Consider the following 102,789-nt stretch of genomic DNA (forward strand, 5'->3'; position numbering starts at 1 on the left):
CTTGACTAAAGAAGGTGAAGGAATCCCCTATTTTTTGTTAAAGCCTAGTAACCTAATTATCCTTCTAAACACCCTTCAATCACTTTCATTTTCAATTCAGAAGCCTATTTTTAGACATAAAAGGACCCCCAAAAGTTAGTTTTTAACTCGAACTTTTGGGGGTTTCTTCAAATTTAGAGGTTTTTTGAAGCTAATTTTATAGAGTAGATTGTTGGTGTATTAAAGCTGAACTTCATTTATAATAATAGTAAGACTTTTTAAAAAGGAGAAGGATTTATGGATAGAGGATTTAAACTAGTCAATAAGCTTTTTATTTTCACTATATTATTAGCTTTATTATATACTCCTATTTCTGCTAAAGCGAATCAAATAACCACAGAGTCATTAACAGAAACTAAAACATCAATAGAAAACAAAGTGGATCAAGAATTACTTAAGAAACTTTCAGAATCATTAATTGATTTGAAAGAGGTTGAAGAATTTGAGGTCAAGATGAAGTGGACCAACCTGGATGAAAATCAAGCGATGGGGCAAGCGACCTACCAAGTAGATGTTACAAAAGGAGACCTGAAGGGCGATTTAAAGTTTCAAATGGAAGATGATTATCCCGAGACAGCAGATTTTGGCTTTATATCATATGGAAGACACCGTTTGTTCTATGTAAAAGAATTTGCTTTTTTAGATAGCCTAGCTTATTTTAAACAAGCTTTTTTTAATTACCAGTTTGATAAACAAATGGCTAAGTACACTAATCTTTATACAGAATTTTCAAATGAAACAATTGGGACGGTTAATCTTAATGAAAAGCCTGCGCCTTCTTTGCTGCTCATTCCTAATCGGGATAAGTTAATGAGAGTAGATAAGGGACAATTAAGTTTCAAGAAGGATCAATATCATTTAAATATTGAAAGAATCGATATTCCAAGTCTTTTCTTTGATAAGCACCCCTTCTTATCCATCTCTTATCGTTTAGATCATTTAATTCAACCTTCTACTTCATCTATCATGAGCGAGTATCAAGATTGGGAAAATCAATTCAACCATCAAATTAAAATTAATGAGCAAGCGAATGATTTTTTATTCGGAACAAAAATTGAATCCGAATTTTCTAACCATTTACAAGTTAAGGAAACGGAACACCGAACACCACAGTTCAATAAAACACTAAATTTGATGAGCCAAGGTTTAACTGATAAATTAACGAGTTTCACCATGGACTTTGATCCAGATAAACAAATTTTAGATGTTACCTTGGAGGGTATTGTAGAAAATGTAGCTTTTAACTTTTTTAGCAAAGATACAGCTGAACTTACTACTAAAAGAGTTCGATTAGAATATTCTTTTAAACCTAAAAAAGTAGTTATTCCCCAAAGAACAAGTCTTAAAACAATCAGTCCGGCAGCTGCTGACTATTTAATGGAAGAATTACTATCAAAAGAGAAAAAGTAATGCTTTAAGAAATGGGCTTGTTTTCTAGAGACTTCTACTATAAATGATCTTAAGAATGAAAGAGGTAATAGAATGAAGTGTTTTTATTTAAAAGATTTTGCGAGTCAAAGAATTCAAGCAGGAGAAAAATTAATAAGGTTAGAAGACTTTGAAGATCCTGATGATATTAAAGATGCACCTGAGGGGATGATTATCTTTATTACTGATCGCAGTCATAACTTTAAAGGGCAAGCTTTCGTTGGTCGGCAAAACAAAGGCTTTGCTTGGGTTTTTAGCTTAAATTTGGAAGATTTGTGGTCCAAAGAACTCTTTTCAATTTACTTTCAAGAAGCTGTTGAACGTAGACAATCTCTATTGGACGACCCTACAACAACGGGTTTTCGTTTATTCAATGGTGAAGGAGATGGATTAGGAGGAATATCAATCGACTGGTATGACCATTTCATTCAAATCAACTGGTATTCTAAAGGTGCTTATGAGTATCGTGATTGGTGGCTTGAAATTCTTTTAGAATCTCCACTTGAAGTTGCAGGTATATACGAAACCAAGCGTTTTCCAATAGGTGATAGTGAAAAAGCAATGGGACATGTTACCGGAAAAGAAGCCCAACAGCCTCTAATTATTAAAGAACAGAATCGAAAGTATGCTATTTATTTAGGTCAGGATTGGATGACAGGCCTTTTTTTTGATCAAAGAGAGGTACGACAGTATATTCAAGAGCAAGCAAAAGGCTTGTCTGTGTTAAATCTTTTTTCATACACGGGTGCATTTTCAGTTGCAGCTAGCCTAGGTGGTGCCAGTAATACTATCAGTGTAGATGTAGCTAACCGTTCATTAGAGTTAACTAAAGAAAATTTCTTAATTAATCAATTGGACGCTGACAATTTATCTAACGAGATTAGAATTATGGATGTGTTTGATTATATTGACTATGTCAAACGCTCTTCAAAAGATTTTGATATGGTGGTATGTGATCCTCCTAGTTTTGCCCGAACCAAACGTTATGTTTTTTCAGCCTTAACTGATTATATAAAAATGGCTAAAGATTTGTTTAAAATAACGAAAGCAGGAGGTTTGTGTGTCTTATCCACAAACCATTCAGCTTACTCAAAAGATAAATTTATTGAGGATATGAATGAAGCTGGGCGTTTAAGTGGCAAGAAGGTTCAATTGATTCAAAGTTTTAGACTTCCCGAAGACTACCCTTCTTCCGTTGATCCTACGAGTCAGTATCTTACAGTTCTGGTATATTATTGTTCTGAATAAGAAAGGCAGGGAGTAAGAATGTCTTATATTGCATTAAAAGAAGTTGTTAAAGAATATAAAACTGGCGAAGTCGTTACACGAGCAAATGATGGAGTCAGTTTTACAATTGATGAGGGAGAGTTTGTGGTTATTTTAGGTCCTTCCGGAGCTGGTAAATCAACTACACTAAATATCTTAGGTGGAATGGATCAAGCGACCTCCGGACAGGTAGTTATAGATGGAGAAGACATTGCTAAATACAAGGCTAAGCAGTTAACGCGTTTTAGGCGAAATAACGTTGGTTTTGTCTTTCAAAATTATAATTTAGTTCCTAACCTAACAGCTAAAGAAAATGTGGAATTAATGATCCACATTGCTAAAAGTAATATGCAAGCAGAAACCGTACTTAAAGAAGCAGGGTTAGGACATCGATTAGATAGTTTTCCTGCTCAGCTATCTGGTGGAGAGCAACAGAGAGTTTCTATTGCGCGGGCCTTAGCAGGTAGACCCAAAATTCTTCTTTGTGATGAGCCTACAGGTGCTTTAGATTATGAAACCGGCAAACAAATTTTGAGATTATTACAAGATACATGTCGAGAAACACGTACAACTGTTGTGGTAATCACTCATAATACGGTGATTTCGAAAATGGCAGACCGTGTGATTAAAATTCGTAATGGACAAGTAGAAGAAATCGTTAAAAATCCGCATCCTACTAATGTATTAGATTTACATTGGTAGAAAGGAGGTAACATGAAATCGCTCATAAAGGATATCTTTCGTGAGATATTAAAAAGTTTCCCACGATTCTTATCGATATTAGCTATTATTAGTCTAGGAGTTGCTTTTTTTATTGGAATCAAAGCAACAGGACCAGCTATGGTAGAAACCGCGCGTGACTATTATGAAACTTATGATTTGCCCGACGGTCGTATATTATCTACTCAAGGTATTAATGATAATGACATTAAAGAAATTAAAAATTTAAAAGATGGAGCAGAACTTCGGTTACGTCCCATTAAATCAGTTATTGGTATGGTTGAGCCAAGTACTCAACCTATCAAAGTTTTTGGTATCAATGAACAAGATAAAAAATATTATCAATTGGTTGAAGGGAGATTTCCACAGAAAGCTTCTGAAATCACATTGGATAGTAAGTATCTTGATTTAATTAATACTGATCCAAACGAGTCTGTCAAAGTTGGAGATAAGGTAAAAATCACTCTGAACCAACGAGCAAGTGAAGACGCTATAGATAGTGATAATTCAGATTCAATCTTTTCAATAAAAGATAGTGAATTGATAACAAATGAGTTTGAAGTTGTTGGATTTGTTCAAACACCACTTTATTATGAACGCATTAATCGAGGCCTCGACCATTCTGTTTTTGGGTTAATTCAAGAAGATCAAATACAAGCCAGTTACTATAGTGAAGTTTTCTATTGGATACGTAATAATAGAAAGAGAGCTTATGAACCAGCTTATCAATCAAGGCTCGATCAACTAAAAATTAAATTAGAAGATTTGTTAGCTAATCGTCCAAAACAGCGTTTGGAAGCCAGTAAAAAGGATATTCAAGCTAAATATGATGAGGTTAGTTCAGATTTAGAAGAAGCTAATAATGACTTTGAGGCGGCAAATAAAAAAATCTCCGAAGTCGAAAAGACACTGATAGATTCTGAACAAGACCTTCAAGAAGCTAAGATAGAATTTAGTCAAATTGAAGAAAACTTATTGCGGCAGTCTCTAGAAGGCAATATAGACTCTAATAATCCTCAAGCTTTAGGAAAGCCTGAAGAACAAGCAGAGTTGTTGGAAGGTCAAGAACAAAGCTTAATGGCTAGTAATGAGTTGTTTTTCGGAGAAAATCAACTGAGTCGCTCAAAAAAAGCTGTAGCAGATAGTATTGCTGAGAATAATCTAGAATTAAGAGAAGGACAATTAGCACTTGAGGAACTTAAAGAATTAGAAGCAGATTTAAAAGAACCGACTTATCATGTGTTGACACGTCAAGACGATGCAGCTTATAAATCGCTGAAAGAAAATGCGGAAAAATTGAATGTTATTTCTAATTTGTTTCCAGTTTTCTTTTTTGCTATTGCCGTTTTAGTTGTTTTCACAACTGTTAAGCGCATGTCAAGTGAACAAAGAAACTATATGGGAACCATGCAACAAATGGGATACCATCGCTGGCAAGTAATCTTAAAATTTGTGGTGTATGCTGGGTTAGCAGGAGTGATTGGAATAGTCTTAGGAATATCTTTGGGCTATCGTATCTTTCCACCAATTATTCTACAAGCATATAATTCCATGTTTTATTTGGCTAACCCATTGATTCCTCGCTCTTTATATTGGAATATGATTGTCGGTGCTATTGCTTTAGCTTGTACACTGATGCCAGCAATATATACACCTTATGTATTGTTAAAGCAAGCTCCTGCACAACTTTTAAGACCTGAACCCCCTAAACAAGGTAAACAAATTTTACTTGAAAATTGGACTGAGTTTTGGAAACGCTTATCTTTTAATCGTAAAATGACTTTGAGAAACCTTTTCAGATATAAAGGAAGAAATCTCATGACTTTCATTGGTGTAGCAGGCTGTTCAATGTTAATTCTCACTGGTTTTGGAATTAGTGATACTATTTCAGGTTTGCTTTCTAATCAATTTGAGCAATTACAACGCTATGATGCTACTCTGGTCTTGAATGAAGATTTAGGCCAATATCAAACTCAAAAACTGCAAGAAGAATTAGCAGATTACGAAGGCATTGAAGCGTATTATCCAATCCGTTCAGAATCCTTAGAATTAGAAAATGATGTTGAAAAAGAAAATGTCAATTTAATAGTTCCGCTAGGTGATGTTCAATCATTTAAAGACTTTGTATTTGTAAGACAAGGTGGAGATGATAAAGTGGCTGAACCAGTTGATTTAGATGAAGCAGGACCTCTTTATACAGAACGATTAGCTGAGTTATTCAACTTAAAACCCAACTCTAAAGCTATCTTTAAAATGGACGATGAAAATTATACGATTCCTTTAAAGGGAGCAGCAGAAAACTATGTCAATCATTATCTCTATATGGGAGAAAATGACTACAATCAGGTGTTTGAAAAGCCCGCTCAAATTAATGCTTTTTTACTGAAATATGAAGCTAATGCCAAAGTGACTCGTATAGAAGACCAGTTACAAGATAATGAGGATGTTCAAGCTATCGTTAATATAACTAATATAGAAGAAGTAGTTAGCAAGACGATGGATAGTTTATACGTCATTACAATTGTTTTAATCGTTTCAGCGGCAGCCTTAGCTTTTGTGGTCTTGTATAACTTGACCAATATTAATATAGAAGAGAGAAATCGTGAACTGGCCACTATCAAAGTTTTAGGTTTTTATGCAAGAGAAGTGAGTTTGTATGTCTATGAGGAAATCTTTATAATCACAGTATTAGGTTCTTCTTTTGGCCTGATAGCTGGACGTGTGCTTACACATATTATTATGAAACAGATGCAAATGAATTCAATGCTCTTTTATCCTAGGGCAACCCTAGCATCCTTTTTAATATCCTTTATTCTTACATTTATTTTCTCAAGTTCTGTTATGCTGATCATGCACCAAAAAATAAAACGTATTAATATGGTAGAAGCTCTCAAGGGACTTGATTAATCAGTCCCGTATTGTTAAGCCCTTTAAGAATATGCTACAATGGTTTAAGTTAAGAACCAATTATAGAGCGACCATCTAAGAGGAGGCAATCAAATGAAGTGTCCAAATTGTGGACGGAATGTCCGTAGTAAGACCCAATGTGCGTACTGCGGTTATAGATTTAATCAAGCAGATAAAAAAGAACAGAGTTTATTGAAAAAGAGAAAACCTAATGATGAAATATCAGTTGAAAAAGATATCCGTGGTCTAAATGAAGTAGCTGATAATGAAAAACATTCTCAAGCTATCAAAGACAATAGACAGCACGTTCCTGTTAGGCGATCTCTTGAAAAAGAATTAGCAGAAGCAGAAAAAGAAGCCAAATTAGCTTATGAACGTTCACTTCAATCAAATTCAAAAGGCAATGAATCGGAAGAGGATTCAGAAGAAGCTTTTAAGAAAAGGGCAGACGAAATTTTATCTTATCCGTACACTGGCTCATTATTTTCTGATGAATCCACCGATAATGCTGAAGATTATATTGTCCCTAGAACTAAAAAGACTAGTTTTGGTAAAACGCTTTGGACTATTGTCAAATGGTTAATTTTATTGGCAGCCTTTTTTTTAATGTTTGTTTACGGACCTCAATTGGTAGGCATGGTTAAGAGTTATTTGGACCCAATAATAAATCAAAATAGTGAACAACCTGTCCAAGAAACTGAGACTTCTCAACTTCCAAAGGATACTGAAAAAACAATGAATGTTACTTCAGATAATTCTTCTTCTGAAGTAAAATCAGAAGAAGAAAATCAAACAACCACTGTAGAAGATACTGTTTTTGAAATAGAAAAATCAAAGGTAGATGTGGATGCTTATCCGATGATTACAGTTAATCTCGATTTTGCCAACTCTCTTTCTGATGTAGATCAAGAAACATTTAACTTTAAAGTGAAATATAATGAGACTGAAGCAGAATTGAAGGATGAGTTTTCTCTTTTTAAAGAAGGCAAGAAACTTAGATTATCCTTTAATGATCCCGCTTTATCAGTGATTGGTGAAGATACAAGTCAACAAGAGCTTTTAATAAGTGCAGAGAATTTTTCAGAACGCATCGCTTATGAAGTACCAAATAAGCAAGATCAAGCAGAAAGAATTGATCAGTTTAATCAAATAGTTACCAATTACTTTTCTAATCAGGAAACAGTAGCTTTACAAATTCAACAGCTAGGAGATAAAGCACCCTTTGTTTATGAAAACCAAACAATGGAGGCTGATCGTCTAATCGCTTGGTTTATTTTACAACGTACCTATGAATTGCTAGCAGAAGAAACAATTACTCTTGACCAAGAAATCCCTGTTAAAACACAATTAATTGCTTCTGGGGATTCAGGACAAGTGGCAAGTCAAGCTAGAGATTCCTATACAGTCCAAGAGTTGATTGATTTAACTATTCAATCAGGAGATGCCTCTGCCATGAATCATCTCGTTCAGCTTGCTGAGGGTGTCAACCGCTTTAACTACTGGTTAAAAGAGTCTGGATATTTTGCTACTCGTATGAACGCTCCATTAGCTATTGAAGAAGATAGTTACATAACGGGTGCAGTCACTGATGTAACGGACTTAGCTAATTTACTTATCAAATTAGCTAAAAACGAATTGATTGATGGAGAATATGACGACTTGCTGAAAGAATCAGTCAATCTCTCACCATTCACAGATAAATTTCCCAATTATAATGCTAATGTGACTCAACGTTACGAATTATTAACTACCGAAGAAAACCCACAACTTCAACATATTGCCGGGATTGCTCAAGCAGCAGGAGAAGACTATATTTATGTAGTTCTTACAAAAAAATTCACTGAACCTTATGAAATGAATGGTAAGATAAGCCAAACAATTAATGATATACTCATACAATATTTAGCGAACCAAGAAGGTGCTGAGATCTTAGAAAATGAAACTACTCTTGAGGTGACGCAAGAACCAGTTCAGACTACTCAAGCAGTAGTAACCCCACCTGTTACATCGGTTGAAACAGGTGTAGAGCCGACAGATAATTTATATAATGGCAAGCAAACAGAAAATTATTACTGGTTTGGCGATGAATACCGTAGAGGCACCTGGTATCAAGATGAAAATGGTGCTTGGTATTATTATTAAAAGGTTTATTCAAATGATTAGTTTTGAGATAGAAAGACTTCAATTTAAGAAGTCTTTCTATTTTTAAGAGCTTTTCCACTTTTCACATCACTTTTTAGGTGTATAATAGAGAAAAAGGGAGGAATTTCAATGAGTCCTACACTGATACAAATCGTTATTCATGCTATTAAAGAGAAATTTCAAACTGAAAAAGCTTTTTATGCGGAAAAGTTAGGCATTAGTCCTCAATCTTGGGACCGATGGAAAAAAGGAGAACAAGGTTTAAAATTTGAAAATATCCAAATAATATCGACTTTATTTACTGACTATGAATGGATGCTTGTTCAAAAAGTTGTGCGAAATGCTGAAATAATTCCAGAGGTTTCAGCTAATCCTGTTGGAGAATACCTCTATCTTAAATATCAAATCGCCAAGACTTGGGTTAACCATGGTATGGTACGCTTAGAATGGCATCAGAGTGAAAGCTCAGAAAACCAACAGAACACAATGATCTTGCAATTAATTGCAGATTATCAATTTTGGGGATACAACGATATAATAGAAATTCGTCTACCTGGAGTTTTGAGACAACAATTAGAAACTGATGAGGTAAAACTCTTACAATGGTTTGATGACCAAAGTGATAAAGTAAGAGACACTGTCGAAGAATAAAAATAGAGTGGTGAAGCTATTTGGTGCAAAGAAAACGCAAAAAAGCTCATAGACCCAGAAAAAAAACTTTGAAAAATAATAAGAAACTTAAACAATTCAAAAAATGGCAGGAAGCTTTCTTTAAACGATTAGGATGTTTAAGCTTCTTTATGATTATCTTTATTAGTTTACTTTTTGTGTTGTTATTTCGTTGGATGTCACAACCGGCTCCTAATTTTTATCAAAATGAGCTTTATCAATCAGATCACTTGCTCAAAGAACAATTTATTGCAGATTTGGTCCCAACTGCCCAAGCTTTACAAAGAGAGTTTGGTGTCTATGCTTCTGTGTCTTTAGCTCAAGCTGTTTTAGAATCGGACTTTGGTAGAAGTCAATTAGCTAGCCAGCATAATAATCTATATGGTGTAAAAACAAGTGCTGACGATCCTAATTCTGCACTCTATCCAACAATGGAGTTTTTTGATGGCGAGTGGGTTGAGATTAAGGATTATTTTAAGGTGTATCCTTCTAGACAAGCATCAATGCGTGAGCACGCTCTTTTAATGATTAATGGAACTTCTTGGGATCCTAATCAATATCAAGCTGTATTACAAGCCAAGGATTTCCAATCACAAGCTCAGGCATTACAAGATTCGGGTTATGCAACCGATCCAAATTACGGAGAAAAATTAATAAATATGATTGAAGAGTGGCAATTGGATCAATATGATCAACCATAAAAAGAATAATATGATGGGAGGGATAAAATGGTTCGAAGACATCAACCAGGAAGTATGATTGGTATTATTGGAGACTCACTTACAACCGCTTTACTGGCCCAAGAGGCCGGAAGATTGGGGTATCGTGTAGCAAGCATGGTGAGTCATGATGAAAACCCGGTCAAACAATTTTCTTATTGGCAAATAGTCGATGCTAACTATCAAGACGAGAGTTTAATCGAATTTGCAAGCTTAGTGGATATGATATATATTGAACCAGGTATTTTATCAAACCGACATTATAAATTATTGGAAGAATATACTGACTTGGCTTTATCAGAAGATTTAGTTGCAATTACAACAGACCGTTTAATTGAAAAAGTTTATTTAGACTCTACTAAAAGTTTAGTAGCTCCTTTTTCAATGGTGACTTCCATTGAAGATATTAAAGAAGCGATAGAATATATAGGTTATCCTTGTGTTCTTAAGTCAGGACAACGACATTTGAATCAAGCCAAGGACCACATTCTTCTATTCAATGAGGATGATTTACCTTTAGCAGAGAAGAAAGTTGAGCAAGCAACATGTATACTTGAGGCTTGGATTCCAGTTGAGAAGAGAGTTTCTTTGACTGTTGTCAGAAATGAGCGAGGAGAATTATTGATTTATCCTCCCTTTGAATTAGTAGATAAAGGGTTAATTATTGGTACACAAGTAAGGTATCCTGCGCGTATTGTTGATGAGGTTTCTAATGAAATCAACCGATTAGGCCGATTAATTGCTGAGTCACTTACATTGATTGGGGCTTTGACATTAGAGTTCTTTATTACATCTTCTGGTGTTATTTACATCAATCAAGCTTCGATTGGCTTATCGCAAGCGGCAACTTTTACAATCGGCTCGATGTCCATATCGCAATTCGAAGCGTGTATGCGAGCACTGTCAGGCTTGCCTTTGCCTACTTTAAAAGTAAAATCAGCAGCAGCTATAGCGATTCCTTTAGAATATTTAAATATAGAAAATGTCATGACACAATATATGTCTCGCACAGATTGGGGTTTTGCTTTAGTAAATTTTCCTGGACAATTACACAATCATTTGGAAGGACAGGTAATCATAACGGGAGATAGTTTAATATCGTGTGATCGGCAAATTGAAATGACCGAATTATATAAAATTCAATAGAATTAAGAAGCTGAAGGGATAGCCTTGGCTTCTTTTTATTTTATGAGGAGTTGAGAGAAGGCTATAAAGGACATAGGAGATTGTTCTTATTTTTGATATAATATCAAATATTGGAAGCGTTGGTGAAATGGAGTGATAATATGAATTTATTAGAAAGTATAGGTCGATTAAATAATAAGCAAAAGGAGGCTGTATTGACTACCCAGGGACCGCTGTTAATAGCCGCTGGGGCAGGTTCAGGAAAAACACGGGTTCTTACTCACCGAATCGCTTATCTTGTTGAAGAAGAAAGAGTAAATCCTTGGAATATATTGGCTATTACTTTTACAAATAAAGCCGCAAATGAAATGAAAGAGCGGATTAAAAACTTAGTTGGCCCAGATGCAGACTCTATATGGGTCTCAACATTTCATGCAATGTGTGTGAGGATACTTAGAAGAGAGGGCGAAAAAATCGGTTATCAACGAAATTTCTCAATCGTAGACCCATCTGAACAACTAACTTTGATGCGTCAAGTGTTAAAAGAATTAAATTTAGATAGCAAACAATTTAAAGATAAGAATCTTCTATGGCAAATTGAACAAGCAAAAAATGAAGGTAAAAGCCCAGCACATTATTTACAAACTGCCGGTAATTTTGTTGAAGAAATTTATGCAAAAGTCTATCAACTTTATCAGACAAAATTAAAACAAGCCAACGCCATGGATTTTAATGATTTGATTCTTAATACTGTTAAATTATTAGAAGAATATGATGATGTCCGTCACTTTTATCAGCATAAGTTTCAATATATTCATGTTGATGAGTACCAAGATACCAATAATACTCAGTATCAACTCATTCGATTATTAACAGGAATTCTTAATAACATTTGTGTAGTAGGAGATGCTGATCAATCTATTTATGGCTGGCGCGGCGCAAATATGGAAAACATTTTAAACTTTGAATCTGACTTTCCTCAAGCTAAAACGATTCTATTAGAACAAAACTACCGTTCCAGTCAAAATATTTTAGCTGCAGCTAATAGTGTGATTAAAAATAATCGAAATCGTAAAGTTAAGAAATTATGGTCTAATAAGGACAAAGGAAGCAAGATTAAGTTTTATCATTCAGACAACGACTCAGAGGAGGCGCTTTTTGTTATTCAAGAAATTATTGAGCTTAAAGATCGTTTTAATTTAAAAAATGATGATTTTGCTATTCTTTATCGAACTCAAGCTCAGTCACGCTCTTTAGAGGACCAGCTGTTAAAAGCCAATTTACCTTATAAAATTATTGGGGGCTTGAAGTTTTATGCTCGTAAAGAAATCCAAGACACCTTGGCTTATTTAAGGTTAATTAATAACCCCGCTGACAACCTTAGCTTTAATCGAATTGTGAATGTTCCTAAACGTGGAATTGGAAATACCACTATCGAGCGGTTATCAAATTTTGCTGCTCAGATTCAGTTACCCTGGTTCATGGCGATCGATTATTTAGATCAGTCTCAACTATCTAAAGCAGTACAAAAGAAATTACAAACGTTTGCTCAAATGGTTAAAAATCTTCAAGAACAAGCAAAATATCTCTCTATGAGTGAACTAGTAGAGCAAGTGTGGCAGCTTTCAAACTATACTCAGGCTTTAATTGAAGAAGGCACTCTTGAAAGTCGAGCTCGCTTAGAAAACTTAGAAGAATTTGCTTCAGTAACTAAACTTTTTGACCAAGAGGATCATAGTTTACTGTTAGAAAAAGATCCTGATTTTCAAAATCAAGATCAAAGCACTATCGAATCGCAAGCAATTTTAGAAATATCAGGTTCAAATGTTGCTTTGGATCTATTTGAGTCAGCAGTGGAAAGTGAGGACGATACTAATCAATCAACAGCTTTATTGACTCAATTCCTTACAGAATTGTCTTTGGTTAGTGATAACCAAGAAGAGGATGAACAAATGGGTATCACTTTGATGACTCTACATGCAGCCAAGGGCTTAGAATTTCCGGTTGTCTTTATTGTTGGAATGGAAGAAGGGATTTTCCCATCCTATCGTTCTTTTGATAATGAAGAAGATTTAGAGGAAGAAAGAAGATTAGCCTATGTAGGAATGACACGCGCTGAGGAAATATTATATTTAACAGCAGCATCCAATCGTCTACTATACGGACGTTATCAGCAAAATTTAGTTAGTCGATTTATAGATGAGATTGAACAAGATTTACTTGAGCATATTGGACTTCCAGGAAGAGTCAAAAGATTTACTGCAAATAATCGAGGAAAAAACCAAGCCAATAGAGTTAAGTTAAGTCCCCCTTCGGCTCCCGTTAAGAAGAAGCGAGCTTTCCAAGCAACTTCAAATGTCAAAGGTCTAGAAATGATTAACTGGCAAGTGGGAGACAAAGTGGACCACAAAGCTTGGGGTCAAGGGACAATTGTAAAAGTTGACAAGTCAGCTAGCGACCAAATTTTAAAAGTAGCTTTTCCAGAGCAAGGAATTAAACAGTTAATGGCAGCATTTGCTCCAATTACTAAGTTATCAGATTAGGAGGCTCCTGATGTCTAATCAGCAGAAAGAAAGACAACGTTTAGATGCTTTAAAAGAAAAATTAAATAATTATGCTTACTCTTACTATGTATTGGATCAGTCATTAATTACGGATGCAGAGTATGATGAGCTGTATCAAGAATTGCTCATGATTGAAGCTAAGTATCCGGAGTGGGTCACTTTGGACTCACCTAGTCAGAGAGTGGGTGACCAGCTGTTAGAAGGTTTTCAAAAGGTTAAACATGCTCAAACCATGTACTCTTTAAGTAATGCTTTTAATGAAGCAGACATACATGCTTTTATTAAAAAGGTAGAAGAAGTGGTTGGGTCTCAGCATTCTTTTATCTGTGAGTGTAAAATCGATGGTCTTGCCATTGCCTTAACTTATGAAGATGGTTTGTTTGTTCGAGGAGCTACACGAGGTAATGGTCAAACGGGAGAAGATATTACTCAAAACCTACGAACAATCCATTCCTTACCATTACGACTGAGAAAGCCCATTTCAGGTGAATTTCGAGGAGAAGCTTATATGCCTAAAGAGGTCTTTTTAAAATTAAATGAACAAAGAGATGAGGCAGGGGAAAGTCCCTTGGCTAATCCTCGCAATGCGGCAGCTGGTGCATTGCGACAGAAAGATCCCGCAAAGGCAGCAAAGAGGCAACTAAACATATTTATGTATAATTGCTCTAGTCAATCGGATATAGAGGCAACTTCTCAAGGAGAACTCCTAGAAGAGATGGAAGCTGTTGGCTTAAGAACGAACTCTTTTAGAAAAGAATGTCATAATTTTAATGAAGTATGGGAGTTTATCCAAACGGTTGGCCAAAAAAGGCACCAATTACCCTATGAGATTGATGGAGTGGTTATTAAAGTCAATGCTTTTGAATATCAAGAAAAATTGGGGCATACTATTAAAGCGCCCCGTTGGGCAATTGCCTATAAGTTTCCAGCAGAAGTTGCTCAAACAACTTTACTTAATGTAGATTGGACAGTGGGTAGAACTGGAGTAGTTACCCCTACCGCTATTATGGAGGCTGTTCAATTGGCAGGAACTACTGTTCAAAGAGCAAGTCTTCATAATGTAGATCTTATTGAAAAACTTGATTTACATATAGGTGATCAAGTCGTTATCCATAAGGCAGGAGATATTATTCCCGAAATATTAGAGGTTGATCTAACTAAAAGAAAGCGAGATGATCGACCGGTAGCTATTCCTACCGAATGTCCACAATGTCATGAAGAGCTAGTGAAAATTAAAGATGAAGTGGCTTTAAGATGTGTTAATCCTAACTGTCCCGCCCAAAGGTTGGCTCAGATTACTCATTTTGTTTCCCGATTAGCCATGAATATTGATGGTCTGGGTGAAAAAATTATTGAGCAATTATTGGACCATCATTTGATTGAAAATCCGGCTGATCTTTATTATCTCAAGCAAGAAGACCTTTTAAAACTTGATAAGATTAAAGAAAAGTCAGCTAACAACTTGATCCAAGCGATTAATGAGTCTAAGGATAGGGGATTAGATCGATTACTATTTGCTTTGGGAATTCGTCATGTCGGTGCAAAAGCTGCTCGCCTAATTGCCGAAGAATTTGGTACAATAGAAACAGTGATGATTGCCGAGGCAGAACAAGTCGGTCAAATTGAGGGCATAGGTGAAATCATCTCTCAATCACTGGTTCATTATTTCCAACAAGAGTCTTCATTAAAATTGATTGATCGTTTAAAAAAAATAGGTGTCAAAACCGATTTTCAAACAACCGTGATTGGCACTCAACAGACCAATGAATTTAAAGGAAAGACTATTGTTCTAACTGGTAGTATGAATGCTTATACTCGTAATGAAGCAAAGCAAATTTTACAAAATTTAGGAGCAAATGTAACCGGCTCAGTCTCAAAGAAAACAGATATATTGATTGCGGGGGCAGAAGCCGGCAGTAAATTAATAAAAGCTCGGGATTTAGGTGTTACAATCATAGATGAATCTACATTTATAGAAAAATTAGTAGAAAGTGGAATTAACGATGCAAAATAAATTGAAATGTATCACATTGCTAACCTGTCTTACTTTATTGTCAGGTTGCTTAAATAATTTAGAGGTAAAAAAAGAAGAAGCAGAACTGACACCTGAGAAGGTGATGGCCAGGTTAACTTCTAACCAATTAGCTAATGAAAATTATCGAGCTGTAATAACAGATGGTAAGTATCAACTCGGCCCCTCAGCTAGTGCAGACTACACATTATCTTCAACGGGCAATGCCTTTGCTTTCGAAGATGGTCTGTTACGTTTGTCACGAGAGGTGTTTCCTACCGATCAATACTTTTTACAAGAAGGCCAATTGATTGATGGTGATACACTGACTTCTTGGGTAGGCAGAGAAGCAGACAATAATCCAGCAGGCTTAAACCCTGCTATCCCTGTCGATAGTGGTGGTGCTAATCGTGAAACAACATCTTCTGACACTGATACTACTGTTGAGAATCAATCCCCTACTATTGAAGAAGCGACAGTAACTTCGGTTTTAGAAGATGGTCAAGAGGTTATGGTTGATGTAGAGGGTAATATCATTGATGAGAACGCCGGTAGGCCAGATCAGGTTGTCACTCAGGTTCAATCTACGCCTATTTACTTATCGCAAATTTTAGAAAAAAATATTATGGTTGAAACTGAAACAGGGTACAAGCTAGCAGGTATTGTTCTTGGCTTATCCATGAATTCGCGTTATGAGTACACCGACCCAGAGGGGGTTGTTTACGAAGAAGAAATCTCTATGGGAGAAATGCGTGAGCGCGGAAGAGCTTATGCTAATATAATTGTGGGTCGTTTAAGAGCAACCGAAGAATTGAGATCTATTCCTATTCTAGTGGGTATATACCGACAGGCACCTTCTGATGAAATTGTAGGGGGTAGTTTTGTCTTGGATGGTATTTCACGTGAGGGAAATGCGGTTTCTGATTGGAAAGAGCTTAATGAATACCGAGTTGCTCTACCTATGACTGATTCAGGTGTCGAAGCAGAAAAATACGCTTATTTTGATAGTTTTTCTAAAGGCATTCGTGAGTTTTTCCCCAATCTGAATGGTATTTCCGGTCAAGTATTATATGCAGACGATCAGTTGAAAACATTAGATATTGAAATAGTCACACAGTTTTATCAAACAACAGAAATTACTGCTTTAAGTCAGCATGTGCTGGACACTGCGCAGAAAACATTACCTGAGAACATAGCAATTGAGATTAAAATTGTTTCTAATGCGGATACAGAAGCTTATATAGGTAGAAATGCAGGAGAAACGGAGTATCAATCACATATATTTAGACAATAAGAAGAGGGGGAAAAGAATGATTACACGCGAGGAAATTAAGCATGTTGCAAAATTAGCCAAATTAAGTTTTAGTGAGGAAGAACTGGACCAATTTGCTCCAAATATCCAAGAGATTGTTGAAATGGTTGAGCATTTACAAGAGGTGAACACGGAAGGTGTCGAGCCGACTTATCATGGTAACCAGTTGAAGAATGTTTATCGTGAAGATATCGCAGTCCCTAATCCGTCTTATCGAGCCTTATTGGATAATGCCCCAACAGTAAATGAAGGCTATATTCAAGTACCAGTGATTATCGAAGATGAAAAAGGAGATTAAGATGAAAAAATTCCCAACAACCATTACTGAGATGAAAAAAGGGCTAGAATCAGGAACATTTACAGCTGTCGAATTGCTTGAACATACCTACCGGCAAATTGAGACTTTGGAGAGTGCTGTTCAATCCTTTTTAAATTATGAAGATTTTAAAGAGCCGGCTTTTGAAGTGGCTAAAGCTGCAGATGAAGAAGGCTATTCGAATAATGATTCAAAATTATTAAAAGGCATTCCTATAGCAATCAAAGATAATATTTTAACAGCTGATTTTAAAACAACTGCAGCCAGTAAAATGCTTGAAGATTTTGTGCCAACTTATGATGCCTTTGTTATAAAACAATTAAAAAAGGCAGGAGCCATTATAGTGGGTAAGGTTAACCTAGATGAGTTCGCTATGGGAGGATCTACTGAAAATTCCTATTTTAAAACAAGTAAAAATCCTTGGGATCTTGAAAGAGTACCAGGAGGCTCTTCGGGGGGGTCGTCAGCAGCCGTAAGCGCTAGACAGGTGCCAGCAGCTTTAGGAACCGATACCGGTGGTTCGATTCGTCAACCTGCCTCTTATACAGGTATTGTTGGAATGAAGCCAACTTATGGTCGTGTTTCTCGTCATGGAGTGATCGCTTTTGCTTCTAGTCTTGATCAAGTCGGACCGATGACTTTAACAGTTGAAGATAACGCTTTACTTTTACAAGTGATTGCGGGGCATGATCCAAATGATGCGACCAGTTTAGCCGACGAAAAAATAGATTTTAGCAGTTTGATTGGTCAATCCATTGAAGGCAAGCGAATTGCTTTTCCTAAAGAATATCAATCAGAGGTCATTGATGCGGATGTTCGTCAAGCAATGGAAAAAGCAGCTGATTATTTTACAAGTAAAGGAGCAATCGTTGAAGAAGTTTCTCTTCCTCACTCTGAGTACGGGATTAATGTTTATTACATACTAGCTTCTGCGGAAGCTTCATCTAATTTACAGCGTTATGACGGTATTCGCTACGGTTATCGTTCAAAAGCAGCTGAAAATTTAGAAGAAATCTACTTAAAATCTCGCTCTGAAGGCTTTGGTCCTGAAGTCAAGCGACGATTAATGGTAGGGACTTATTCTTTAAGCTCAGGCGCCTATGATAAATTCTTCAAGAAGGCAGCGCAAGTGCGCTCATTAATTATTCAAGACTTTAAAGAAGTATTTGATCAATTCGATCTTATTATGGGACCGGTCACTAATTCGACAGCTTACAAAATTGGTGAACGCATTTCAGATCCGCTCAAAATGTATGTGGCAGATTTGTTGACAATCCCGGTTAATTTGGCTGGAATACCCAGCCTATCTGTACCTGCCGGCTTTGATAGCAAGGGCTTGCCTATTGGAATGGCACTCACAGGCCCAGTGGATAGCGAAGCCTTACTTTACCAAATGGCTTATGATTTTGAGCAAGGTCACGACTTTGTTAAGCAAGCACCTAAACTATAGGAGGATCTAGATGAATTTTGAAACAGTAATCGGACTTGAAGTCCATGTGGAATTAAAAACCCAATCTAAAATCTTTTCTTCCTCACCTGTTGGCTTCGGTGTGGATCCCAACGCCAATACCAATGAGAAAGATTGGGGCTATCCGGGAGCGTTACCGACTATGAATCGCCAAGCGATAGAATACGGAATGAAAGCTTCTCTAGCTTTAAATTGCCAGGTAGCTAAGCAGATGAAGTTTGATCGTAAAAATTATTTTTACCCGGATAATCCATCTGCCTACCAAATTTCTCAATTTGATCAACCGGTCGGGTCTAATGGATACCTGGATATTGAAGTAGAAGGAAAAAAACGTCGGATACGTATTGAACGTGTTCATTTGGAAGAAGATGCAGGAAAAAACACACACGGAGTGGACGGCTATTCATATGTTGATTTAAATCGCCAAGGTACGCCATTAATTGAAATTGTTACCGAAGCAGATATTCGTTCCCCTAAAGAGGCCCACGCCTTTCTAGAAGCCTTACGGGAGAGAATAATGTATACAGGCGTTTCGGATGTGAAAATGGAAGAGGGCTCTTTACGCTGCGATGGTAATATTTCAATTCGACCTTTTGGCCAAGAAGCTTTCGGGACAAAAACTGAAATCAAGAACTTAAATTCCTTTAATTATGTTCGCAAAGGTTTAGAGTTTGAAGAAAAACGTCAGGAAAATATTTTAAGATCTGGTGGTATCATTTATCAAGAAACACGTCGTTATGACGAGAAAACAGGACAAACGATTCTAATGCGTACTAAAGAGGGGGCGGCAGATTACCGCTACTTCCCTGAACCAGATCTACCACCGGTAACTATTTCACAAGAATGGATTGATCAAGTCCAGCAAACGATGCCAGAAATGCCAGAAGTGCGTCGTAAAAAGTATGTTGAGAATTATCAGCTTCCGGAATACGATGCCATGGTCTTAACCCTTCAAAAGGAAATGTCAGATTTCTTTGAAGAAACTATTCAAGAAGGAGCAGATGCAAAGCAAGCTTCCAACTGGTTAATGGGAGAAGTATCTGCTTATCTAAATGCACAACAGCTTGAGCTTTCTCAAACAGCTTTAACTCCTAAGAATTTAGCAGAAATGATCCAACTAATTGATAAAGGAACAATTTCTTCCAAAATTGCCAAAAAACTCTTCAAAATATTAGCTCAAGAAGGGGGCAACGCTAAAGAAATTGTTGAAGCTCAAGGAATTGCTCAACTTTCAGATCCAGCCCAATTGAAACCTTTGATTGAAGATATTATTGAAAATAATCCACAATCCGTTGAAGACTATAAGAATGGAAAAGATCGAGCTGTTGGATTTTTTGTAGGACAAGTTATGAAAAAAACTAAAGGTCAAGCAAACCCCCAAGTCGTTAATGAGTTAATCCTTGAAAAATTGCAAACAATGTAGCTATAAGGAATCATAAACGAGACAAGTGAAAACCGACATTTGTGTCGTTTTTACTGGATTCAAACAATTATAAGAAAAGCCATTTATAAAAGAAGATAGGAAGTGTAAAAATGAAAAATATCATATCGTCATTATTAATGACAATCGTCGGAACATTCTTAGTCGCATTAGCTATCAACTTAGTATCTTTACCGAACGAGTTGGGAGATGGCGGAGTTACTGGTTTTACCCTCTTTCTTCACTATACTCTAAACTTTGATATTCCTAAGACCGCCTTCGTTTTAAACGTGATTATTCTGATTATTGGTTGGAAATTATTGAGTAAAATGACGATTGTTTATACGCTCTTATCAATTGCTGCACTTTCGTTTTTTTTAAAAGTCGTTCAGCCTACCCCTTTCATTCCAGATAACCAATTAGTTGCTCCTTTAGTATCAGGGGTAATTATGGGAACAGGATTGGGAATTGTCATTCGTGGCGGTGGATCAACCGGAGGTACAGATATTCTTGCTTTAATTTTGAATAAGTATGTTGGAATTAGCGTTTCAAATGCTTTACTAATATTTGATGGAGTGATTATTTCCTTATTATTTTTTGCGATTGGTCTAGAAAAAGGCGCTATTTCCATTGTTGGGATTCTCCTGTATAGCCGAATCTTAAACTTCTGGGTTACAGGTTACAATCCTAAAAATGCACTGTTTGTTATTTCAGAAAAACATGAAGAAATTGGTAATGAAATTATGGATAAAGTTAAGCGCGGGGTTACTATCTTCTCTGGTTATGGCTTCTACTCAAAGGCTCAACGACAAATATTATATGTGGTGGTTTCCAATCGTCAGCTAATGGCGGTTAAAAAGATTGTTCATAATATTGACCCTAAAGCATTTATTGCGGTTAACGATGTTCAACAAGTGGATGGTGAAGGCTTTACCTTCTTACGTGAACCTGAAGAAATGACTTTAGAGACTGACGAAAGTATTTTAAATACAAATGGCTAATATAATGCTTTCTATTTCTTAAGAATAATTATAAAAACCTTGCATGATTTGGCACTGCACCCCATAAATGGGACAGAATAAAGAACACCTTTGTTAGGCTGTTTGTTGTCGGTATTGAACCGGTGACACCTAGCCTAATTTTTGTTGAACTCGCTTATGATTAACAGTTTTTTCTGTTTCTAAGTTGATTAAATGGGTGATTTTACGGTAACCATAGGTGAAAGGCTGTTTCTTACATAATTGTCCAATTTTAATTTTCCCTTCATTTTCTAGGTTAGCATTTATACGAACTTTCCAACGATAATAAGTAGATCGAGCGATCCCTTAGCAGGAGAGGATTAAATTCACCGAAACATGTGCTTTTAAACTTTCAACCGTTTCGACGACTACTTTTGGTACCCACTCCTCTTCAACTCTTTGTGTTTTTTAGGACATCCATCGCTGCTTGATGACGTTTTAATTTGATTTTGAGTGGATCTATCTCGCTAAGTTCTTCTAGTCCTTTGCCATAAGTCTATTCTTTACCTCCAGCTTGATTGAAGCGCTAGGTTTGACCTTAACGATCCCAACGCCAGCAAGTTTTTACTTGAGATGTGTTCTTAATGTTTAATTCATCCATTATTTGTTTATTAGTCCGGCTTTCATTTTTCAATTCAATACATTTCCATTTTGTTTCTGCAGAATAAGCTAGGTGATTAACCCTAATCAAACACCTCCATTAAATTCATTTCACACGAATTCAACGGAGGTGTTTTTATGTTTGTCTCACTATTCGGGGTCAGTGCCAATTATGCAAGGTTTTTCTTATCAGTTATTAGAATCATTAAGAAATTCGAGAATTCGTTTTGAGGTCGGACGGGAAATGCCCAATCTACGCAGAGTGTCTACATCAGATTCTTTAATTTTTTGTAATGATTTAAAGTGTTTTAAAAGTTTAGAGCGTGTAGCCGGGCCAACTCCTGGTATAGTATCTAAAATAGAAGCCACCTGACTCTTAGCACGTACTTTTCGGTGATAAGATATTGCATACCGATGAACTTCTTCTTGCACTCTTTGAATAAAGTGGAAGGCTTGGGAACGCGGATCAAGGTCGACTATCTTTTCAGTGTAACCTTCCAGTAAGGAGGCCGTCTTGTGTTTATCATTTTTAACCATACCGACTACGGGGATAGCTAATCCTAACTCATTTTCCAAGACATCTCTAGCGGCTCTTACTTGTATAATCCCTCCATCCATCAAAATTAAATCAGGTAATGGTTTATTTTCTTTGAGCAAGCGAGTGTAACGACGCCTGATTACTTCTTGAGAATGAGCAAATTCATTGGCTCCATCTCCACTCTTAATCTTAAATTTACGGTAATTTTTGCGATCTGGTTTACCCTCTTGATAAACAACCATCCCCGAGACCGTATGAACACCTTGGATATGTGAGTGGTCAAATGCTTCAATATGATTAGCCTGTTCAATTTGAAGGGCCTCTGCTAACTCTTCGATGGCGCCCAGCGTTTTACGTGTGCTAGCTTCAATTAAGCGGAATTTCTCATCTAAAGCTAATTTAGCATTTTTTTCACACAAATCGAGCATTGCCTTTTTCTTTCCTCTAAGAGGTGTTTGAACAGGAATTTCAAAGACTTCTTCTAAAACCTCTTGATCAACAGAAGCAGGGACTAAGATAGCTTTTGGAATAACATTATATTGCTCTTTATAGAAGCGAGCAATATAAGTTGTTAGTTCATGATCTGGTTCTTTTTCACCATAACTAGGAAAAAGAGCAGCTTTACGTTTAAGAATAGAACCCTGTCTTAACATAAAGGTTTGTATAGATATCCATCCCCTATCATAATAGAAATTAAAGACATCCATATTATCATAATCTTGACTCATAATAGCTTGTCTTTCAACGGTTGTCTCAATATATTCAATCTGATCGCGTAAATCAGCAGCTTGTTCAAATTCTAGCTTATCAGCTGCTTCAGACATCTTGCGCTTCAAGTCGTTTTTAATTGGACCGACTTCACCATTAAAGAAACGTTTAATCCGATTAATTTGCTTTTGGTAGGTTTCTTTTGAAACGGGATGATCACAACAACCAATACACTGTCCCAAATGGTAGTAAAAGCAAGCGCGCTTTTCATTTTTACCACAACGTCTTAGAGGATAAATTTTATGTAATAATTGTTGAGTGGCTGTAGCGGCTTGTACGTTTGGAAAAGGTCCAAAATAATGTCCGCCATCCTTAAGAACTCGATTGGTAATAATTAATTGAGGGTCCTTTTCATTAGTTATTTTTAAATAAGGATACATACTGCCATCTTTAAGTTTTATATTGTATTGCGGCTTGTATTGTTGAATCAAATTAATTTCAAGGATCAAAGCTTCTTTGTTAGAATTGGTAACAATTGTTTCAAAATGATGAATCTCAGAAACCAGTTTTGCTGTTTTACTATCATGGGCTCCTCTGAAATAAGATCGCACGCGGTTTTTTAAGTTTTTAGCTTTACCCACATAAATAATTTTATCATTAGCATCTTTCATTAAGTAGCATCCGGGCAATTCAGGTAATAAAGGGAGTCTTTGTTCAATATTATGTCGTATTTCTTCAGGGCTTTCTTTAGGCAAGGATGGGTCTCCTTTCTAGAGTTTTTTTTGATTAGGGAGTTGTTGGATTACTTTTTCATATGAGCGGGGGACTCTTTTTTCAATAAGATATTTTTCAGTAATAAATTGCTTTTTATTGTTAAAGTGTCCGTATATAAGAATCTGATCTCCCACCATAACCTCATACATAAAAGTTAAAGCTTTACGGGCAATCAAAGCAGTAAATTCTTGGTTTATTAAGTCAATAGGATTTAATGGATGCTTGATTAGTTTCAATTTAAATAAGACCAATGTCGGATCACTGGCCTTAATTAATTTTTGATAAATGACGATCCCTTTATATTGAAATTTCTTAGTCATTTGGATGCTCCTTAAATTCACTTAGATATAGTATAGCAAAAGCAGTCAAAAAAGTTTATTTTTAAATCGTTTTCAGCATATTCACGCTGTGTTATAATAAAAATAATAAATAAAAAAGGATGTGGAAGCATGAAATTCAATGAATTCGAATATAAAAGACCAGATATGTCTCTTTTAAAACAGTCATTCCAACAGCAAATTGAGGGAATCAAAAAAGCTGAATCGGCTGAGGATGCACTTGCAGCGGTTAAGGCCATTCAAGACATTCAAAGAGATATTGAAACGAATTCAACATTAACTTCAATTCGTCATTCAGTGGATACCCGTGATCAATTCTATTCAGATGAAACGGATTTCTGGGATGAAAACTCACCCCTTATTAGTGAGTGGGAAAGTGACTATTATCGAGCTACACTTGGCTCACCTTATCGTAAAGAATTAGAAGAAGAACTACCTCACACTTTCTTTAAGTTAGCAGAAAATCATTTGAAAATCTTTTCTCCAGAAATTATACCGCTATTACAAAAGGAAAATCGTTTGGTATCAGAGTATGGTAAGTTAAAAGCTTCTGCTGAAATTGAGTATAAAGGTGAAATTTATAACTTATCAAGTATTGGCGCCTTTACTCAAGATGCTGATCGAAAAGTACGTAAAGAAACTTCTGAGTTAATTACTGATTGGTATTTAGAACGCCAAGATGAGTTTGATCGTATTTATGATCAATTAGTTAAAACGCGTCACGAAATTGCAACAAAGCTAGGTTTTAAAGATTTTGTTGAAGTGGGTTATGCGCGTATGGCACGTTTAGACTATGACCGTAAGGACGTTGAAGTCTATCGCAAAGAAGTGCAAAAACATGTCGTACCTTTAGCTGAGAAACTATTTGAACGTCAGCGTGAACGTCTAGGTTTGGATAAGCTAGCCTTTTATGACTTAGGTCTAACTTTCCCTACAGGCAATGCCAAACCTGAAGGAAGTCCAGAAGAGATTGTTGCTAAAGGTGTTGAAATGTACCATGAATTATCACCAGAAACAGGTGAGTTCATTGACTTATTAATTGAATACGATGTTTTAGATTTAGAGTCTAAACCAGGTAAAGATACAGGTGGTTATTGTACGTATCTACCAAATTACAAGACGCCTTATATTTTTGCCAACTTTAATGGTACATCACACGACGTTGAAGTATTGACTCACGAGGCAGGCCATGCCTTCCAAGTTTATAATTCAAGATGGATTCAAACCCCTGAAGCTGTATGGCCAACTTTAGAGTCTTGTGAGATTCATTCAATGTCAATGGAATTTTTAACTTGGCCATGGATGAAAAACTTCTTTGGTGATAGCATTGAGAAGTTTAAGTATCAACATTTAGCTGGAGCTGTTCAATTTATTCCTTATGGTGTTTGTGTGGACCACTTCCAACATGAAGTATATGAAAATCCAAACATGACACCAGAAGAACGTCGTCAAACTTGGAGAAAATTAGAAAAAATTTACAACCCTTGGATTGATTACCAAGGCAATGAGTTCTATGAAAATGGAGGCTGGTGGTTCAAACAATTGCACATCTTCACTATGCCTTTCTATTATATTGATTATACTTTGGCTCAAGTATGTGCTTTCCAATTCTGGAAACGTAGCCAAGTAGATCATGATCCAAAAGCTTGGGAAGATTATTTGAATATTTGTAAGGTTGGGGGAACTCAGACTTTCACAGAAATTATTGCAACAGGGAACTTGAAGTCACCATTTGAACCTGGCAATCTTGCGGATACTTTAGCAAGTATAGAGGCCTACCTCGACCAAGTCGATGAAGAAACTTTAAGAAAATAATGGTGATCCTAAAGGAGCGTTTGTCATGTTGAACTATGCGACGATCGGTAGCTCATGGATTACTGAGCAAATGATGAATGCGGCTCGGTTAACACAGCGTTACCATCTCACAGCGGTTTATTCACGTTATCTTGACTCGGCTAAACAGCTTGCACAAAAACATGATGCCGATTATTTTACCAATGAATTAAATAATATTCTCTATGATCCTAAAATCGAAGTGATTTATATCGCTAGTCCTAACTCCTTTCATTTTCAGCAGGCTATCCAAGCTGTAAAAGCAAAAAAGCATGTAATTATTGAAAAACCTATGGTAACCTCCTCGGCTCAATGGCATGAGCTCTATTCACTCGCTGACGAAGTCGGAGTTTATGTATTTGAAGCGGCAATGCACTATCATAGTCGAAATTATAGTCGTTTGAAGCCTTTAATTAAACATAAAATGAAAGAGTTGGACAGTCCTTTATATGGTGCTAACTTTAATATGGGACAATACTCTTCTCGCTATGAAACTTACTTAGAATCCAAAGAAAAGGGTTGGCAAGTTCCGAATGTTTTTAATGCTGATTTTCATGGTGGTTCCTTGATGGATTTAGGTGTCTATCCTTTATACATAGCGCTCGACTTATTTGGTCTTCCTGAATCTGTTTACTATCATGCGATAGATGATGGACGACAAGTTGATTTGTTTGGTACAGTCATTTTAAAGTATGCTCAAACACAAGTTTCAATCTTTTTGTCCAAGACTGTTCATTCTTTGATGCCGAGTGAAATTTATATTGGCCAAGAAACTTTTATCATTAATGATATCTCACGCTTAACCAAGGTGAGTTTAGTTAACACAGAGGGTAAGAAGGCCCAAATCATAGATTATTTACCAGCTAATCCAATGTTTGATGAGTTATTAAGCTTTTCAGATATGATCCTTGAAGAAAAAACAATTCATCAAGAAATATTGTATGAGAACTGGAGACAATTATCCTTGCAAGTGGTTCAAGTTCTTGAGTTATTACGTCAGTCAGCTAAACTATTATAAGACCCTTGAACGGTTAGAAGTCAATGACTTTTAGCCGTTCTTTCATGAAGAAGGAGATTGTATGAAGGAATTATCAAATACACAATTAAAAAAACACTGGCAAGAAAAACATTTTTCCGAGGCAACACCTATTCAAAAACAAGTCTATCCCTACCTTAAAAATGAAGAGCCGGTTGTAGCTATTTCGCCAACTGGTACGGGAAAAACACTGGCCTATTTGCTTCCTATCCTAGAAAAGATTGAAGTAAACCAACATCTACAAGCCATCATATTTGCCCCTACTCAAGAATTAGCTCAGCAGATTTTTTTAGTGGTGGATGAATGGAGCCGATTACTTGGAATGACTTCTATGAGTATTGTTGGCGGTGCTAATGTCAAAAGACAAATTGAAAAATTAAAAAATAAACCGGAGCTTATTGTGGCAACTCCTGGACGTTTTAATGAGTTACTAAAGCAAACATCTAAACTGAAGGTTCACACGGTTAAATGGATTGTCTATGATGAAGCAGACTATCTTTTTTCAAAAGGTGAGCAGCAAATAGCAGACATTGAAATGATTGAGAAACACCTCATGAGAGATATTAAACGCTATTATTTTTCAGCTACTAAAAGTAAAGATTTTCTTGATTATTTACAAGCAAAAAATTATGAATATGATCGTTTAGAAATTTCAATGCATTCAGCCAATATGCAAACTGAACATTTGTACCTAGAAGTTAACAATCGACAAAAAACAAATATGTTAAAACGTTTGGCTCAAATTGAAAGCATGCAAGCGATTGTCTTTTTTGATCAAATTAGTGAGTTAGAAAGAGCTGCTGCAAAAATGATTTTTGAAAATTTATCCATATCTGTACTTCATAGTCAATTAACCAATCGAGAAAGACAAATGGCCTTAGAACAGTTTAGACAGCAAAAAACAATCTATTTATTAACGACGGATTTAGCTTCTAGAGGACTTGATATAGAAGGAATACCTTATGTTATTCATTATCATCCAGCACGAGATGTGCGTACTTATTATCATCGTTCAGGAAGAACTGGACGCATGGGGAATGAGGGATGTGCTATTTCACTGGTCAATCAACAAGAAGCTATAGACCTAAAAAATATGCTTGATGACAGTAGTATTCACTTAGAAGAAAGAGTGCTTTATGATCGTAAATTATTAAATGAATGGCCTGAGGAGGAAGAAATAAAACGGTCTAGTAAACGAATAACTAAGAGTAAATCACATCCAAAAAAACCAAAAACAGCAGTCAAAGCTAAAAAGAAAAATCGTAAGCGTAATACTAAAAACATTGGGAAACCGCGCAAAAGGGAAAAATAAAAGCTTTACCTAAATTTTACAATAAATTTACAGTATCTTTTTATCATTGCGTTATAATAATTATTAAGATAGGACATTAAGGTAAAGGAGAAGTGAAATGAGAATTTTAATAGCAACAGAAACATTTGTACCTGCTACAGATGGTATCTGTACACGCCTTGCTCATATGACAATTGCTATGAAGGACTTGGGTCATGAAATAATTGTCGTATCACCTGATTTAGGAATTACTGAGTATAAGGGTGTAGAAGTGATACCGATGGATTCTTTTAACTTTCCTTTATACAAATCACGTCCTTGGGGTTTACCTTCTCGCAAAATGAAAACAATTATTCAAAATTTTAAACCTGATATTATTCATGCAGTCAATCCGTTTTTCATGGTAACTTCTGCTGTTAAATATGCTAAGCAATTGGGAATTCCTTTATTAGCTTCCTACCATACACACTTGCCTGATTATCTTGATTCCTATAATTTACCGCTCTTGAAACCAATTCTATGGGATTATATTCGCTTTTGGCATAATGACGCTGATTTAAATGTTACTGTTTCAGAAAGTTTAAAAGTAGAATTAATCCAACAGGGGATAGCTGCTGAAGGAGTTATGCCGCGTGGTATTGACCTTAAAAAGAGGCATCCTAAGTTTTTTGATCAGAATTTATATAACAAATGGACTTTTGGATTAGATAATCAAAAACTACTAGTCTATGTTGGACGACTTGCTGCTGAAAAAGATTTAGATCATTTATTACCAATCCTTTCTTACCGAGAGGATATCTGTTTAGCAATTGTTGGGGATGGTCCAGAGCGCCAACATTTAGAAGAATTATTTACAGGCACAAAAACGACCTTCACTGGCTTTTTAACTGGAGAAGACTTGTCTAAGGCATATGCAACAGGAGACGCCTTTATATTCCCATCTGTTTCAGAAACTTTTGGCTTAGTTATTTCAGAATCGATGGCTTCAGGAGTTCCGGTAATCGCTGCTGAAAATGGTCCTACCCTAGAACAAATTACTCCCAACCAAACAGGAATGATTTATCAATCAGGGAATATAAAGTCATTAATGGAAGCTTTAAAGATTTTAGATAATCCTTTAAAGCTTAAGAAAATGGGGTTAAGAGCCCGTCGAGAAGCTGAAAAATATTCATGGAAAAACGCCACCAGCATGCTGTTAAATTATTATGAAGAAACAATTCATCTTAGTTCTCAAAAACTCTCACATCTTAGTAAATTAGTAAATCAATAAAAGAGCAGCTCATCAAACGCTTAATAGGGTAAGGACAAAACAAAGGATTCGCAAAATGTAGTAATTTGTTATATAATTTATATAGAAATGAAAGAAAGAAGGTATAATTATGGGACTTATTATGACTTTAATTGTTGGAGGAATCATTGGATGGTTAGCAGGTATGGTTCTAGGTAAAGATATTCCTGGGGGAGTTATTGGAAATATCATTGCTGGTATCATCGGTTCATGGATAGGTGGTCAATTCTTCTCTAATTTTGGCCCTGTAGTATCTGGCATTGCTATTTTCCCATCATTAATTGGAGCGATTATTCTGATTGCAGTAGTATCCTTTGTCTTAAAGAAAACAAGATAAGTTGATTAGCTTAACACTTAGGCGGGTTCATTGAACCTGCCTTTTTTCTTTATTTACTGATATTCTTATTTGGGAGGAAATGACATGGTGGAAAAACTGACGTCTTATACTCAAACATTTAAAATAAATACTGATTGGTTTATCGATCCAGAAAATAAAAGTAATAATTTTACTAAACTATTAGAAGCTGTTCTGGAAACTTCCACAAGGCATGATCAAGTTAATCAATTTGATCAAACTGACTCTATTTTGGGGCAGGATGAAAGTTGGGTAATTACGCAAAACATCTGCATGATCAATCAACTGCCTCAATATGGTGATACGATTGAAGTTCAGACTAAGATTATTCAGGCCAACCGATTTTTATTAGAGCGGTGGTTCGAGATAAGGTCTAAAGATCATCTTTTGTTAGAATGTCAGATGCAATTCGCGGTGATTAATTTAAAAACTAGGAAAATGGTCCGTATTGCTCATAAAAAGTTAGAAGAATTACAACTTATTGACCACCAACAAGAGGTTAAGAAAATAAAGCTTAATTTTCCTGACGATATAACTCTTTGGAAAGAAAAAGACCAAGCTATAACAAATCAAGATATTGATTTTAATCATCATGTCAATAATCTTGTTTATATAAATTGGTCCATTGGTAGTCTTCCTTCTTGGTTACAAAATAATTATGACATAAAAAACTTAGCGATTAAGTATGGTCGAGAGTTGCTTAGAGAGCATCAAGTTAAAATTCTTACAGAGGCTAATGTCAAATTAGAGACTCAAACTGATGCTAAAAAAATAATAACTTATCAAACTATTTATAATGCTACTAATCAGCAAGAAGCGGCTCGGATTGAAATCGAATGGCTGGAAAAAGAGCTGTAATTCGTTATAATAGATTCGATAATGAAATTAGAAAGAAGGCTATTAATGATCACACTTAAATCTGAAAGAGAAATTCAAGCCATGAAAGAATCAGGAAAAATCCTTTCTGATATTCATGTAGCATTACGGGATTTTATAAAAGCGGGGCTAACTACTAAACAAATCGATCAATTTGTTCAAAATAAAATTGAAGCAGCTGGAGCTGTCGCTGCCCAAATCGGCTACGAAGGTTATAAATTTGCTACTTGCACCAGTGTTAATGACGAGATATGTCACGGATTCCCATCTAATCGTAGCTTAAAAGCTGGTGATATAATAAAGGTAGACTTCTGTGTAGATTTTAATGGAGCTATCTCTGATTCTTGTTGGTGTTATGCGGTAGGTAAAATTAGTCCAGAGCATAAGCGATTAATGGAGGTTACCAAGGAAGCATTATATCGCGGGATTGAACAAGCTAGACCTGGGAATCGTATAGGGGATATTGGACATGCTATTCAAACATATGTGGAAAAAGAGGGCTTTGGTGTAGTTCGCGACTTTATTGGTCACGGTATTGGTCCTACTATCCATGAAGAACCAGCTGTTCCTCACTATGGTATAAAAGGCAAGGGACTTCGATTAAAAGAAGGTATGACAATTACCATTGAACCAATGGTAACCACAGGAGATTGGAAAATGAAGATGGATACCAACGGTTGGACGGCCAGAACCCGAGACGGAGGATACTGTGCCCAGTACGAGCATTCATTAGCTATTGGACCAGACGGACCTATTTTATTGACTCAACAGGAAAATGAAATATAATTTAATTGTTTAAAAATAAAAACAAGGGGTTGGAACAAAAGCCCTGAATAATTAAAGAAAGTTCGGTAAACGGTACAATCGTTAATCGGACTTTTTCTTTAACAATATAAACATAGAAAACGTTTCCTACTATAATAGTAGGAAACACAAAACTATTTAGGAGGGGCTTTCTATGTAGCAACAGTGTATTATGAATTAAACTTGCTTGCCTTTGATAAGATCCATTACTAAGCGAGCTCTACGAACAGATTCCAGAAGCAAATATTCGCCCACTTGAACTTGCCGATGGGCGACCTGTTTATCATCCTCGTGTCTTACTTAAAGTATTGTTATTTGCTTGTTCTAAAGGCAATTTTTCAGGCCGTCGTCTCAAAAAGCATCACCGAAAAACTGCCTAGGATTTTATTCCTAGTAAAGAAAAAAACACCACTTGTCAAGCACATCAACGGTCGCAATAGCTTTTCTAAGACCGATGTCGAGCGAATATTTATGGCCAATAATCTACGTCAATACGCAAAGTAGCGAGCCCAGATTGGAAAGTAACTTTCCAATCTGGGCTCGCTGTAAATTTTGAGGCAGGGCTGAGCAGCCCTTTTGTTCCAGCCCCTTGTTTTTATGATTGAAGCCTTTAGGAAATAATTGATTGATAGAGTTTTTCATAGCGGCTAATTATTTCATCCCATTTGAAGGGGTTGATTGCTTCTAAAGCATCTTGAGACAAACGTTCATAATGGTTTAAAATATAAAGAATTGCTTGATCGAAAGCTGTTTGATCAAATCGATCTACAGAAACGCCTACATGGTAATTTTTAAAAAATGAATCGAATCCTTCGTTTTGAGTATAGATTACTGGCAAACCTTGACTCATTGCTTCTGGATAGACTAATCCAAAGGTTTCAGGGAAAGATAGTAGGGCGAAAAGATCCATTGAACGATATAAACTGACCATTTCAGCTTTGTTTAAAGCGCCGTGGTAGGTAATATGATCCATTGCTTGCAATTGCTTGAGAATTTTAGCATCCCAATTGGGACCAGCAATATGTAACTCCGCTGCTTGGTATTTTTTTGAAAAGTGTTCGATCATTTTAGCTAATTCAACAAAACGTTTACCAGAAGATACTTTACCAGCGGTTACAATACGCAGTGGCTGATGACAAATAAATTTCTTTTCATTGAAGCGATTGTTATGCCAATAATCATCAATGCCGTTAGCAATGACCTGGCTTTTACCTTTAAGATTATCCAATTCTTTAGTGGGTATAAAGCGATTAAAAACCTGTTGGTAAGTATTTTGTGAAATAAAGATAATCTGCTTGGCATCGCGCATAATATCTAAGCCCACATTTCGCATCCATGGCATTTTTTCAAAAAAAGTATGTAGGTCCGCATTGCGTACAGCAACAATATAGGGGACATGATATTTAAGATAAACTTGTCTAGCTAACCAACCATTTGAAAAGAGTGAGTGTGCATGAGTAAGATCAAAGCTATCTAAACTGTATGATTCTTTTAAATCTTGCCAAATCTTATGGTGTTTAAGTGGAAAAAACCAGCGCATCCATTGATCGTGATTTCTAGATAGATTTAAGTAATCTCCACTAGCTGCTACTCTTTCTTGAGGGAATTGATGCGAAATGGGGACATAAACTTTTAATTTATGTCCCTGCTTTACTTGACGATCATAGACTTGTTTAAATAAACCAGAAGTTGAGAAATAGGAATTAATATGTAAAATATCCATATTATCTACTCTTGCCCTTCTTCGATTAGGGCTTCTAATGAAGAAAGTCGATTTTCTAAATCTTCAACTTTTTGATTCATGGCAGCTTGACTGCCTTCATATTCTTTCGTTGTTGGAATAGAGAAAGCTTTTACAGACAGATAAACAAGTAAGAAGAAAATAATGATGCCGATGATTAGAAGCGGCCAACCGGTTCGGTCTACCCGTCGATCTATTTCTTCAATGTGTTTGGTTATTTCTTCTTCAAAATTTGTGTTAAAGTTTGAAGGGGTTACCATCCTTAACACCTCCTTCTAAAGTGATTAAAATGCCCATTCACCTTTACGGAAGATCGGGGTAACAGTACCATCTACTGAGATTCCATCAACATTCATTTCCGCATTTCCTACCATAAAGTCCACGTGAACATTCGAGCGATTAAGTCCCACTTCCTCTAGCTCTTTTTGGCTCATTTTAGCACCATTTTTTACAGAAGTAGCGTAGGCTTGTCCTAATGCGATGTGGTTAGAAGCATTTTCGTCAAATAGAGTATTGAAGAAGATAATGCCTGATTGAGAAATTGGTGATTGATGCGGAACAAGCGCTACTTCACCTAAGGAATCAGAACCCTCATTTTCTTCTACCAGTTGACGTAAGGTTTCTTCACCTTCTTTGGCTGATACTTCGGTAACTTTACCGTCTTTGAAAGTGAATTTCATTTCATCAATTATAGTTCCACCATAAGCTAATGGTTTAGAAGAAGAAATATAGCCCTCTGCACGTCTTGAATCTGGAGCTGTAAAGACTTCTTCTGTAGGCATGTTAGCAATAAAGACTTCGCCTTTTTCATTAAGTGATCCGGCACTTTCCCAGACATGGTTTTTAGGTAAGCCGACAGTGAAATCAGTTCCAGGTCCTGTATAATGCAACTGATCGAATTGTTGTTCATTAAGGAAGCGTGCTTTTTCGCTAAGACGTTCTTCATGTTCATCCCAAGCTTTAATTGGGTCTTCTTCATAAATACGTGTTGTTTTAAAAATTTGATCCCATAAAGCGTCTACTTGTTCTTCAGAAGTTTTTAGTTCAGGGAAAACAAGAGCAGCCCACTCTTTACCTGCACCTGCAACAACTAACCATGAAACAAGATTTGATTGTGTCGCAATACGTACATCTTTCATAGCTTGAGAAGAAGCACGGTTTGCTGCGTTTATTTTTGCAGGATCAATTCCTTTAAGAACATTTGGATCACTTGAACGTAGTGAGATACGTTTAGCTCTTTTTTCTACAAAGTAATTGCCTTCATCAATTATAAATTGCGGAATATCGGTCAGTGTTTCTTCAGATTGATGGGTAAAATGAAGACGAGTTAATGTATCGTCTGCCCAATTTACTTTAACAAACTTAGCACCTGCTTTGTAAGCAGCTTCAGTCACTAAGCGAACTAATGGGGCTTGATCAAGATCAGCGAAAATTAAAATATAATCTTCTTTACTAACTGCAATTCCTTTATTGACGATTAAGTTTGCATATTTTTCAAGAAGTTGATCAAAATTTTTTAAAGTCATAGTATACCTCTTTCCTTATTGATTTAATTTTTCAGCAATACCATCAGCTAAAGCTTGAAGACGTTCAATATCCTCACCTTCGGCATTTAAGTTAATTTTACATGATGGGCCACCAGCTTGAGCGCCTACTTTTAAAAATTGTTTTTCAAAGTGATCGACAGCACCACAAAAGACTTCATAGTAAGTATCGCCTGAACCAAAAACACCAAAGACTTTATCTGATAGATCTAATTCACCCAAATCATCGTAAAAATCTAGCATTTCGTCTGGTAGTACTCCATCGACTCCGTAAGTATAAGAACCGATTAATACAGCATCATATTCTAAAAAGTCTTCTGCATCTGCTTGCATGACTTCAACCACATCAGTAGTGATACCGTGAGCTTCAAGACGCTCAGCAATAATATCAGCCATTTCTTCGGTATTTCCAGTAAGACTTGCAAAAATGATTAATGCCTCTGCCATTATATTCCCCCTTAAGGTTAAGTTGTTTTAAACCTTGTGTTATTATATCAAACTTCATAGCAATTGTGGACCTCAATTCCTATTAGGTTAAGAAGTAGGAGTAAATTTTGGAAGAAATTATGAAGAATGAATCTAGCTAGATTTGTTATGCTATAATTAATCAGAATATAAATAAGCTAAGGATGGAGGCTATATATGTCAATCTTAGTTACAGGAGGAACTGGATATATCGGCAGTCATACAGTTATTGAACTATTAAACAATGATCAAGAAGTAATCGTTGTCGATAATTTTTCAAATTCAAAACCAGAGGTTTTAAATCGTATTCATACAATTACTGGTAAAAACGTTACTTTTTATCAAACTAACATTGAAGATAAACAGGCAATGGCTCAAATTTTTAAAAATCATCCTGTTGATTTAGTCATTCATTTTGCTGGCTATAAGGCTGTTGGTGAATCTGTTGAAAAACCTTTAAAGTATTATCATAATAATCTTAGTGGTACAATTACCTTGCTCGAAGTCATGCAGGAAAACCAAGTCAAAAATATTATTTTCTCATCTTCAGCAACTGTTTATGGTGAGGCACATAAAGCGCCATTTGATGAATCAATGCCGACGGGTGAGGCTAGTAATCCTTATGGTTATACAAAATTAGTCTTAGAAAAAATATTGCAAGACTTATCGTATTCTGATTCTGAGTGGTCGGTGACTTTATTACGTTATTTTAATCCTATTGGAGCACATCATTCTGGCTTGATTGGTGAAGATCCTCAGGGAATTCCTAATAATTTAATGCCATATATTACTCAAGTAGCAATCGGTAAGCGCCGTGAATTGCAAGTGTTTGGTAATGATTATCCAACACACGATGGAACAGGTGTGCGTGATTATATTCATGTAGTAGATCTTGCACAAGGTCATCAAAAAGCGATTAGCCACAATCTAAAAAATAAAGGTGTCGCAATATTTAATCTGGGGACCGGTCAAGGTTATTCTGTCCTAGATTTAATTAGGGCATTTGAAAAAGCCAATCAAGTCCAAATACCTTATCAAATCGTGGATCGTCGGCCAGGGGATATCGCGATTGCCTATGCCAATCCTGAAAGGGCTAATCAAGAGTTGAATTGGAAGGCTCAAAAAAACTTATATGCCATGTGTTTAGATTCATGGAATTGGCAGAAAAAAAATCCTGAAGGATTTTAATGATAAATTGAACGGAGGAAGCATATGTTTCCAGAACAGAAATCAGACAAACGTCCTTTTTTTTCAAAAAGACTTTTGGTCTTTTTTCTTGTAATGATTCTTTTAGTTTTTTCTACTTTTCTCTTTTTTGGCTATCTGGATGATTTGAAAAATTCTTTCCAAGGCACCTTTGTCCATAATCCTTCTGAATGGCAATACTATACTATTGGACAAGAATTACTAGAAAAAAAAGATAGGTCTTTTGAAGACTTAGCAAAAGATGGCATCGAGCTCTTAGTTTTGAGCTATGATTACAGTCAAGCAGGCCGAATTGGGGAGAAAAGAATTAAAGAATTAACTTATTATTTATGGGATTTTAATCAAGAAAAGATAGTCCAAGTCAACATCGATCCACAATTAGATTTATTTATATCAGATACTAAAATGTCAAAAACAATCAGAGAATATGGTTTAAAGCAAGGAGAGTTAGCTTTAGTTGAACAATTGACTCAATCATATAATTTGCCCATTGATTTTTTAATTGTCTTAGATCTTGATAGGTTAGAAGAAGTTGCTAAAAAGAACTCTAATGGAGTATTATTCAAAAATATTAACAATGATGATCGGCAAGAACAAAAGACAAGTCAAATTATGGCTGACAATTTAATGGATTATCATCACTTTTTAAAACTAGCCAAAGAATTAAATCAAACGGATTACCTGGTAAAAAGTAACATTGGTTTTAACCATTTTTTAAAATTTACTCTCTACTATAATCTTCAAAAGGGTCAAAAAACTGAAACATTTGACCTATCTAGCACACAAACAAGAAGTGAAAGAGAAAGATTACTAGAATCCCTAAATTTAAATCAGTAGAAAGTCGTATAAGGAGGAAGCTTTTGCAAAAAATTAGAATCCTACATCTAATGTCATCTTTTGGAGGAGGCATTTCTACATTTATTCACAATTTAGCTAAAGAAGCTAGCAATCAAGAGATGGTTTTTGATGTAGCTACCTACAGTCAAGTGCCTGACTATTTTAAACAGACGATTGAAGAGACGGGTGGTCAGATTTATTTTCTGAATAACCCCAAAAAAACTTCTTGGCAATCCTTTAAGAATAGTTTTGCTAAAGCTTTTCAAGAGAATGCCTACCAAGTAGTTTATAGTCATATTGCAGGTTACCGTTCAGTCATTTATTATTATTTAGCCCATCAATTCCAAAAGGATACGCCCTTTGATTTCTATATTCATGGGCATTACCGTTATGACAAAAATCCAGCTTTAAAAAATAAATTGATGCAAGTTTTTGATGCGCAAGTCAATAGAAGATTGTCTCGTTTACCGATTGGATGTTCTCAACTTTCAATAGAAGAATTGTTTGCTTTGAAAGTTGGAGAATCCTCTGTGGTTATTCCAAATAGCATAGAGCCCAATGATTTCTTTATCGATTTTGAAAAGAAGCGAACAAGTCGTAAATATTGGCTAAGCAAATTCACTAAGAAAAGTAAACAAAGTCTAATAATTGGACAAGTGGGGCGTTTAACGGCAATTAAAAATCATCCTTTGACCTTAGAAGTCGTAGCTTATAGTAAAAAGCAGCATCATCCCTTGCGTTTAGTGATTGCTGGTGAGGGGGAAGATCGGGATTTTTTAGAAAAAGAGGTAGAAAAAAAAGAAATTGATGCCCAAGTTTTCTTTGCTGGCAGAATTAGTCCGGTTGCTAATTTATTAGCCGGTATCGATTTATTAATTATGCCCTCTTTTTCTGAAGGTTTTGGCACGGTAGCCATTGAAGCTCAAGCGGTAGGCATTCCCGTGCTTGCCAGCGATCAAATAAGTCAAGAAGTAGACTTGGGCTTGGGGTTGATTCAATTTTTATCTTTAAATTGTGAACCTAAAGAATGGTATCAAAGGCTGATTGAATTTTATCATCAAAGTTCAACTAAAATTCCCACTGATGAAGAACGATTTAGAAGTATACAAGCTAAGTCCCTTACTAATGAAGCTGCAGCCAAGCTGTATCGCCAGGTGTTAGATCATCAAGTGAGCCATTTTCGGATAGATTCGAGGTAATATATGAAACATTTTATGAAAAGATTAACAGGGTTTTCCTTAGGACCGATTATTGGTGCATTAATTTCACTGATTCAAATCCGCATTTTGACTCAGTTGTTAGTAGCAGACCAATATGGGGTTTCAGGATTGTATCGAAACTTAATCTTAAACATTCCTAATTTTCTTTATATTGGTCTCGATCAGGCTTTTTCTCGTGAATTTCATCAAGCTGCATCTAAAAAACATCTTTTTCAACAAGCAATTATTATCCCGATCGGGATGGGAATCCTTCTATCATTTGTTATGCTTGTTTTTAATCAGACCATTGCGAATTGGTTGTTTAGTGATCCTAACGCAGGCTATATTGTGATTTGGAGTACAATTTTACTTATTTCAATGATTATTGAACGCTTCGTACTCATTTCTATTCGTATGCAAGAAAAAGCAAAAGAATATTCTGGCTTTACCATTTTATTAAAGAGTTTAATTTTTGCAGTTTCCTTGTCTATAATTGCTTTGGGCATTCGCGATTTTCGTGTAGTGGTTTTTGGAATGATTTTTGGTCAACTTATAGGGGATAGTTTTCTTTTCTTACGTTATAGAGATTTGTTATCGTGGAATGATTTTGTTGTTGACTATGACCTTATAAAAAAATTATTATCTTTTGGTTTTCCGCTTATGATTGCAATGTCTCTTAATTCGGTGCTCAATACAATTGATAGCTTAATGCTTCGGTCTTTTTCTACCAAAAAAGAATTAGGGTTTTATGCTGCGGGCATCGCGATTGTCAATATGATTGGTATTTTAAAGACAGCATTTGCAACCTTTTGGGTTCCTACTGCCTATCGATGGCATGATGAAGGCAAGTCAATGAAGCATTATAAATTTATTTCAGACGCTGTTCTTTTTGTTTTAACGGGTATCTTTTTTGGGATTCTTGTATTTCGCCCCTTGATTATGATGATTTTAGGCGAGGACTATCGTTCTGTTCAGTATATTCTTGGCTTGCTCTGTTTTCCTCATATTATGTATACACTTTCTGAAACAACGACACTGGGAATTGTTTTTTCACGCAAGACCTATTTTAATACATTGGTTTCTTTATTGGCTTTGATTCCTAGTTTTTTTATTAATCTCTGGCTCACTCCAAGATGGGGAGCTTTAGGAGCAGCCACCGCGTCATCCGGAGCCTACATCATGTTTTATCTAGCTAGAACTTATTTTTCAAGTCGGACAGGCTTTTATTTCAAACAAAGTAAACATCTCATGTCCATTTGTTTAATGTTTATTGCTGCCTTCATTAACACTAGTGATTATGCTTATCGTTTGTCTGTAACATTTGGCTTAGCTTTGGTCTGTCTCATTATTCAGTTTTCGACCATCCAAGATGGTTATCAAATCTGGCGTAATCCTGAGAAATGGGATTTTAATTAATTGTTCGAAAAGAAAGAGTAAGAAAGGAGTGGCCCATGTTTCTATATTGTTTACTTTTAGTTACGAGTGTTTTTTTAGGTTCGCAAATTTTAGCCGTTGAAACGCCAATTGCTCAAATTACCCTTTACCGAATTCTTGCTCTTTTTTCTGTTCTGATTCTTGCTTGGCAAATTTTACAAAAAGATCGAAAGCTTTTATTGGTGTTACCCTCTGCTTCAACACGTATGCTTTTTTGTTTTTTAGCTTGGTGGTTAATTGCTTTAACAACAGGTCTTTGGGCTGAAAATTTTAAAGATTGGCTGCAAGTTTCATTTTTAATGACGGTTGGCATGGCATCAATTGTGGCTATTTATTTTTGGGTGGGTACTAAAAGACAGTGGTTTCGTCTGGCTCAAGCCATGTGGGGGATGATGACTGCCTTAGTATTTTGGGGCTATATCGAAATTATCGGTAATATCTATGTATTTGCAGATATGACCAAATTGGATAAATATGGAACTTTTGATTCCCAACCTTGGACTCGGATTCCAATCACCTTTTTTGCCAATCAAAATGACTATGCTACTTTACTTTTAGCGTATGTCACCCTCTGTATGGTTCTATACTATTACAGTCAAAGATATTGGCAAAGGATGTTCTTACTATTAATGTTTGCATTAACAACATTTTTAATCTACCAAACTAGCTCAAGAATGTCCTTAATATGTTTAATTCTTTTTATCGGCTTACAACTAGTTCGCAACTTCAAGTTGGATCTTTTCCAAGGGAAAAGACTTTATATAATGACCGCCTTTATTATTTTTATGATGTTAATTCCACCTATACGTGAAAAAGTTTTTGAAGTGATTTTTCTAGGTGGTCCACAAGCAGGCTTATCTGGTGATACTAAGCGAATGAATATCTGGCGAAATGGTTTACTTTATTTGACCCAAACTTTTGGCTTAGGGGTAGGATCGGGGAATATCGAGCATTGGGCTAAAGTAAGACCTATCTGGCCAACTAATGAAATAACCAATATGCATAATTGGTGGCTTGAAATTTTAGTTTCTAATGGCATTCTTTCACTGTTACTTTATTTATGGGCATACATTGGAATGATAAGACGGTTGGAGTTTGTTGCTAGAGTGGGGAGAAAGACCTCTGTTTTACAAAGCAATATTTCTTTTGTATTCTATAGTTTTTTAATTATTTTTATTCTAGCAAGTATTACTAGTGCAAATAATATGTTGATTGAATGGCACTGGGTATTTTTTGCTTTAATTATAAGTTGGGTAAAAATAATCGATACAAAAGAACAAACGCAGGATTTTAAAAGTAAAAGGAGTTTAGGAATATGAGCTTAGCTACAGTTTTTCACGAGTTATACCGCTTTATTAAAAATAATTTTAGAAGAATTATGTTTGGATCAGTTATTATCTCATTATTAGTTGTAGGAGGAAGGTATGTCGTTAACCGCTTAATAAATAGTGATAAAATTGAATCATATAATTATCTAGCCCATGCCTATCAACAAGACCCAGCTTCATTCCAAGTGATTGTTACAATGGAAGATGGCAGTCTATTTTCAACTGCGGCTGTCTTTGATGACTATTTTGCGACACCAACTATTATTAAACAAATTGAAGCAGAAACTGGTATCGAGTTTGGAAAATGGCTTCAAGCAGAAAAAAAACTTGAAATGTATAAGACCAACACTTTTCGAGGTGGGCTTGCAGGAATTCGAGATGCCGCTTCAAATGTTATTACTTTAAGATTTTTGGTGGGGAATAATGCTGAAGAAAACTTAAAGATAGCCGAAGCATATGCTGAATTATTAGAAAAACAAAAGCTACCTTTCCTCGGGAAAAATACTGTCTCAATCATTCGGTCACCAGAAATTGGAGAAATGATTCCAATTGATTTGATCGAAGAAGTTCCTAGTAGGGAAACTTTGACCCCATTTCAAACTAAAGAGGCTAAAGGAAGTATTATCTATGGCTTATTGGGTCTCTTTTTAGGCGCTATTTTATCGATAGCTTGGAGCATGATTGCACATTATCGAAGACATAAAATAGGCTATGCTTTTGATTATACTTGGGGAATTAATGATCTGCATTTTATTTATAACCGTCAAGATAATCGAGAAGTCTTAGAAAAATTAATTCGAACTCCTAGTGATAGTCAGCGAGTAATCCTTAGACAACAAAAGCATCAAGAAGTGAATGTTCAAGAACTAATCTCTCCTGAAGGAAACACCTACGGAGTGCAAGCGACTAACTTAGCAAGTCTTGATGCAAACTTTTCACCAAATGAAATTGTTATCGTCTTAGACGCTAATATTACCGATAAAAAGTGGTATAATGACCAACGCCAATTGGCAGAGCTTTATCAAGCAAGAATTAAGATAATTCAGATTATTTAAGGAGAATTGTGAGATGAATTCAAAATCAGGATTGGTGTCGATAATAACCCCTGTTTATAACGCAGAAAGATTCTTAAAAAAAACCATCGAGAGCGTGCTTAATCAGAGTTATCAGAATTGGGAGTGGTTGCTAGTCAATGATTGCTCAAATGATATTAGTGTGAGAATAATTCAAGAATTTGCACAAGAAGATAGCCGTATTCAATTGGTTAATTTATCAAAAAACTCTGGTGCCGCAGTGGCAAGAAACAAGGGGCTTGAATTGGCTAGAGGTAGATATATTTCATTTATTGATAGTGATGATGTTTGGGAATATTGTAAGTTGGAGAAACAATTAGCATTTATGCAAGAAAAGGCGCTATATTTTACTTATACAAATTTTTCCTTAATAGATGAAAGTGGAGAAACCCTTAAAGAAACAGTAGATTTACCAGAACGTTTAGATTATAATGGCCTTCTAAAAAACACAGCCATTGCTTGCTCTACAGTAATGATTGATCGTGAAAAAATAGGAGACTTTAGAATGCCTTTAGTGCGGAAAGGACAAGACACAGCAACTTGGCTAATGTTAATGCGTGAACGAAAAATTGAAGCTTATGCTTTAAATGAAGTGCTTAATCACTATCGTCAAGTTTCTGGTTCTATTTCCTCCAACAAGCTTTCAGCTCTTAAGCGAACATGGTACACTTATCGCCATTTAGAAAAATTACCACTATATCAGTGCATATATTATTATAGTCATTATGTTTTTCAGGCAATTAAAAGGCGGTTATAATTTAACAAGCAATTATATAAGATAGCTAAATAAGGTTAGGAGACAAAAATGAATATATATCAAAATTTAATTGAAGGTAAAACAAAGTTAGCAGTTGTAGGTTTAGGGTATGTGGGTATGCCGATTGCCATAGAATTTGCTAAGCACATTGAAACAATTGGCTATGACAACAATGTTCATAAAGTGGAGCAATATTTGCAGGGTATCGATCCAACTCTAGAGGTTGGAGACGAAGCAGTCAAGAATACAAATTTAGCTTTCACCTACGACCAAAGTAGGCTAAAAGAAGCGAACTTTATTATTGTTGCGGTTCCAACGCCTATCAATCAAGATAAGACACCTAATTTAGATCCGGTTATTTCAGCCACAAGAACCGTAGGTAAAAACATGTCTAAAGGGACTTTAGTTGCTTATGAGTCAACGGTTTATCCTGGGGTTACTGAGGAAATGTGTATTGAAGAACTTGAAGAAAGTTCAGGATTAGTGCATGGTGTTGATTTTTGGGTAGGTTATTCACCTGAAAGAATTAATCCAGGAGATAAGGTCCATACTTTACCAAAAATTAAAAAGATCGTTTCTGCTACAACTGCTGATGCTTTAGATACAATGGCTAAAGTATATGAACTAGTAATTGAAGCGGGTGTTCATCGTGCACCAAGTATTAAAGTTGCTGAAGCCGCTAAAGTTGTTGAAAATAGTCAAAGAGATATTAACATTGCATTTATGAATGAGTTAGCTCTCGTTTTTGATCGAATGGAAATTGATTCGCAAGATGTTATTGATGCCATGAATACCAAATGGAATGCTTTAGGTTTCACACCAGGACTAGTGGGAGGACACTGTATTGGTGTAGATCCTTACTACTTTGTTTACGAGGCAGAAAACTTGGGCTATCATAGTCAGATTATTCTTTCTGGTCGCCAAATAAATGATCAAATGGGAGATTTTATTGGTGATAAGTTGATTAAGCTCATGGTTAAGGCGGGTAAAAAAGTAACAGACTCTAAAGTAGTTATTTTGGGTCTAACTTTTAAAGAACATACACCAGATACGCGCAACTCAAAAGTTGCCGATATTATCAATTATTTAAGGACTTTCGATATTGAGCCTGTTGTAGTAGATCCTTGGGCTGAATCAAGTGATGCCAAAGCAGAATATGATGTTGATTTAACAGCGTTCGATCAAGTTCAGGATGCGGATGCTGTTATCTTTGCAGTAGCTCATCAGGAATTTCGAGAACTAAATAATACAAGCATCGAAAAATTGTTTAATGCAAAATTATCACCTAAAGAAAGAGTTCTTATAGATGTCAAAAGCATACTGGATGCTGATTATTTTAAGGAAGCTGGCTATACTTTTTGGCGCTTATAATAATAGCTGGCTCTTAAGCACTTTATCGAACAGGATAAATAGTTTGAGAGTTTCCTTAAGTAGTTTGCGTATCAGAATGTTTATTATTGGAACACTTGATCCTTTGAAAACAAATATGAGGTGATAAAAATGAGTATTAAGAAAATTTTCTTAATATTTTTACTTCTACTTATTTTTCCTTTTGACAAAGCGGTGGCTTTAGCTAAATACAATTTACCAGAATTGAGTCAGATTGATGCGATAAAATCAAATGCTAGTGTTGATGAATTAATTGATTCAATTCCTGCTGAGGGAAATTTAAATGATCCCAATTTACTTTTGGTGAATCCAAGCAACCCAATCAACAATCAAATTGAAGTTGATTTAGTTACTTCAATTGAAGGAATTCCATATGCTGCTAACATTGAAGAAAAACTTAGTCAGCTGTTACAAGCAGGTTTGGAGGATGGTTATCTATTTACAATTATTTCAGGATACCGTTCGACAAATCAGCAAGCAGGGTTAGAAAGTTCTAGAAAACAGTCTTTAATGGCGGTCGGTTATAGTGAATCAGAAGCGAGATATTTAACCAATTTATATACAGCACCAGCAAATGCCACAGAGCATATGACTGGGCTCGCTATTGATATATTAGGTCAAGATTGGACCAGCATAGGAGGAGGCTTAACTGAAAATTATAGCGAAACGGCATCGGCCCAATGGTTAGTAGAAAATGCAGCCAATTTTGGGTTTATTTTAAGATACCCTCAAAATAAGACAGAAATGACTACTTTTAATTTTGAACCTTGGCATTATCGCTATGTAGGTCAACTAAATGCGCAATTTATGATGGAACATGGGCTTACTCTTGAAGAGTACCTAGCCCTTATTGAAGAACGTGACCGGCGTAAAAAAATTGAAAAAGTAAAACAAGCGGCTGAAAATCAAGCGGTTGATGAAGCAAAAAGGTGGTTAGAAGAACAAAAGAAAACGATTGATAAACTGTTTTATAACTCATCAACTGATTAAATGACAAAGAGCTTGTGACCGAAGTTAGCTAAAACACCGTCCTTAACACTGTTAAACAGCGTTAAGGACGGTGTTTTAGTTTTATTAAATAAACAAAGAGTTGCCTACCTTCTGTTTAATATAACCCTAAAAAGGACAAATGAGTAACAACTAATTTTTTAAAATGCATGATAAATCAAATTAACAATCCCTGCAGAAATCATAATCACGATGGGGTTAGCTTTAAACTTATTAAGTAATAGCATGGCTATAATAAAAATTACCAACATTAACCAATTAGGGTCCATCCAAACAACAGTCTCTTTTTGCCAAATAGCATTCACAAAAATTGATAAGCCCGAACTAGCTATTAAGGCAATCACTATAGGCCTAAGGATAAAAAGGGTATCTTGCATTAAACTTAGTTTTTGAAAACGCTGATAAAGATAGGCTAAAAAAGTCACGATAATTATCGATGGTAAGGTACAGCCGATAGTAGCAACTATTGCACCACTGACACCACCGATTTGAGTACCAATAAAAGTAGAGGCATTAATAGCAATTGGACCAGGTGTCATTTGTGAGATTGTAATTAGATGACCAAATTCTTCTAAAGATAGCCAATGCTCTTGGTGAACAACCAAGTCTTCAATCAAAGGCAAAGCAGCATAGCCACCACCAAAAGAAAGTAAGCCAATATTTAAAAAAGTAAGAAATAGTTCCCAATAAATCAAGTAATCACCTCTTCAAATAAGAATAAATAAAGCCACCACATAAAGAAATAAGAATTAACCATGAAATCGGGAAGTTAAAATAACTAACTAAAATGAGTGCGCTTATAAAAATGAGAATTAGATACTTTTCTTTTTGTTTAACAAGATCTTTGATCATGGTATAAACAACAGAAACAATTACCGCTGCTACTCCCGCTTGCATTCCTTCTAACATCCAAGCCACCCATTGATTTTCAATAAAGACCTGATAAAAATGTGCAATGATAGAGATAATTGCAAAAGGAGGAAGGATAGTGGCAAAAACAGTGGTGAGAACACCGAGCCATCCTGCTAATTGATAACCTACAATCACCGCGGCATTAATAGCGATTGCCCCTGGAGAAGATTGAGCGATTGCGATTAAATCGAGCATTTGATTTTCTTCAAACCAATGATAGTCATCAACAAATTGCTTTTTCATAAGACTTACAATTACATAACCTCCACCAAAGGTAAAAGCACTTAATAGAAAAGTCACTCTAAACAATTTGATATAAAATTTCAAATTTTTTTGCAAAAAATCACTCCTACAAGGAACTTGTAAAATCAGACAATTTAAATTATAGAAAGAAAAGTAAAAATTGTAAACTAGAGCTTAGGTATGACAAGAACATTTATAAGACCTATAATAGAATAGAAGATTATTGAGAGGAGAGAATTAATGAAAAAATTAGGAATTGTAGTAAATCCCATTGCTGGTATGGGAGGACGAGTTGGTTTAAAAGGTACCGATGGTAAAGATGTATTAACTGAGGCGATTAAGAGAGGAGCTAATCCTGAGGCCCCTTTAAAAGCCTTGAAAGCGCTCAAAGAATTAGCTCCTCTTAAAGAAGAATTAATTGTATATGTTGCTTCTGGTAAAATGGGAGAAGATTTAGTAAAAGAAACCGAATTGAATTATGAAGTGATTCATCAAATCGATGGTGACAGTATGGCGAAGGATACCATTCATTTAGTTGAAAAATTTCAAGAGAGAGAGGTGGATTTAATACTTTTTGCAGGAGGCGACGGAACGGCACGTGATATTGCTTCAGTTACTCAACTTGCTATTCCAACGATTGGGATACCAGCGGGTGTTAAGATTCATTCTCCTGTTTATGCAGTGACACCGGAACATGCCGGTAAGTTAGCTTTGAGGTATTTGAAAGACAAGGAATTGTCTCTAAAAGATGAGGAAGTTATTGATATTGAAGAAGATGCATTCCGTAGGGATGAAATAATTACTAAAGTCTATGGATACCTAAGTGTTCCTTATGATGAAAGTCATTTACAAAATTTGAAATCACCTACTCCTCAATCGGATGAGGCAGCAAGAGTTTCTATAGCGCTTGATATTATAGATAGAATGGAAGAAGATGTCTTCTACATTATTGGCTCTGGTTCAACAGTTGCTCCGGTAATGTTAGAGTTAGGTCTGGAACCAACATTATTAGGTGTTGATATCATTCGAAATAAAAAAGTTGTAAAAAAAGATGTCTATGAACAAGAGATTTTGGATATCATTGGGGACAAGCCAGCTAAATTGATTGTTACACCGATGGGTGGTCAAGGATATCTCTTTGGCCGAGGCAATCATCAATTATCTGACAAGGTTCTTGCCAAGCTAGATAAAGAGGATATTATAATCGTTGCAACACCAGGAAAATTAAACACCTTAAAAGGTCAACCGCTTTTAGTTTATACAGGTAATCGTGAAATTGATGAAAAATTAGCTGGTTATCATAAAATTTTACTAGGATACCATAACTCCAGAATGTATAAGGTAAGTGCAATTTAAGAAATAACGAAAATTTTGTGAAAAAAGATTAAGTTGACCAAGTGGTTATCACTATATTAATAACAACTTTCATCTATATCAATAGCGGTTGTGAAAAGCACAACTAACTTTCTTTATTGATAATATAAACAAATTTAGTACTTACTTACATAAAAATGTTTGTGAAAAAACCGAATTGCAAGCTAAAAATGCAATTTTTTAAAAACTGCCTGCAAAATGTAAGAGTTTCCTAACGTTTTATGGTATGATGAAAGATGCATAGAGATACTATGTGATTTATCTAAAGGGGGAAAAGATTTTAATGAAGACAGATATTCAAATCGCACAGGAAGCTAAATTGCAACCAATTGAAGATGTGGCTGCAAAGTTAGGTATTTCTAATGATGTATTAGAGCCTTACGGTAAAACAAAAGCTAAAATCGATTTTACTAAATTAGATATGGATAACAAGGACTTAGGAAAATTAATTCTTGTTACAGCGATTACTCCAACTCCTGCTGGTGAAGGTAAAACAACTACTTCAATCGGCTTGGCAGACGGAATGTCTAAAATTGGTAAGAAAACAGCAGTTGCTTTACGTGAGCCTTCATTAGGACCAGTATTTGGTATTAAAGGTGGAGCAGCTGGTGGTGGATACGCACAAGTTGTTCCAATGGAAGATATTAACTTACACTTTACTGGAGACTTCCACGCGATTGGAGCAGCAACTAACTTAATCGCTGCCTTATTAGATAACCACATCCACCATGGTAACGCATTAGATATTGATACAAACCGAATTGTATGGCGTCGTGTTGTCGACATGAACGATCGTCAATTACGTAATATTGTAAATGGATTAGGCCGTCGTGTTGATGGAGTAACACGTGAAGATGGTTACGACATCGTTGTAGCTTCTGAAGTAATGGCAGCATTCTGTCTATCTAATAATTTACAAGAATTAAAAGAAAAATTAGGTAATATGATCGTTGCTTACACTCGTAAAGATAATAAGCCAGTTACTGTTAAAGATATTAATGGTGCTGGAGCTGCAACTGCATTACTTAAAGATGCAATCAAGCCAAATATTGTACAAACTTTAGAAGGGACACCAGCTTTTGTGCACGGTGGACCATTCGCAAACATTGCTCACGGATGCAACTCAATTATTGCAACGAAACTAGCAATGAATTATGCAGATTACACAATTACTGAAGCTGGTTTCGGTGCAGACTTAGGTGCTGAGAAATTCTTAGACATCAAATGTCGTCAAGCAGGGATAGCTCCTTCAGCAGTTGTAATCGTTGCAACAATCCGTGCATTGAAGATGCATGGTGGAGTTGATAAAAAAGAATTAGGACCTGAAAATGTAGAAGCTTTACGTAAAGGTATGCCTAACTTAATGCGTCACATTAACAATATTAAGAATGTGTTCGGATTAAACCCAGTAGTAGCTATCAATGCGTTCCCAACTGATACAGATGCCGAAATTGAAGCATTACGTGAAGAATGTGAAAAAGAAGGCGTTAAAGTTGTTCTTTCAACTCACTTCTCTGATGGAGGTGAAGGTGCAACTGAACTAGCTAAGGCTGTAGTTGAAGCGTCTGAAAAAGAAAGCAACTTTAAGTTTGCTTATGATGTAGAAGCTTCTATCGAAGAAAAACTTGAAACATTAGTAACTAGAATCTACGGTGGTGCAAAAGTTGAGTTTACTTCAGTAGCTAAGAAGAAAATTAAGCAATTCACCGAGCAAGGACATGGTAAATTACCAATTTGTATGGCTAAAACGCAATATTCATTCTCCGATGATCCTAAATTATTAGGAGCTCCAGAAGGATTTACTGTTACTATCCGTGACTTAACCGTTTCTGCTGGTGCAGGCTTCCTAGTTGCTATGACAGGTGACATTATGAAGATGCCTGGCTTACCAAAAGAACCAGCTGCTAACCGTATTGATGTTGATGAAAAAGGTAACATTGAAGGATTGTTCTAAAAAGAATTGATTCTAAGATAAAATTAATAGTCGAGCGAGTAAATTTTTGCTCGTTCGACTTTTACAGTGTATTGAATAGAAAAGGGAGGATCTTATGGGTAAGATTTTAGATGGTAAAGAAGTTGGGAAAGCAATTCGCGAGCGTACTCGTCAAGAAGCAGAAGCTTTAAGAGAAAAAGGGATTGTTCCTAAATTAGTAGTGTTACGTGTCGATGAAAACCCTTCTTCCATGGCTTATGAAAAAAATGCTATGAAAGTAATGGAAAAATGTGGAATCGAAGCAGAAGCTCGTACTGAATTGGATGCTAAGACCACCGAAGATGTCTTAAAAATTATCGATGAATTAAATGCAGATAAATCTGTGTCAGGCGTTATCATTATGCAACCATTCCCGGAAGGAATTGAGCGAGCAGAAATTGCTGAGCGCTTAAATCCATATAAAGACGTAGATGCCTTGAACCCAATTAACTTAGGTAAGCTAATTAACAATGATCCAACTGCAATGGCTCCTTCTACAGCACAAGCTTGTATCGAAATTCTTGATTACTATGACTATGAATTAGAGGGTGCTGAAGTTTGTGTTATTGGTTCATCACCAGTTGTTGGTAAGCCATTAGCAGTTATGTTATCAAACCGTAATGCAACTGTTTCAAATACACATGTCTATACTAAAGACAACACTATCCACACTACTTTAGCTGACATTGTGGTCTCAGCTACCGGAGCTTTAGGACTTGTTGGCCCTGACTACATCAAAGAAGGTGCAACAGTAATTGATGTTGGCTTTGGTTACAAAGATGGTAAGGCAACTGGAGATGTTCGCTTTGATGAAGTTGAGCCTAAAGCAAGTGCTATCACTCCTGTCCCAGGTGGTGTTGGTTCTGTAACAACAGGTGTTCTGGCTTCACAAGTTGTTAAAGGTGCTAAGCTTCTAAATGGCTTAGAATAGGAGCGCGTAATGAAAGAATTAAAAGTCACAGAATTTATTGACAAGTTAGCTTCTAATGATCCAACTCCTGGTGGAGGGGCTGCAGCGGGCGTTACAGCTGGATTGGGTATTGGTGCTATTTTGATGGCTATGATTTTCTCGCAAAGTGATAAATTGTCTAAAGAGGATCAAACTTTTCTTGCTAAAAAAATTGAAGAGTTTGAAAAAAGTAAAGAGATTTTTGTGAACATTATCGACCGCGATGCAACTGAGTTTGAACCACTTTCTAAAGCGTATGGTATGCCGAGAGCAACAGACGTAGAAAAACAAGTGCGTAATGAAGCAATTCAAAGTGGGTTAGTAATTGCATCTCAACCTCCAGTTGACTTGATTTCAGAAGTCAGCCAAATTGTGGAGGGCTTTGACAAGGTTATTCCTTTAATTAAAAAAATCATCGTTTCCGATGTTGGTGTAGGTCTTCAAATGTTACGTTCGGCTGTTCAGGCTTCTTCATTAAACTTATATATTAATGGAGGACAGCTTAAGGATAAGGAAAAGCAAGAAGAGTATTATGAGCTTGCTAACAACAAGGTCGCTGAATTGTCCTCTCAATTAGATGAATACTACACACAAGTCAAAGATATTTTAATCAAGTAAGGCGAAGGAGATAGTATAATGACAAACGTTCAATTAGATAAAAATGGATTGAAAAAAACACCTATGTATGACTATTACATCGAAAAAGGATGCAAGATTACAGATTTTGGTGGATGGGGATTACCAATTCAAATCACCAAAATTGCTGAGGAGCACGAGGCAGTTCGTAATGCAGTAGGTTTATTTGACGCTTCACATATGGGAGAGGTGCGTGTTAAATCGGCTAAGATGAATGCTTATGACTGGTGGAACGGATTAATCACTAATGATGTGCATAAAGCTACTTTCAACGGAAAAGCTCAATATACCGCTGTATGTAAAGAAGATGGCGGCATCTTAGATGATTTGATTTATTACCGCCGCAATGATGACGAGTTTGTTGCAACTCCAAATGGCTCTAACCGTGAAAAGATTGTTCAATGGATGCATGATCATAATCAAGAGGGTCAAGTTGAGATCACAGATGAAACTTATGACTGGGGATTAATCACTGTTCAAGGACCAAATGCTGAAGAATTATTGGCTCGCATTACAGATACTAACTTGAAAGAGATTGAATATTATTCTTATAAGCAAGATCAAGTAGTAGCTGGTTTTGATCGTGTTCAAATCTCACGTACTGGTTATACCGGTGAAGAAGGTTTCGAACTATATATTCCAGCTGAACATATGCTTGAGATTTGGAAGAAATTAGTTGAAGAAGGTCAAGATTTAGGTGTTAAAGAATGTGCGCTAGGAGCACGTGATACTTTACGCCTTGAAGCTGGTTTACCACTGTATGGCAATGACTTCGATGAGAGCGTCAACCCAATCGCAGGTGGTATTGCATTTGCAGCACCAAAAGCTAAAGAAGCAGATTACATCGGAAAAGAAGCAATTGCTGCTTATCGCGCCGGCGATAAGAAAGAAGCGTCTCGAGGATTTAAGATTGACGGCAAACAAATCGCTCGTCATGGTATGGAAGTTAAAAATCAAGAGGGTGAAGTGATTGGGGTAGTAACATCAGGAACGAAATCACCTACATTAGGATACCCTCTAGGTTTCATGCGTGTTGCCACTGATTATAAAGTTGGTGATAAAGTAATTATCGATATCCGCGGTAAAGAAATTGAAGCAGAATTAACTAAGAAAGACTGGTTAGCTGCTAGTAAGTAAATTTAAACTAAAGTGGTTTCATTTTTGTTAAATGTTTGATAAAATGAGCACATAAACAATTTTAAGAAAAGGGGTCATTTATAATGTCACAAGTATTTTTTACAGAAGAACACGAGTTTATTGAAATTTTAGCACCTAACAAAGCACGTGTAGGTATCACTGCTTTTGCTGCAGAGCAATTAGGAGATATCGTTCACGTTGAATTACCAGAAGTCGACGATGAATTCGATGCTGAAGAAGAAATCGCAACAGTAGAATCTGTTAAATCTGTATCTGAAGTATACGCACCTTTTGCAGGTAAAGTAGTTGCGGTGAACGAAGAGTTAGAAGATGCACCAGAATCAGTTAACGAAGATGCTCAAGGTAAAGGATGGTTCTTCGAAATTGAAACTGAAGAAGACATCGATACATCAGAATTCTTAACTGAAGAGCCAGCTGAATAATCATAAATTTTAAAGGTTTGTTTATTAGAGTGACTCTATGTCACTCTAATATTTAAGTCAAAATTGCTATTAATTTAAAAAGTACGAATTAAAGAAAAAAATAGACTAAGGAGCAGATCATGGCAAAATTTAGATATTTACCTAACACAGACCAAGACCGCCAAGCAATGCTAGAAACAATTGGCGTTAAAGATATTATGGATATCTTCTCTGACTTGCCAGAAAATGTACGCCGTACAGGCAAAATGAACTTACCTGAACCACTTTCTGAATTGGAAATTGTTAAAGAACTGACTAGAATGTCGGCTCTAAACACTTCGTCCAGTCAAATGCCTTTTTTCTTAGGTGCTGGAACGTATGACCACCATGTACCTTCGATTGTTAATCATATTATTATGCGTCAAGAGTTCTTAACTGCTTATGTTCCCTACCAACCAGAAGTATCTCAAGGAGAATTGCAAGCATTATTTGAATGGCAAACAATGATTGCTGAACTGACAGGTATGGATTTGGCAAACTGTGGTATGTATGATGGATATAACGCAGTTTCCGAAGCAGCAAACCTTGCGTTTAACCATGTTAAGAAGTCTAAAAAAGTATTAGTTTCTAAAGGGTTAAACCCACAAGCAATTGAAACTGTAAAAACTTACGGTTTCGGTAAAGATTACGCTGTTGAAGAAATAGCACTTGAAAATGAAGTCACAAGTCTTGAAGATTTAAAAGCTAAATTAGATGCTGAAGTAGCGGCAGTTATTGTTCAATATCCAAACTTCTTTGGATCGGTTGAGGATTTAAAAGCAATTAAGTCAGCTTTAGAAGGAACAAAAACATTGTTAATTGTTTCTGCTAATCCATTAGCTCTTGGAAAACTAGAAAAACCAGGTGCTTTTGGAGCAGATATTACTGTTGGAGATGTTCAGCCTTTCGGTATACCAATGTCTTTAGGTGGCCCTCACTGTGGTTACTTTGCCGTTAATGACAAGTTAATGCGTAAGATTCCTTCGCGTATTGTCGGGGAAACAGTAGATGAAGAAGGTAGACGTGGATTCGTTATGACCCTTTCTACACGCGAGCAACATATCCGTCGTGAAAAGGCAACCTCTAACTACTCTTCAAACCAAGCTTTATTCGCTTTAGCATCATCTATTGCTATGTCAGCATACGGTAAGGTTGGTATTCAAGAATTAGCACAGGCTAATATCAATAATACACATTATCTTGCGAAAGAACTAAAAGCAGCAGGTTTTGAAGTTCTTAACACTAGACCGTTTTTCAACGAGTTTGTTATCAAACTAAATAAAGATGTACGTCAAGTCAATAAAGAATTATTTGAAAAAGGATTTGTTGGTGGCTTTGATGCTTCAAAAGCAATTGGTGTTGATAATGCCTATCTACTTTGTGTAACTGAAAAGCGTACCAAAGAAGAAATGGATAAATTTGTAACTGCTTTAGTGGAGGTGGCAAAATAATGATCTTACAAGATTATGATAAATTGATTTTTGAAATTTCGCAAGAAGGGCACACAGCTTATGATTTGCCAGTTTCTGAAGTAGAAGAGTATGACTTATTATCAGAATTAGGAGAATATGCACGTCAAGAACCTGCGCGTTTACCAGAAGCTTCTGAACTACAAATTGTACGTCACTATACAGCACTTTCAAACCGTAACTTTGGTGTTGAATCAGGTCCTTATCCATTAGGATCATGTACAATGAAGTATAATCCAAAGATTAACGAAGATGTAGCTGCTATGGATGGCTTTGCGAATATTCATCCTTTACAAGATCCAGACACTATTCAAGGTGCACTACAATTAATGTATGAATTACAAGAATATTTGAAGGAAATCACTCAATTTCCAGCATTAACTTTACAACCAGCTGCAGGTGCTCAAGGTGAGTTAGCAGCAATATTAGCTTTTAAAGCTTATTTTGAATCCATTGGAGAATTGGAGCAACGTCGAGTAATACTAATTCCTGACTCTGCTCACGGAACAAACCCAGCCACAGCTATGGTAGCTGGTTTCGAAACGGTTGAGCTTCCTTCCACTCCAGAAGGGATTATTGATGTCGAGGCAGTGCGTGCTGCTGTAGGGCCAAATATTGCCGGTATTATGATTACAAACCCATCAACAGCTGGTTTGTTTGAAAAAGATGCTAAGGAAATTGTAGATATTGTTCACGAAGCGGGTGGACTTGCTTATTATGATGGTGCAAACTTAAATGCTATTATGGGATTAACTTCTCCAGGTGCAATGGGCTTTGACGCTTGTCACTTGAACTTACATAAGACCTTTACTGGACCTCATGGTGGTGGAGGACCAGGATCAGGACCAATTGGCGTTGTGGATAAATTAGCACCATTTATTCCTGGACCCAATGTGGTAAAAAATGGCGACAAATATGAGCTTGAAACACCTGAGAAATCTTATGGTCGTATCAAAGGAAACTTTGGAAACTTTGGTGTAAACGTTCGTGCTTATACATACATTCGCTCAATGGGAGCTGAAGGATTACGTCGTGCTTCTGAAGATGCTGTTCTTAATGCTAACTATTTACGAGTACGTGTTAATGAATACTTTGATGCACCATTCCCTAACTTCAACAAAAACGACTTTGTATTGGACTTAAGTCGTCACAAGAAAGATTATGGAGTAACAGCTAAAGATGTTGGTAAGCGACTTTTAGACTTTGGTATTCATGCTCCAACAACTTACTTCCCATTGCATGTTAATGAATGTTTAATGGTTGAGCCGACTGAAACAGAATCTAAGCAAGACTTAGATTATGTAGCAGATATCTTAATTAAGATTAATCAAGAGGCTATTAATAATCCTGAAATTGTTCAAACAGCTCCACATAATACACCTGTAAGACGTTTGGATGAAGCAGGAGCTTCTCGTAAGCCAGTTCTAAAATATACTTTTGAGAAACATGAATCAGAATCTGCTGAAGTAGAATAAAAAAATCAAAATCAACTGATCTCGGTCAGTTGATTTTTTGATGGATATAATTTAAAATGTTAAATTGTAACAGCTTCAATTTATTATCATTCATTTCTATATAAACATATTAGAAGGTGGTTTGTCCATGCAAACAGAAAAGGCTATTGAATCCGATATTAATCAACTTTTAGAAAAAATGAAGAAGGGTAAAGTTCGTATAACTCCTCAAAGACGAGCCATCTTAAAAACAATCTTGACAAAAGTCAAGCATCCAAGTGTTGAAGAGATTTACCAGCAAGTTCAACAAGACTATCCACAAATGAGTTTAGCAACAGTTTATAATAATGTTCGTGCTTTTGTGAATGCAGGCATTTTACAAGAGTTGAACATTGATGAAAAAACAAAACACTATGATATTAATGTGCATCCCCACGGACATACAATTTGCGAAGCTTGTGGAAAAATTGAAGATGTTTTTTTAAATCAATTTAATGATATATACACCGAAATAAAAGAGTTAGGTAAATTTAAGGTAAGAGCGATGGAAGTATCCTTTTATGGGTTTTGTCAAGAGTGTTATGAGAAAGAAGCACAAAACAATTAAAGAAAACTGCCAACTTGTTGAATAAGTTGGCAGTTTTTTTGCTATGTACTATCTATATCGTATACCCATTACTTTCTCCATACGAGCCAATGTCTGAGAAGCTGTTTCATTAGCTTTAGTTGCACCTATAGAAAGAATATCATAAAGTTCATCGCTTGCGATTAGCTGATTATAACGCTTTTGAATAGGCTCTAAGACAGATACAACTAAATCAGCTAAGTCTGATTTAAAGCGACCATAACCTAAGTCATGATATTGATTAACGATCTTTTTAATTGGCTGTTCACTTAAGCTTGCGTAAATTTCAATTAAGTTGGATAAACCAGCTTGGTTAGCCGTGTCATAATTAACGACTCCAATTGAATCAGTAACAGCTGATTTAATTTTCTTAATGATTTGACCCGGTTCATCCAACATTGAGATTTTACTTTTTTCATTTTCATCTGATTTGGACATTTTTCGACTTGGGTCTTGCAGACTCATAACTCGCTTACCAGCATTTGGATAAATAGGTTCTGGTTTAACTAATATGTCTTCTCCGTAGCGGTTGTTAAAACGGTCTACAAAATTTCTTGTTAATTCAATATGCTGACGCTGGTCATCACCTACTGGAACATATTTAGCATCATAAAGAACTATATCACCAACCATTAATGCCGGGTAACAAAGTAAGCCAGCACCAACTGATTCTTGTTTAGCAGACTTGTCTTTATATTGTGTCATTCGTTCTAGCTCACCTACGCCAATCTGACAGGTAATGAGCCAAGCAATTTGAGAGTGAGCAGGTACTTCTGATTGTACGAATACTGTGGATTTGTTCGGATCGATACCAATCGCTAAATAAAGGGCAGCTAGTTGCTTAGTTTGTCTTACCAATATTTCAGGGTCCTGTGGGACTGTGATGGCATGTTGATTCACAATACAATAGGTTGCTTGATATTTATCTTGTAAATCAACAAATGATTTCATGGCTCCAATATAGTTTCCAAGAGTAGGTATGGAGGATGGTTGTACACCGGAAAAAATGGTCTCTTTCATGATCTTCCTCTTTCTAATGGCTTATATTTACATTAATAATTATAACCTATCTAAAATTAAATGCTAGCTTTTATGAAAAAAGATTGAGTGTTTTCACAAACTGGCAGTTTTTCATCAGTAATTCTAATAAATGTCACACACTAATCATTGATTATAGTTTGCTTTAAAGCATTTTTGTTGCTATAATTCTATATGTAGTACTAAATACTTTGTGAAACTCACTTATTGTATCGAATAGATTTGATTGTTAAATGATAAAATCTTAAGTTCAATAATTGAATATGTACGTGTCTTTAAGAGAGAAGAATGTTCACAAGAGAGGATGATCTTTTAATGGTAACATTATATGTAACTCCAAGTTGCACGTCATGTAGAAAAGCCCGTTCATGGCTAGAAGAAAATAATATTGCATTCGAAGAGCGCAATATTTTCACTGAACCTTTAACGATAAACGAAATAAAAGGTATTTTGCGTATGACAGAGGAAGGGACAGAGGATATCGTTTCAACTCGGTCAAAAGCCTATTCAGAATTAGATGTAGAAATCAGCGAATTACCTTTAAATGATTTTTTTGAGTTAGTTCAAAATCAACCAGGTTTGTTGCGTCGACCAATTATTTTAGATGATAAACGCATTCAGATTGGTTACAACGAGGATGAAATCAGACGTTTCTTGCCTCGAGAAGTAAGAGCTCGCGCATTGCGTCACGCTCGTGCTTTGGTAAATGAATAAACAAAAATTTGAGCCTTCGGGCTCTTTTTTTGAATAAATAGAATTGCATTGGATAAGCTTGCATAGACAATGTATTTTTGCTAAAATTACGGAACATGACATAATGCTTGGTATGTCTGTTTGTAAGTAGTATAATGGATAAGAAGGTGGAGGTGAATTGCTATGGAAATGGAGCATATAAATGATAACCTAATTAAAGTTCTAATTGGATCTGAGGATCTAGAAGAACGGGGTATCGACTTTTTAGACCTAATAGGGGACCAATCACGGATTGAAAAATTCTTTTACTCAATTTTAGAAGAAGTGGATATTGACCATCATTTTCACGATTCAGAAGCTGTGACATTCCAAGTGATTCCTAACAGCGAAGGCTTAGAATTGTATATTAGCCGTGCCAATGTTGAGGAACTTGATGAGGTTTGGGAAGATGAACTAACGAAGCGTCTTAAAGAACGCAAAGAAATGTCCCTGAAGGAATCCTCTAGTGAAAATATGACCGATTCAACTGCTGAATCGAATCAACAAGTAAGCTCCTCTACTAATAAGAAAACTAAGAAGACGGCGATTGAGTCGATGATGAATTTATTTAATCCTAAGTCTGAGTCAAAAGATGAAGACTTATCACAAGAGCAACCTATTGAAGGAGTCATTCGTTTTAGTTCATTGGATAATTTTTTAAGACTAGCTCGTGAAATACCAAGCGAATTGCTAGTTTCAGATCTATATTATATGAATTCGCATTATTTCTTGATTCTCTATGATTTAGAACGAACAGTAAGTAAAGATAAACTTGCAACTAAGTTATTGACTCTCTTCGAGTTTGGAGAAATATCAATGGTCACTGCATCTGTTCTAGCAGAACACGGTGAGTTATTAAGAAAAGAAGATGCACTCTTCTTCTTTGGAAATCAATTTTAAATCAATTAAACACCTAACCCCCTTTAGATCTGTATTTCAGATTAAAGGGGGGGTTATTAATGTACGCGGCAATAAATCAATTTGGTGAGTTAATCTATGCAAAAGAAGCAAAAAAGGATCAGATTTATGTTTGTCCGTACTGCTTAACTAAAGTAGTTTTAATTAATAAAGAAAAAGGGCGTTCTTACTTCCGACATTTAAAAGCTTGTTCATTAGATATTAAAAATGAGGGTACTTATTTAAAATTTGGTTTAAAAGAGACTCACAGAGGAGAAAGTAAAGAACATAAGCAGGCCAAAAATTTATTACGAGATAATTTCCGAAACTTTGGCTATGAATGTGCGCAAGAGGTTATTTTTGAAAAAATAAATCAGATTGCTGATCTTATGGTCGAAGATAGCTCCTGCGCTTGGATAGTTGAGTATCAAAAATCAGTCATTTCATCAATTGATATGGATAAAAGACAAAAAAATTATCAAGCACTCGGTTTTCAAGTTCAATGGTTAATTGATGATTATTATTTTAAACAACGGGGCTTAAGTACATGGGTTCGACGTTGTATCGCATATTCAAAGAAACTTGGTTATCACGTTTGGACTTTAGATTTAAATCAGTACGAATTAAAATGTTATCACCATATACCTTTAGTTTATAGTTTAAATAATTTAGATATTAAGCTTACAAGCTATTCTTATAAAGAAAATTGGCTATTGGCACTTAATGGAAGCTTAAAAGCAAAGAGCGATGTGAAAAATATTTATTTGAAAAGAAGCGAGTCTAGGAGTATTTCTCTAATTGACTATTCTTTTATTATTCAATCAATAAAATCCAATCTTTCTTATCGTGTTTTCTTAAACCAGCTCTACAACTATCAAATTAACTTGGAAGAAATACCCAGATGGGTTTTTAATAATTGGCAGGTGCAAGCGATGAAAGAGCCTGGCTGGCTGATTTGGATTTGGGCCTTTGAATCAATGTTATGGCTGAATAGAAATTTGAAAATCAACCCTGAAGGAGAGGGGTTAAACTTTTCTTCCTTTTCCTCGAGGATGAATGAACATTTAGATAACAACCACTTTAGTATGTTTCACTTTCCTTTAATGGGCCAATCTAAAACTATATTAGAAGAAACTTTATATATTCTTTATTATGTTCTAAAAAGATTAATGGAGTAAAAACGATTTGTTAGAGAGTCAGAAAAAATTTTTTTAAATCATCTAATTAATTAATGATACCGTTCCCATTTAGGATCTAATTATGATAAACTAAGATTATCATAAGAAAAGGGAGTAATGTTATGTCTACACATAAAGCACGTAAGCGTTCTGAGATAGAAGAAAAATATACCTGGGATTTGTCATCCATGTATAAAGACCAAGAAGCTTTTGAATCGGATTTTACAAAGGCTCAACAAATGATTGGTGATTTGAAGGACTTAGAGGGCACGCTAGGTCGAAGTGCAGATCAGCTTGTTAAAGCGATTGAAACGATGAAAGAAACTGAGAGAATCGTTGAAAACTTATATGTTTATAGTCACTTAATCAGTGATCAAGATCAAACCGTTTCTGCTTCACAAAGCTTACAAGCGCGTACATTGCAATTAATTACTGAATTTGATGGAGCTACAGCTTTCTTTGATCCTGAGCTTTTAGCGATTGATGAGGAGAAACTACAGGAATTTATTAAGACCAATGAGTCATTAAAAAAATACCGTCAGTTTCTAGATAATGCAGTACGTTTTCGCCCACACACTTTAAGCCATGCAGAAGAGCTTTTGTTGGCTAAAGCGGGTGAAATTTTTGCCACACCAAGCAAAACATTTGGCTTATTGACTGATGCCGATTTGAGGTTTCCTACTATCAAGGATGAAGAAGGCCATGAAGTAGAGTTAACGCACTCGGTTTATGGAAAGATGCTTGAATCTTCTGACCGTCGCGTTAGAAAAGAAACTTTCCAAAAATATTATAGTATTTTCGACCAATTTAAAAATACATATGCTAGCTTAATTTCTAGTCAAATGAAAGCTCATAATTATCAAGCAAAAGTACGTCACTTTGACTCTGCTCGACAAGCTGCTCTTTTCCAAAACAATGTGCCAGAGTCAGTGTATGATACATTGTTAGAGGCTGTTCATTCACGTTTAAATCTTTTACATCGTTATGTAGCACTTCGTAAAGACTTACTAGGTGTTGAAGATTTAGAAATGTACGATATGTATACACCTTTATTAGGTGAAGCTCCAATTAAAGTGACTTATGAAGAGGCGCAGTCGATTATTTTGGAAGCTGTAAAACCAATGGGTGAAGACTATGTGGCAATAATGAAGGAAGCTTTTGCTGACCGTTGGATTGACCTTTATGAAAATATCGGTAAACGATCAGGAGCTTATTCTTCAGGAACCTATGATTCTAAGCCATATATTTTAATGAACTGGCAAGACTCAATTAATCACCTTTATACCTTAATTCATGAGCTAGGGCATTCTGCACACTCATACTTAAGTCGCAATAACCAAGAGCATATCTATTCTGGTTATTCTATTTTCTTAGCAGAAATTGCGTCGACTACTAATGAAAACTTATTAACTTATTACTTATTAGACAAATATAAAGATCCCGAAATTCGTCTATTCATCTTAAATCATTTCTTAGACGGAGCTAAAGGTACCGTCTTCCGACAAACACAGTTTGCTGAATTTGAACACTTTATGCATACTGCAGATGCTGAAGGCACACCTTTAACACAGGAGTTTCTTTCAGAAAATTATCGTGAGTTAAATGCTAAATACTACGGGGAGGCAGTTAATTCAGATTCTGAGATTGTGCTAGAGTGGTCACGTATTCCTCACTTCTACTATAATTATTATGTTTTTCAATATGCCACAGGATTCTCGGCAGCAACTTACTTTGCAGCTAAAATCTATCAAGGAGATAAAGAAGCTTTAGAGAATTACAAAGGTTTCTTAAAGTCAGGGTCTTCTAAATATGCTGTAGATACTATGAAAGACGCTGGCTTAGATATGACTCAAGCAAATTATATTTTAGCGACGCTTGATGTTTTTGAAGAAAGGCTCGATGAGTTTGAGTCAATCTTGAAAGAACACCGTTCATAATCAGAAAAGTTTTAAATAAATACCCCCCTCAATAGACGAATACCTATTGAGGGGGTTGTGTGTTTAGCAAGCTATTATTTTTTTGTGGGAAATAGGCCTCTAAGCGATAGATTGGGTGACCTTTGGCTGAGAATTTTTCCTCGTATTCAGTTTGTATGTTTCCTTGAAAATCGCTATGATGAAGATCTAACCATACTTGACGAAAAACGAAACCATATTGACTCATAGAAGCTAAAGAATACTGAAAGAGACTCATATTATCTGTCTTGAAATGAATATCCCCATCAAGTTTTAAAATTGTTTGGTATTGGCTTAAAAATTTAGGGGAAGTTAAACGTCGTTTAGTATGACGAGCCTTGGGCCAAGGATCAGAAAAGTTAAGATATACACGGTTGACTTCTCCATCACTAAAGAAATGGTTCAAATCGCCACCGTGGGCATTAATAATTTGTAAATTTTCTAGTTGGGTATTTAGTTGTAAATCCAGAATAGAAACAGCTACTGAAGTTTGTAATTCGATGGCAATATAGTTGATGTTAGGATGGGCTTTAGCCATTTCAACTATAAATTGTCCTTTACCTGATCCAACTTCAATATGAATGGGTTGATTTTTAGCAAAACGCTTTTGCCATTCCCCCTTAAAGTCTTGGGGATTTTGAGTAACATATTTTGGATAGGCCTTTAATTTATCAGCGGCCCATGGTTTATGACGTAATCTCATAGTCTCTCCTTTTTAATTTTCATAGATGTTTTTTAGCAAAACAACAGTTTCATTGACTTGATAATGACGATCTTCTGCATAATATTCTTTAATCAGATTAAGGCAAGCTAGGAGACTGTACCATTTTACCCGTTTTTGAAAGGAGTCAGTAATAGGAAATTCATAGAGATTAAACCATTGCATCCATTCTGTAGGTGAAAAATAATGACAAAGTAGATAGCAGATATCAAATAGTGGATCAGCAATTTTAACATTATCCCAATCGACTAAGTATAAATGTTGGTCATTTGTTAACAAAAAGTTATTATGATTAAGATCTCCGTGACAGATGCAGTAGTCTATCTCTAAAAAATCTCGATCAATCATGTGCTCCATCTGCTGGATAATATGATTAAAATAGCTGTGAAACTTTAATGAATGGGGTAGACCTTGATAATAATCCTTTATTAAATCTAGAGGAGACGACTCCTGAGCTTTTGCGCGTTTGAGTAGATTCAAAAGAGAATCGTTTTGGTGGATAGAGCGGATCAAATCAATGACTTCTTGGTTAGCCATATCCTGTTTATTTAATAATTGACCCTCCTCCCATTCTTGAGCAGTTAATATGTCTCCCGTATAAGTTCTTTGAGTCCATTTTAGTTTAGGGGTAATACCTTCAGCAGCTAAAGCAGCGATAAAGGGCGAGGTGTTACGTTTAAAAAAGACTTTTTCGTCTTTACTGACGCCCATATAAGCTTGACCAGTGTTTCCGCTCAATGGGGTTATTTGCCATTCTTCACTATCATGGTACATAACCTCGCTCCTTTCATTAAAGTGATACTCTTTATTCTAACATGCTAATCTTTTAGGTCAACAGCTTTTATTTTTGATTATAAATAATAATATATAGATTATTTTAAAAGTATAAATGGATTAGTAAAATTTGAACATAAGAAAAAGCACCTTAAAGTGCTTAGAAAATGTATGTAAGTTAAGCTTCGAAGGTATTTAAAATTTCTCCAGTATAGATATCTGCAACAAAGTGGTAGTGAACGATCTGGTCATTTTCCTTACGTGAGATGCCTCCTGTGTATACCAATGGACGGGAATTGTAGGTAGTATATTCAATAGGGTCATAATCGATCCAAGAACCTGTGATTTCTCCTTCAAGCGCGAAGGCTTCACGAATACTTTCTAATACCTTACCAGCGTTTAAGGGGCGATTTTCCTTATATAATAGCGTACCTGCAGCACCAATAACAATTCCAGATATCAACACAATTGTTCCTAGTAAGCTGTAATTTTTGTTTTGAGACATATCTTTCCTCCTATTTGTGATAAGTAATCTAACTTCTTATCGCTTTTGAAACTTATCTTGATCATACCATAAATTTTATTTAAAGAATACTTTTCAAACTTGTACGCCAATTGCTTTTAAAGTATTTTTGTGACAGAATAAAAGGAGAATAATAAGTCAAATAAAGATGAGGAGGGTGTGGCTTAGCCACAAATTTTATGAACGATCAAACTTTTGCCTTAATAAAAAAGTTAACTGAATTACAAGGAATCTCAGGTCACGAAAAACGTGTTAGAGACTTCATGCATCAAGAAATGTCTCCGCTTGTTGATGAAATACATCAGTCTAGTTTAGGAAATATCTTTGGTATCAAACATAGTAAGAAAGAGGGAGCACCTCGTTTAATGGTGGCAGCGCATATGGATGAAGTGGGCTTTATGGTTCGTGAAATTACCGATCGAGGCCTTTTCAGAGTAGTCCCAATTGGTGGATGGAACCCTTATGTGATTTCAGCCCAACGCTTTACGTTGCAAACTAAAAAAGGCGATTATCCGATTGTATCTGGAGCAGTTCCTCCTCATCTCTTAAGAGAAAAAGGCGCTAAATCACAGCTTAAGGCTGATTCTATTCTTTTTGATGCAGGATTTACTTCTAAGGAAGAAGCAGAAGAATTTGGAGTGAGATTAGGCGATCCAATTGTACCCCAAGTGGAAACTATTAAGACAGCAAACGGTAAATCAATTCTGTCTAAAGCATGGGATAACCGTTATGGATGTACAGTTGTATTAGAAACGCTTCGTGAAATTCAAAATGAAGAACTCAATAATGAATTAATTATTGGAGCAAGTGTTCAAGAAGAAGTTGGTTTAAGAGGTATTAGAGGGGGCGTTCATGAATTCCAACCGGATCTTTTTGTAGCGGTGGACTGTTCACCAGCAAATGATATTGAAAAAGCGACTCAAAGTGAAGGGCAATTAGGTGGAGGGTTCTTACTGAGAATCCAAGATCCTGGTATGATTACTCACAAAGGCTTGCGCGAGTATATTGAAGATACTGCAAACACCCATAATATTCCCTACCAATGTTTCTTCTCTAAAGGTGGTACTGATGCTGGAGCTGCTCATACTATGAATAAGGGTGTTCCTAGTGCAGTGATTGGAGTTCCAGCACGTTATATTCACGGCCATCAAACTTTATTTACTATCTCAGATTATGAAGCAGCCAAAGAAATGCTCTTGCATTTAGTACGTAATTTTGATCGCACGACTTATGAAACGATTATTAAATCATAAAAGGAGCAATTAAATGAAAAGTTTAGCATTTTATAATAAAGAAGGAATTGGCGATGTACTTCTTTTAACTAATGGAATAACGGATGAAGATCATCTCAGCTACGAACGCAAAGGGGATGTTACCATAATTAGAGATCAGACAAATGATCAAGTGATGGGTATTAATATTCATCGTTTATCTAAGCATTTTAAAGTGGAGGGTCAAGGTCTTGTTAAATTAAATAAAGAACAAGAAATGCTGGTTAAAAACCTCATTAAAGAGGCAGGCTTTGATTTAGAGGTCGAAATCGATCGAGAAGAAAAATTTGTGGTTGGATTCGTTGAAGAATGTCAAGCTCACGAAGATTCTGACCATTTAAATATTACTCAAACACGAGTGAGCGAAGATGAAGTCTTACAAATTGTTTGTGGAGCAGCTAATATTGCGCAGGGTCAAAAAGTTTTAGTGGCCAAATCAGGTGCAGTGATGCCTTCGGGCGCAATTATATGGCCTGGTGAATTACGAGGCGTTCCTTCTAGAGGTATGATTTGTTCTACCCGAGAGCTTGGTTTAGAAGATATTCAAAATGATCCAGGCATCTGGGTATTGCCGAATCATTTTGAAGTAGGAACAAGTTTAGCAGAAGTAATTCAAAGCTATTAATTTAGAGAAAAATCACAAAGGAGATCGCTATGACTTCTGAATATAAAGGTCCAGCTTTCAAAAAAGGTCATCACTTAGCTGGAAACAAGAAAAGAAAATTTCATCTTGGTATGGGGAGTCATCGTAGTTCTGAACACGCTTTAGAAGAGCCCGCTTTTAAAAAGGTTCAAAAGAAGATAGAATCTAATAGAATGTCAGATAGACCTTCTGATCGGTGGTTTGAATCCGGTTCAGGAATATTAGAAAGCTTTTCAGACAAACCACTATCATCCTCTTATCAAACAGCTTATGGACGGGAAGCAAAGCATTACCGACTTGAAAAAGCTAGTCAAGCCATGCAAAGCAAGAAAACTTTAGATGAACAGTTTGAAAATGAGCCAAATGAGACAAAGTTTTCTTATGCTTATGATATTCCTTTCTTGCATAATAAAGATTATCGTAGGAATAATATGGAAAACAAATTGCAAAAGGATTATAATAACTCATTGTCTACAAGCGAAAGAGAAAAAACTAAACAAGGCAATCAAGTAATAGAAGAACGTTTAGCCAATATTGATCATTCCTTGAAAGCAGTTCAACGGATGCAAGAAGGGCATCAAGAGTGTTGGACTATGAAAAAAGTTGACCGTCAGATACTCAAACGTTTAGTGAAAGACAAGCAATCCTTTCTCTTGTTTACTAAGGAGGATAATGAATAATGTTAGATAAAAATACTGTTTATCACTTTGTGGGAATAAAAGGCTCTGGTATGTCTGCCCTTGCTTTGGTTTTACATGGTGAAGGATACCATGTACAAGGCAGTGATGTAGCTACTTATTTCTTTACACAACAAGAATTAGAAAATCAATCCATCAAAATTCTAGAATTTTCAGCCGATAATATCCAAGCGAGGCAAACGATTATAGCAGGCAATGCATTTAATGATGAACACCCTGAGTTAGTGAAAGCGAGAGAATTAGGTCTACCTATTTATCGCTACCATACCTTTATTGGTGACTTATTAAAACAATACACTTCAATTGCTGTCACAGGTTCACACGGTAAGACTTCTACGACTGGTTTGCTGGCCCATACTTTAAAAAAACTAGCTCCTCTTTCTTATCTCATTGGTGATGGTACGGGTTTTGGCGATGAAGAATCTACCTATTTTGCCTTAGAGGCTTGTGAATATCGCCGTCATTTCATGGCCTATCAACCTGATTATGCGATTATCACCAATATTGATTTCGACCATCCAGACTATTATCAATCCATTGAAGATGTCTTTTCAGCCTTTAATGACTTTAGCCACCAAGCAAAAAAAGGAATTATCGCTTGGGGGGATGACCCATTTTTATCTAAATTGCAATCAAATGTTCCTGTCTATCGCTATGGCCTCAATGATAACCAAGAGTTTTATACTGATAATATTCAACGTACGCCAAAAGGCTCTGATTTTGACGTATATATTAAAGGAGAAAAATTTGGACACTTTCACCTTCCTGCTTATGGCGAGCATAATATTTTAAATGCCTTAGCGGTTATTACCTTACTCTATTTAGAAGGATTTAAGGCTAAAGACATTGCTGAACAAATGGCAAGCTTTCAGGGGGTAAAGCGTCGTTTTTCAGTAAGACAAGTTGAAGATTTAATTATTATTGATGACTATGCCCACCATCCAAGTGAGATAAAAGCAACAATTGATGCGGCTCAACAAAAATATCCTAATCGACGGGTAGTAGCAATCTTTCAACCCCATACTTTCAGTCGTACCGTAGCTTTGCTTAATGAATTTGCTGAAGCTTTATCAATTGCAGATCATGTTCATTTAGTTGATATTTTTACTTCAGCTAGAGAACAATCAGGTGATGTCAAAATTGAAGATTTAGCTAGAATGATTAATGAAAAAGTTGAAATTATTTCGAAAGATCATCTTTCACCGCTTATGGATTACAAAGATGAAGTCCTTTTATTCATGGGAGCGGGAGATATCGACCATTTAGCTCGTCAATTTGAAACAGCCTATGCGAGTCTTCATGTAAAAAATTTATAATGTAATTTGATTCTTAAAGCCAGCGAATTCGTTGGCTTTTTGCATAAATAAAGGAGTGACATAATGTCAAAACGTACCATACTTTTAATTGATGGATCGAGTTTAGCCTTTCGTTCTTTCTTTTCAATCCTTGATATTGAACGTTTTAAAAATCGATCAGGTCTTCATACTAATGCTCTTTTCACTTTTAAGAGAATGTTAGATAATGTCTTGAGTCAATTTAAGCCAACCCATGTTTTAGTGGCATTTGATAAGAGTGGTGGCACTTTTCGGACAGAAAAATATCAAGACTATAAAAGTGGACGCCAAAAGACACCTACTGAATTCAAAGAGCAGATTCCATATTTTCGTGTGCTGTTAGAAGCCTATGGTATTAAACATTATTCTTTAAGTAATTATGAAGCGGATGATATTATAGGAACTCTTGCTTATCAAGCAGGCCAAGCAGATCAAGTTATTGTCCTATCTGGAGATAAAGATTTAACTCAATTAGCCAGTGATAAAACAACTGTGTATATTACGCGTAAAGGTGTTTCTGACCTAGAAGCATACACCCCTCAATCAATCCAAGAAAAATGGGGGATTGAGCCTTTACAAATTATTGACATGAAAGGTCTTATGGGGGATTCATCTGATAATTACCCAGGTATTACTAGAGTGGGTGAGAAGACAGCACTTAAATTACTTCATCAGTTTGGTTCAGTAGAAGCCATGTATGATCGCTTAGATGAGTTAAAAGCTTCTAAAATGAAAGAAAACATTATTAATGATGAAGCTAATGCAAGGATGAGTAAAGATTTAGCTCGTATTCTTCATGATGCACCGATAGAATTGACAATTGAGGAGACTCTTTTGCACCAACCAGATTACCAAGCTTTAGCTGAGTTCTATCGTCAAATGGACTTTCAAACTTTCTTGAAAGACTTGCAAGTTGAGCAAGGGGAGTCGAGTACGATTAATCAAGCAGCAGAAGATTTACCTGAAATTTCCATCCAAGTAATCGATTCAGCAGACCGGATTGAACCCACTATCTTACCTGATCAAGCAGTGTATTACAGTGAAATCTTACAGGACAATTATCACTTTGCCCCTATTAAAGCGGTCGCTTGGTTAGATTTTAAACAAAATCAATTGTACATCCTTCCTGAAGACTTAGCTTTTAGCAGTCAAGTTTTTAAAGAGTGGTTAACTAACGAAGACAAGCAAAAAATCTTTTTTGATTATAAACGTGAAGCGGTCATAGCTTCCCGTTACGATACACAAATTAATGGCATAATGATGGATGTTTTGATTGCCACTTATTTAATTGATACAAAAAACAACCAAGAACTTGCGGATGTGGCGAATCTTTTAAATCTGCCAGTGACAGTGCAATACGATGAAACGATCTATGGTAAGGGAGCAAAAAGAGCTTTACCTGAAAATAAGGATCAGTTTTACCAACATTTAGCCAATAAATTACAAACTCTAAAAGCAGTTCAACAACCATTAGAAAATCGTTTAGAAGAACTAGAGATGACAGACCTCTATCATGAAATAGAGTTACCTTTGGCTCAAACCTTAGCCAAGATTGAAATCGGTGGCATAAAGGTTGATCGTTCAACTCTAGATGAAAAAAATGAGCAAGTTCTAATTCGTATGCAAAAAATGGAAGAAGAAATTCATAACATGGCTGGCTCAACTTTCAATGTGAATTCTCCTAAACAATTGGGTATTGTTCTTTTTGAAGATTTAGGCTTGCCTATTATCAAGAAAACAAAAACCGGGTATTCTACAGCAGCTGATGTTTTGGAAAAGTTGAAAGACAAGCATCCCATTGTCCCAGCTATTTTAGCCTATCGACAGATTGCAAAATTACAGTCGACCTATTTAGCAGGGCTTCCACCCTATATTAAAGAAGATGGTAAGATTCACACACGCTTTGTCCAAACTTTAACTCAAACAGGACGTCTTTCATCCACTGATCCTAACTTACAAAACATACCAATCCGAATCGAAGAAGGACGGCTAGTGCGTCAAGCTTTTGTACCAAGCAAGAAGGGCTGGAAGTTATTTGGGGCGGATTATTCACAAATTGAATTACGCGTTTTAGCTCATATTTCGCAAGATCAACACATGCAAGAAGCGTTTAGAAATAATGAAGATATCCACTCTGCTACGGCTAGAAGAGTCTTTAACCTAGAAGATGATCAGGCAGTAGATGCAGACCACCGTCGCCAAGCCAAGGCAGTTAACTTTGGAATAGTATATGGAATTTCTGATTATGGTTTATCACAAAATTTAAACATTACCCGTAAAAAAGCCAAGGCTTTTATTGATCGTTACTTTGAAATGTTTCCGGGCATCAAAACATTTATGGAAACGATTGTGGAAGAAGCTAAAGAAAGAGGCTATGTAAAAACACTCTTCAATCGCCGGCGTTATTTACCGGATATTCACGCTACCAATTTTAATGTTCGTTCCTTTGCAGAACGAACTGCTATGAACTCGCCAATTCAAGGAAGTGCGGCTGATATTATTAAAGTTGCCATGGTTAATTTAGATCAGCGCTTGAAAGAGGAAGACCTTCAATCACGCATGATTTTACAGATACATGACGAATTGATCCTTGAAGGACCAGAAGAAGAAATGTCGATCTTAGAAAAAATAGTTCCACAAGTGATGGAGGAGGCTGCTGATTTGAGTGTTCCACTAAAAGTAGACTATCATTATGGAGATTCTTGGTTGGAGCTTAAATAAATAGAAATAAACTCACAACAAAATGTCTTAGAACTTGAAAATTCTTAAGAATTTAACTTGTGAGTTTTTGATTTATCATATGTAAAAGTTTACTAATTTTTGTTATATTGAGAAACTTAAATTTTTCATTGACGCACTTTTAAAATTAATATAAAATAAAACTAGCCACTTTGAAAGCGTTATCAAACAGTGGTAAAATAAAAGGAGGTTTTTTATGATTACGAATGGATTTCACTTTATCGCCTTCATGTTACTTTTCATAGGTGTAATGGTTTGGCTTGAAAGCAAGTATAAGGATTCGAAGTTCTTTACTTATGTACCAGCACTGATAATAGTTTATTTTGGAACGATGTTATTTTCAACCTTTGGTTTTTGGCAAGGGGAGGAAGTCTTGGGTGCAAGGGGAGCGATTAAGGATGCTATTCTTCCAGCTATGATCTTTCTAATGCTTCTAAGAGCTGATTTAAGAGATATTGCCAAGTTAGGCTGGAAAATGATCCTATCATTTTTCTCAGCAACAATCACGATTACAATAGGCTTTGTAATCGCTTTCACCCTATTCAAAGGCATCCTATCGCCGGATGCTCCGCTCACGCTTGGTGCCTTAGCAGGTAGTTGGGTAGGTGGCGTCCAAAATATGTCTGCTGTTATGGAATCATTAAATCTTAATAGTGAAAGTATGGGATACACTCTTTTGATTGATTCGATTGATTATTCAATGTGGATAATGTTCTTGTTAGCTATGGTACCTTTTGCTAAAAAGTTTAATAAATGGACCAAGGCTGACACCTCTGTCATAGATAAAGTGAATGAAAATTTAACTATTAAATTTGATAAAATTAGCACAGCCATTGAGCATCATCATATTCTACTGTTATTAGGTTTAGCTTTTAGTTTTACTGCCCTAGCACAAACGATAGCTGGCTACTTACCTGGTAACTTTGAAACAGGCTGGACAATCATTATCGTTACTTTTATTGGTTTAGCGTGCGCTATGACACCTTTAGGTAAGATTCCGGGTGCCCCACAGCTATCTAATGTTTTGTTATATTTATTAATTGGTTTAATTGCAGCTACTTCAAATTTTGCCGAATTAACCCAAGCCCCAGCTTATATTTTAACTGGTTTTGTTATTTTGTTAGTTCACGGCATATTAATGTTAATTATAGCTAAGCTTTTTAAGTTGGATTTATTCACATGTGGGGTGGCTTCATTAGCTAATATAGGTGGAGTAGCATCTGCACCAGTTTTAGCAGCGGCTTATTCTCAATCTTTAGTGCCTATTGCTGTATTAATGGCCTTAATAGGTGTAAGTACGGGAACATTTATTGGAATACTAATTTCAAATCTTTTAGCATTTTTAGCTTAAAATCTTTAAAAACTGTATCTTTTAAGATGTGACAACAATAGACGATTGTTTGAATGATATTTTATCTGTCTACTTGACAGGGGGCATATCAGAAATTCAATCGTCTTTTTTGTGTCCTTATTAAGACAAAATCTTTAAAATAGCTTGAAGCTTCTAAGCTAGGATGAAAGTCCCCCCCTCTTAGTATATAATAATTGGTGTACATAAAAGAAAAGGACGGAAATTATGATAAAATTAATGAAGCAAATCACTCGTTTTGTTTTTGTTGGAGGGACAGCGACCCTACTAGATATGGGGATCCTCTATTTGCTTAATTATCAATTTGGTGTTAATCACCATATTGCCGCAACCATTGCTTTTGTAGTAGCTACCTTTTATAACTATTACCTGTCTATGAAATTTGTTTTTAAAAGTAAGTTTGAAGCAGGAGAACGACATAAAGAATTCCTGGCTTTTTTCATTTTAAGTGTTATCGGATTGCTAATCACCCTAATCGGCTTGGTGATCTTTGTAGATTGGCTCAAGTGGGATGTAATGATTTCTAAGGTACTGATCGGTATTGTTGTGATGATTTTTAATTTCGTGACACGTAAAATTTATTTTGAAGGGGAGGCAGACCTACATTGAAAATAACAATTTTGATTCCCTTTTATAATGAAGAAGAAATGATCGAAAAGACTCACCAAGTTTTAAGTAAAGAATTGAAAACAATGGTTGAGTTCGAATTTGAATTACTTTATGTGAATGATGGCTCCTCCGATCACACCTTAGAATTGATGCGAAAAATTGCTGAACAAGATGAGCGAGTTAAATACCTTTCATTTAGTCGCAATTTTGGTAAGGAGGCTGCAATGTTAGCGGGCTTTGATCATGCCAGTGGCGAAGCAGTTATTATTATGGATGGAGATTTACAAAATCCGCCATATTTAATTAAAGAAATGATTGCTAAATATCAAGAAGGCTATGATGTGGTGAATGCCAAGCGAAGTCGAGATGGCGAACGAAAAACAACCAGTTTTTTTGCAAAAATCTTTTATAAAGTTGCCAACACCATGATGGATGTCGAATTGACGGATGGTGTTTCGGATTTTCGTCTGTTATCACGGCCAGCCATTAATGCTATTACCTCATTAAGAGAGTATAATCGTTTTTCTAAAGGATTATTTTCTTGGATAGGTTTTAAGGAAACGGTCATTGAATATGAAAATGAATTACGACAAGCAGGACAAACAAAATGGTCATTCAAAAAGTCTTTAAACTACGCTTTAGATGGAATCCTATCCTTTTCTAATCATCCCTTAAGAATGATTTTTGGCTTAGGTTTAACTTGTATTGCAATTGCCGGACTCTATATTATATGGTTACTTTTTAACTACTTTAGTGATCCGAGTCAAGCAGTATCAGGTTACTTCACCACTATTTTTACAATTGTATTTTTTGGAGGCGTTCAATTAGTCTCCATTGGGGTTTTAGGTGAATATATTGGTAAAATATTCTATGAGGTAAAGGGAAGGCCTCATTATATTATTGAAGAAAGCAATATTAAGAAGGGGGACCAGGAATGAAGAAAAAAACATGGATTTATGGAATGAGCGGCTTGGCTCCTTTGGCCTTAATGCTAGTAGGGTGGTTTATTAATGATTTCTTTCCTTTTGGAGAAAAGTCTTTCTTAGCTATCGACTTTAATCAGCAATTTATTGATTTATATATATTTATGCGAAATTCTTTTTATTCAGGTGATTTTGGCGCTTTGTTTTATTCTTTTACCAAATCAATTGGAGGAAATATGATTGGGGCTTGGGCTTATTACTTAATGAGTCCTTTCAATATATTTTATTTAATTTTACCCATGAAATGGATAACCTATGCTATATTTTTATCGGTATGGTTGCGGTATGGGGCTATGGGCTTATCCATGGCTTATTATCTTATTAAACGCCATGGTGGCCAAAAAAGACCTTATTTGACTTTGATTTTGGCTACCACCTATGCCTTGAATGGTTTCGCTGTGTCTTATCAAATGACACCTATTTTTATGGATGCATTATGGCTAATGCCTCTGCTACTTGTAGCGCTAGAAAATGTACTGGATGGTAAAAAGCCTTACACCTACATTTTTCTTTTGGCTTCGACTATGATCATTCAATATTATATGGGCTATATGATTTGCTTGTTTATTTTATTCTATAGTTTTTATTATTTGTTTGTTCAATATTACCAAGTACATAAAGACCATTATTTTAAATTTTTAGGACAAAATGTTGTTCGCTTAGGTATGTTTTCTTTAATAGGAATTGGACTGTCAGCTCTATTATTAGTGCCTAACATTTATAACTTACTCTTTTCAAAAGCTGCTTTGGAATCGACTCTATCTTTTGATTGGGAATTACAAATAAATCCATTAGATATCTTTGCTAAGTTAATGATAGGGGCTTTTGATAATGAGTCATGGTCTGCGGGACCGAACTTACCCAACATATATGTTGGGTCCTTAGCTATGGTGGGGGTAATCAGTTATTTCCTATCGAAAACAATTAAAACCAGCCATAAATGGGCGAGCGCTACAGTTTTAACTATCTTCTTCTTTTCTATGACCCATGAATTCACTAGCAAGATTTGGCATATGGGACAAAATCCAGCAGGCTTTTTCTATCGTTTTTCTTGGATTCTAGTCTTTTTCCTTATCTTATTAGCTTATCAAGGACTCAAGGATAAAGTGATTGAAAGCCAGGAAGTTTTCATTGGAATAGCTATTGCCCTCTTAATTCAGTCTGTAGTGATGGTCAAGGAATATTCTTTCCTGACTCCTGAACAAAGACAAGCTTCCGCCTTTATTTTTGGGCTAATGTGGTTGGTTCTTTATTTAGTAAAACAGCCTCACTTTAAATGGCTGCTAGTTTTATTATTAAGTTTTGGAGAGTTAAGTGCCAATGCCTATCTTTCCCAGGGAAGACTAAATCATAACAATGCTTTTAAATTTGAAAATGCACTGGATGTCATTGACGAATCTATTGATAAAATTCGTCCAGACAAAAGCGATTTTTACCGTATCTCTAAAACATTCTATCGGTCTAAAAATGATCCGATGACTTTTAGTTATCCTGGAATGACAACCTTCACCTCTAGTTTAGAAGGCTCTACACGAGATTTGTTCGAAGAACTAGGAAATTCAGCGATTGATGCATCTATTTATTATTATGGTACTCCTTTAACTGATGCTCTATTCGGAGTGAAGTATTTTGTAAATAATGAACCCTTTTCAAGTGATGATCAAGCTGTTATTGATCAGACTTATATTTTTCCAACGGATGTGACACGCCTAGATATTACTAATGAGGCGAATAAGGTAGATGAAACCGATCGATTTACCATTTTCCAAACTCCTAAAACATTGCCGATTGCTTTTGGAGTAAGTAATCAGTTAGCTCAATTGAATTTAATTGAAAACCGACCGATCGCTAACCAAAATGCGATTGCTCAAGCTCTCCTATCAGATGATACAGAAATTTTCAAACTGGTTGAGACCGAGGTGACTTTAACCAACTTAATTCATGGAGCGACACAATCAGGAGGTCAAATCTTTTCTCGTGAAGATAATACACTGGATGGTTCAATGAAGTTGATTTTTACGCCAACTACTGATGATTCCTACTTTGTCGATATTCCGCGCAGTTTATCAACCTATAAGGGAGAAGTCGACATTTTATTAAATGGACAGAATTACGATTATCGCTCTAAATTCGGAGCCAATCAAGTCTTTAATATTGCCCATCAAGCCAAAGGTCAAGAACAAGAGTTGGAGATCATTATTAAGGCTGACCGACAATTCAATTTGACAGATCTGAAGATTTACCAAATGGATCAAAATAAGGTTAACCAAATAATCGAAGACCGGCAGTCAGAGGCCATACAAATAGAAGAGTGGGGCTCCAACTATGTGAGAGGTTCGATTACAATTAAAGATAGCCCTTGGGTGTTTACTTCTATTCCGTACGACCAAGGATGGCAAGTGAAGGTCGATGGAGAACTTGTAGAAGACGAAAAAATATGGGATTCTCTTTTGGCCTTTCAAGTAGAAGCTGGCGAACATCAACTTGAAATGATCTTTCAGCCGAGAGGCCTTTTATTGGGAGCAGGCATTACTAGTTTGTCTGCCTTAAGTTTAATTGCTTGGGCTCTTCTAGAGCAAAAGTACGGCAAGTTCTTAATGTTTCATCTAAATGGTGAGTCGTTAAATAAACGACAAATTGGTCGCTCAGCCAAAAAGTCTCCTACTGACCAGCAGGTTGAAAGGTTCAAAATTACAAAAGACCCAACGAATGACATTAAAGTAGAGGAGTAAATTTCAAGATGAGTCAGAAAAAATCTTTAATTATTTCTTGGTCACTTGGCTTTCACTTTCTATCAGCTTATCTAATAACGGCGATTTTAAACATTATGATGTGTCCTGAACTCAATGTTTTGGTCATTCTGGATAATCAAGTGTCCATATTTTCTTTTTTAAGTATGCTTGTTTTAGTTTTTTCACTTTTATTAGCGGGCGATTTTCATTTTTCAAGAGAAGATTTAAGAGGAGAATTTTTTACTATTGTCTTAGTAATATTTTGTCTATTCTTTACATGGCAAAACTCATCCTTAGTAATCGTCTTGGGTGTGTTTTTTCTTTTAATGACCTACTATTGCTATCTCTTTTTCAATAGACTTAAGAAACAATTCATTGTATTGGGAGGAGCTTATATCTTAGCGATACGCTTCATTTATCTGGCTGTTTTTTTGAATGAAGAAACATTTGTAACAAATAGTTCATCAATGGATAAAAAATTATTAATCTTATTTATTTTAAGTGCTATTTTAGCTTACTTCTTAACTCGTGGAAGTCTTCTGGAACGATTAAATTTAAGAATGAGGTCAGGGAGTTTATGGGCAATATTCTTTCTGTCCATTATATTGTATGCATCAACAGTTGGCTTATGGGTAATTGCTAGAGTTTTAGTCTATGCTTCACCGACTTATGATATGGGCATTTTTTCGCAGATGTTTGAGAGTATGGCGAATGGGATGGGGCCTATTACAACTTTAGAAAGAGGAGAAAAGTTGTCACATTTTGCAGTGCATCTCTCTCCTATTCATTATTTAATTCTGCCTGTTTATTGGCTATTACCGAGTCCTTTGACTATTCAAGCGCTTCAAGTTCTCATTGTAATGTCAGGAGTCATACCTTTATATTTAATACTTAATCAGTTAAAGTGGAGTGTGAAGTATCGAATTGTCTTTCTTTTGCTCTATTTATGGATGCCATCATTGACTAGCGGTCAATTCTATGACTATCATGAAAATTGTTTTTTAGCACCATTAGTTTTATGGTTAATTTATGCCGACCTCAGTCAATCGAGCTGGAAGATGGCGGTAGCAACCCTATTATTATTAGCAGTCAAAGAAGATGCGATTGTTTATGTAATAAGTATCGGGGCTTTCTTTTTATTACAAAATCTTTGGCCCCAAACGTCTAAGGTAAAAAAAGTAATACTTGGGCTTCAGATTATTATACCAATAGCTTATTTTTTCTTTGCTATTACTTGGTTAAGACACTTTGGCACTGGGGCAATGACTAGTCGCTTTGCCAATTTTATGCTGACAGACCAAGAGGGTTTAATCCATGCGGTCTTTAATGCCATAAAAAACCCCGCATTCACATTAGCAAGTATTTTTACTTATGAAAAGTTAAAGTATCTCTTGATTATTTTTGCAAGCCAGGCCTTCTTACCCTTGCTACAAGTTTCATGGCGCCCGTATATTTTATTGTTACCCCTTTTGGTCATCAATCTTGTCAGTGACTGGCCTTATCAAGTCGACTTATTTAAACAATATCACTTTGGGTCGAGCACGCTTATTCTTTTTATGTCTATCATAACCATTGAACATTGGCAAAGAAGAAAAGTGTATCTGTTTCGAACCAAAAAAATCTCATTTGAACAATTATCTAGCTTTTTCATCACCTTATCAATATTAGCAAGCCTTTCGTTTTTTGTAACAATGATAGGCCCTAGAAAGTATGATTATCAATCCTATCAAAACGACACTGAATTTTATCAATCGATTCAAGAGACCTTAGCTAAAATACCAAAAAATAGTAGAGTTGTGACGGTATCCTCATATACGACACCTTTATCAAAAAATTCAGAACTTTATGATCTTTTCTATCATAATAATCGAGAAGTAGACCTTACTATTGATTATGTTGTTTTTAATCGCTCAATTTTAGAAGGTCAATCAGAAGAAAAACAAGTAATTGAAAAATATCTTGCTTCAGGCTATATTGAAAGTGATCTTTCAGGTAGGGATGTTGCTATTTTAGAAGCTAGATAAATTTTTGAACCACCTAATCCTAGGTGGTTTTTAAAATAAGACGATATCATCTTTACTATTCGACATAACCGACAAAGTTCTTCTTTCATGATAAAATAAAAATAGATTTCAGTTTAGGAGTGGGTTAAATGCCAGAATTACCAGAAGTAAATGCTGTCATGATTGGATTGAATCAGTTGGTTCAAGGAAAGACCATAAAAAAAGTAAATGTTTATTGGCCTAAAATAGTAGGGGCTGAAAATGCTGAAGAAGTAAAATTGTTTGCTAATCAGTTAATCGACCAACAAATCATTGAAGTCAAACGAAGAGGAAAATATTTAATATTTATTCTTAGCGATAAGGTTATGATTTCGCATTTGCGAATGGAAGGTAAATATCAATACACTCCTCAAGATCAATTGACATCCTATCAAAAAGATAAGCACACTCATGTCGAATTTATGTTCACTGATGAAACTTTATTGAACTATCATGACGTTAGAAAGTTTGGTCGGATTGAAGTAATAGCGAAAAATGAGCTAGAAAATTATTTTCTCGCCAAGGACTTAGGTCCAGAACCCACAGAAAATGAGTTTGATTTAGCAAGTTTTCAAAAAGACCTATCCAAAATTAATCGTATGATTAAACCTGTTCTCTTAGATCAAAAAACAGTGGCAGGTTTAGGAAATATTTATGTTGATGAATCCTTATTTAGAGCAGGAATCCATCCAGCTAGTTTGGCCAGGTCTGTTCCACTAAGTAATATGCAAGATCTACATCAATCAATCATTGAGGTGATTGATGAAGCGGTCAAGGCAGGAGGCTCATCTGTTCGAACTTACCGCAACAGTTTAGGACAAGCAGGAGAATTTCAACAACAATTGCAAGTGTATGGGCGCAAGGGACAGCCTTGTTTTCGTTGTGGTACTACCGTAGAAAAAACTCAGTTGGCTCAACGAGGCACACATTACTGTCCAAGGTGTCAGAGATATTTTACTTAGTAAAAACAAACATGATCGACTAAACAGGAGGTATAGTATGACGTTTTTGATAGCATTAACAGGAGGAATAGCAACCGGTAAATCAACCGTGGCTCAAATAATTAAAAATTTAAACTATCCAGTTATTGATACGGATCTAATTGCAAGGAAAGTAGTTAAGCCTGGTAGTAAGGGATTAAATAGACTGGTTGAAAGATTTTCTGAAAAAATTCTATTGGGCTCAGGTCATTTAAACCGTCCACTTTTATCGGCAATAGTCTTCAATGATTCTCAAGCTTTAGAAGCCCTTAATCAAATTTTACACCCTTTGATTCTTGAAGAGCTAAGACGTCAAATTAAAACGTTATCTGAACCATTGGTATTCGTTGAAGTGCCCTTGTTATATGAAGTGGGTTGGCAAGCTTTCTTTGATCAGGTGTGGGTGATCTATGCGCCTTATCATAAGCAATTAGAACGCTTGACTCAAAGAGATCAAATCGATCTAGAAATGGCTCAAAGAAAAATTTCTAGTCAAATCCCCACTATCGAAAAAATTGAGCAAGCTGATTTTGTAGTTGATACTGAGTTTGACAAAGAGACAGTTGCTGAACAAGTTAATCAAGCATTACAAGACTTATTAAATAAGCTATAATAGAATTAGGAATTACTTTAATATATTTATATAGAAAGGGGGAGCTTTGATGGAATGTCCAAAGTGTCATCAGCAACAATCCAAAGTAATTGATTCCCGACCCGCAGAAGATGGTGCATCTATCCGACGTAGAAGAGAGTGTATGACTTGTGGTTTTCGTTTTAATACTTATGAACGTATTGAGAGAACACCTTTATTAGTAGTTAAACGTGATGGAACACGTGAAGAGTTTAATCGTGATAAACTCTTGCGTGGTATTGTTAGAGCGGCAGAAAAACGACCGATTAGTCGTGAGCAAATGGAAGAAGTGGTCGGTCACGTTGAAAATAAAATTCGAGAAGTTTGTGAACAAGAAATTGCTAGTAAAGATATCGGTGAATTTGTAATGCCTTTATTAATGGAATTAGATGAAGTGGCCTATATTCGTTTTGCTTCGGTATACCGTGAATTCCAATCACGTGAAATGTTTATTAAAGAACTTGAAGCCCTAACGCTACAATCAAAATCATCGGAGCAAGAGGACCATGGTCTTACAGATTAATCCTTATCAACCTTATCAAGTCAAATTAGGTCTTCCTTTATCATTTCAGCAACTTCAATGTTTAACTCAACTTTATCAACCGATTATTGGGGCCGATGCAGTCAGTTTATATTTAACTTTGGCCCACCAACCGAGAGAAAAACTTAATTGGACCTATCGGACGATGCACTCTCGATTATTACCTGTTCTTAATATGGGTATAGGGGATTTCAATCAAGCACGCATTCATTTAGAAGCTGTGAATCTTATAAGGACTTATCGAGATGAAAAGTCACATGATGACTATACACGGCAAACTATTTTCTATGAAATGCAAATGCCTTTGTCAGTGGAACATTTTTTTAAACATCCCCAATTATCATTAGCTCTTTTTAATCAAATAGGTGATGAGTCTTATTATGGCTTGATTCGTCTGTGGAAAAAAGAAGACCTAGGGCAGACAGCATTAAGCGAAATCACCTTACCTTTCGCTGAGGTTATCAATGCTAAAAGCGAAAACTTTCGTCGTAGTGAATTATTTGAAGCGACCGAAGGCATACAATTCCAAGACCAATACTCAAATTTTGAGCTTGATGAAGACAACTTTCAAGATAGATTTGATTTATCTTTCTTTTATCAGATACTAGCCAGTAAACAAGTTGCTAAAGAATTGATAAGCCAAGCTGTCTTGAACCAAATAGCTAGCTTAAGTCAGTTTTATGAACTGGATGAGGAAGCTATGGCGCAAGTTGTTAAACTCGCTCAAAGTCCAGTCACACAACAAATTGATCTTGAATTGTTAAGAACTTATGCAGCAAAATATCAGTATTTTAAGAAACGCGAATATTATGATCAATTAGTCGACCAGTCAGTCAAAGCAAGTCACGAAGAACTTGCTAATTTGAAAAATGATTTAAGAACGAACTATCCAAGCTTTACCGATCAAGAAATTGAAATTATACTTATCTGTCAGCAAATGAATCCAAGTGAATTTTTAAATCAAATTAAAGAAGAAGCAGGCGGATTTGCGACGAGTTCTGAACATTATTATTTAAAAGAACTAATTGAGAAATCACGTCTGCCACAAGCTGTCTTGAACTTTTTAGTTTATTATTTAATCGTTATGGAAGGGCACGCCAATTTTGAAAAAGGAAGATCGAATCGATTGGCTAATGAGTGGCAACAAGTGGGACTATCCGATCCTGCAGAGGCCTTGGAGTTCTTACATAAGCAGAGACTCTTTAAAGAGAAACAAAGTAAAATTAAAGACAAGCAAAAAGCACAATCATCAAAGAACAATTGGACTAACAAAAAAAAGTATCAAGAGTTGGTGCCTAGTTGGTTGAAGGAACAACAAAATCCAAAAGCCACTTCTCAAGAAAATGCTAGCAGTAAACCAGTTGAGACAAATGGTAAGAACGCATTGTCAAAGGAGATAGATGATGACTCTATAGACAAAGGCGCAAAACCTTCGTCACAATTAAAAGAAGAAGAAATTCGCAAACGACTAGAGAACTTATTAAATAAGGGGGAAGATTAAGATGCAATCCATCAAACAGCTGATGAAAGATTTTGAAAATCAAACACCCCAATCTGCTTCAAGTCAAGAAATGACAAAAGTGCTTCTCAATTATCCTGCTATTAAGGATTTTATCAATGCTAATCAGGACAAAATTTCACTAGAAATGATCATGAATTCTCTATCCAAACTCAACGAGTATCGGATGGAAAAAGAAGCCATGGCAGCAGGTAAAGAAGGGCAAAACCCTGGTTTTACACCGGAACTTTTTATCAACTATAACTATATAGATGTTACCTATGTGCCCACTCAAAGTTATTTACATCAACAGGCCCAAAGAAAAACAGCTGCTTTAATTGATAATCGGATGATGGCTCTAGATGTTCAAAAAGCAAGGCTTGAAGATTACGACTTAACCAGTCCGCAACGTTTAGTGTTGATGGAAGCTGTCACAACTTTTATTGAAGAGATTAAAGTGAATATTCGTCAAGCCAGAGGTATGTATATCGCTGGACCGTTTGGTGTTGGAAAGACCTATTTATTAGGGGCCTTAGCCAATGCTCTAGCCAGTTTGGGTTATCAAGTATCGATGATTCATTACCCAACCTTTACGATGGAAATGAAGGCTGTGATTGGGCAAGACAATCAATTATTTATGATGTTAGAGCAAATTAAGAAGAAAACAGTTCTAATTATTGATGATATTGGGGCGGAATCGAATTCAGCTTGGTTAAGAGATGATTTATTAGGGGTTATACTCGAACATCGGATGAAGGAATCCTTACCAACATTTTTCACTTCCAACTTCACAATGGCAGAGTTAGAAGTTCATCTAGCTTCTAGTCGTAATGCTTCCGACGTGACGAAAGCGGCAAGAATCATGGAAAGAATTAAATTTTTAACTAAGGAATGGCAATTGACGGGAGAAAATCGCCGCTTATCTAACCGTTAATTTATTAAAGAGAGGAAATCGATGTATGAGAGATGGATTCAAATCAACAGATTTTAAAAAAGAGCAAAGGTTTATATTGCTAGTCCTTGCTATTGCACTGATTATTCAAATAACGGTGGCAGGGTTGTATTTCTTTGTGGAAAAGCAAACTGTTTTATTATTTCCTATGTTTTTAGGGATTTTAGCTAATTTGACTGGCATTGGCAGATTAATGCAATTATGAAACTAATTCTTGCATTTTTTTAAGATTGATGGTTTAATGAATTTAACTCAAGATAAGAAATTAATGAGAAGTCACGAAGTTTAATTCCCTCATTTCAAGAGAGAGGTCGTTTGCTGGAAGACCTTAATGATAATTAGCTTTACCCCTTCTTGAATGCTCGACCCAAGCATGAGTGGTAAGTCGAGACGTCGGAGGCGTTAACTCTATGAGATTATCTTATAAAAGATAATGAACTTGGGTGGAACCACGTCGAATACACGTCCCATTGGTTAGTAATAGCCAATGGGACGTTTTGTTTTAAGTTTCAGTAGTACGGAGGAGGAATCTTATATGTCAACAATTCATTTAACATTACCAGATGGTGCTGTAAGAGAATATCAATCAGGCATCACACCCATGCAAGTAGCAGAATCTATCTCTCGTTCTTTAGCTAAAGCAACCTTAGCAGGTAAATTTGAAGGAGAGATTATTGACCATAATCGACCAATTGAAAAGGATGGGTCAATTGAGATTATCACTAATAAAAGTGACGAAGCTTTACAAATTATGCGTCACTCAACCGCTCACTTAATGGCTCATGCTATGACTCGTTTGTATCCAGGTATTCACTTTGGTGTAGGACCTGCCATTGATTCAGGATTCTATTATGATACTGACAAACCAGATCCAATTACCGAAGAAGAATTGCCAAAAATTGAAAAGGAAATGAAAAAAATTATTTCAGCCAATTATCCAATTGAACGGCGAGTGGTATCGCGTCAAGAGGCTTTAGAGATTTTTAAGGATGATCCTTACAAGCAAGAGTTAATCAATGATTTACCTGAAGACGAAATTATCACCGTCTATACGCAAGAAGATTTTACTGATTTATGTCGTGGAATTCATGTGCCTTCAACTGGTAAGATTAAGACTTTTAAACTCTTGTCACTCGCTGGAGCTTATTGGCGTGGCAATTCTGATAATAAGATGATGCAAAGGGTTTATGGAACAGCATTCTTTAAACAAGAAGATCTAGATGAATTCTTAAGATTACGTGAAGAGGCCAAGGAGCGCGACCACCGTAAATTAGGTAAAGAATTGAACATATTCATGATTAGTCCGGAAGCGGGATCAGGTTTACCTTTCTGGCTACCTAATGGAGCAACTATCCGTCGTACCATCGAACGCTATATTACTGATAAGGAAATTTCATTGGGTTATCAACATGTTTACACTCCAATCATGGCCAAGACGGATCTTTATAAGACCTCGGGACACTGGGATCATTATCAAGATGATATGTTCCCGCCTATGGATATGGGTGACGGTGAGATGCTTGTTCTAAGACCGATGAACTGTCCACACCATATGATGATTTATAAAGATGATATTCATTCCTATCGTGAACTACCTATTCGAATTGCAGAATTAGGGATGATGCATCGTTATGAAAAATCGGGTGCTTTATCAGGCTTGCAGCGTGTTCGTGAAATGACACTTAATGATGCGCATATTTTCGTTCGTCCTGACCAAATTAAAGAGGAATTTAAGCGTGTGTTACAGTTGATTTCTGAGGTATATGAGGACTTTGGCATTACAGATTATCGTTATCGTTTATCATACCGTGATCCTGAGGATACTAAGAAATACTTTGATGATGATGAGATGTGGGAAAAAGCCCAAGCTATGCTTAAAGAAGCTATGGATGAATTAGAATTGGATTACTTTGAAGCGGAAGGGGAAGCAGCTTTCTATGGGCCTAAGTTAGATGTTCAATTCAAAACAGCTATTGGCTTAGAAGAAACCATGTCCACAGTACAATTAGACTTCCTACTTCCAGAACGCTTTGACCTAACTTATGTAGGTGAGGATGGTCAAAATGACCATCGTCCGGTTGTTATCCACCGTGGTGTAGTTTCAACTATGGAACGATTCGTTGCCTACTTAATTGAAGAGTACAAGGGATCCTTCCCTACTTGGTTAGCTCCAGTTCAAGTTGTTCTTTTACCAGTTAATCTCGCAGCCCATGGTGAAAAAGTAGAAGAAATCTATCATGCTTTGAGAAATGTTGGTGTTCGCGTTGAAATGGACTTGCGTAATGAAAAACTTGGCTATAAGATTCGTTCAGCTCAAACTTCTAAAGTTCCTTACCAATTAGTAATTGGGGACAAAGAAGTTGAATCTGGTAATGTGAATGTTCGTCGTTACGGTCAAGAAAATTCAGAATCAGTTTCGGTTGAAGATTTCATTGCAATGATTTTAGCGGATATTAATAATAAATCGAAAAAATAAAAAATTATAATTCTAAACACTTATCGCCCAAATTGTCTTTATTAACTACTTAAAGGCAAATTTGAGACTAAGTGTTTTTTTAATTCACAAAAATTATTTTCTAATAAGGCGGCAGTTATTAGCAATGATCATAGCAGTCTTGTATAGGTGTCATGAAGGCACAGGGTATTTCAAGCTTCGTTATCGGTAGCTCAGTCGTCTACCAAACTTTACTAATGGCGGTTATAGGAGCCACGCTCGGTTTGATATTTACTCTTTTAACAGCCCTTTATTTACCAGCAAAAGTACCTTTTGCTTTTTCATGGGAATTAATTGGAATTACAATGATCTTAATGATTGTCTTTGCGGTTTTAGGTGGATTGCTTTCAGTTAGACAAATTGTACGCATTGATCCAAGTTAAGCAATATCTTAGGAGATAAACGTGAAAGCCATAGAAATTAAAAATATTGAAAAAAGTTTTAAAGATGGTGACAAAACAATTCAAGCTTTGAAACAGACTAATTTTGTGATTGAACCAGGCGAATTTGTGGCCATAATTGGCCCATCTGGTTCTGGTAAAAGTACTTTATTATCGATTATTGGAGGGCTCCAAAGTCCTTCAAAAGGTCAAGTATACTTAAAAGAAGAAGATTTTTCCGCTTTAAGTGATAAAGAACGTACTAAACGCCGCTTTGATAAAATAGGTTTAATTTTACAAGCCTCGAATCTTATTCCTTTTTAAAAGTTAAAGATCAATTCCGCTTAGCTGATGAACCGACGGCTAGTTTAGATAGTGAACGTGCTTTCGAGGTAGTGGATCTCTTAGCAAAAATGACTAAGGAAATAGCATAAGCAACAATTATGGTGACGCATGACACGCGGCTAATATCTAAATGTGACCGATTTTTTAAAATGATAGATGGAAAATTAGAAGAAGCCGATAGCAATGAATATTTAAAAAGCAGATTTCCTTTTTAAAGGAGATCTGCTTTTTAATCATCTAAAATTGTCAAATATTCTTTTAATAAAGTTAGTTATTGGATTATCTCTTCGATTTTCTAAAGTGTTTTTTTCTTGTTCGGTTTGAGACTCATTATCTTCTTCACCATCTATGGAAGTTTCATTAAGCTCTTCTTCAACTTTGGATTGAGTTACTTGATTAAGGGGTAAGTTTTCATTTTGATATAAATCAGGATGTTCAGCTAAAGCATCAAGAATCAAGGTTAATTGATCATAAGAAGAAGAATAACTTCCATCTTCTTGGATAAAGTTCCCCATGGATAAGGCAATAATTTCACGCCCATTTTCCTTGCCTGTCGCTACAAAACTATCTCCTGCACCATCTGTGAGACCGGATTTAAGGCCATTAATTCCTTCTCTTCCTAATGATTGACCAGGTAAAAGAGGATTAGGGGTATTAAAAACTTGGCTAAAGTCGCCATCTTCCTGGAAAACATAAGTTTTAGCAGAAGAAATATTTAAAATTTCTGGAAATTCTTTAATGACATTTTGAGTCATCAAAGCTAGGTCCTGAGCAGACATTGCGTTTTCATTACTAGCTAGAGACCCAGCCATACGCCAATCTTCAGGTATAAATTCATTAGGGACACCAGAAGTTGTGTATAAATCGAAATCTACAAAGCCCCAATTATTAAGTTGGTCGATCATCGCTTGAACAGCTGCAGTTTCTGAACCATAGATTTCTCGCATCAGTAAAGAGGCTGCATCATTCCCTGAACGCATAATTAAAGCATGAAGTAAATCATCTACAGTATATTTTTGACCAGCTATTAAAGGGGTGCTAGTTAACTCAGGGTTATCAGAGAGTGCTTGAGTTAGATCACTGGGAGCTTCAATTTCACTTGTAATTTTTATTTTCCCATCTTCAATTGCTTTATAAGTAAGATAGGCTGTAAGAATTTTAGTTGTAGAAGCAATTGGATAGGGGATATTACTTCCTCTTTGAGCTAAAATTCGATTTGTTTCAACATCTACCACAATGAAGGATCTTGAACTAATTGAACTATCAAAAAAGCTGGTTAGCTCCTCTGGGTAATCATCTGGCATGACGACCGTCTTGTATTCTTTGGCCTTATTAATATCTCTAGACAGATCAGGTAATTTAGATAAATTTTCAACTTGGGCTGAAATAGCTTGATTGAATAAATTGCTAAAAAGCATGACTAAAACAAGTTTTTTAAAAAATTTTTGCCAATTTATTGAATGTATAGGCATAGGCTGTCCTCCTTAAAATGGGTGTGACTAACGTTAAAACTAGTCAATAAACTATTCTTTATTATAGCGAAATCTCAATTTAAGTCCAATTGAGATATGAAATTTAAAAAAATCAAAGAAGCATCAAATTTCGTTCACAGTTATGAAAAGCGCAATTTTAAATGTTGATTGGTAAAAATAAAAGAGATTACAACATAGTAATTTTTGATAAAATAGTTTTATTTATTGGGAGAAATTTAATAGAGAGACCACTCATTGATAATAAGGTTAAGTTTTCCCATAAATTGATCCACTGTCCCAATTTCTCTTTTCATTAGAACCAGAGCATAGATAGGGTGTCCATTTTCAAAATAAATAGCTGTACCGTGATAGGCATAATCCAGTTGTCCATATTTAGCAGCCATACCACCTTTGATATAAAGCTTAAAGTGTTGATCTTTTTCAGAAATGGATATGTATCTAACTAGAGGTAAATATTCTTTATCTTGGGCAATTTGTTTTAGTTAAACTAATAAAGTATTAGGAGTAGCATAGTTATATTGATCATAAAGACTTTCTGTCTTTTGACTAGCCCCTGATTTTTCAACCAAATCACGTTTAAAGTCTCCAAAATTGTTTTGATAATAATTAATCAGAATGTTTCAAGCGATGTTATTTGAATACACTAATAAATTTTCAATCAGCTCTTCTAATTGGTATTCAGACTGAATGGGACTATGGGTATTTTTTTCTGCACCTGATTCAAAATCAACATTGCTGGCAGGCAATTGACTTTTCCAGTTAAGTTTTCCCTCTTCAATTAATTAGATGTAAAGAACAGTCGTTCCAACTTTATTGCTAGAAGGAGCATATTGGCCGATAATTTCGTTTAAAAAGTGAGATTCTTTAGTGAAAAAATTATAGTAGGAAATGCCTAGACGAGAAGATGGGGAATTATAGTCATTTATTAAATCATTCACTAAATCAGTAACTGAACGATAGGAATCATAATTTCTTGAATAGGATGTAACTTGATGTTCTTCAATCCGATTTTTTCATCCATGCTGGTTTCTTGAGTCTCAATAGTTGTACTTAGTCTTTCTGACGCAGTTGTAATAGATTCTTCGCTATCAGAAGGAGAATGAGAGTCCTGCTGACAGTCAACTAGAAATATCATAAAAAAGCTAATAAAAAGTTTTTTATCGACATGAGCATTTCCTAAGATAATGTAAGAAATACGGTGTCAACCACATAAACATTGAACTTATTTCTAAATAACGAGTCCATTTAAGCTTTGAGATGAACTGTATTTGGTTAATAATAACTACTTTATGAATAATCTTCAAGATAAAATCTGTTTTTACTTAATGAATATATAGAGCATCTTTTGCTATAATAATAAATATTAGTCATGGAGGTGGATGGTAGTGAATTTGAAATCTTTGACTCAAAGTGAAAATCTTGAAGGTAATTTATTCTTATTGGTGTCAGTTTCAGTCTTATTACCTTTTTATGTTGGTAGCGCTGTTATTTTTTTAACAACCTTATATCTTCTATTTCAACACCGTCGAGACTTGAGACAGATAATGCGCAAACAGAGTTGGTTATTTATCTTTTTGATATATAGTTTAATCATATCAATCTACTTTAGGAATTATATCGGAGTTGCCGTCACATTTGTTCTTTTTTTACTTTTTTTACTATTTAATTTTTATTTTCAAATAATTACTCCTCAGCTTTTTTTAAAACAGATAAAAATTTTCACATGGGGGTCTATCCCGTTAGCTTTGCTAGCGTTTGTAAGATATACTTACTATGTTTTTATGAATGGTTACGATTTATTTTATATTTTTAAGTATCATAATCCGCAAATTCGTGCAGAAGCAACGTTTTTTAATCCTAATTATTATGGACTATATATTGCCATGGTTTTAGTAATGGCTATTTATTTAATGGCGAAAACAAAGCGACCACTTGATCGTTGGTTATCGATGATAGTCATCTTCTTAAATTTAATTAGTTTATTTTTAACTGCTTCGAGATGGTCTATTCCTACTTGTATTGTAGGGATTGTCCTTATGGTATTTTTCTTAAAGCCTAAAATAGCATGGGGGATTGGTTTTGCTTTAGCAGGAGGTTTTTTAACTTTGTTTATAAAACCTGAATTATTACCTAGGTTTACTACTTTGGCGCATGCTTTTGATGACCGTTTTGCAATTTGGTATACTGGATGGCAAATATTTATAACAAGCCCCTTAATCGGAAGAGGGCCTATGGCTTATGTTACCTTTTATTATTTGTTTGCAGATCAAGGAAAAATGCATGCCCACCAGTTATTGATTGATACACTAGCTAATTACGGTATTGTAGGTCTAATGGTTTTAACAATGGCTTTTAGTCATTACTTTAGGAATGTAGTTGAACGAGTCTTCCAACCTAAAATTAGACTAGAATTAGGTCTCATTGTGTCAATATTAGTAATCGTTCTTTTTCACGGTACGATGGATGTGGGAATTTTTTGGATACAAACAGGCTATATCTTACTAAGTATTCTAGTGGTCCCTTTTTGTGTTCTCGAACAATTGGAAAATGAAGTTTAAAAGTATGTTGATCAAATAATTTTGAATACAAAATTCACCCACGCAACTTTTGTTGAAGAAGTTGCGTGGGTGATGTGATTATTATTGAATCTGTTGGTAATGGTACCATTCATTTACGCGTAAATTTAAATCCCCCATAAAATTATCGAGTGTACCCAGATCGTTGGTCATTAGCACTAGACTATATATAGGCTTTCCATCTTCGAAGTATATACCTGTATCGTGATAACCATTACCATACTGACCATATTTAGTAGCCATTCCTTTATCAACGTACAGCTTGAATCGTTGTCCTTTTTGTGCGATTAACATGTAGTTTATAATAGGTTGATAGCTATCATCGAAAGCAATTTTATTAAGATAACCGATTAGCATATTGGGTGTCGCATAGTTCATATTTTGAGTTAAAGCAATCGGTTTATTATTAATGCCTGATAGTTCGATTAAGTCATTGCGATAATCACCATAATTTTCGTAATAATAATCGATTAAAATGTTCCAGGCAGTATTATCTGAATTGACTAGAAGGTTAGAAATCAATTCCTCTAAGCTATAATATGAGCGCAAGGGATTATTGGTGATTCTACCATCACCTTCTTCTAAATCCTTTTCGCTAGCAGGCAGTTGACTATCCCAACTTAGGACACCTGCTTCAATTAGGTCGAGATATAGGACGGAGGTTCCCACTTTGTTGGTAGAAGCTGCATGACGTGCTTCATTTTCGTTTAAGTAATAGGATTCTTCACTTACAAAATTTTGATAAGCAATACCTAGCTTAGAAGAATCAAAGCCATATTCATCAATTAAATCTTCGATAATTTCTTGAACGGAGTCATATTGATCGTAATCTAAGGAAAATGATGAAGCGGCTGGTTGTTGTTCGGTATCATCTTCTTGTGTAGTTTCAATAGTTGTTTTTCCACCACTTGCAGAGGTGGTTTCTTCCTTATCGGTTGTTCCGTCATCTTCAACTATTGGTTTATCTTCTTTAACTGTTTCGGTACTTTCGTTAGGCTCTATGGAAGAAACTTCTAAGTCTTCGTTTGTCTCTTCTTTATCATCGTTTGACTTGTTTTGCTTTTTTATAATTGCTTTTCTTAATTTGTCAGTTTTGGATAAAGTTGTTTCTCTACTCTCTTCTTTAGTAGAAGATATTTGATCATCTTCATCAGCAACTGACTTTTCAAGTGAGGAAGAAGGTTGACTTTGTAATGATTGTGAATCCTCTAATGAAGCTTGATTGTTAGATGAGTCAACTGAAGAGCTTTTCACTTCAGGGGATGAGGTATTTTGGCAAGCTGTTAACAGCCCTATCATAATCGTTCCTATTATAAATTTTTTTAAGTCCATTAAAAAACTCCTAATATTTAGATTTCTGCAGTATTATATCATCAATTATGATTAATAGCTAAAGGAAATTTGCGCTCTAAGAATTTGAGGGCTAGACGCTAAGACATAAGCATGCCCATTTAGAATCACCTTGTGTAACATATGTTTGACAACTCTAGACACTCTAGAATGCTCTAAGAATTTTAACTTGATTTATCAAATGAAGTGTGATACACTGTATAAGTTGAGAAAACAAGTAGAAACAAACCGTTTCTCGCCGGACATTAGAAGATGTAGGGCAAATCATTTATGGAGCAGAAAATTCTGTTTTTGTAAATTGATAGAGACGGCACGTATACAAACGGGCTGTTTTTTGTTTTTATTTGTCACTCATAAAAATTATGGAGGTGGACTCATATCGCTAAAGAAGCATTGATTAATGGGCAAATTCGCGCTAAGGAATTGCGCGTCATCGGTGATAATGGAGAACAAATTGGAGTTAAATCGCTACAAGACGCTTTAACGATTGCTGAATCTTTTGATTTGGACCTCGTGCTCGTTTCACCGCAAGCTAATCCGCCAGTTGCACGGATTATGGATTACGGTAAATATCGCTACGAGTTACAGAAAAAAGAAAAAGAACAACGTAAGAATACAAAAGTAGTCAGTGTTAAAGAAGTACGTCTCAGTCCTTCAATTGATGACCATGATTACCAGACGAAATTACGTCAAGCAATCAAGTTCTTGGAAAAAGGCGATAAAGTGAAAGCAAGTATCCGGTTTAGAGGACGGTCAATTACCCATAAGGATTTAGGTTTAGATGTTTTGGAAGACTTTATTGAAGATACAAAAGAAGTTTCGACCGTGGAGTCAAAACCTAAAATGGAAGGCCGTAGTATGTTTACCATACTCGCACCCTCGTCAGAATCATAATACGATTAATAAGTAGGAATATAGGAGGATTATTATGCCAAAACAAAAAACTCACCGCGGTTTAGCAAAACGCGTTAAGAAAACAGGTACAGGTAAATTGAAACGTTCACGTGCATTTACTTCCCACCGTTTCCACGGTAAAACTAAAAAGCAACGTCGTCAACTACGTAAATCAGCTTTAGTTTCTGCTTCAGATATGAAACGTATTAAGCAACAAATTTCAGCTTTATAGGAATAAAGGAGGAAGAAAATCATGGCACGCGTAAAAGGTGGATATGTTACACGTCAACGTCGTAAACGTACATTAAAATTAGCTAAAGGTTATTACGGAGCAAAGTCAAAATTATTTAAGACAGCTAAGCAGCAAGTTATGAAGTCATACATGTATGCTTTTCGTGACCGTCGTCAAACCAAACGTAATTTCCGTCGTTTGTGGATTACACGTATTAATGCAGCAGCTCGTCAAAATGATATGAGTTACTCTGTATTAATGAATGGTTTGAAAAAAGCCGGAATCGAAATTAACCGTAAAATGTTAGCAGATATTGCTATCAATGATGCAGCAGCATTTACTGCTTTGGTTGAGGAAGCCAAAAAAGCATTAGTTTAAAAAATAGACTCTATATCAAATAGGGCTGATGATAAATTAAGGAGACTAAGCAGTTAATATCTGTTTGGTCTCTTTTTCTTTTTCTTCGGATACAAATTGTCTCGCGTTAAAAGATTTTATCTTTAAAATGACAATAGTTTCGGGAGTCATGGACATTGCGCTTAAGCACTTTAAATTTATTGATCACCCCTTAGTTAGTTCAGGATGGTTGAAGGTAATCTCAAGAAAGTTGTTGGGATTCCGAAGGTTCTTCTTAACCTAGATGATAGCCGGGAGGTTGAATTGTCACAGAGTAAGACCTTAAATGCTTTGTGACTAAATTTTTCTAAGGGATAGTGTAGCTTTTGTATCATTTGATAGGTGCTTTTAAACACTTGCTTCTGATTTTATAGGTCATTGTCCCTATTGTCGGTATTGTTCAAAAACAGTCCCCCAATATCTTTTGATTTATTGTAGAGCGCCTGTCTCTATGATGTACTTGATTTATCCAATGAATGTGCAACCGATTTAATTCAGGATTAAGGGATTGAACAACGATATGAAACCGTTCAATAATAATCAAAGTATTAGGGCTCAATTGGCAAGTTAAGGCAATGTAGGCTGTGTATCAGTCAATGAAAATAGTTTTTACCTTATTTTATTCATGATGACTATAACGGTAAAAGTACTTTTTTAGATATTTTAAGTGACATCTTCTACAACATCTATGACTTGATGGGGAATGACATTGCACTAGCAAAGCTTACAGCCCCCTTCACTGTTGGAATTGACTTAAACTTATCAAACAAATCTTTTAAGGGAGGGTAGGTGGCCGTTTATGAGAAACGGAAGCGAAGGCAATTATGACATGATGCACTTATAGATAGATATGTTTGATAAGCAATCATCTTTTTTGAGGGCGTGTGAATTGTTAAACACGCTATTTTTGTTTGGTAGCACTAGAGATGAAACAATGTATCTACAAGGGCTTATTCTGAGCAGGAAAGTGTGGTGATCAAAGCTTGTTTGTTCAGACAAAAACAGACCTTTCCTAAGCCTTATAAGGAGCTAATAATAGGTAAATAGTTAGCCTTTTAATGACAGTCTTTTTCTTATGATAGTAGGAGCAAGGATGAAAAGGGTGAACAGGAGAACTTAAGGCGCAAGAAATATAGTGATTATTTTTGACTTGTGCGACTCAATTATGAGAGAAATTAATGTTTGGGTCTTTAGTATTGAGGACTGTTCTATCTTATTAGTCATGCACAGACTTCTTTCTATATAGTAGAACATGCTTTTAATACATTAAATGTCTGTGTTTTTGTGAATGATCCCTATAATTTATAGAATCATAATATGTTGAAGCCAAAGTCAAGGGAATCTTGATTTTGGTTTTTTGTTTTATATGGAAGTAAACATTTTGAAACATAATTAAATTTAAAAAGAATAGTTTCTTGATACTAATAGAAAAGTTATTTTTCTTTTACGTTCAATTAGTTAAAAGTTAATTAGTAGGAAATTTTTAATCTGAAATTTAACCATAACACTACTACAATTCACAATATTGTGGTAATATGGGATAAAGTCCATGTAATTGTGTAGATTATGAAAGTCCATATAAAGCCCCTTTTACGGCGCGATGTTTTTGCTATAAAACATACCTAGTAGATTTTTATAGAGGCTAAGAACATCTTACATTGAATAATGAAGAGTTTAAAGCATTATTAAATAATCGATAAAGGGGAATGTCTCTAAAACATTTAATAACCATGTTTAAAAAAAGTAATGAATAATTGACAAAAACAATTTATTCAGGCTGATGGTTACAGGTGATTCGAAAGGTGTCAGAGTCAAAGGATATATATGACAATGGCTCAGTTCGATAAGAAAGCGTATTAAATTTGATCAACAAGAGACTGTTAAAACATTGCAGTGTAATTCACACAGGATTATGGGCTTGACTTAATATTATGGGTATAAAGACACTAATGTGAGAGATTTTATGAATTAGAAAGGAGTTATATGAAGAAATTATCAGCAAGGATAAAGTGAGCTTGAGCAAAAGTTAATAAGGAGGCGAATTGTAATGAATAAAAAAATAATGGTTAATTTAGTGTTGACAATGATGCTTGTGTTGAATATCGTTTTCTCACCACAAACGATGTACGCAGTTTCGCAGGTGTTTGATACAGATTCTACTACCATGGTAAAGAATGAAAAAATTGTCGATGGCCAAGTGCTCGAAACTAGGACTAAGAATAAAGCTGGCGAACAAAAAGATGTGGATAATAACATTTTAAAGGATGAATCCCTTCTGGAAGAGATAGGAGATGATAATCTAAACGAAGAGACACAAGTGGATAATTCAAACAACTCAGAAGATGATGCAGAACATCTTCCTCAAAAGAAAACAGAAATCTCAATGGATAAAGCGTCAGAAGGCATCAACAATATTGATCCTCCAATAGATGAAGCGGCTGTAGAGAATGAAATGGTTCCTGAAAACGCTACTTTTAGTGTCCTTCAAGGCAACTGGGTGAAAAATGTTGTTATGACTGTCACCACAACAGACAATAACACATTCATTTTACCTGATGGGGAATCGATAACTTTTACTCCATCAGAATTAAATGCTTTAATACTTGATTATACTCTAGTTAGTCCTCCTAATACGGTAATAAATGCTGGGGACACTTATACTATTGTTTTGCCAGAAATTTTTGAAGGAAGTTCCGCAGCTGTTTCACTTCTGGTGGAAGGTACAGAAGTGGGTACTTATACTGTAACTAATGGGGAAGTTGCCATTCTTTTTAATGATAAGGCTAAGGAATTTGATGATTTAAATATAAACATAAAGATTTCTGGACAGTTCGATACAACACAATTGATTGAAGAAGAATTTATTGAGGTTGTCATTCCATACGGTGAAGGAGGGTTTTTTACAACAACTATCATTGCTGAGGAAATACCTTATGACGGGGAAGATAAAAAAATAGCAGGACAACCCTATATTATTGATGAAAACGGAGAAAAAGTATATAAAGATGTAACTGGACAACCAGTGACAAACCCTACACATATAGATTGGACCGTTCGATTAAATGATAGTATGGCCACCGTTTCAGAGGCTACATATACCGATTATTTTGGTGATGATTTAGAGCTTTTACCAGAAAGTATCTTAGTTGAAAAGCTCATTCGTAATTACGAAAACCAAGTGATAGGCCAAGAAGAAGTAGTGGTTGCACCGTTAATAAGTGATTCGCGCTTTGAAATTGACTTAGGGTCAATTGAAGATGCCTATGATATTAGCTATACTACATTAATTAATCGACCGAATGGGGGAGGAGCTAAAACTATCAGTAATACTGGATTAATTTTCCTAGATGGTTCAGAAACTCCTGTTTCTGATAGTTTTGAGGGAACGTGGTATGAAGATCTACCGACTATTACTAAACAAGGTTCAATCTCAGAGCAAGATCCCTCGATAATTGATTGGGAAGTTACTTATAATTATGGCCAGGAAGATCTTGGGACAGTAATTTTAGAAGATTTAATAAGTGGAGTGGACTCTCAAACGAAGAATATTACAGAAAAAATTAAACTTTTAAAAGATACGATTAAAGTGCGTAAGGTTGTTCCTGATAGTAACGGCAATGTTTTAAACCCAGAAGATTTCACACCAGTTAGTGGAAGCTTTCCTTTAGAACTTAATGCTCAAGGACAAGCCTATTATATTACTTTTTCGACAGAAGTAGAATTGGGTGTTCAGGGGACAGTCACTAATATTATCTCTGATAATCTAGATCCACAAAATAGTGCAACCGACTCGGTTGTTATAAATACTATTCCAACTTTTGGTAAAGCTGGGGAGCAATTGGTAGATGATGAAGGTAAGCCATATATTGAATGGAAAATTACCCTTAATTCGCAAAGAATCAATATGGGTAGCATGACAATTCGAGATGTGTTTGATCAAAGTTTATTAGACTTTAATGTTGCAGATTTATCTTCATATGAATTATACCAAGATGAGATAACAACAGAAAAGTTAATTGATAATAGTAATTACTACATTCGTAATTATACACATAGCGATAATCGAGAAGGATTTGCTCTGACTGTCCAGAATGCAGGACCTCATAAGTATATATTTGTTTATCGAACATATTACACGACAGCAGGACTGCAAGAACCTAATATAGCTAATAATGCTGAACTCGTTTACTTATTCGGTGAGGAAAGTGGACCAGGAATTTCTTTTGATGTTAACTTAGCAGGTCCTAAAGCAGGAATAAAAAAAGTTGGTTCTTATGTAACTAGCGAAGATAAAACTGAGCAATTTATTGAATGGAAGATTACTTTTAATGAAAGTAATATTAATCTTACTAAACCAATAATTGAAGATAGTTTTAGTAGTGGCAATTATAAGTATGTAAATGATTCTTTTGAATTAACTTCTACAAATGAAGGTGCTTTGGCTTTTGATCCTACTGCATTAATAATGAATCCAAGTCAAGGATTTACCTATCAATTTGGTACTGATACCAATGCTACTTATACTATTAAATATCTTACAACCGTAGATGACGCCAATAACCTCGACCAAATAAATAAAGTTACTTTAGATTGGCAAGGTGGTAAGGAAGAAGCAACAGCTAATGTTTATAAACGTCAAGCAGGTATTAATAAGAAAGCTAACATTGTGATTGATGCTGAAGGTAATAAACACATTAATTGGATTATTAATTTCAATACAAAAAAAGCCGTTTTAGCTAATGTAGTAATCACTGATCAATATTCTCCGTCAACAGCAGACATGTCTAATATTCTTCTATATAGAGACGGAGAGGAAGTTGATCCTAGCCAATACCAGGTCATTGAAGAAAGTCAAGGATCATTTGAACTTATATTAGGAGACATTGATGCAGTTCCGTATACGCTCACATATACAACTAGTCTTTCGTCAGGAGAAGAAGTAAATCTTATTCAAAACAAAGCGTTATTAACTTATACAAACGGGAGTGAGCTAGCCTTTATAAAAGTTCCGAGCCCTGCTTTATCGGTTAACAAAGAAGCAGTGAGCCTAGACAAGACTCCAGATAATCCTGTTATCTCATGGGAAATAACTGCGAATGCGAACACATCAAATCTCATTAACTTAGTAGATCCTGTTTTAACAGACACAATACCAGGCGATCAAGCTTTAATTCAAGATAGCATTAAAGTTTATGATCAAAGTGGCACCCTTATTACCGACAATCTTAATGTGACAATTAACACTGATTCCAATAGTTTCGTCATTCAACTACCAAACGGATCTTATCAATACAAAGTACAATATGACACGGAAATTTTGCAATTCCCATCATTCCATGAAAGTGTTTTGGACAGATATACTAATTCAACTACTTTATCAATGATATACGAAAAAGAAGATGTTGTCGCTAGTGTATCAGATACAGCCTACTTGGATTATTTTGCAAATAACAACAGTGGATTGGTTGCTAAAACAGGGACACAGAACCAATTAACCGAAAACATTGATTGGACAGTTACTGTGAATGAGGAAGGTCTGACAATCAAGAATCCAATAATAGAAGATCAACTTTCGGATAAACATAGTTATCTAACTGATTCATTTAAAGTTAGAGATAGCGCAAATAATCTTTTGAATATTAATGAAGACTATTCAATTTCTTTCGCTGAAGATGACAGAAGTTTCAAGTTGACTTTAAACGATACAATAACGCAAGCTATTACAATTTCTTACTCCACACGATTAAATGATAATTTAATTGGTACTTATCAGGTTACTAATACCATTACATTAAAGGGCGGAGAAGAGAGAAAAATTATTAAAGAAACAGTTACTGAAACAACTGCTCAACAGTATCAATTTGGTGGAGGCGGAACAGGGAGAAAACTTGATTTTAAAATTCTCAAAAAGGCTAAAAGTGGAAAAGCTATACGAGATGTTGGATTTAAGATTGAAAACATAGACATTCATGGAAATGTCGATACGGTAGTATCGGAAGTATTTACAAGCGAGGAAGGTATTTATATTTCAGATAAATTGAGAGCTGGAAAATATATTCTCACTGAGACATCAACTCCTGAAGGTTTTAAAACACTTGCATCATCAATTTATTTTACAATTAACTATTCGGTTGATAATCCACAGTCTTACGAATTACAATTACTTAATTCAAATGGAGAAGTTGCCGAGATACCTAATGTATCAACCAATGGTAATGTAATAACAATCATCAATGAACCCAAAGAGGTTAAGACTCCATTAAAAGCAAAGAAGATTTTAAGAGGTCTAAATTTAGCTGACGGACAGTTTCATTTTGAATTACTAAATGAGGATGGAGAGATTATTTCTCGAGCTAAGAACGATGTTAATGGTAATATAGTGTTTGAAGCGCTTACTTTTGACACAGTAGGTGATTACCAATATATGATACGTGAAAAAATAGATCAACAGGCAGGGGTAACTTATGATACAAATCAATATAATGTATTAATATCAGTCACCTACGATGAACAAGGGCACTTAGCAACTAATATCCAATACGAAGAGGATGATCTACCTACCTTTAAAAACTCTTATACGCCTAAAGTTGGAAAACTATCATTATTGGCTGAAAAAAAATTAGAGGGTCTTTCTCTAGAAAAAGACCAGTTTAATTTCCAAGTATTTAATGAAAATGAAGAAGTTGTTGCAACAGGTACGAATGATAGCAATGGAAAAGTTGTTTTCAGTGAATTAACCTTTGATAAAATTGGAGTATATAGGTATAAAATTGGTGAAAAGAAAGATAACCAGCTAGGTATTGCGTATGATCAAACAACCTATGATGTGATCGTTAAGGTAACCGATGACGAGAAGGGTCAATTACAATTGGTTGTAGAATATCCTAACAATAAGGTTCCTGTCTTTACCAATGTATATACTACTCAACCAGGAAAAGCTTCATTAATTGCTAAAAAAGAATTAACAGGTCTTGATTTAATAGCTGGTCAATTCAATTTTGAAGTCCTAAATTCTGATGGTGAAATTATTTCGACAGCATCGAATGATATAGATGGGAAAGTAGCATTTACTGATATATCTTACGAAAATGTTGGAGAATATAATTACACTATTCGTGAAACCCAGGATGATCAAGCAGGTATCACTTATGATGATTCAACATATGATGTTACAATTATAGTAACTGATAATGGAGCAGGACAACTTGTTCATGAAGTGGTTTATCCTGATCAAGCTATCCCTGTCTTTAAAAATAGTTACACAGCAGCAAAGGGTGTACTTTCATTAGTCGCAGAGAAAAAATTAGAAGGATTAGACTTAGTAGCGGGTCAATTTAACTTTGAAGTTGTGGATACCAACAATGCAGTCGTAGCAACAGGTACGAATGATAGCAATGGAAAAGTAGTCTTTAGTGAATTATCATTTGATACGGTAGGCGAGTATGCGTATACCTTACGTGAAGTGTCAGACAATCAAGCAGGAATTACCTACGATGATTCAGTGCATGAAGTAGTAGTTACCGTAACCGATGATGGGACAGGTTTCTTAAGGTTAAGTGTCACCTATCAAAATGATGCAATAGCTGTTTTCAAAAATATTTATACTGAAATTTCAGAAAAGCCTAAAGATCTTGAAAAACCTCAGGAACCAGAAAATCCTAAAGACCCAGAAAAACCAGAAAAACCGAAAAACCCGGATAACCCTAAAAATCAAGAAAACACTAAGGATACTTTACCTATAACCGGTGAAGAAACTACTTATTCATTATTAGCTCTGACAGTTTTGATTATTGGTTTGATGATTTATCTTTTGGGTAAAAAAGGTTTAAGTAAGAAATTTTAGGAATAGATACCCTTAAGACATTTGTAGATTATAATTTACCGAACAAATGAACGTTATGGAATCACTTTTAAGGTAAGTAAAACAGACGAATCGCTTGATTCGTCTGTTTTATTCTTATAAAAGGGTGAATTTTTATGAAAAATAGCCTCCCAAAAGGTCTACTCTGTGAGACTTGAGAGGAAAATTTTAGGAGGGAAATAATTGTTGATAGTTAAGTATTATAATAAAAGTCATTCAAAAAACTATTGAAAGAAATAAGCGGTCAATCTCTGAAACGAAAGCCTCTCGACCTCTTATTTCAATAAATTAAAATGGGTAGAACATTTAACAGAGTGATCTAAATGTTGTGAATGTAATAAATCTAGATGATCAATAACGGATTCATAAGTAACATTATCCTCGAGCAAAATCCCTTCATCTTCACGGGTAGAATCAAATATCACAAGACTAGGGGTTGAATGAACACCCATGGCTTTAGCAATTTTAAGGTCATTAAAATATAATTCTCGTGTGAAATCGGAATAGAAATCCTCATAGAACAAATCTGAATCTAAACCATTGCTTGCAGCAAGGTCCATAATTAAGTTTTCGTTCAAAAGAGATAGATCGTGATAAATTTTTTGTTGTAAATCTTTTAAAAAGCATCTGCCTTTACGTTTGCCTTGAAAGTGTGCAGCTTTTACGGCTAAAGCAGCTTTATAAAGTTTACAGTAGAGGTCATTACGGACTGCTAAACTAGGTTGAATAATGCCTAAACGCTGCATAAAGTCATTTAAAATCTCTTCATTATGTATACAAAGAATATTAATGTCAATCTTTGAAGAAATTAATTTACTAGCCTTATTAATCTCTTGCTCGGAATAGTAGCATTTTCGCCCTAAAGGATTGACAAACAAATAAAAGTCAAAATACTTTGCCTGACCATTAAAGTGATAATCAATCATATAATTTTCCACACTATTCCTCCTTCGTATTACTTTTTCTTAGTATAAGCTTATCATAAACATAGTGTAATCTATAATAATACGCCTAGAGTGAAAAACCTCACAAATAAATAGTATGCCGTAAAATGATAGATATTTCAACTAATGAACAGTTATATACGAAAACCCTGTTAAACGTAAATGATAATGTCTCAAGAGAACACAAATCAAAATGTCCCACTAT

At 35.5% G+C, this 102,789-nt stretch carries 85 protein-coding genes and 1 pseudogene; 68 read left to right on the plus strand and 18 right to left on the minus strand.

What is annotated here, in order from left to right; all coding sequences use genetic code 11:
• The first annotated feature begins 276 nt into the window (after positions 1-276).
• The 15 genes from ACQV2S_RS03170 to ACQV2S_RS03240 all read left to right on the plus strand — a co-directional run bounded on the left by ACQV2S_RS03170 (position 277) and on the right by ACQV2S_RS03240 (position 21,107).
• Positions 277-1,449 (plus strand): hypothetical protein, encoded by a 1,173-nt coding sequence (locus ACQV2S_RS03170; RefSeq protein WP_428885004.1) that lies wholly within the window; start codon positions 277-279, stop codon positions 1,447-1,449.
• A gap of 72 nt (positions 1,450-1,521) precedes the next feature.
• On the plus strand, positions 1,522-2,715 hold the full coding sequence (locus tag ACQV2S_RS03175; protein ID WP_428873555.1) for a class I SAM-dependent rRNA methyltransferase: 1,194 nt from the start codon (positions 1,522-1,524) through the stop codon (positions 2,713-2,715).
• Between the two features lie 18 nt (positions 2,716-2,733).
• On the plus strand, positions 2,734-3,435 hold the full coding sequence (locus ACQV2S_RS03180) for an ABC transporter ATP-binding protein (protein WP_428873556.1): 702 nt from the start codon (positions 2,734-2,736) through the stop codon (positions 3,433-3,435).
• A 12-nt stretch (positions 3,436-3,447) separates the two neighbouring features.
• Positions 3,448-6,360, plus strand: a complete 2,913-nt coding sequence (locus ACQV2S_RS03185; RefSeq protein ID WP_428885005.1) for an FtsX-like permease family protein — start codon at positions 3,448-3,450, stop codon at positions 6,358-6,360.
• Between the two features lie 93 nt (positions 6,361-6,453).
• Positions 6,454-8,502, plus strand: a complete 2,049-nt coding sequence (locus ACQV2S_RS03190) for a serine hydrolase (protein ID WP_428885006.1) — start codon at positions 6,454-6,456, stop codon at positions 8,500-8,502.
• A gap of 129 nt (positions 8,503-8,631) precedes the next feature.
• Complete coding sequence (locus tag ACQV2S_RS03195) at positions 8,632-9,153, plus strand: hypothetical protein (protein ID WP_428873559.1); 522 nt, start codon at positions 8,632-8,634, stop codon at positions 9,151-9,153.
• Between the two features lie 68 nt (positions 9,154-9,221).
• On the plus strand, positions 9,222-9,872 hold the full coding sequence (locus ACQV2S_RS03200) for a glycoside hydrolase family 73 protein (protein ID WP_428873560.1): 651 nt from the start codon (positions 9,222-9,224) through the stop codon (positions 9,870-9,872).
• A 27-nt stretch (positions 9,873-9,899) separates the two neighbouring features.
• Positions 9,900-11,036: an ATP-grasp domain-containing protein gene (locus ACQV2S_RS03205; protein ID WP_428885007.1), complete on the plus strand. Its 1,137-nt coding sequence runs from the start codon at positions 9,900-9,902 to the stop codon at positions 11,034-11,036.
• 140 nt (positions 11,037-11,176) lie between these two features.
• Positions 11,177-13,558 carry a UvrD-helicase domain-containing protein gene (locus ACQV2S_RS03210; protein ID WP_428873562.1) on the plus strand — a complete coding sequence of 794 codons (2,382 nt, stop codon included), beginning with the start codon at positions 11,177-11,179 and terminating at the stop codon, positions 13,556-13,558.
• A 10-nt stretch (positions 13,559-13,568) separates the two neighbouring features.
• Positions 13,569-15,593, plus strand: coding sequence for an NAD-dependent DNA ligase LigA (ligA, locus tag ACQV2S_RS03215; RefSeq protein ID WP_428874874.1), 2,025 nt, complete (start codon positions 13,569-13,571; stop codon positions 15,591-15,593).
• Complete coding sequence (locus tag ACQV2S_RS03220; RefSeq protein ID WP_428885008.1) at positions 15,583-16,884, plus strand: CamS family sex pheromone protein; 1,302 nt, start codon at positions 15,583-15,585, stop codon at positions 16,882-16,884. The genes ligA and ACQV2S_RS03220 overlap by 11 nt, the downstream gene beginning before the upstream one ends.
• A gap of 16 nt (positions 16,885-16,900) precedes the next feature.
• Positions 16,901-17,200, plus strand: a complete 300-nt coding sequence (gatC, locus tag ACQV2S_RS03225) for an Asp-tRNA(Asn)/Glu-tRNA(Gln) amidotransferase subunit GatC (RefSeq protein ID WP_428873565.1) — start codon at positions 16,901-16,903, stop codon at positions 17,198-17,200.
• Position 17,201: 1 nt separating this feature from the next.
• Complete coding sequence (gene gatA / locus ACQV2S_RS03230; protein ID WP_428885009.1) at positions 17,202-18,668, plus strand: Asp-tRNA(Asn)/Glu-tRNA(Gln) amidotransferase subunit GatA; 1,467 nt, start codon at positions 17,202-17,204, stop codon at positions 18,666-18,668.
• Between the two features lie 10 nt (positions 18,669-18,678).
• Positions 18,679-20,109 carry an Asp-tRNA(Asn)/Glu-tRNA(Gln) amidotransferase subunit GatB gene (gene gatB, locus ACQV2S_RS03235; protein ID WP_428885010.1) on the plus strand — a complete coding sequence of 477 codons (1,431 nt, stop codon included), beginning with the start codon at positions 18,679-18,681 and terminating at the stop codon, positions 20,107-20,109.
• Positions 20,110-20,219: 110 nt separating this feature from the next.
• Complete coding sequence (locus ACQV2S_RS03240) at positions 20,220-21,107, plus strand: YitT family protein (protein ID WP_428873568.1); 888 nt, start codon at positions 20,220-20,222, stop codon at positions 21,105-21,107.
• 129 nt (positions 21,108-21,236) lie between these two features.
• Here ACQV2S_RS03240 and ACQV2S_RS03245 read toward each other — a convergent pair whose 3' ends face one another.
• The 3 genes from ACQV2S_RS03245 to ACQV2S_RS03255 form a co-directional block, all read right to left on the minus strand.
• A complete protein-coding gene (locus tag ACQV2S_RS03245; RefSeq protein WP_428885033.1) occupies positions 21,237-21,428 on the minus strand; it encodes an IS3 family transposase in 192 nt (63 codons plus the stop codon).
• 486 nt (positions 21,429-21,914) lie between these two features.
• Positions 21,915-23,726, minus strand: coding sequence for an excinuclease ABC subunit UvrC (uvrC, locus tag ACQV2S_RS03250; RefSeq protein ID WP_428874873.1), 1,812 nt, complete (start codon positions 23,724-23,726; stop codon positions 21,915-21,917).
• A gap of 15 nt (positions 23,727-23,741) precedes the next feature.
• Complete coding sequence (locus ACQV2S_RS03255; protein WP_428873570.1) at positions 23,742-24,065, minus strand: hypothetical protein; 324 nt, start codon at positions 24,063-24,065, stop codon at positions 23,742-23,744.
• Between the two features lie 129 nt (positions 24,066-24,194).
• Between ACQV2S_RS03255 and ACQV2S_RS03260 the strand changes: the two genes are divergently transcribed.
• From ACQV2S_RS03260 to map, 7 genes are all read left to right on the plus strand, one after another.
• Complete coding sequence (locus ACQV2S_RS03260) at positions 24,195-25,898, plus strand: M3 family oligoendopeptidase (protein WP_428873571.1); 1,704 nt, start codon at positions 24,195-24,197, stop codon at positions 25,896-25,898.
• 25 nt (positions 25,899-25,923) lie between these two features.
• Positions 25,924-26,934 (plus strand): Gfo/Idh/MocA family protein, encoded by a 1,011-nt coding sequence (locus ACQV2S_RS03265; RefSeq protein WP_428873572.1) that lies wholly within the window; start codon positions 25,924-25,926, stop codon positions 26,932-26,934.
• 61 nt (positions 26,935-26,995) lie between these two features.
• Positions 26,996-28,264, plus strand: a complete 1,269-nt coding sequence (locus ACQV2S_RS03270; protein WP_428885011.1) for a DEAD/DEAH box helicase — start codon at positions 26,996-26,998, stop codon at positions 28,262-28,264.
• A 97-nt stretch (positions 28,265-28,361) separates the two neighbouring features.
• Complete coding sequence (locus tag ACQV2S_RS03275; protein WP_428885012.1) at positions 28,362-29,513, plus strand: glycosyltransferase family 4 protein; 1,152 nt, start codon at positions 28,362-28,364, stop codon at positions 29,511-29,513.
• Positions 29,514-29,622: 109 nt separating this feature from the next.
• Complete coding sequence (locus tag ACQV2S_RS03280; protein ID WP_428873575.1) at positions 29,623-29,868, plus strand: GlsB/YeaQ/YmgE family stress response membrane protein; 246 nt, start codon at positions 29,623-29,625, stop codon at positions 29,866-29,868.
• 84 nt (positions 29,869-29,952) lie between these two features.
• Positions 29,953-30,744, plus strand: a complete 792-nt coding sequence (locus ACQV2S_RS03285; protein WP_428885013.1) for an acyl-ACP thioesterase domain-containing protein — start codon at positions 29,953-29,955, stop codon at positions 30,742-30,744.
• A 45-nt stretch (positions 30,745-30,789) separates the two neighbouring features.
• Positions 30,790-31,548, plus strand: coding sequence for a type I methionyl aminopeptidase (map, locus tag ACQV2S_RS03290; RefSeq protein ID WP_428885014.1), 759 nt, complete (start codon positions 30,790-30,792; stop codon positions 31,546-31,548).
• Positions 31,549-32,176: 628 nt separating this feature from the next.
• On the opposite strand, the gene ACQV2S_RS03295 is transcribed toward map, so the two are convergent.
• Genes ACQV2S_RS03295 through ACQV2S_RS03310 form a run of 4 tightly spaced genes read right to left on the minus strand, consistent with a single transcriptional unit; the run spans position 32,177 to position 35,298 of the window.
• Positions 32,177-33,289 carry a glycosyltransferase family 4 protein gene (locus tag ACQV2S_RS03295; RefSeq protein WP_428876296.1) on the minus strand — a complete coding sequence of 371 codons (1,113 nt, stop codon included), beginning with the start codon at positions 33,287-33,289 and terminating at the stop codon, positions 32,177-32,179.
• Positions 33,290-33,294: 5 nt separating this feature from the next.
• Complete coding sequence (locus tag ACQV2S_RS03300; RefSeq protein WP_428873579.1) at positions 33,295-33,567, minus strand: hypothetical protein; 273 nt, start codon at positions 33,565-33,567, stop codon at positions 33,295-33,297.
• A 24-nt stretch (positions 33,568-33,591) separates the two neighbouring features.
• Positions 33,592-34,833 (minus strand): aminopeptidase, encoded by a 1,242-nt coding sequence (locus ACQV2S_RS03305; protein ID WP_428873580.1) that lies wholly within the window; start codon positions 34,831-34,833, stop codon positions 33,592-33,594.
• Between the two features lie 15 nt (positions 34,834-34,848).
• Positions 34,849-35,298 carry a flavodoxin gene (locus ACQV2S_RS03310; RefSeq protein WP_428873581.1) on the minus strand — a complete coding sequence of 150 codons (450 nt, stop codon included), beginning with the start codon at positions 35,296-35,298 and terminating at the stop codon, positions 34,849-34,851.
• Positions 35,299-35,493: 195 nt separating this feature from the next.
• Here ACQV2S_RS03310 and galE point away from each other — a divergent pair, with 195 nt between their 5' ends.
• The 9 genes from galE (at position 35,494) to ACQV2S_RS03355 (ending at position 45,529) form a co-directional block, all read left to right on the plus strand.
• On the plus strand, positions 35,494-36,504 hold the full coding sequence (galE, locus tag ACQV2S_RS03315; protein ID WP_428873582.1) for a UDP-glucose 4-epimerase GalE: 1,011 nt from the start codon (positions 35,494-35,496) through the stop codon (positions 36,502-36,504).
• 24 nt (positions 36,505-36,528) lie between these two features.
• The gene (locus tag ACQV2S_RS03320; RefSeq protein WP_428885015.1) at positions 36,529-37,359 is read left to right on the plus strand and encodes a hypothetical protein; all 831 of its coding nucleotides are present in this window, start codon (positions 36,529-36,531) and stop codon (positions 37,357-37,359) included.
• 23 nt (positions 37,360-37,382) lie between these two features.
• Positions 37,383-38,558: a glycosyltransferase gene (locus ACQV2S_RS03325; RefSeq protein ID WP_428885016.1), complete on the plus strand. Its 1,176-nt coding sequence runs from the start codon at positions 37,383-37,385 to the stop codon at positions 38,556-38,558.
• Positions 38,559-38,561: 3 nt separating this feature from the next.
• A complete protein-coding gene (locus tag ACQV2S_RS03330) occupies positions 38,562-39,974 on the plus strand; it encodes a lipopolysaccharide biosynthesis protein (protein WP_428873585.1) in 1,413 nt (470 codons plus the stop codon).
• 35 nt (positions 39,975-40,009) lie between these two features.
• Entirely contained in the window at positions 40,010-41,311 is a 1,302-nt protein-coding gene (locus tag ACQV2S_RS03335) for an O-antigen ligase family protein (RefSeq protein ID WP_428873586.1), read from the plus strand.
• Positions 41,308-42,375, plus strand: coding sequence for a hypothetical protein (locus ACQV2S_RS03340; protein ID WP_428873587.1), 1,068 nt, complete (start codon positions 41,308-41,310; stop codon positions 42,373-42,375). Before ACQV2S_RS03335 ends, ACQV2S_RS03340 begins: the two co-directional genes overlap by 4 nt.
• A 13-nt stretch (positions 42,376-42,388) precedes the next feature.
• Positions 42,389-43,150, plus strand: coding sequence for a glycosyltransferase family 2 protein (locus tag ACQV2S_RS03345; RefSeq protein ID WP_428885017.1), 762 nt, complete (start codon positions 42,389-42,391; stop codon positions 43,148-43,150).
• 48 nt (positions 43,151-43,198) lie between these two features.
• A complete protein-coding gene (locus ACQV2S_RS03350) occupies positions 43,199-44,521 on the plus strand; it encodes a nucleotide sugar dehydrogenase (RefSeq protein WP_428873589.1) in 1,323 nt (440 codons plus the stop codon).
• Positions 44,522-44,650: 129 nt separating this feature from the next.
• Entirely contained in the window at positions 44,651-45,529 is an 879-nt protein-coding gene (locus ACQV2S_RS03355) for a M15 family metallopeptidase (RefSeq protein WP_428874865.1), read from the plus strand.
• A gap of 158 nt (positions 45,530-45,687) precedes the next feature.
• On the opposite strand, the gene ACQV2S_RS03360 is transcribed toward ACQV2S_RS03355, so the two are convergent.
• Both ACQV2S_RS03360 and ACQV2S_RS03365 read right to left on the minus strand, forming a co-directional pair.
• Positions 45,688-46,242 (minus strand): chromate transporter, encoded by a 555-nt coding sequence (locus tag ACQV2S_RS03360; RefSeq protein WP_428873591.1) that lies wholly within the window; start codon positions 46,240-46,242, stop codon positions 45,688-45,690.
• A gap of 4 nt (positions 46,243-46,246) precedes the next feature.
• Entirely contained in the window at positions 46,247-46,798 is a 552-nt protein-coding gene (locus ACQV2S_RS03365; RefSeq protein ID WP_428873592.1) for a chromate transporter, read from the minus strand.
• Between the two features lie 144 nt (positions 46,799-46,942).
• Here ACQV2S_RS03365 and ACQV2S_RS03370 point away from each other — a divergent pair, with 144 nt between their 5' ends.
• The 9 genes from ACQV2S_RS03370 (at position 46,943) to ACQV2S_RS03410 (ending at position 56,761) form a co-directional block, all read left to right on the plus strand.
• Complete coding sequence (locus ACQV2S_RS03370; RefSeq protein WP_428873593.1) at positions 46,943-48,058, plus strand: ATP-NAD kinase family protein; 1,116 nt, start codon at positions 46,943-46,945, stop codon at positions 48,056-48,058.
• A gap of 301 nt (positions 48,059-48,359) precedes the next feature.
• On the plus strand, positions 48,360-50,030 hold the full coding sequence (locus ACQV2S_RS03375; RefSeq protein WP_428873594.1) for a formate--tetrahydrofolate ligase: 1,671 nt from the start codon (positions 48,360-48,362) through the stop codon (positions 50,028-50,030).
• A gap of 94 nt (positions 50,031-50,124) precedes the next feature.
• A complete protein-coding gene (locus tag ACQV2S_RS03380) occupies positions 50,125-50,979 on the plus strand; it encodes a bifunctional 5,10-methylenetetrahydrofolate dehydrogenase/5,10-methenyltetrahydrofolate cyclohydrolase (protein ID WP_428885018.1) in 855 nt (284 codons plus the stop codon).
• 9 nt (positions 50,980-50,988) lie between these two features.
• Positions 50,989-51,615 carry a cyclodeaminase/cyclohydrolase family protein gene (locus tag ACQV2S_RS03385; protein WP_428885019.1) on the plus strand — a complete coding sequence of 209 codons (627 nt, stop codon included), beginning with the start codon at positions 50,989-50,991 and terminating at the stop codon, positions 51,613-51,615.
• A gap of 18 nt (positions 51,616-51,633) precedes the next feature.
• On the plus strand, positions 51,634-52,770 hold the full coding sequence (gcvT, locus tag ACQV2S_RS03390) for a glycine cleavage system aminomethyltransferase GcvT (RefSeq protein WP_428885020.1): 1,137 nt from the start codon (positions 51,634-51,636) through the stop codon (positions 52,768-52,770).
• An 83-nt stretch (positions 52,771-52,853) separates the two neighbouring features.
• Positions 52,854-53,213 carry a glycine cleavage system protein GcvH gene (gene gcvH, locus ACQV2S_RS03395; protein WP_428873598.1) on the plus strand — a complete coding sequence of 120 codons (360 nt, stop codon included), beginning with the start codon at positions 52,854-52,856 and terminating at the stop codon, positions 53,211-53,213.
• A gap of 119 nt (positions 53,214-53,332) precedes the next feature.
• The gene (gene gcvPA / locus ACQV2S_RS03400) at positions 53,333-54,682 is read left to right on the plus strand and encodes an aminomethyl-transferring glycine dehydrogenase subunit GcvPA (RefSeq protein ID WP_428873599.1); all 1,350 of its coding nucleotides are present in this window, start codon (positions 53,333-53,335) and stop codon (positions 54,680-54,682) included.
• Positions 54,682-56,175, plus strand: coding sequence for an aminomethyl-transferring glycine dehydrogenase subunit GcvPB (gene gcvPB / locus ACQV2S_RS03405; RefSeq protein ID WP_428873600.1), 1,494 nt, complete (start codon positions 54,682-54,684; stop codon positions 56,173-56,175). The genes gcvPA and gcvPB overlap by 1 nt, the downstream gene beginning before the upstream one ends.
• Positions 56,176-56,302: 127 nt before the next feature.
• Complete coding sequence (locus ACQV2S_RS03410; RefSeq protein WP_428874863.1) at positions 56,303-56,761, plus strand: Fur family transcriptional regulator; 459 nt, start codon at positions 56,303-56,305, stop codon at positions 56,759-56,761.
• A gap of 48 nt (positions 56,762-56,809) precedes the next feature.
• Here ACQV2S_RS03410 and trpS read toward each other — a convergent pair whose 3' ends face one another.
• Entirely contained in the window at positions 56,810-57,799 is a 990-nt protein-coding gene (gene trpS, locus ACQV2S_RS03415) for a tryptophan--tRNA ligase (RefSeq protein WP_428885021.1), read from the minus strand.
• Positions 57,800-58,132: 333 nt separating this feature from the next.
• Here trpS and spxA point away from each other — a divergent pair, with 333 nt between their 5' ends.
• The 4 genes from spxA (at position 58,133) to pepF (ending at position 62,561) form a co-directional block, all read left to right on the plus strand.
• Positions 58,133-58,531, plus strand: coding sequence for a transcriptional regulator SpxA (gene spxA, locus ACQV2S_RS03420; RefSeq protein WP_428873603.1), 399 nt, complete (start codon positions 58,133-58,135; stop codon positions 58,529-58,531).
• Between the two features lie 162 nt (positions 58,532-58,693).
• Positions 58,694-59,449 carry an adaptor protein MecA gene (locus ACQV2S_RS03425; RefSeq protein WP_428873604.1) on the plus strand — a complete coding sequence of 252 codons (756 nt, stop codon included), beginning with the start codon at positions 58,694-58,696 and terminating at the stop codon, positions 59,447-59,449.
• A 59-nt stretch (positions 59,450-59,508) separates the two neighbouring features.
• The gene (locus tag ACQV2S_RS03430; protein ID WP_428874860.1) at positions 59,509-60,624 is read left to right on the plus strand and encodes a competence protein CoiA; all 1,116 of its coding nucleotides are present in this window, start codon (positions 59,509-59,511) and stop codon (positions 60,622-60,624) included.
• 122 nt (positions 60,625-60,746) lie between these two features.
• Positions 60,747-62,561 (plus strand): oligoendopeptidase F, encoded by a 1,815-nt coding sequence (pepF, locus tag ACQV2S_RS03435; protein ID WP_428874859.1) that lies wholly within the window; start codon positions 60,747-60,749, stop codon positions 62,559-62,561.
• A 43-nt stretch (positions 62,562-62,604) separates the two neighbouring features.
• Here pepF and trmB read toward each other — a convergent pair whose 3' ends face one another.
• The 3 genes from trmB to ACQV2S_RS03450 all read right to left on the minus strand — a co-directional run bounded on the left by trmB (position 62,605) and on the right by ACQV2S_RS03450 (position 64,579).
• Positions 62,605-63,282 carry a tRNA (guanosine(46)-N7)-methyltransferase TrmB gene (gene trmB, locus ACQV2S_RS03440; protein WP_428874857.1) on the minus strand — a complete coding sequence of 226 codons (678 nt, stop codon included), beginning with the start codon at positions 63,280-63,282 and terminating at the stop codon, positions 62,605-62,607.
• 12 nt (positions 63,283-63,294) lie between these two features.
• Complete coding sequence (locus tag ACQV2S_RS03445) at positions 63,295-64,074, minus strand: phosphotransferase family protein (protein ID WP_428873608.1); 780 nt, start codon at positions 64,072-64,074, stop codon at positions 63,295-63,297.
• Between the two features lie 178 nt (positions 64,075-64,252).
• On the minus strand, positions 64,253-64,579 hold the full coding sequence (locus tag ACQV2S_RS03450) for a hypothetical protein (RefSeq protein ID WP_428873609.1): 327 nt from the start codon (positions 64,577-64,579) through the stop codon (positions 64,253-64,255).
• 197 nt (positions 64,580-64,776) lie between these two features.
• On the opposite strand from ACQV2S_RS03450, the gene pepA reads away from it, so the two are divergent.
• The 19 genes and pseudogenes from pepA to ACQV2S_RS03545 all read left to right on the plus strand — a co-directional run bounded on the left by pepA (position 64,777) and on the right by ACQV2S_RS03545 (position 87,053).
• Positions 64,777-65,850: a glutamyl aminopeptidase gene (gene pepA / locus ACQV2S_RS03455; protein WP_428885022.1), complete on the plus strand. Its 1,074-nt coding sequence runs from the start codon at positions 64,777-64,779 to the stop codon at positions 65,848-65,850.
• 13 nt (positions 65,851-65,863) lie between these two features.
• Positions 65,864-66,493 (plus strand): YtpR family tRNA-binding protein, encoded by a 630-nt coding sequence (gene ytpR / locus ACQV2S_RS03460; RefSeq protein ID WP_428873611.1) that lies wholly within the window; start codon positions 65,864-65,866, stop codon positions 66,491-66,493.
• Positions 66,494-66,522: 29 nt separating this feature from the next.
• On the plus strand, positions 66,523-67,191 hold the full coding sequence (locus ACQV2S_RS03465) for a hypothetical protein (RefSeq protein WP_428873612.1): 669 nt from the start codon (positions 66,523-66,525) through the stop codon (positions 67,189-67,191).
• Positions 67,191-68,525, plus strand: coding sequence for a UDP-N-acetylmuramate--L-alanine ligase (gene murC / locus ACQV2S_RS03470; RefSeq protein ID WP_428873613.1), 1,335 nt, complete (start codon positions 67,191-67,193; stop codon positions 68,523-68,525). Before ACQV2S_RS03465 ends, murC begins: the two co-directional genes overlap by 1 nt.
• A gap of 63 nt (positions 68,526-68,588) precedes the next feature.
• Positions 68,589-71,264, plus strand: a complete 2,676-nt coding sequence (gene polA, locus ACQV2S_RS03475; RefSeq protein WP_428885023.1) for a DNA polymerase I — start codon at positions 68,589-68,591, stop codon at positions 71,262-71,264.
• A gap of 214 nt (positions 71,265-71,478) precedes the next feature.
• Positions 71,479-72,633, plus strand: coding sequence for a DUF819 domain-containing protein (locus ACQV2S_RS03480; RefSeq protein ID WP_428874854.1), 1,155 nt, complete (start codon positions 71,479-71,481; stop codon positions 72,631-72,633).
• A gap of 225 nt (positions 72,634-72,858) precedes the next feature.
• The gene (locus ACQV2S_RS03485) at positions 72,859-73,260 is read left to right on the plus strand and encodes a GtrA family protein (protein ID WP_428873616.1); all 402 of its coding nucleotides are present in this window, start codon (positions 72,859-72,861) and stop codon (positions 73,258-73,260) included.
• Positions 73,257-74,198 carry a glycosyltransferase PgfS gene (gene pgfS / locus ACQV2S_RS03490; protein WP_428885024.1) on the plus strand — a complete coding sequence of 314 codons (942 nt, stop codon included), beginning with the start codon at positions 73,257-73,259 and terminating at the stop codon, positions 74,196-74,198. Before ACQV2S_RS03485 ends, pgfS begins: the two co-directional genes overlap by 4 nt.
• Positions 74,195-76,975, plus strand: a complete 2,781-nt coding sequence (locus ACQV2S_RS03495; RefSeq protein WP_428885025.1) for a YfhO family protein — start codon at positions 74,195-74,197, stop codon at positions 76,973-76,975. Before pgfS ends, ACQV2S_RS03495 begins: the two co-directional genes overlap by 4 nt.
• 8 nt (positions 76,976-76,983) lie before the next feature.
• Positions 76,984-78,999 (plus strand): DUF2079 domain-containing protein, encoded by a 2,016-nt coding sequence (locus tag ACQV2S_RS03500; protein WP_428885026.1) that lies wholly within the window; start codon positions 76,984-76,986, stop codon positions 78,997-78,999.
• A gap of 128 nt (positions 79,000-79,127) precedes the next feature.
• Positions 79,128-79,979: a DNA-formamidopyrimidine glycosylase gene (mutM, locus tag ACQV2S_RS03505; protein WP_428885027.1), complete on the plus strand. Its 852-nt coding sequence runs from the start codon at positions 79,128-79,130 to the stop codon at positions 79,977-79,979.
• A 37-nt stretch (positions 79,980-80,016) separates the two neighbouring features.
• A complete protein-coding gene (gene coaE, locus ACQV2S_RS03510) occupies positions 80,017-80,610 on the plus strand; it encodes a dephospho-CoA kinase (protein WP_428885028.1) in 594 nt (197 codons plus the stop codon).
• 49 nt (positions 80,611-80,659) lie between these two features.
• Entirely contained in the window at positions 80,660-81,151 is a 492-nt protein-coding gene (gene nrdR / locus ACQV2S_RS03515; protein WP_428876502.1) for a transcriptional regulator NrdR, read from the plus strand.
• Positions 81,135-82,670, plus strand: a complete 1,536-nt coding sequence (locus tag ACQV2S_RS03520; protein WP_428885029.1) for a DnaD domain protein — start codon at positions 81,135-81,137, stop codon at positions 82,668-82,670. Before nrdR ends, ACQV2S_RS03520 begins: the two co-directional genes overlap by 17 nt.
• A gap of 1 nt (position 82,671) precedes the next feature.
• Complete coding sequence (gene dnaI, locus ACQV2S_RS03525; protein WP_428873624.1) at positions 82,672-83,601, plus strand: primosomal protein DnaI; 930 nt, start codon at positions 82,672-82,674, stop codon at positions 83,599-83,601.
• 25 nt (positions 83,602-83,626) lie between these two features.
• The gene (locus tag ACQV2S_RS03530) at positions 83,627-83,824 is read left to right on the plus strand and encodes a hypothetical protein (RefSeq protein WP_428873625.1); all 198 of its coding nucleotides are present in this window, start codon (positions 83,627-83,629) and stop codon (positions 83,822-83,824) included.
• Positions 83,825-84,154: 330 nt separating this feature from the next.
• Complete coding sequence (gene thrS, locus ACQV2S_RS03535) at positions 84,155-86,095, plus strand: threonine--tRNA ligase (RefSeq protein WP_428873626.1); 1,941 nt, start codon at positions 84,155-84,157, stop codon at positions 86,093-86,095.
• Positions 86,096-86,247: 152 nt separating this feature from the next.
• Entirely contained in the window at positions 86,248-86,496 is a 249-nt protein-coding gene (locus ACQV2S_RS03540; RefSeq protein ID WP_428873627.1) for an FtsX-like permease family protein, read from the plus strand.
• A 21-nt stretch (positions 86,497-86,517) separates the two neighbouring features.
• A pseudogene (locus ACQV2S_RS03545) lies at positions 86,518-87,053 on the plus strand (ABC transporter ATP-binding protein).
• 18 nt (positions 87,054-87,071) lie between these two features.
• On the opposite strand, the gene ACQV2S_RS03550 reads toward ACQV2S_RS03545, so the two are convergent.
• The 3 genes from ACQV2S_RS03550 to ACQV2S_RS03560 all read right to left on the minus strand — a co-directional run bounded on the left by ACQV2S_RS03550 (position 87,072) and on the right by ACQV2S_RS03560 (position 89,110).
• Complete coding sequence (locus ACQV2S_RS03550) at positions 87,072-88,310, minus strand: D-alanyl-D-alanine carboxypeptidase family protein (protein ID WP_428874549.1); 1,239 nt, start codon at positions 88,308-88,310, stop codon at positions 87,072-87,074.
• A gap of 236 nt (positions 88,311-88,546) precedes the next feature.
• Positions 88,547-88,714 (minus strand): hypothetical protein, encoded by a 168-nt coding sequence (locus ACQV2S_RS03555; RefSeq protein ID WP_428874550.1) that lies wholly within the window; start codon positions 88,712-88,714, stop codon positions 88,547-88,549.
• A 237-nt stretch (positions 88,715-88,951) separates the two neighbouring features.
• Positions 88,952-89,110, minus strand: coding sequence for a serine hydrolase (locus tag ACQV2S_RS03560; RefSeq protein WP_428874555.1), 159 nt, complete (start codon positions 89,108-89,110; stop codon positions 88,952-88,954).
• A gap of 600 nt (positions 89,111-89,710) precedes the next feature.
• Here ACQV2S_RS03560 and ACQV2S_RS03565 point away from each other — a divergent pair.
• On the plus strand, positions 89,711-90,889 hold the full coding sequence (locus tag ACQV2S_RS03565) for an O-antigen ligase family protein (RefSeq protein ID WP_428885030.1): 1,179 nt from the start codon (positions 89,711-89,713) through the stop codon (positions 90,887-90,889).
• Between the two features lie 81 nt (positions 90,890-90,970).
• Here the strand turns inward: ACQV2S_RS03565 and ACQV2S_RS03570 are convergent, their stop codons facing one another.
• Entirely contained in the window at positions 90,971-92,239 is a 1,269-nt protein-coding gene (locus tag ACQV2S_RS03570; protein ID WP_428885031.1) for a serine hydrolase, read from the minus strand.
• Positions 92,240-92,650: 411 nt separating this feature from the next.
• Between ACQV2S_RS03570 and infC the strand changes: the two genes are divergently transcribed.
• From infC to ACQV2S_RS03590, 4 genes are all read left to right on the plus strand, one after another.
• Positions 92,651-93,151, plus strand: coding sequence for a translation initiation factor IF-3 (gene infC, locus ACQV2S_RS03575; RefSeq protein ID WP_258436502.1), 501 nt, complete (start codon positions 92,651-92,653; stop codon positions 93,149-93,151).
• A 34-nt stretch (positions 93,152-93,185) separates the two neighbouring features.
• Positions 93,186-93,383 carry a 50S ribosomal protein L35 gene (gene rpmI / locus ACQV2S_RS03580; protein ID WP_258436501.1) on the plus strand — a complete coding sequence of 66 codons (198 nt, stop codon included), beginning with the start codon at positions 93,186-93,188 and terminating at the stop codon, positions 93,381-93,383.
• A 21-nt stretch (positions 93,384-93,404) separates the two neighbouring features.
• Complete coding sequence (rplT, locus tag ACQV2S_RS03585) at positions 93,405-93,761, plus strand: 50S ribosomal protein L20 (protein ID WP_428874468.1); 357 nt, start codon at positions 93,405-93,407, stop codon at positions 93,759-93,761.
• 2,065 nt (positions 93,762-95,826) lie between these two features.
• On the plus strand, positions 95,827-101,622 hold the full coding sequence (locus ACQV2S_RS03590; protein WP_428885032.1) for a Spy0128 family protein: 5,796 nt from the start codon (positions 95,827-95,829) through the stop codon (positions 101,620-101,622).
• Positions 101,623-101,915: 293 nt separating this feature from the next.
• Here ACQV2S_RS03590 and ACQV2S_RS03595 read toward each other — a convergent pair whose 3' ends face one another.
• Complete coding sequence (locus tag ACQV2S_RS03595) at positions 101,916-102,578, minus strand: DsbA family protein (protein ID WP_428874466.1); 663 nt, start codon at positions 102,576-102,578, stop codon at positions 101,916-101,918.
• Between the last annotated feature and the right edge of the window lie 211 nt (positions 102,579-102,789).

Origin of the sequence: Facklamia sp. P13064, assembly GCF_050409425.1 — a bacterium.
Lineage (GTDB): Bacteria > Bacillota > Bacilli > Lactobacillales > Aerococcaceae > Facklamia.

What these genes read in the sequence shown, in the direction of transcription:
- ACQV2S_RS03170 (WP_428885004.1), top strand. Translation starts at nt 277, where the DNA reads ATGGATAGAGGATTTAAACTAGTCAATAAGCTTTTTATTTTCACTATA.
- ACQV2S_RS03175 (WP_428873555.1), top strand. Translation starts at nt 1,522, where the DNA reads ATGAAGTGTTTTTATTTAAAAGATTTTGCGAGTCAAAGAATTCAAGCA.
- ACQV2S_RS03180 (WP_428873556.1), top strand. Translation starts at nt 2,734, where the DNA reads ATGTCTTATATTGCATTAAAAGAAGTTGTTAAAGAATATAAAACTGGC.
- ACQV2S_RS03185 (WP_428885005.1), top strand. Translation starts at nt 3,448, where the DNA reads ATGAAATCGCTCATAAAGGATATCTTTCGTGAGATATTAAAAAGTTTC.
- ACQV2S_RS03190 (WP_428885006.1), top strand. Translation starts at nt 6,454, where the DNA reads ATGAAGTGTCCAAATTGTGGACGGAATGTCCGTAGTAAGACCCAATGT.
- ACQV2S_RS03195 (WP_428873559.1), top strand. Translation starts at nt 8,632, where the DNA reads ATGAGTCCTACACTGATACAAATCGTTATTCATGCTATTAAAGAGAAA.
- ACQV2S_RS03205 (WP_428885007.1), top strand. Translation starts at nt 9,900, where the DNA reads ATGGTTCGAAGACATCAACCAGGAAGTATGATTGGTATTATTGGAGAC.
- ACQV2S_RS03210 (WP_428873562.1), top strand. Translation starts at nt 11,177, where the DNA reads ATGAATTTATTAGAAAGTATAGGTCGATTAAATAATAAGCAAAAGGAG.
- ligA (WP_428874874.1), top strand. Translation starts at nt 13,569, where the DNA reads ATGTCTAATCAGCAGAAAGAAAGACAACGTTTAGATGCTTTAAAAGAA.
- ACQV2S_RS03220 (WP_428885008.1), top strand. Translation starts at nt 15,583, where the DNA reads ATGCAAAATAAATTGAAATGTATCACATTGCTAACCTGTCTTACTTTA.
- gatC (WP_428873565.1), top strand. Translation starts at nt 16,901, where the DNA reads ATGATTACACGCGAGGAAATTAAGCATGTTGCAAAATTAGCCAAATTA.
- gatA (WP_428885009.1), top strand. Translation starts at nt 17,202, where the DNA reads ATGAAAAAATTCCCAACAACCATTACTGAGATGAAAAAAGGGCTAGAA.
- gatB (WP_428885010.1), top strand. Translation starts at nt 18,679, where the DNA reads ATGAATTTTGAAACAGTAATCGGACTTGAAGTCCATGTGGAATTAAAA.
- ACQV2S_RS03240 (WP_428873568.1), top strand. Translation starts at nt 20,220, where the DNA reads ATGAAAAATATCATATCGTCATTATTAATGACAATCGTCGGAACATTC.
- ACQV2S_RS03255 (WP_428873570.1), bottom strand. Translation starts at nt 24,065, where the DNA reads ATGACTAAGAAATTTCAATATAAAGGGATCGTCATTTATCAAAAATTA.
- ACQV2S_RS03260 (WP_428873571.1), top strand. Translation starts at nt 24,195, where the DNA reads ATGAAATTCAATGAATTCGAATATAAAAGACCAGATATGTCTCTTTTA.
- ACQV2S_RS03265 (WP_428873572.1), top strand. Translation starts at nt 25,924, where the DNA reads ATGTTGAACTATGCGACGATCGGTAGCTCATGGATTACTGAGCAAATG.
- ACQV2S_RS03270 (WP_428885011.1), top strand. Translation starts at nt 26,996, where the DNA reads ATGAAGGAATTATCAAATACACAATTAAAAAAACACTGGCAAGAAAAA.
- ACQV2S_RS03275 (WP_428885012.1), top strand. Translation starts at nt 28,362, where the DNA reads ATGAGAATTTTAATAGCAACAGAAACATTTGTACCTGCTACAGATGGT.
- ACQV2S_RS03280 (WP_428873575.1), top strand. Translation starts at nt 29,623, where the DNA reads ATGGGACTTATTATGACTTTAATTGTTGGAGGAATCATTGGATGGTTA.
- ACQV2S_RS03285 (WP_428885013.1), top strand. Translation starts at nt 29,953, where the DNA reads ATGGTGGAAAAACTGACGTCTTATACTCAAACATTTAAAATAAATACT.
- map (WP_428885014.1), top strand. Translation starts at nt 30,790, where the DNA reads ATGATCACACTTAAATCTGAAAGAGAAATTCAAGCCATGAAAGAATCA.
- ACQV2S_RS03295 (WP_428876296.1), bottom strand. Translation starts at nt 33,289, where the DNA reads ATGGATATTTTACATATTAATTCCTATTTCTCAACTTCTGGTTTATTT.
- ACQV2S_RS03300 (WP_428873579.1), bottom strand. Translation starts at nt 33,567, where the DNA reads ATGGTAACCCCTTCAAACTTTAACACAAATTTTGAAGAAGAAATAACC.
- ACQV2S_RS03305 (WP_428873580.1), bottom strand. Translation starts at nt 34,833, where the DNA reads ATGACTTTAAAAAATTTTGATCAACTTCTTGAAAAATATGCAAACTTA.
- ACQV2S_RS03310 (WP_428873581.1), bottom strand. Translation starts at nt 35,298, where the DNA reads ATGGCAGAGGCATTAATCATTTTTGCAAGTCTTACTGGAAATACCGAA.
- galE (WP_428873582.1), top strand. Translation starts at nt 35,494, where the DNA reads ATGTCAATCTTAGTTACAGGAGGAACTGGATATATCGGCAGTCATACA.
- ACQV2S_RS03320 (WP_428885015.1), top strand. Translation starts at nt 36,529, where the DNA reads ATGTTTCCAGAACAGAAATCAGACAAACGTCCTTTTTTTTCAAAAAGA.
- ACQV2S_RS03330 (WP_428873585.1), top strand. Translation starts at nt 38,562, where the DNA reads ATGAAACATTTTATGAAAAGATTAACAGGGTTTTCCTTAGGACCGATT.
- ACQV2S_RS03335 (WP_428873586.1), top strand. Translation starts at nt 40,010, where the DNA reads ATGTTTCTATATTGTTTACTTTTAGTTACGAGTGTTTTTTTAGGTTCG.
- ACQV2S_RS03340 (WP_428873587.1), top strand. Translation starts at nt 41,308, where the DNA reads ATGAGCTTAGCTACAGTTTTTCACGAGTTATACCGCTTTATTAAAAAT.
- ACQV2S_RS03345 (WP_428885017.1), top strand. Translation starts at nt 42,389, where the DNA reads ATGAATTCAAAATCAGGATTGGTGTCGATAATAACCCCTGTTTATAAC.
- ACQV2S_RS03350 (WP_428873589.1), top strand. Translation starts at nt 43,199, where the DNA reads ATGAATATATATCAAAATTTAATTGAAGGTAAAACAAAGTTAGCAGTT.
- ACQV2S_RS03355 (WP_428874865.1), top strand. Translation starts at nt 44,651, where the DNA reads ATGAGTATTAAGAAAATTTTCTTAATATTTTTACTTCTACTTATTTTT.
- ACQV2S_RS03370 (WP_428873593.1), top strand. Translation starts at nt 46,943, where the DNA reads ATGAAAAAATTAGGAATTGTAGTAAATCCCATTGCTGGTATGGGAGGA.
- ACQV2S_RS03375 (WP_428873594.1), top strand. Translation starts at nt 48,360, where the DNA reads ATGAAGACAGATATTCAAATCGCACAGGAAGCTAAATTGCAACCAATT.
- ACQV2S_RS03380 (WP_428885018.1), top strand. Translation starts at nt 50,125, where the DNA reads ATGGGTAAGATTTTAGATGGTAAAGAAGTTGGGAAAGCAATTCGCGAG.
- ACQV2S_RS03385 (WP_428885019.1), top strand. Translation starts at nt 50,989, where the DNA reads ATGAAAGAATTAAAAGTCACAGAATTTATTGACAAGTTAGCTTCTAAT.
- gcvT (WP_428885020.1), top strand. Translation starts at nt 51,634, where the DNA reads ATGACAAACGTTCAATTAGATAAAAATGGATTGAAAAAAACACCTATG.
- gcvH (WP_428873598.1), top strand. Translation starts at nt 52,854, where the DNA reads ATGTCACAAGTATTTTTTACAGAAGAACACGAGTTTATTGAAATTTTA.
- gcvPA (WP_428873599.1), top strand. Translation starts at nt 53,333, where the DNA reads ATGGCAAAATTTAGATATTTACCTAACACAGACCAAGACCGCCAAGCA.
- gcvPB (WP_428873600.1), top strand. Translation starts at nt 54,682, where the DNA reads ATGATCTTACAAGATTATGATAAATTGATTTTTGAAATTTCGCAAGAA.
- ACQV2S_RS03410 (WP_428874863.1), top strand. Translation starts at nt 56,303, where the DNA reads ATGCAAACAGAAAAGGCTATTGAATCCGATATTAATCAACTTTTAGAA.
- trpS (WP_428885021.1), bottom strand. Translation starts at nt 57,799, where the DNA reads ATGAAAGAGACCATTTTTTCCGGTGTACAACCATCCTCCATACCTACT.
- spxA (WP_428873603.1), top strand. Translation starts at nt 58,133, where the DNA reads ATGGTAACATTATATGTAACTCCAAGTTGCACGTCATGTAGAAAAGCC.
- ACQV2S_RS03425 (WP_428873604.1), top strand. Translation starts at nt 58,694, where the DNA reads ATGGAAATGGAGCATATAAATGATAACCTAATTAAAGTTCTAATTGGA.
- ACQV2S_RS03430 (WP_428874860.1), top strand. Translation starts at nt 59,509, where the DNA reads ATGTACGCGGCAATAAATCAATTTGGTGAGTTAATCTATGCAAAAGAA.
- pepF (WP_428874859.1), top strand. Translation starts at nt 60,747, where the DNA reads ATGTCTACACATAAAGCACGTAAGCGTTCTGAGATAGAAGAAAAATAT.
- trmB (WP_428874857.1), bottom strand. Translation starts at nt 63,282, where the DNA reads ATGAGATTACGTCATAAACCATGGGCCGCTGATAAATTAAAGGCCTAT.
- ACQV2S_RS03445 (WP_428873608.1), bottom strand. Translation starts at nt 64,074, where the DNA reads ATGTACCATGATAGTGAAGAATGGCAAATAACCCCATTGAGCGGAAAC.
- ACQV2S_RS03450 (WP_428873609.1), bottom strand. Translation starts at nt 64,579, where the DNA reads ATGTCTCAAAACAAAAATTACAGCTTACTAGGAACAATTGTGTTGATA.
- pepA (WP_428885022.1), top strand. Translation starts at nt 64,777, where the DNA reads ATGAACGATCAAACTTTTGCCTTAATAAAAAAGTTAACTGAATTACAA.
- ytpR (WP_428873611.1), top strand. Translation starts at nt 65,864, where the DNA reads ATGAAAAGTTTAGCATTTTATAATAAAGAAGGAATTGGCGATGTACTT.
- ACQV2S_RS03465 (WP_428873612.1), top strand. Translation starts at nt 66,523, where the DNA reads ATGACTTCTGAATATAAAGGTCCAGCTTTCAAAAAAGGTCATCACTTA.
- murC (WP_428873613.1), top strand. Translation starts at nt 67,191, where the DNA reads ATGTTAGATAAAAATACTGTTTATCACTTTGTGGGAATAAAAGGCTCT.
- polA (WP_428885023.1), top strand. Translation starts at nt 68,589, where the DNA reads ATGTCAAAACGTACCATACTTTTAATTGATGGATCGAGTTTAGCCTTT.
- ACQV2S_RS03480 (WP_428874854.1), top strand. Translation starts at nt 71,479, where the DNA reads ATGATTACGAATGGATTTCACTTTATCGCCTTCATGTTACTTTTCATA.
- ACQV2S_RS03485 (WP_428873616.1), top strand. Translation starts at nt 72,859, where the DNA reads ATGATAAAATTAATGAAGCAAATCACTCGTTTTGTTTTTGTTGGAGGG.
- ACQV2S_RS03495 (WP_428885025.1), top strand. Translation starts at nt 74,195, where the DNA reads ATGAAGAAAAAAACATGGATTTATGGAATGAGCGGCTTGGCTCCTTTG.
- ACQV2S_RS03500 (WP_428885026.1), top strand. Translation starts at nt 76,984, where the DNA reads ATGAGTCAGAAAAAATCTTTAATTATTTCTTGGTCACTTGGCTTTCAC.
- mutM (WP_428885027.1), top strand. Translation starts at nt 79,128, where the DNA reads ATGCCAGAATTACCAGAAGTAAATGCTGTCATGATTGGATTGAATCAG.
- coaE (WP_428885028.1), top strand. Translation starts at nt 80,017, where the DNA reads ATGACGTTTTTGATAGCATTAACAGGAGGAATAGCAACCGGTAAATCA.
- nrdR (WP_428876502.1), top strand. Translation starts at nt 80,660, where the DNA reads ATGGAATGTCCAAAGTGTCATCAGCAACAATCCAAAGTAATTGATTCC.
- ACQV2S_RS03520 (WP_428885029.1), top strand. Translation starts at nt 81,135, where the DNA reads ATGGTCTTACAGATTAATCCTTATCAACCTTATCAAGTCAAATTAGGT.
- dnaI (WP_428873624.1), top strand. Translation starts at nt 82,672, where the DNA reads ATGCAATCCATCAAACAGCTGATGAAAGATTTTGAAAATCAAACACCC.
- ACQV2S_RS03530 (WP_428873625.1), top strand. Translation starts at nt 83,627, where the DNA reads ATGAGAGATGGATTCAAATCAACAGATTTTAAAAAAGAGCAAAGGTTT.
- thrS (WP_428873626.1), top strand. Translation starts at nt 84,155, where the DNA reads ATGTCAACAATTCATTTAACATTACCAGATGGTGCTGTAAGAGAATAT.
- ACQV2S_RS03540 (WP_428873627.1), top strand. Translation starts at nt 86,248, where the DNA reads ATGAAGGCACAGGGTATTTCAAGCTTCGTTATCGGTAGCTCAGTCGTC.
- ACQV2S_RS03550 (WP_428874549.1), bottom strand. Translation starts at nt 88,310, where the DNA reads ATGCCTATACATTCAATAAATTGGCAAAAATTTTTTAAAAAACTTGTT.
- ACQV2S_RS03555 (WP_428874550.1), bottom strand. Translation starts at nt 88,714, where the DNA reads ATGGCTGCTAAATATGGACAACTGGATTATGCCTATCACGGTACAGCT.
- ACQV2S_RS03565 (WP_428885030.1), top strand. Translation starts at nt 89,711, where the DNA reads ATGGTAGTGAATTTGAAATCTTTGACTCAAAGTGAAAATCTTGAAGGT.
- ACQV2S_RS03570 (WP_428885031.1), bottom strand. Translation starts at nt 92,239, where the DNA reads ATGGACTTAAAAAAATTTATAATAGGAACGATTATGATAGGGCTGTTA.
- rpmI (WP_258436501.1), top strand. Translation starts at nt 93,186, where the DNA reads ATGCCAAAACAAAAAACTCACCGCGGTTTAGCAAAACGCGTTAAGAAA.
- rplT (WP_428874468.1), top strand. Translation starts at nt 93,405, where the DNA reads ATGGCACGCGTAAAAGGTGGATATGTTACACGTCAACGTCGTAAACGT.
- ACQV2S_RS03590 (WP_428885032.1), top strand. Translation starts at nt 95,827, where the DNA reads ATGAATAAAAAAATAATGGTTAATTTAGTGTTGACAATGATGCTTGTG.